Here is a 115,343-nt window from a genome sequence, read left to right on the forward strand (position 1 = left end):
ATCGTACGGTAATGGTCGATCTCATGGCGGAATCGCATCCTTGGCTGAACGAGGTCACCAGACGTTTTTATTTAAAGAGCTATACGCATATGCCCTCGCTCTATGGCTGGATGTATGATTTCACAAAGCCGATGAAGCATAACTCTTGGTTTGGCGGCTTGCTGCACTCCTTTGGGAGAGAAAAAATAAGACGCATTCTCCAGACGGAGCAGCCGGATATCGTCGTTCATACCTTTCCGGGTTTCGCGCTGCCGGAGCTTAAACGTCGGAAGGACTCCCATCCCCCCTGCTTTACCGTGATCACGGACTTCGATCTGCATGGCCGATGGGTACATCCAAGCATTGATCGCTATTATGTCGCGACGGACGATTTAAAACGCGAGCTTACCCAGCTCGGCATTCCGAATCACGCCGTTCAAGTTACCGGCATCCCGCTTAAGAGCGGCTTCCGTGCGACCGCCGCTTCAAGCGAACTCTACGAACGTTACAATCTTAACCCCAATCAACCGATCATCCTGATCATGACAGGTGCGCAAGGTGTCATGCCTGATGTGGCCCAAATGTGCAGCAGATTGCTGAATGACCCTAACGTCCAAGTCGCGCTCGTATGCGGACGCAATCTACTTATGAAGGAAAGCATCGAAAAACAATTCCAAGACCATTCCTGTTTCTCCCGCTTGCATCTATATGGTTTTATTGAACCGATTCATGAGCTCATGGCCATTTCGGATTGCCTCATTACGAAGCCTGGCGGCGTTACCCTCTCAGAAGGCATTACCGCGGGTCTGCCCTTATTCATCTACCGTCCGGTTCCTGGACAAGAAAAGCAAAACGCGCGATATCTCGCTTCCAAGGGGGCGGCTGTTATCGCTGATGATGTAAATGAGTTGACGGACCAAATTTTGAAACTCGTCCATGATCCGTTACGTCTAACTATTAGCAAGCTCTCTACCAAACAGCTTCAAACCTCGCAAACAGCGGCTGACAGCATTGTTTTGGATATTTTATCCACTATAAGTATAATGGAGAAAGCATCGACTCTATAAGAGATAAGGAGCCTGACTTTGCGTACAAATCTAAGCTACTCATTTGGAGCGGAGATGCGCCTTATCTCCGTTATTTTGTTCGTTGTGGAATTTGTTAGAGGTGCTGTGCTCGTCAGTTTGTTACCCATATACGGCGCAAAAACATTAGGGCTCACACCCGATGTCATCGGGGCTGCCATTTCTGCACACTATTTGGTCGACACGCTGCTCAAAATGGTAACCGGCTATCTGTTAGACCGTTTTTCCACCCGGATCGTGGTGCAAGCAGGGCTTGTGATTTCCCTGATCGGCGTTTATTGCCTGCAATTTGCCGAGCTCCCTTGGATGTTTATTGGCGCTGCGGCTTTATACGGCATTGGGATGTCACCGATTTGGATTGTGTGCCTGACAAAGGTGAGCAAACAACGCCGCGCTGCCCAAATGGGTCTTCTTTACACGATCTGGATGGCTGGACTCGGAAGCGGTCCGATCGTATGTAATATTTTACTTGATGTCAGCGTATCGTTTACGTACAACCTGCTTGTCAGCTTGTCCGTGGCAGCATGCCTGCTGACGCTCTTTATGAGCAAAGAAAGGGCTGATACGCCTATCCGATTGCCGCTGCGCAAACAGCTGGCCATTCTTAAGGGAAGACTGCGCGCGATGCGGCTTCTGCTGCCGGGAATGATTTTGCAGACGACCGGAGCAAGCATGCTGGTTCCCATATTGCCAAGCTTCGCGGAGCAAGAGCTCGGACTGACTGGCACACAATACTCGGTTCTTCTTACCGTGGGAGGTATTCTTGCTGCTGCCGGTCTCATTCCGATGGGAAAGCTCTCTGACAAAATGAACGGCAAAAAGTGGTTTCTTGTCTCCGGCTTCGGTGCGTTCGCACTAGGCTTATGTATGCTGGCTTCGGGTCTCGGGTTCTGGTATTGTTTACTTATATCGGCAGTCCTTGGATTGTCCTATTCCGCTATTTTGCCTGCATGGAATGCGCTGCTTGCCTCTTACGTGCCACCTAAGCAAGAAGGGCTAGGCTGGGGGGTTTTTTCCACCTTCGAAGGAATCGGTGTCATGATAGGTCCGGCTGCCGGCGGCCTGATTGCCGCATGGAACGGAGAAGTCGCTGTATTTTGGACTAGCGCCGTCCTCTTTGGGCTCATTGGATTGTTTTATTTATGTTTCCCATTCCATGCGTTTGCTGCAAGTAAAAAAGCTATAAACAAGTAGAACGGAGTTAAATTTATGGATGATTGGCGCAATTGGCTCGAATACATAAAGCATTTGGATCTGGATTCGATCCAGTGGACGCTGGAGAGCTACTCGCAGTGGGGCCCGTTTCCGGGCATTCTGCTTCCAATGATTGAATCGTTTCTCCCTTTCCTTCCGTTAATTCTCATCATTGCCGCTAACGCCAACATATATGGCCTTGGCTTCGGGTTTCTATTCTCATGGATCGGCGTAACTGTCGGTGCGATCACTGTATTCTGGATCAGCCGAAAGCTTGGCCGCAATGTAAAAGGCCGTTTGGAGCGTCGCTTTCCAAAATCGGAACGGTTCTTCAACTGGGTTGAGCGGAAGGGCTTCACGCCGCTGTTTCTGCTCGCTTGCTTTCCTTTTACGCCGTCTGTCATCATTACGGTCGTCTCCGGTTTAAGCAAGGTGCCCTTCCATACGTTTTTGCTTGCGACGCTGCTCGGAAAAGCAGTTATGATTTTTTGTATCTCGCTAATCAGCTTCGATATTGGCAATCTCGTCGATGAACCTTGGCGTATTTTCGTCTCGATCACCGCTGTGCTTGTTATGTGGTTCGGCGGCAAACGGCTTGAATCCCGTTATCAGGTAAATGGGTGAGGTGACGGCGTATGACAAAAATGATTAGCTTGGCGGCTTCTATGCCGCCTCTGCTCCTGTCTTGGTTTGACATTGGCGCGACCGCGATCGTGCTTATTATTGCCGGCGTATTGCTCGCCGGCATGTTTATGTTTGTGCGGATTGCTTCAGACGATTCGGACAAATATAAGGATCTAAAGGAGATGGTGGAGACGATTTTCGGCACGCCCGCCCACCTTCGGCCCCAATCACAATCAGATGATTCCTCCATTAGCCAAAAAGGGAAGGACTCTGCCAAAGAGATTGCCCCGGGTAACCTTGCACCCTTTTCCGAGCCTTGCCCTGCCTGCAGCGAAACCGTCACGGAACGTGATTCAAGCTGCCCCTCCTGCGGGCTGCAGCTGCAATAAAACCCGCTTTAACTGAGCCGAATGCCTGAACTCATACATTTCTTTCGTTTGTGGCACACTGTAGAGGATCTTCTTGTGAAGACAAGCGAAACGGCGGAAACCGCTTCGGCGGCAGCGCCCGTTTCGCGGCAACGAATACCAATGAAATTCTCAGGAGGGTGATCTCATGTCAGGCGAACAGCCATCCGATCAACAGAAAGCGGCAAGCAAAGCGCAATCGAAAGCAGACCGCAACCTAGCGAGCAAACAATCAGCGAGCGAGCTGCAGTCAGATGCCGATCGCGCAGCGGTGCCCAAGCACGGATTATAAGTATAGGAAGGTTGGTTGACACTATATGAGCAATTCTAATGATCATCATGAGATGAACCCCATGTCAGGCGAACCTGTAGAAGTAAAAGGCACGTATCGCAATGAGTGGGGACGTGAGGAGCAGCTGGAACGCGGAGATGTATTCCCTGCTGATCCCATGCTTGGATCGACAGAGTGGCAGCTGGTTGAGCTCTTCTTTAATAATCATCATGAAGGACATACCGATCCGCGATTGGTGCCGCATGATAATGCCAATAATCCAGAAGCTCATATGCAGCATCCTCGCCGCCATGAGGGAAGCAACAAAACGGATGACGATCAGTAGCCGATAGGCATCATACTGCTGAAAGCTCCGTGTGGAGATAGGCGTAGAAATTTATCCCTGCGCATTCAACCTCCATATAAAAAACAGCAGGTTGGAGCGCCCGATAGCGTTTTCCAGCCTGCTGTTTTTATTTGTTAAGACTTCTGTTGTACATTCTACAATAGAAACCATAAATTTAAGCCCCGCGAGCAACCTACAATGCAGAAAATACAATAGAATGAGCTCATTGAGGCAGGCCATAAGCGAGCTTAGGCTGCCCTATTGCAGAAACTGCAACGCTGGGTAGACGTTAAGTGGTATATCGATGGTTCTATTGTGTAAACTACAGCGTAAGGCGGTTATATCTTGAATGGGTTTTGTATGCTGCCTACTCACCCGCAGCCGGCTTAGAGCCGGCGTGTGCTGTTCACACACAATTGCGGAAGATGAACATGTGATGGTGCGAGGAGCAGCTTAGTCCTCCTCCGGTTCATCCTCACTGCGTTTTGCATTCTCTTCCCGCTGCTGCACTTGATCGAGCAGCTTCTCCAGGCGCCGCAGGTGGTAAGCATACTCGAATAATCCCGAGGCGACGAAGATGAGCCGCTTATGCTCATCCGGATCCTCCATGACATAGGCCGTGAGCTCTTTCACGAATCTGGCTTCACGTTCTTCCTCGGGCTCGATCAGCGCATTCGGCTTCATCTTATCCTCGGCCTTTAGCAGAATATGCTCGTGATACTTCGATAAATCCTCGATTTGCCGATCGAAACGAAGCGCCCATTCGCCTGCGCTCGGAGAAGCAAAATAATGCTCCTCTACCACATCGAGAAGATCTGCCCCTTTCTGCAGCGCCTTTATCATTTGCTTAGACACAAGAAGCTGCCGAGCATGGCTCGTCTTCGCCCTTGCAAGCACCTTGCGCTCCTCCTCGAAAACCGTATGGCGCTCCTCCAGCTTGCGCAGCGTTCCGTGAAGCTTGTCCTTCTCTTGCCGGAATACCTGCTCCTTCATTTCATTAGAGACCGCCGTGCGAAGCAGCAGGGAGAGCTGTGTGTAGGCTTGATGCACCTGCTCCGTAAATTGCCGCCTTGGACGTGGCGGAAAAACGAGCACGTTAACCAAAAATGACGAGCCAATGCCGGTCAAAACCATTAGAAATCTCACGATCGCCACATCCCAGCCTTGCCCATTTGCTTCCATGATCGCAACGACAGTAACCAGCGTTAGACTGATTGTGCTCTCCATTTTCAGACGGATGCTGATGAGAATAACAAGGATACAAACGAGTCCTGCCGCAATCGGCGTATGCCCGAATAATCGAACCGCGACAATTGCTATGACAGCGCCGAGCAAATTGGTTTGCACTTGGTCCGCTACGCGCTGCCATGACCGGTAAATGGATGGTTGTATTGTGAAAATCGCTGCTACCGCAGCAATCAACGGAGACGCGAAGCCAAACAAGCTGCTCAAATAAATCGCTAATGCGACGGCCATCCCCGTTTTCAATACCCTTGCCCCTATTGTCATAACGGTTCAGCCTCCGTTACCAACAGGTCCGAAGCGGCTACCTCTCTTCCGTTCACCCACAGTGTCACGCGATGATGACCGCTATAATGCTTACGCGTTGTTAAATCCGCGAATCGGTGAACGCGAATACTGGAAGCGGATGCTCCCCCGGCATATTCGCGATCCGAAAGCAGAAAACGCTTCAGCGACGTTTTGCCGCCGGACTTCACGAATGCAATGCCATATTCGATCCGAAGCTTGGCCGGTTCGCCCTCACGCAGCTGCACACGGTAATGCAAACTCACCTCGCCGCCAATCGCTACCGTACTCGGAGCTACCTCAAGCGCTGCAGCAGCTACGAGCGGACGCACAGCCTCCTCCGCAGGCTCATGCTTCGCATACCCGAACAAAGCCATGATCTGCGGAACGGATTGTTTAATCAACGTGCGGCAGCCGTGCCTCACGATCCAATCCGTTCGGGCATCCTCACCGATCCACGCCGTAGCAAGCGCAATGACTAGGTCTGGATGATCCTTCGCGATATCATTCAAATTGTTCGCAACGCTCTTGCGTACATAGAGAGATTCATCACACTTCAGCTTCTCCAAAATCGGCACGATCGGCGATGGATCCCGTTTGAACAGGGGCAGCGCCTGCGCCCAAGGGAGACGCGGCCTTATCCCTTCACTAGCAAGCCGCCTTACATGCTCGTTCGGATGGTCTGTCCATGCGAGCATTTGCCGAACCATTCGCTCCGGATCGTTCAAAATAAACGCCCTTATGGCAAACTCAGCGGTTGAGCGCTCGGTAAACCGTTCAAGCGCAGCCAATGAACGCTCCCAGTGCAGCGGCTTCATCCCGAATACTTCTACAAAGTCCGAAAAAAATATGTAGGGAAGCCCCGTGCATTTTTCATCTATATGATAGAGCACAGCAAGCGCATCGCCGTAATCCTGAGGTAAAGCAGCACCCAGCGCTTCCGTAATTTTGCGGGCTCGCGCCTTTAGTTCGAGCTGCTCCCAGCTCCCGTCCCTTACCTGCATAACGAATCGATCTTCGTCAAACGGTCTCCACGCCGTCTTCACCAAAGCAGCAAATTGTTCTAGAAATAAGCCGTCATACATGGCTTTTAGCGGTTCTGCCAACGTAAATCCCCTCCTACAGCTATTATACCGAAAAACCCAAGCCGTTTACTCTTTCTCTACCTTTAACCGCAAACATAACGGCTGACACCGTCCTTGACGGCTTACGCTCGTTTCGAAGTGAAGTATAGGCATCGTATAAGATTAAATTTTATACTTTCTTTTATTAAAAAAAAAGCTCGGGAACACTCCCGCAGGCGTGCTTCCGAGCTTTTTCTATTTATTCAGCCGATTAAGCATAACGCGCGATGATGTCGGAAAGCTGATGAGCGATTGCATTCGGTCCTGCTGCCAGCTGCTCGTTCGTAAAGCGGGTGCGGACAAATGACTCATCCATATCCATTGCCTCTGCAAAAAAGCTCGACAACCCGCGTGCGCGCCGGTCAATCTGAAGCACCAGCTCCAGCTCGCGGTCAGATGGGTAAAACATCACTTCCAGCTCGTCAAGCTGCCCGCGGAACTGCGTTGTTGGCACAAACTCCAGTTCCTGGATAAAAGGCATTCTGCCGCCCAGGCGCGAAGAGTATTCGCACTCAGCCTTGCGTAAGCGGAAGCCCAGCAAATTGAGAGCCTCAAGCACCACATTCATTGGAGCCGTCGGAATGACATCAATGCGATCATTATCACCAGGATCCACGCCGCCGCGAACGTCCAGCTCCGTTTTCACCCATACAGGCGCGCGTCCGATAGTGAGCGGAGTCTGATGAGGCAGCTGGAACGAGAACGGTACCTCGCGTTTTTCGTTTGGCTGCAGCGTGAACGGAGCACTTACATGAAAACGGCCAACCTCGCCATGCTGCGTTATTTTGCTGTCATTGCTCTCGCGAATATATTCTGTCATAACCGATAGCTGGATGGCTTCAATCTTCTGCTCTACATTGCCGCCCTGAATTTTCACGATTCCCCGAACCTCTTCACCCGGTGAATAACGAGGCTTCTCCAGCAGCGTATCAATCTTTGCGGAACCAATACCGATACTTGCCAAAAAACGATTGAACATCAAAACGCCTCCACTCAAATAATGATGTTTCCAAACTCTAAAGCATATTACGATGCCTTCAAAAATAGGTTTCACTTCTCATTTGATGTTTTATCCAATGACGCATCGGCTTGTTCCTTGTACGGCAATTGGATGATAAAGGTCGTTCCGATTCCCGTTTTGCTTTCGGCCGTGATTTTCCCATGATGATTGTCGATAATCTTGTAGGTGACCATTAAACCGAGGCCCGTTCCTTTATCCTTTGTCGTATAGAAAGGCTGACCAATTTTTGAAAGCTGCTCCTCGGGTATGCCTGAGCCTTGATCCTTAATCCGTATCAGTACGCCCAGTTCTTCATCGAGAGACATATTAATGGTGACAACACCGCCGTTTTGCATCGCTTCAATGGCATTTTTGAGTACATTTATAAACACTTGCTTTAATTGATTCTCGACGCCCACCACCCATAACGGGCGGTAATCCGAATGAAACTCGATAATGACGCCATGCAGTATGGCCTGCGTTTCCAGCAGATTCACTGTATCCGCCATAATCTGACGCGAGTCCTTATGGACAAATTCATAAATTTGCGGCTTAGAGAGCATCAGCAGTTCACTGACGATGGATTCGATGCGCACGAGCTCGGATTTCATAATTTCGTAAAAGTTATTGATGTTTCCTCGCCCCGAAGTAATGAGCTGCAAGAAGCCTTTCAACGAAGTAAGCGGGTTTCGAATTTCATGCGCGATGCCCGCAGCTAATTGGCCTGCTACATATAATTTCTCTGAATTGATAAGCAGCTCCTCATTCTTCTTTCGCTCGGAGATATCCCGAATAATGACTTGCTCGATCTGTTTTCCCGAGAAGGTCGAGCTTGCCCTTACCATTTCCGTGTGCACCAGCGTACCCTGCATGGACAACCATTGCAGTTCAATCGGCTTCGTGGGCGCATCCCCACCATCTTTCCCCGCTGCAAGCCAAGCGGCCATCTCGCTGTGGTACCTCTCATCGAGCAAGTTGTAGACGCTATTGCCAATGATTTCGTTCTCGGACTTCACCTCGAACATGCAGAGGCCAGCACGGTTCATAAATTCCCAGTTCCCATCGCTGATTAAGGCGATCGTATCCATGGAGTTCTCAACAAGAAGCTTATACCGCTCGTCGATTTGACTGTATTTATTGGCTCCCAGCCAGGTTGTAAGACTGAAGCTAAGAATAATCAAAGTAGACAGTCCAAGCAAAAAAGCAAGAAGCAGCAAATACTCGTTTAATAGATCGGTCGATAAGATATCCTTATATTCAATTTTCAATGCGTGCATGCCAATCTGATGGATCGCCATGTTAGACAAGCCCAGTGACAGGCAGCTTTTAAATTTATACCTAGGCGACTTGGAGTCCAGCCAGTAAAAGGCCAGATAAGCGCCCGCAAAGCCGACTCCAAAGGATAACCAATAGAGCAGCCAATTCATTTTTAATATGATCACAGATTCGGATAGCATCGATATGTATTGAAGCATCGTAGCCCCAAGCGCCATTAACAGGGAACTGAATAGGTACCGCCCACGCGAGAGTTCCTGGTTTTTTAATACAACCAAGGAAGAATAGACGATAACCGCGCATACGACCAAAACAAGCAGCATAGTCCAGTCCATGACCATTCGATAATCGGAGGCCAGCAAGGATACGACATGCATTGTCCATAGGCCGAGACCGAATACCGAGGCTCCGCCAATGATCCAATTGAACCCGTATGAACGTTCTTTTGGCTGCAACTGCTCAATCATATTCAGCATCGTATAGGAGGCAAAGCACATAATGATGATCGATAAAATGATATAATAGGGGTTGCCAGTTATGATCGGATCAGCCATAGGACTCCTCGAATACTGATGAATTTAATTCCAACTATTAAAATTCGACAATTATCCTAAAAATCCTCTGTTTTCTTCGTGAAATTATGCAGTTTTTTGTCAGAAAACCAGAGATAGTTTCTCTTCTCCCCATCTTCGGCTATTATGATAGGATGGCTGTCTTAGAAACGGGCAATACTAGAGACATAGCCGTATGCTAGCTTACTAGTTTTGCTTATACTATTCTTAGCTAGGAATGCCTTATTTACACTTGTAGGAGGAAACGCAATGAAGATCGTCAAGGAATTTAAAGAGTTTGCAATGAAAGGCAATGTCATCGACCTAGCGGTCGGGGTTATCATCGGGGGCGCGTTCGGCAAAATCGTCACTTCGCTCGTCAACGATATAATTATGCCGCCGATTGGACGAATTTTGGGTGAAGTGGATTTTAAGGATTTAAAGGTCACTCTCGTGGACACAAGCAATATGACTCCCGTAGACGCAGCCGCGGCACCCGCCATTGCATACGGCCAATTTATTAATGTCATGCTGGACTTTTTAATTGTAGCTTTTTGTATTTTTCTACTTGTCAAAGTGATCAATGTTCTTCGCCGCAATGAGAAGAAAGAAGCGCCGCCGGTCGAAGTAACCGAAAAGGATTGTCCATACTGCTTGTCCAAGATTCCCCTAAAAGCTACCCGCTGCAAACACTGCACATCCCAGCTTGAGGCAGCTGCCCATGGCTGAGGAGCTGTTCGACATTTATGACGAGCAGCTTCGGCCTCTGGGTACCGCAACACGCGCGGAGACGCATTCTCGCGGCTATTGGCACCGCACCTTCCATTGCTGGCTCACACGGCGCGAGGGAAACCGCAGGTTCGTGCGGTTTCAGCTTCGCCAAGCCAGCAAGGATACGAATCCCGGCTGCTATGATATAACGGCTGCCGGCCATTTGTCCGCAGGAGAAACCATCCGCGAAGCTATACGCGAGCTGGAAGAAGAGCTTGGCGTAGCCGCCTCGTTCGAGCAGCTCATTCCGCTGGGGCAAATTCGCGAGGATGCGAGCGGCGAGGTAAACGGAATGCCGTTTATCGACCGGGAGGTCAGCGACGTTTTTGGCCTCGTGTGCGATGTGCCTTTGTCAGAATTGAAGCTGCAGCCTGAAGAAGTGGCCGGCGTTTACGAGGCAGATCTGGATGAGCTGATTGCCTTGTTTGAAGGCTCTTTATCCAAGGTGGCTGCCATTGGCGTTGAGCTTGGCGATGCGGACGAGCCGCTGACGGCTGTGCAGCGCTCCGTTCAGGCGAAACAATTCGTCCCACGTGAATTTTCTTATTATGCGAGCGTGCTTCGGGCGTTGCGCGGTTGTACCTAACCCGTGCTTCGTCTTCGGCGGCTTGCCCGCGCATTCCCCATGTTCGCTCCCAATTGGTGTACCACTGGTCAATTAGTCCATGGATATTATAAAACTCCGTATGCCGCGGCGCGAGATCAAAGTCATTCAGCTCCGGCTGATTGTAAAGGCGTGCCCCCATCTCATGAAAGCAGCCATGCAAATTGGTCTCGATAAAACTTCCCAGCTGGTCTGCCGATGTAAACGACTGCGGATTGAACTGCACCCTTTGTTCAGCCCCGAAATCGTAGCAAGCGGAACGACGAATGCCTTCAGGCACCTGGGTCCATCCTGCAATCCATCTTCGGTCATACCCCATTGAATCATACCAGCGGTACACCCGGTTGATATAATCGCGGTGAAATCGCAAGAAACGTTCTCCGTAGCCAGGCGGCGGCACTGTCCCGGGTACGAGATGATAGGTATGATGCCAATCACGATGTTCATTTAATAAAGCCTGCGGAAAATTAGGTATTTGCGGCAATTCGTTTCCCTCCTTGCTTGTTCGTTCCTCTCGGTTCTCCCTTCATTATCGTATGCGTCCATCGCTACCCCTGTGATTTCCCATCCTTTCAGAGCGGCAAAAAGGACTGCCCTGTAGCTCAGGCAGCCCTCTTCAGAAAAAAATTAGAAAAAGAAATTGCGGCGGCATTCATCTTGTGCACGTTTGACACAAATATCGAACGTAACCGTTACATCATGATTTCTGCCAAATGCGCAGCAAATTCTTACACAATCTTTGTCACGCGAACAGAAGAAGCAAACAACACGACATTTGCAGTCAAGCAAGCTTTGAACGGCTCTTGCATCACGACAACGAATCGCTCTTACAAGCTTCTCTGCTTTATGCTCATCTTTCAACTGCTTGAAAAAATCGCTTAGCTCTTTTCCTGCATCCTGCATGGCTTCGACTGCCGGATCATTCCTACGGCCGCAGCTGCAGCTTTTGTGATCCTTTTTACATTTACAATCAGATGATATGCGAGCGCGACTAGTTGTTCTTCCAGTAGATTTAACATTGCTAGCTTTCAATTTTAATTTTGCGGACATTTATATTCTCCCTCCCTTTCGAACATACTCTATTCTATGCAAGATTAAGTGAGAGGTATGGACGAGTGGCACCCGCCAAACGTTGAAATTCGACATATCAATTGTTGTATGACCCGCTTCCCTCCTGCATACCTATATGACATACCATTCGAATGGAGGTCTTTGGTTTGGCTGAAAATATGATGAACATGGGCAATATCGGCAATATGGGCAATGTGCCAAACGTTGGCGGCATGGGCAGCATGCCGAATATGGGCAATGTGCCAAACGTTGGCGGCATGGGCAGTATGCCGAATATGGGCAATGCGCCAAACGTGGGCGGCATGGGCAGCATGCCGAATATGGGGCATATGCAGAACGTTGGCGGCATGGGCAGCATGCCGAATATGGGGCATATGCAAAACGTGGGCGGCATGGGCAGCATGCCGAATATGGAGCATATGCAAAACGTGGGCGGCATGGGCAGTATGCCGAATATGGGACATATGGGCGGTATGCCAAGTAAGGTGGCAGGGATGGAGAAAACTAATCCCGTCGTTTATCAAGCAGAGCCGCAGCATACGGAGATGGTAAGGGAAGTGCGGGACCGCGTCATGGGCATGTGCGGCGGCCACATGCATAAGCATGTTTGCGTCCAAACGGTTGATGGCCATATCTACGAGGGAACGATCGTGCATATCGATCATTGTATCTTGTATTTGCAATGTACGATGCGTGACCCGCGCGCCTTTATGAATCCCTATGCTGCTGTTCTTCCGCTCGTCCTTTATGAGCTGCTCGTCATCACCCTGCTCAATACCTAAGCCAAGCAGCAGGTAGGTTTATTCGACAATAGGTTGTCCCTTTTGACATTGACGGTCTATGACTGCGAAAGCTGTCATAGATATGCATAAAATGAATCGTCAATGAAATGAGGTGAGCAAGCTTATGATTGAACGAATAAACAGGCTTCAGGTAGAGCTCCCGCCATCCCCTTATGCGGATGCGAATGCCGCGGCAGCGGTGCAGGAGCTGCTCGGAGGTAAGTTTGGCGAGATGTCTACATTAAACAACTATATGTACCAATCCTTTAATTTTCGGGAGAAAAAGAAGCTCAAGCCTTTTTATGACTTGGTATCAAGCATAACTGCTGAGGAGTTTGGCCATGTCGAGCTCGTTTCCACTGCGATAAACATGGTGCTGACTGGCACCACCAGTCCCGGTGATCCCAATTCGGCACCGCTGAAGGAGGGTGTAAATAAGCGCAATAGCTACTTTTTTATCCAAACCGCTCAAACCTCGCTTCCTGGCGATTCCATGGGCCGTGCATGGACGGGGGATAATGTATTCAGCAGCGGCAATCTGGTGCTCGACCTTCTGCATAATTTTTTCTTGGAATGCGGCGCGAGAACACATAAGATGCGTGTTTACGAGATGACTGATCATCCCACTGCCCGTGCCATGATTGGTTATTTGCTTGTCCGGGGCGGGGTCCATGTGCTTGCTTATGCCAAAGCGCTGGAAATCGCGACTGGCGTTGACGTAAAGAAGCTTATCCCCATACCCGATCTCAGTAACAATAGCTTTGAGACAGCACGCAAATATGAAGCGATGGGGCTCGGCAACAAGCTTTATACGTTCAGCGAGAATGATTATAAGGATATCGTGCTCATTTGGAATGGCCAAAATCCGCTCACAGGAGCTCCGCTCGAGGTTATTCAGGGTGCGCCGCAGGGTGCGCCGATGCCTGATTTGAGCGAGCTGCCAGAGGAATTTGCGCCGGGCATCTCGCAGGAGGATTTCATGCAAATTGCGCGTCGGCTGCAGAAAAATGCCGGCCTCTAGATCAAATCGAACAACGAAGGCCTCCTAACTCGCGTAAAGCGGCTTGGAGGTCTTCCTGCTCCTACCCTCTCGTATTCCTATGCTATACTGGATGAAAAACGAGAGAATGAAGGTGACCAAGCTGCAATTTCTGGCTATGCTAACGATGCTTATTGATCATATCGGTCTCATATGGTTTCCTGAAAACCCTGCATGGAGGGTCATTGGACGGCTCGCACTGCCGTTTTACGCTTTCACAATGGTGCTCGGCTATTTCCGTACGAGTGATATTCATCGTTATTTGAAGAGGACCGCCGGGATCGCCATTCTGTCCCAGCTCCCCTACCAATTTGCTTTTCAACGACTGGAAGTCAATACGGTAGGCTCATTATTCGTCTGCTTGCTGCTTCTGCATCTGCTCGATAAATGGAACGGCAAGCCTATCCTTCAAGTGCTATTAGCTTCCGGCTTTGCCGGGGCGCTCGAGGTTCTCCCTTTCAGCTACGGCGCGTATGTCGTAGTGCTCGTTCTCATTTATCGCTACGCTCAAACACAGTGGTTTACCTTGTTTCACTTTTCGTTGAACGTGGTAAGCTTTTTTATAAAGGGCTGGTTCATTCAAGTCTTTAGCTTGTTCGCTACCCTATTACTCGTATATTGGCCTGATTTTATGCGCGGTGCCGACAAAATTAAGGTTCCTCGCCTCGTATGGCGCAGCTTTTACCCGCTTCATCTTGCCATTATCGCTATCGTCTATTATGTCACGAGCAATCAGAGCTTTAAAGAAATCATTCGCGCTTTATAAGGGACCAGAGGTTTCCTCTAGTGAAACCAAAAGCTGCTGCAGCTCCTGCGAGCAGCTCTTCGCGGATGCCCAGCCCGGTTCGCTGCGCTGAAGCAGCCTGCTCACGAATTGCTTCACGGCATGCGGAAGCTCCAACTCCTCTTGCCAGCTGCGTTCCGCCTGTCCTTCATCATATTCAAAGCCTGCATACATCATGAATAGAAAAAGATGCCCCAGGCCATATAAGTCGCTGGCCGGATCAGGCCTGCGCATACGCTGCTTGGCGCCTGCCCAGCTCATGTCTGACGCATAGTCCTTTGAATCATGGAATGACTCAGGTTCTTTTAACCCCATGCGCAGCGCTTCTGGAAGCTGCTCGCCAATACGGCAGGAAAGCCCAAAATCAATCAGATACAAGCGTTGTCCATCGTCTACCACGTTAGGGATACGAACGTCCCGATGTACGTACCCAGCTTGATGGAGATGCTCCAGAGGCTGCAATAGCTCCATTAGGATGCTTAACGACTCATGTACAGAGTAAAGGCGGCCTTGCTCTATTTTCTGCTCCAAATTTCCACCTGCAACGAGCTCCATGAGAAGCACTTCGTCTTTGCCTTGCTTTTCATACCGGATCCACCTCGGAATCTGCGGATGGTTTAGCTCCTTCAGAATAATGCTTTCCCGCTCCAGCAGCTGTCTCCCGATATCTTTTTTACTTGGCAGATTGCGTTTGAGCAGCACCATGTTACCCATTAAAACATCCGTGCATGCATAGGTTTGACCATAGCTGCCCATCCCGATAAAGCGTTCAATACGGTACCGTTTCATCCATATCACGCCGACACGAAGCGGAAAGTCCTGCCAATGCTTAATAGTTTCCTTATATTTCGAAGAAATGAAAGACCACATGATGCTTCTCCTCCAGCTCCCGCGTGCCCTCCATTGGCGGATATATCCTGTGGAAGGTTCAGCGAATTAGAAACTTTAACGACAAAAATTCGTACAATTACTTATATGAAAGCGTACGCTCTCGCAGCCCGTTTGTTCCATAAAAGCGTACATGCGCATTTTAGCCAAATTTCGACAAAACTATTAAAGGGGGCATCATTATGATAAGACATTTGCTCAAGCGTTTATTATATTCACTTATGGGACGCAAGCATCAAAGCCGTCGTCATTATAGCAGCAGTGACTATAACAACGGGCATTATCGCCCGCATAACCGTCCGCACCGCGGACATGGCTACTACAAGAAAAAGTACAGCAGCTACTCCAGCTAACGAGTGCAGTAAATGTCGAATATGTTAGAAATGTGTAAGTAAAATAAACAAAATCCTGACGGCAGATTCATAAGAGGCTAAAAGGTTTACGTTAGAATAGGGGTAATCGATCGGAGGTGTTATAGGAAATGATGAAAATCGTTACCTTCAAAAGTCGTTCCGTCCCTGTGTACTATCCTAACGAACAATCCGCATCCATAGAACTGCTTAATCATAAATTGTACGAATTGGAATTGGACTTTGATTTCCGCAAAAAATGGAGAAGAATCAAATCCGTTGAAATGGTGCGCGATGTGGCTATTTTCCAATATAACGACGGCACAAAGCTTTATCTTGAAGTATGTTAGAACCTGTTAGAGAAAAGACCTGAAGGCACATCACCCGTGCCCTGTCAGGTCTTTTATATTTTACGCTCCCGTTATCCAATAAAGAAATACCCTGTCAGCTCACATACTGCCAGGGCATCTTATCCGTTCACTGCTTCCTATACTTTAAATTTACTAGAACGCAGAGTATTCCGCGTGGCGAAACATCGACAAATCAAGCACATCCGGCTCCTTCGGCTTACCGAGCAGAAAGCCCTGTACATAGTTGCAGCCCCACTCTTGTAAGAGCTCATACTGCTCCTTGTATTCAACACCTTCGGCAATAATCTCCAGCCCCAGCTTATGCGCAAGATTAATTATGCCTTCCACGATAATTCGCTCCGCGCTTTGAACGTCAATCTTCTTGATGAACGATTTATCGATTTTCAAGCATTGAATCGGTAACTGCTTTAAATTCATAAGAGATGAGAACCCTGTGCCAAAATCGTCCAGAACTATTCGGACACCTGCCCCTCGCAGCCAGCTAAGCGTAGACAATGCCACTGTCGAATCGTAGATGGCATAGCTTTCCGTAATCTCCAGCTCAAATGAAGAGGTCTCCAGCTCATAATCCTTAAGCGCATTCAGTACCATCTGAGAAAAGGCCGCATCCTGCAATTGCAGCGATGAAACATTAATCGACATAATTAAGCTGTTTAGTCCGTATTTGTTCATATTCGTAAGCATCTTGCATGCTTCACGAAGTACCCATTCCCCAATCGGAACGATTAGGCCGTTATGCTCGGCAATGGGTATAAATTCCGCTGGCGAGATTTCACCAAGCTGAGGATGCTCCCATCGAATCAGCGCTTCGAATCCTCTTAGCTTGCCGTCTGCCACAAAGTAGACAGGTTGATAGCTAAGTCGGAATTGACGCAAATATAAAGCAGGTCTAAGCCCTGCCTCGATATCGATTCGCCTATTCAATTGAACGGTATCCTCCGTATTGTAGAACCGCGCGCGATTGCCGCCTAGCTCCTTGGATTGATAAAGAGCCGATTCCGCTCGGTATATTAGCTGTTCACTTGTCCGTCCATCCTGCGGAAACAACGTTGCCCCGATGCTTGAGGTTAAATACAGCTCCGTTCCATCGACATCAATTGGCCGTTCGACTGCGTTTTTGATTGCCTCCACAGCCTGAGTACTTTGGTTATCATCATGATCAAGAGGAATAGCCACCAAGAAGCGATTTCCTCCAACCCGGCTTACGCTCATAGCAACCATTCTAGCTTCTGCCAGTCGCTTCCCGATCATATAGAGCAATTGATTGCCGAACTCCGTACCCTTTGTTTCGTTGACGCGATAAAACCGATCCAAATCTACCAACGCTACGACCATCCGTTTACCTGCCGCACGTACTGCGTTTACCGCCACTTCAAGCTGTGCAAAAGCTTCCTTACGGCAAGGCAAACCGGTTAACGCATCCATTTCGTCCGACCACCGTCCCAATCCATAATTTAACTTTATTGTGTCATACGTTTATTAGATAAATTAGAGAGATATATTTAGGTAAATGTTAGATATTTTAATAACCTTTATCATAAACCTTACATTCAATCCTGCTTACCCCCGATAATCATAAAAAAAGAACCACTCCGCGGCAGCAGAGTGGTTCTCAGCAATATTTAGCATGTGCAATTAAGTTTGGCTCCTGCTCGTGTGCTGAGCCGTATACTTGTAGCCAAATCCCCAAACCGTTCGAATGAGCCTAGGCTCCTTCGGATTCTGTTCAATCTTCTTCCGAAGATTAACAATATGTACATCGATGGCACGGTCTGTCACGAAGGAATCAAAGCCGCGAATCGTATTTATAAGTTCTTCCCTGCTGAACACTTTCCCCGGATAAGCAAGAAACAGCTTCATTAGCTCATACTCCGAGAAGGTGGTTTCGACCAACTGGCCGCGAACAAGCAATAGGCGTCTCTCAAAATCAAGTTGGATCGGATCGCCGTCTTCGACCGCTGCAGCAACCTGCTGCATCGTCTCTGTCTGCATCGAGTTCGAACGGCGGATCAACGCTTCTACCCGAGCTGTCATCTCATGCATACTAAACGGCTTACACATGTAATCATCAGCCCCAGCTTTCAATGCCTGAACCCGTTCCGATACTTCACTCTTCATCGACAAAATCATAATCGGTACGTTAGAGCGTTTTCGAATGAGTGCGCAAACTTCCATGCCGTCTAAGTCGGGTAAAATCAAATCGAGCAGCACCAAATCAGGATTAAAATCTGTCGTAAGCCTCAATCCTTCATCTGCTCTGTAGGCCTGCATGACGGAATAGCCTTCTTCTGATAAATACATAGACAGCATATCACTCATCATGACGTCATCTTCAATAACTAGAACTTTATACATTGTCGTCACCCTTTTTGAGGATAGAAGATTTCTGTCGAATATTTATTGTATCTCTACTATACAATACCGACATTAAAGGGACAACAATTTGTTAGAGAATTGTTAGGAGTTATTGTCGAATACTTCCTTAGCTTGTCGAAGTCCATCGACCAGCTGCTTTAACAAGGCTTCCAACTGAAGAATAGCGGCTTGCAGGCTCTCCGTTTCGAGCTCCGGCAGCTTCACGATACGCTCTACCTCGCAAGCAGCCTCTAACAATTCATGAGCCGACAAGTACCCGGCAGCTCCCTTCAGCGTATGAGCCATTCTTTTGACCACGGTTAGCTCCGATTGTTTGACCATCATTCGAAGCTGATCTGCAAAAGTATCATAATCGAGCACAAACTGCTCCATCATATGAAGCAGGATTGGCAGCTTCCCATTCACCCTTGCAAGTGCGCACTCTATATCCATGCCCGGAATGTTCGGAAGCGAGCTTTCGTTAACTGCTTCCGGTGTCCGAGTACGTTTAGTTTCTACTTGAAGCTCTTGTCCAGCGGCAGGCTTAGAGATAAGCTTGCAGCCCTCCTTGAGCCAATACGAAATGACCGTGTGCAAGCGTTCAGAGGAGATCGGCTTCGTTACCACATCATTCATACCCAGCTTTAAGTAGCGCTCGTGATCATTGCGAAGCACATTTGCGGTAACGGCAATGATCGGAATATCATCATATTTGGCATGGCTTCGGATAAGTCGAACCGCTTCAGAGCCGTCCATTACAGGCATATGAATATCCATTAGAATAAGATCCCAGTGCTCTGCAACGAGCTTTTGCAGCACCTCTTCGCCGTTCTCCGCAAGACCCACCTCGTAGCCCTGCTCCTTCAAGATCTCAATGGCGACAAGCTGGTTGATTTTATTGTCTTCCGCTAGCAATATCCTTGTTTTGACTGCGTTTTTCTTCACCGGCAGAAGCGGAGCCGTTCGCTCTTGCTCATCCGCGTCTGCCCCTTTATGCTCCAGCACGCCTTCTATCGCGCGCAGCATAGCCGTTCTCATGATTGGCTTAATCAACAGTGTTACCGGTCTTTGTTCGGCAGACAGCTGCATCATCTCATCGCGCCCATAAGAGGTTGTCATCGCAATGGTTTTCACGCCGGCCGACTCCGCGTTGCGATGGAACTCGAGCCAGGTTTCCGCGCCGTACATATCCGGCATTTCCATGTCTAAAACAATCAGCTTCGGCAATGCCCCTGCCCCAATGCGGCGAAGTCGGTCTCTTGCTATTTTCCAAGAATGAAAGGGAATGGGAGTCAGGCCGTAGGATTCAATAATATCGCTCCAATGCCCGCGCATTTCGTCATCATCTTCGACAATCCACACAGGCTGCTCCTGGAATTCCTGTCTAACCTGCCAGCGCGTCTCCTCGTACTTATGAGTAACGGTGAACGGCAGCGTAAAGTGAAATTGGCTTCCCACATACGCTTCGCTCGCTACCTCAAGCTGGCCGCCCATCAGCTCCACCAGCGATTGGGAGATCACTAGACCAAGCCCCGTACCGCCGAACTTTCTCGTAGTTGACCCATCCGCTTGTGTGAAGGGCTTAAATAACTTATCTACCTGCTCCGGCTTCATGCCGATGCCCGTATCCGAGACTATGAAACGAAGGCTAATTCCGTTATCTGATTCCTCCGCCACCTCAAGCTGCAGCCTTACTCTTCCGCGGTTCGTAAATTTGATCGCATTCATGCAGATATTCAAGAGCACCTGCTCCAGACGCATCGCATCGCCAATAATGGTCTGCGGCAAAGTCTCCGGCGTATCAACAATGAATTCGAATTGCTCCTTGCCGCCCATAAATACACTTAATTGATCAGTTATACGATGAAGCAGCTCCTCCGGCTGAAATGGCAGCCGTTCGATATCAACCTTACCCGCCTCGATTTTGGAAAAATCCAATATATCATTAATTAGCCGCAGCAGCGTCTCCGAAGACGTGTGCATCTTGTCCATGTAATCCTTCTGCGATGCGGAAAGACCGGTTTTGCGCATCAATTGCGTTAAGCCGATTATGCCATTGAGCGGGGTACGAATCTCATGGCTCATCAGCGCCAGGAATCGGCTCTTCGCTTGATTCGCCTCCTCCGCTTCCAGCGTGGCGCGGACGAGCTCCTCTTGCACCATTTTTTGCTCAGATATATCACGGGCAATGCAGGAGAAAAACAACTCGCCCGTATCTTCATCATTATGCGCAACGACAACCATAGACACATGCAACGGCTCGCCGTTTGTCTTCAGCAGCTGGGCCCCGCTTTCCCAATAGCCAAACTCTCTTGCCAGAGCCGCACCCTTCACGAGCTCTGCGTACATTTCCGGCTCGGAATGCTGCTCCACTGAATGCTCTCCACCTGAAGTGTTAAGCAGGCCCAGCATCTCTCTTCCAGCGCGGTTCATATAAACAAGCTTGCCGGCCGAGCTCACCGAAGCGATTAAATCCTTGGCTGATTCCACAATGTCGAGCAAGCGATTGCGTGCCTTCTCCACATGCTTGCGGTCCGAAATATCCAGCACCATGCCGACGACGCCCGAGAAGCGGCCGTTGCGGTCACGCAAGCCGTTTGAGCTGTGCAGCGTCGGAATGCGCGTACCGTCTTTATGGATAAAGGTGCATTCCCGCTCATACGAGAAGCTCTCGCTGCGAAGCTCCTTGAATACCTCAAGGCCAGGCTGAACCTCCCTTCCCAGCTTGAGCGACAGCTTCTCAGCTTCCAACCGGATCTCATCCAAATCCATGAACAAGAGCGGAGTAGCGACTCCCACCAGTTCCTCGGTCTTATAGCCCAGCATCTCTTCTGCTGTTTTATTGAGATAAGACACTTTGTACTGGTCGTCCAACACGATAAAAGCATATTGATTTTGATTAATTATCGCCTCAAGCCGGTCGAACATCTCCTGCAAATGCTCCATCATGCCGTTTACGGAATGGCCGAGCTGCCCTATCTCATCATGCGGTTCAACCTCGAGATGCTCCGCCTCGAAGCGCCCTGCCGCCGCCTGCTCCGTAACCAACAGAATGCGCTCAAGACGTTTAACGATACGCTCGAAATAGAGAAAGAAAAAGATAACGATAATCGCCTCGGAAACAGCAATTGTACTAAATATGCGCCAAAAGATCGGCCTTATCTTTTCTTGAAACTTTGACGCCGGCTCCTGCAGCGCAAAGCGCCAAGGCGTATCGCTAACCTTCGTATAGAAAATAGAGAAAGGCTTATTCTCTATGGTGATGTTGGATACTCCCTGATAGACATTCAGCATATCTTTCGCGATAGGCTGCATGGGAGACCGCTTGTCGAATAAGCTCACAACTTTCATATCTTCACATGCAGAGCAATAAATGATCCCGCCCTCATCATTAAACAAGCGGATAATCGAATTCTCCCCCTCAAACTCTATAAACGGCCGCAGCGTTGAAAATACGATAGAGGCATAAACGATCCCTTTGAGCTCATTCGTTGCGCCGTACACAGGCACTAAAATAAGAGATTGCCTCGTAGTAGAGAATGAAGGCATGAAGGGATCCGTAATAACAACCTTTCCCGAGGCTGCCTCATTGAAAAAAGATTCCCCGCTCATGTCTCTTTGCGGGCCGTCCGTTCGCAAGCCAAGGCCCGTCTCGCTATCAATATAGCCAATGGCATGGTAAGTGAAGCCTCCCCGCACGAGCTCCCGTCCAAAATAATGAAGACGCTCCTCATCCGTTCCGAACCGGACAACTTCCGTACGACTCATGACCACAACCTCCGCCTTGCGGATCGCCATCCACGAGGCCAGATTATTGGCACGGTTGTCTTGTTTGCTGCTTGTCTTCTCGATCTCCGACTGCAGCATGGCTTTCTTGACTACGGAATAGTTTCCTACACCGGCAAGTAGCAGCGGGATCAAAGAAATGAGCACAATTAGAACTAAGCCTTTTGTCCGCAACGACATTTTTTTCAAGCTGCTTACCCCTTCCGCTGTGCGTTTCCGCAGCTGTCGAACTTTGACACTATTATACCTCGTTTTTCTATTATTTGGAGCAAAAAAAACGCTAGAGCCTGCCTTCCGCATAACTGCGTAAAGCTGCTCTAGCGTTTCATTATTTGGGGTTTCGAATGGGCTTGCTTCTATTCTGCCGAAAGGATCGATTCGATGCGGCTAAGCTCTTCACCGCTGAAATCAAGACGGCTCAAAGCAGCTACATTGTCATCAATTTGCTCCACGCGGCTTGCGCCGATCAGCGCCGATGTTACGCGTCCGCCCCGCAGTACCCATGCAAGAGACATTTGAGCAAGCGATTGCCCGCGTTCCTCGGCAAGGTTATTCAGCTGTTTGATTTTTTCCAGCTTGCTATCCGTAATTTGATCCGCCTTCAGAAATACGCTTGGCCCTCCCGCGCGAGAATCAGCAGGGACGCCGTTCAAATATCGGTTAGTAAGAAGACCTCCGGCAAGCGGAGAAAATACGATTGAGCCGATACCCTCTTTATCAAGCACATCCTGTAGGCCATTCTCGATCCATCGGTTAAACATGGAGTAGGATGGCTGGTGAATGAGGAACGGCGTGCCAAGCTTCTTCAAGATGGCTGCCGCTTGGGCTGTCTGCTCTGCGCTGTAATTCGAAACGCCGACATACAGCGCCTTCCCGCTCCTTACGATATGGTCGAGTGCGCCCATGGTTTCTTCAAGCGGCGTTTCTGCATCCGGACGGTGGTGATAAAAAATATCGACGTAGTCCAGGTTCATCCGCTTCAGGCTCTGATCAAGGCTGGAGATCAGGTATTTACGCGAGCCATAGTCTCCATATGGACCTTCCCACATGTGGTAGCCTGCTTTTGTTGAAATAATAAGTTCATCGCGGTGTGCCGCAAAATCCTGTTTTAAAATCTGGCCGAAGGTTTCCTCCGCCGAGCCTGGAGGCGGTCCGTAGTTATTGGCCAAATCGAAATGGGTAATACCTAAGTCAAAGGCACGGCGCACCATGTCCCGTCCATTCTCAAGGCGGTCAACGCCGCCGAAATTATGCCACAGCCCTAGGGAAATAGCTGGCAGCTTCAAGCCGCTTCGTCCGACGCGATTATACTTCATGCTCTCATACCGATTATTAGCCGCTAAATAAGTCATGATCGAGTTCCCCCAAGCCTTTATTAGAAACGCTTATTCCATGCTTGCAATAAAATGAGCGTATTCCCTGTCTATTGTACTGCTGCAGCTCATAAAATGGAAATCCTGTTACCTTCCGAGCTTCCTATCCAGCTTCAAATGCGGACTGTTTCTGATCGTTTCCTCAAAGAACACGGGCTGCTCCCGGACAAGCCGCTCCCACGCGCTCACGCAATAAGGGTCAAAATGCCGTCCGCTTTCCTTGACGATAATTTCCATTGCCGCTTCATGCGTCATGGCCTTGCGGTAAGAACGCGATGAGGTCAGCGCATCATAGACATCCGCTACAGCCGTCACCCTAGCGAGCAACGGGATCTGCTCCCCTGCCAACTGATCGGGATAGCCGCTACCGTCCCATTTCTCGTGATGGGAACGGATAACAGAAAGCTCCTCCGGCATAAAACCCAGCCTTTTGCACAGATCGTATCCTGATACGGGATGAACCTCAATAATCTTTCGTTCCTCCGGCGTCAGCTTGCCCGGCTTGTTCAGAATCGTATCCGGTATTCGCAGCTTGCCGACATCATGGACAAGCCCGCCCTGCGCAATGGCCCTGAGGTCCGCGGAGGTCAAGCAAAGCTCCTCTCCGAGCTTGAGTGCGTATAGGGCAACCCGGTAATTATGACCTGCCGTATACGAATCACGCGCTTCCGTTGTCATGACCAATTCGCGTACGCTGGTGGACATATACGTATTAATCCAGTCGCGCGGATTGGCGCGAAACATAAGCTTAACGGACGAGGTGATGGATTTGGAGCTGACATATTGATATACGATTCCGGCAACCATAACAATGACGGATGCGAGCAGCAGGAAATGATACAGCCACCAGCTTACATTCCAAGTCTCGCCGCTGACAACAATGATCTGAGCGACAATCATCCAGCCCGCGCTATAAACGATTGCCAGCTGTAAAGGAAAACGTGAAGATAAATAAGTCATTAAATAACGGTATATTGTCCACCCATTCAGGCTCATGATGAATAATGAAGCCGTCCACTTCATCGGTAATTCCTTTAGTTGAAAATAAAGAATCACATCCGGATTGAACCATAGAAAGGCGCAAAACCCAAACAGTAAAAGCGTCCATATCGGAAGGAGCAGCCTCTGCCACTCAGAAAACCATTTAATCAATGGCAGGTCTACAGAAAGGGAAGACAGCCACAGCCATATGACAGCAAGCAAAATGCTAAGCTGTGCCGCGCTGCCGGCAATATTGGGATGATGCATCAAAAAACCAGGAGTCGATAAGCCGTGAAAAACAAACATGGCCGTGAGCGATACATAAGATAACGATAGAAAACTAATCTTAATATTACGAAGTTGTATCGCAACAAAACCGACTGCTATGGCAAGAGCAAGCGAGAGCAATGAAACGAGACTGACGATGTAAAAATGCTCATGCGGCGCATTAATGCTTTTATCGAACTCTGTGCCCCGCACTAGAAGATAACCAGCGAGCGGAATAAGCATCGATACCGCAAAACGTGTGAATACCCCCGTATTTTTACGCAAAATGCTTCCTCCTACATCTTAGTTAAGAATAGTAAATATACCGCCAATGGGGGTGTAAAAGGATTTGAGTCATCTAAAAGCAATCTCGAATTATGTAGGATAATGTTGGATTATTTTATACCCCTATCATATCATCCCTCCCGCTTCGTATAAATAGTGAGTTTATAAGGGAATGAATAATTATGCGTTCGACAAATTATATTTTTATTTTAGATTAAGGTTTTTTCATGTTAGTTTTGTTATAGTAATTGAAGATAGGCAAAACGAAGGGAGTTTATGGAATGAATAACAAGGAATCGCAGCCAAACAAAGACGCAGATAACGAATTGACTGCGAAAGAAGAGCGTTACACGTTCGATGAAAGCAAAGAGCAGGACAAGCTTTCAGAGCAAGATGCGGCCATCGAAGAGGAGCTTCAAAAAGAGTCGAACGATGAGCAGCCAGAAGCAGCAAACGATGAAATACGCGCAGCGGCTTTAAGCGCGGAAAGCGTTAACCAATCACCAAAAGGCGGAAGCGGCAAAGTATGGGCGATCGTATCGGCTGTATTAGCTATTTTGCTAATTATCGTATTGATTAAGCCACCGTTCGGGGGCGCCGGCAACGAAACGGTTGCAACCGTAAATGGTGTCAACATAACGCAAGACAGACTTTATGATGAGCTCGTAACTGCCGGCGGACCGGCTACGCTTGAGAACATCATCACGCAAGAGCTTATTGCACAGGAAGCAAAAGCAGCGAGCATTGAAGTTACCGATGCAGACATCGATTCCGAAATCGCTCTGATCAAGAAGAGCTTCGGTACGGAAGAGGAGTTCACTGCAACGCTTGCTCAATACAATATGACGCTTGAAAGCTTGAAAAAGGATACAAAGACCAATCTGACGATTCGCAAAATTTTGGAGCCAAAAACGGACGTAACGGACGAAGAGGTTCAACAATACTATGATGCAAACAAAGATACGCTCGGAACGCCTGAGCAAATTCAAGCATCGCATATTTTGGTAGCTACCAAAGAAGAAGCGGACGCTATTCTTGCTGAGCTGAAGCAAGGCGGCGATTTCGCAGCGATCGCGAAAGAGAAATCCACTGATACCGGTTCAAAAGAACAAGGCGGCGATCTTGGCTTCTTCGGCAAAGGCGCTATGGTTGCTGAGTTCGAAACGGCTGCATTCGCGCTGAAAGTGAATGAAATCAGCGGCGTTGTGCAATCCGAGCACGGCTTCCACATTATTAAGAAAACAGCGGAGAAAGCTGCTGTCGTTCCAACCTTCGAAGAAAAGAAAGAAGAAATTAAAAAGCAGCTTATTGCTACGGAAGCTAATGAGCTGTCCGAAGCTTGGATGACTGAAATTCGCGCTAAAGCGAAAATCACGAATTCATTGACTCCGGAGGCATCTGCTGACCCAACGGCAACAGAAGCGCCAGCAGCAGAATAACTATTATAAGTTCTGCTATTTGAAAAAGGACAGCGCGACGCAGGCGATTCATTGCCCGCGGGACGCTGTCCCTTTCTTTTACCGAGGCAGAAAAAAGCCCCCCGTCACCAGGAGGGAGGGGCTAGGGGAACTTTAGCTCTACAGGAATGCAGACCGTCATCAACTATTGTTCGTTTGGTCAGCTTCGATTGCTGCATAAGAGTAGATCGGTTTGGCATGTTGGCTTTTGCGTTCATTAGGTCGGCTGTTGAAGAAGCACTACTGGCAATGCCTGCGATTCTCTGAAGCTAATATATACTATTCAACTCTACCAATTTGGTGTAGGTAATTGTTTAGTAGATTCGATCCATTTTATAACCTGCATAAAACGTAAGTTTAATGGACGGACTATTGGCTTGGAGGGCGGTAGCGGTATGACTCTGTAGGCGGGAATCGGTTGATAATAAGTGCAGTTAGGCGCTTTGAGAATATGATATGATGGGGCAATATGACATTCACCTATTATTGGAGGGAATTAAGTGAGCAACCATGAAGTTCGCAGCTATGAGGATACCTTTACTTTGTATGAATTGATCGAGGAAAGTACGCAGTCCCGCGTAATCGTATGTCCGGAGCGAGGCGGCATTGTGATCGGATGTCAGCTGCATGGACTTGAGCTCTTCTATTTGGACAAGGCAACCTTTGAGCACAAAACCGCAAATATTCGGGGAGGAAATCCGATTTTGTTCCCAATATGCGGACAGCTTGAGGAGCAATCCTACGAGTGGAACGGCAAAACCTACAGCATGGCTAACCACGGCGTCGCACGTACTGCCGTATGGGATGTTGTCAGCACTAATGCTGACGGAGAAGCATCGATTACGATTCGCCTGCAAAGCAATGAAGATACGCTGCGCTCATACCCTTTTGCATTCGAGCTGCTGTTTACCTACGTGCTGCAGAATGGAGAACTTCATACACGCCAAACCTACCGCAATCGAAGCGAGGCTGCGGCGATGCCTTTTTATGCTGGCTTCCATCCTTACTTTGCGATCGATTCGGACAAGAAGATCGCCTACGAGATCGATGCGACCCGCTATGTCGATTATAACGATAATATCGAGAAACCATTTGATGGCGTCATCGATTTGGAAGGGCTTGTCGAATCCGTCTGCTTGCTTGATGCGAAGAAAGGCGAAATTTCCTTCCCAGTTGTACAAGGCGCTCGCGTGCGCTTGACTTATGATGACATTTTCAAATATATGGTGCTATGGTCGGTTAAGGACCGTCCCTTCGTGTGCGTTGAGCCCTGGATGGCGATGACGGGAGAGCTTGGCCGCAAAGAGGAGCTTGTCATGCTAAATGCCGGTGAAGAGCTGCATGCCAATCTTACGATCAGCTGCGAGCGCTAATTCAGCCTAGATACAAGCGTAAACGGCTGTCGCCGTCCTCTGTGGCAAAAGCTGTCGTGGCGCGGAGCTATAATTGAAAAAGAGGGACTCCCCCGCTTGCCAGTGATCTAATGATCTAACCATGGCGAACGATGGAGTCCCTTTTTTAAAATTAAAATCTTAGTACCCTTCCCCTTGACCGCCTGTCACGATGGCAATACCCGAGCTTGCGCCGATTCGCGTTGCACCCGCCGCGAACATTTGCAGCGCCGTTTCACGGTCGCGCACGCCGCCGGATGCCTTAACGCCGATATCAGGGCCTACCGTACGGCGCATCAGCGCAATATCCTCGACCGTTGCTCCGCCTTTGCCAAAGCCCGTTGAAGTCTTCACGAAGTCGGCGCCTGCCTTCTTGCAAATCTCGCTTGCCGTAACCTTCTCCTCATCCGTGAGAAGCCCTGTTTCAAGAATGACTTTAAGGACGGCTTGTCCTTTCACTGCCGCGGCAACGCCCTCTACATCACGCCGCACGCCATCCAAGTCGCCCGATTTCAGCAAACCGATGTTCAATACCATATCGACTTCCGTCGCTCCGTCTTCGATGGCAAATTTAGCTTCAGCGGCTTTGGATGCTGTCGTAGTCGCTCCAAGCGGGAAACCGACTACGGTTGTAATACCAACCCCGGAACCCTTCAATTCTGCAGCTGCTGCCGCTACCCAGCCTGCGTTCACGCAAACCGTTGCGAAATGATATTGTTTAGCTTCACGGCAAATTTGCAAAACCTCATCCTTCGTTGCGTCTGCCTTAAGTATCGTATGATCGATCATCGCCGCAATTTCCGCTGGCGAGTAAGTTGTACCGTCGCTCATTATTTATTCCTCCGCTTCATCTTAGTGCTTTCCTATACTCCGGTAATGGCGCAGCCGAAGCGCGTCGTCTCCGTCCTATTCAATAGGTTAAACGAGTACGCAGGTTACGTTTCATTATACGAAGCTTTGTACAAAACAACAACAATGCCAGGTGATAACTGCCATTAGTTTACTTTTGCAAGTTCGATACGCTATGATTGTTATGCTCATCGTACAGCTGCGGCCTAAGTGCCCTGTCTTTCGCTGTGCTTGAATAAACCTTAGGAGGTCATCCATTCATGGAAAACATGCTTAGCAAAATAAATGAAGCTGCGGCTTACATACGCGACCAGCTGCAAAGCCAGCCTCAAATCGGTCTTATTCTTGGCTCTGGTCTTGGCGTTATGGCCGATGAGGTTATCGAATCGATCGTGATCCCTTACGAGCAAATTCCCCACTTTCCGGTTTCCACGGTAGAAGGCCATTCCGGCGAGCTCGTTATCGGGCAGTTGGAAGGTAAAACGGTGCTCGTCATGAAAGGGCGTTTTCATTACTATGAAGGCTACTCCATGAAGGAGGTTGTGTTCCCTGTCTACGTCATGAAGCAGCTCGGCATTCAGACACTGCTTGTAACGAACGCCGCCGGCGGCATGAACCGCTCGTTCGCCGCCGGCGATCTGATGCTGATAACCGACCATATTAACAACACGGGCAGCAACCCGTTAATGGGAGCCAACATCCCTGAGCTCGGCCCCCGCTTCCCGGACATGTCGCAAGCCTACAACCGCGAGCTTCGTGCCATCGTGGCAAGCAAAGCAGAAGAGCTGGACATCAAGCTGCAGCAAGGTGTCTATGTCAGTATTTCGGGTCCTACCTACTGTACACCGGCCGAGCTTTCGATGATGGCAGGCTGGGGGGCAGATGCTGTGGGCATGTCAACGTCTCCTGAAGTCATCGCGGCTAATTACATAGGCATTCGCGTAGTCGGCATTACTTGTATTACCGACATGGCGATCGGCGACGAGTTAGAGCCACTTACGCATGAACAAGTCGTGCGCGTAGCTGAGCAAGCAAGACCCAAGTTCATTGCCCTTGTGAAAGCATCGGTAGGCGCATTCCGCGTGTAACAATTAGAAATCACATTAAGCTGTCCCTAAGTCGATGACTTTCGGGCAGCTTCTTTTTTTTCATACGAAGGGCTGTACTCTATTCTTTACTATATGCTCACAATCTTATCCAGTACATACAGCAGGAGAGATGCGAATTTAGCCACTATAGTCATGACTTATCTTAGCAGCTCATCTCCCTCCGCTCCGTTCACCCGATGCCGGGCTGTGTCTTCAGTTTTCTCTCATACATGAAATATACGACCAGGTAGAAGATAAAAAATACGCTGGATACCAAATACATGGTTGCGTAATTGCTCCATGTCGCAACTAGTCCAAGCAGCATTGCGCCGCTGCCAATTCCTATATCGAAGGCATTGTAGAAGGTCGCTGTCGCCACCCCTCTGCGCTGCGGCTCTACACGGTCAATTACCCATGCCTGCAAGCCTGGAAAAATGGCTCCAAAGCCCGCCCCGTAAAATACGGCCGCAAGCAGCAGCATCCCCGTAGATTTGGTCATGTAGAGAATCACGCAGCCCACGATGCAAAAAACCGCCGCAGGAAAGAGTACCCAAAACCGTCCTTTTGTATCAAAGATCCGTCCGCTCACAAATCGGATAAGAAACTCGCTGAGGGCCAGCACCAAGAAGAAAAATCCGATGTTTTGCACGCCAGTCTCTTTGCCGAACAGTGTTATGAAGCTGATTACCCCTCCAAGAGATAAACCCACAAGCAGCCCGAGCAGTGACGGCATCAGCGCTTTCGGCTCCACAAACCTCAGCATGAGAGGCGTATTGGCCTCTGCAGCCGCCTTTATCTCTGCCCGCTCCGCTCGCGTATCTCCCTTTACGAACGCGGTGAAGACAAGGGCCAGCAGCAGGATACAAGCGCCGACAACAAACAACGCAGTGAAACCGAATTCCTCCATCAGCCAAATGCCGAGGAAGGGCCCCAAAGAGATAGCTACGGCGTTGCCTGTTCCGAAGAACCCCATGCCCTCGCCCCTTCTGGAGGCAGGTATAATGTCTGAGGCAACCGTGCCGTACAGCGTTGTCGAAATACCGAAGCCTACGCCGTGTACGATGCGAAGCATCAGCATCATCGTAATCGTAACCGCAGCGTAATAGCTGGCCGTTCCGATTAAACAGATCGCAACCCCAACGAGGAGCAGCAGCTTTTTGCCGAATTTATCGGAGGCCATGCCGACAAACGGACGCAGCAATACGGCCGAAAAAGTAAATAAGCCAATGATAAGTCCGATCTGGGCGTCGGTTCCGCCTTTGTTTGCCGCAAACATAGGCAGCGTAGGCAGCAGCATTTCCAGTGATAAGAATAAAAATAAATTAGATAAGATCAACAAAACAAACGGTTTAGTCCATAACGTTTCCTTCACAGTGGGTTTCCTCTCGTGCTGCCATCGGCTGCGCGTATTTTTTTATTCACTATCGTTAATATACATTCTAAAAATGCCGATTTATACTATAGGTACTTTGAACTGGCTTATTAGAAATTTTGGAATCGAGGTCTCATCTTATGCATTTACCTAAGAAGCACGAACAAGCAGGAAGCCGTGTCTATACCTCTTTCCTAACTCAGCTCCTTCGCAATTATCTCTTCGGATCTGCGGTTGCCGTAGTCGGAGTCGGCGGCGGCGTTGTTTTTTCCACCTTATCCATCCCCTCCAACGAACGTTTTGTATTAGGTGCAATCATGACCATTTCCCTTGTCATCATGATCGTCTGCGAGCTGTTTGTCTTCTACCAGCATCTAAGGCCGATTCAGGGCATCTTTAAAGCGCAGCAGCCGACGTCCGAGCAGCTGAAAAACGCTTATTTACATACTCACAGATTTCCTGTGTTATCCGTTAGGCGCACCTTCGGCCCCCACTTTCTGGGTTTGCTGCTTCCGGCTGTCAGCATGGCCATCGTCTTTATTAAGCTAAGCTATATGAAACTGCCTTATTTTTATATCGGAATCGCTGCCGCTGTCGCCTTTATGATTGCCAGCATGCATGCGATGATTGAGTTTTTCTTAACAACAAAGGCTATTAGGCCCGTTGTCATGCATATTCGCAATTGGCATAAGGAACTATATAATCAGGATATCACGCTTAGCGGCAAAGTTCTCGTATCAATTCGCACAAAATTCCGCTTAAGCGCCTTCCTTATCGGTACGCTGCCCTTATTGCTGTTTGGCCTGGCCTCGCAAATAAGGCTCGATAATATCCAAGGTGAAGGCAGTTTAGCTTATTGGCAATGGGCAGGCATTATTCTCATTATCGGCATCATTTACTCCCTACTCGGAGCGTCGCTGCTCTCTCGCAACATTGAAGACCCTATTCATACGATACAAAACGGTATGAGCAGCGTCCAAGCGGGCAATTTCGAGACGAGTGCGGCGGATATTTATTCAGATGAATTTTCCAAGCTGGTAGCTGGATTCAATCATATGGTGAACGGCCTGAAGGAGCGCGAGCAGCGCAACAATCAGCTTCTGCATAGCTATTTCATGACTCTTGCGGCAGCGCTTGATGCCCGAGATGCGTATACAGCCGGCCATTCTACCCGGGTAGCCCGCTACTCTGTTCAGATCGGACGATTGGACGGATGGTCCGCAAGCGAAATCGAGCTGCTGCATAAAACTGCGCTGCTGCATGATATTGGGAAAATCGGCGTGCGTGATGCTGTGCTGCTCAAGGAAGGCAGGCTAACCGACGAGGAATTTGATCAAATCAAGCTGCATCCCGTGCTCGGCGAAAATATTTTGAAGCAAATTGAGCCTGCAGATGCGATGGCCGAACTGCTGCCAGGCGTTCGCTCACATCACGAGCGTTATGATGGGAAGGGTTATCCGGACGGTCTTGTCGGTACCGATATTCCGCTGTTTGGGCGTGCAATCGCGATCGCCGATGCTTTTGACGCCATGACCTCCGACCGGCCTTACCGAAAAGGCATGACCTATGAGCGAGCGCTATCCATCCTGGAAGAGGGCAAGGGCACGCAGTGGGATCCGAAGCTCACGCAGCTGTTCATCGATTCGCTAAGATTGAAGGACAACCCTGACGAAAATGTCTCATAAATACATATAAGAGCCATACGGGTAAGGGTTAACCTTCCACGTATGGCTCTTTCTTCGGCTTCGATTGAAGCAATAAGTGCGATTCGATTTAACGTTTAATAAGCTTAAAATCATCATAGTGGAAGCCTGGCGCTACCACGCAGGACACAAGAACAGGCTCATCGCCAAGTGGACGCGCCATTTGCCATTCGTTTGCCGGTACGAGCGCTTGCGGCTGATGGCCTGCCAGCACATCCGGACCGACGATGATTTCTTTCCTCGTCTCCGGTGCTTCTTTCGTTCCCCCGAGCGTCAGCAGCAAAGGACTTCCGGAATGCCACATCCACAGCTCGTCCGAATAGACCGTATGCCAATCCGAGAACTCATCGGGATGCAGCAGAAAATAGATGGATGATGCCGCAAAGCGATTTCCTGAATACGGAGCGCCAAGCACCTCCTGCGGTATAACAAAGCCAGCTTTCCAAATTTCCTTGTACCATCCGCCCTCCACGTGCTGCTTCAAACCAAGCGACTCCACTAGCGGCGACAGCTGTTTTACGGATACTCCCATCCATTTCAACCTTCTTTCTCTCTTTTGCTTGCGTATGATCACTCATTTCGTTTCCTCATTCTATAACGCGTAGATCAGATCGTCAATTCATTAAACAGGTGGGGATAGAAGGAAAAAACGAGTTTTTACTCCGTTAATATATGGAACCAGCTTTGTATTTTTCGATTTATAAGTTATACTTATATTAACGAACATTTGGGAGGTGAACAGATGAACAAAGGTGTACAGGAATTTGGACGCATCAGCCGCAAGCATTTGATGAACTTGCTTATTATTGTTCCGCTGCTGCTCGCAGCGCTGTTCGCCTACCAAGCAGGCAACACGTTCGAGCAAACTGCAGGCGCAAGCCGCATACATGCTTCAGTGAAATATACCGCCTCAGTAAGCGTTGGCAAAATGAACAGCACGACTAAACTCTTTTTGCCAGTAAACGTACTGCTCGTCGCCTATTTGCATTCGCTCTTGCTTCTTTTCAGGCGATCTACAACCCTATTTGCGCTTCGCACGTCAGTTCCTCAGCGAATGCGTGACTTGCTTATGACTCCTATTAAATTCACCTCACATTTTGTGGGCTGCTCTTCTCATTCGGTTTATCAATAACCAACAAATGAGGAGGCATACACAATGAACATTAGAGAATCCGACTTGCCCGGTATTGGCCGTAAATACCAAATTATGACGAGAAGCGGCGACAAGTTTGTCATCATCATTCACGATGACGGACGCCGCGAAATGTACCACTTCGAATACGATGATCCGGACGACAGCATTTCCATGGTTACGCTTGAAGACGAGGAAGCCCGGCAGGTTGCCGCTATCGTGGGCGGCATGACTTATAAGCCGAAGGCGCTTGAAACCATTGAAGTCGCGCTTGATGACTTAACCATCGAATGGTACAAGATTGAACCAAACGCCGCATGCATTGGCAGGTCGATCGGTGAAGCCGATATCCGCCAAACGACGGGGGCGACGATTATCGCTGCTGTCGAGAAGGAAGCAAAGCATATCAATCCTGGCCCCGACTATATTTTCAAAGCGGATACTACACTCATCGTCGCAGGTGAGCGGCAGCATCTAAAGCTTCTTAAGCTGATGCTGCAAAACGGGAGCCGTTAATTATGGATCACATGGTGCTGGAGATCGGTCTTGCCGTTATACTCATTGCCTTAGTCGGGCTGTTAGCTGCAAAAATTCGGTTTTCCGTCATCCCGTTTTACATTTTAATCGGCATGGCCGTAGGTCCTCATGCGCCGCATGTTGGCATATTGGACTTCAGGTTTATTCATAGTGCAGATCTAATCGAATTCATGGGGCGGCTCGGCGTGCTGTTCCTCCTGTTCTATTTAGGTCTGGAGTTTTCTGTGGGTCGGTTAATGAAATCGGGTCGCTCTATTGCGATAGGCGGAACTATTTATATTCTCATCAACTTTTCGCTTGGCTTGTTATTTGGCTGGATCAATGGTTTCCCCATCGAAGAAACGATGGTCATTGCCGGTATTACTACGATTTCCTCAAGCGCCATCGTGGCGAAGGTGCTTGTCGATTTGAAACGGACGGCTAATCCGGAGACGGAGATGATTCTCGGAATCATTATGTTCGAGGATATTTTCCTAGCGGTCTATATCTCCGTGCTTTCCGGACTCGTACTCAGCGATTCTTCATCGCTCGGCGGCGTGCTTTTGTCCGCATCCTATGCGCTCGGCTTCATGCTGCTCTTCTTAATCATAGGCAGGAAGGCTGCCCCGCTTCTGAATAAATTGTTTAATATTCGCTCGAATGAGCTGTTTCTGCTGCTCGTGTTCGGCATGCTGTTTCTCGTCGCCGGCTTCTCCGAAACCATTCATGTAGCCGAAGCAATCGGCGCACTGTTAGTCGGCTTAGTACTGGCTGAAACGGTTCACATGAAGCGGATTGAGCATCTGATCCTGCCCTTCCGTGATTTCTTCGGAGCGCTATTTTTCTTCAGCTTCGGCTTGACGATTGACCCTTTCGCGCTTGGCGGAGCGGTATGGCTGTCGCTTGCAGCGGTTGGCGTAACGCTGTTTGGCAATTTCGTTGCCGGCATGCTCGCAGGAAAAAGCGCGGGCCTGTCGCCGAAGGCGTCGGCAAATATCGGCCTAACGATCGTATCGCGCGGCGAATTCTCCATCATTATGGCGAACCTCGGCAAAGCCGGCGGCCTGCTTGAGCTGCTGCAGCCGTTCGCCGCGTTATATGTCCTCATCCTAGCGATAATGGGGCCGCTTCTGACAAAGGAATCGAAGCTGGTGTTCAAAGGTTTAAACGGGATTTTCAGATGGGAAAAATCAAAGAAAGAGAAAGCAAGGGAGCCGGCAGCGGCCAAGGAACATTCGGGCAGCGGCTGAGCAGCCTATTAAGCAGAAGGCCTAATGAGAGCGAATCTCTTAGGCCTTCTTTTTGCTTATATTCATTGAGATAGGATTATTTCTTTTGTTGCTCCTCTGTTTAACAATAGCTGAGAAATCCTGACCATCCCGAACATGCTGATCCTGAAATCGGAACGATTCGCTCCCTTTTCCCCCCGGGCACAGCCCATGCTGGCTATGCTTCCTCTTTCTCTTCTTAAAAGGTCACAAATCCCATGGAGCGCTTTGCCTGATGCAGCGTAGCTTTCGCGGCCTCGGATGCTTTCAGAGCACCGTCTTTCAAAATGGTGATAAGCTCCTCGGAATCAATGATTTCTTTGTACCTCTCCTGGATCGGGATTAGCTTCTCAACCACAACCTCAGCTAAATCCTTCTTGAAGCTGCCGTAGCCCTGACCCTCATACCGTCTTTCAATGGCAGCAATAGAATCTCCGGAAAACACGGCATAAATCTCAATGAGATTGCTGACAGCAGGCTTAGCCTCCCAATCCAAACGCACGCTTCCCTCCGAATCGGTTACGGCTTTAGAGAATTTTTTCCTGATCTCATCCGGTGAATCTAGCATCAGCACGCAGCTATTGCGGTTCGGGTTGCTTTTGCTCATTTTTTTGCTTGGGTCATCCAGCCCCATAATACGGGAACCGAGGCTTTGAATAATCGGCTCCGGCACGACAAAGGTACTTCCAAAACGGTTATTGAAACGCAGCGCTAAATCTCTGGTCATCTCTAGATGCTGCTTCTGATCGTCACCAACAGGCACATGCGTCGCTTGGTAGAGGAGAATATCCGCTGCCATCAAGGCAGGATAGGTAAACAATGCGGCACTCACCGAATCTTTACCGTCCGACTTTTCTTTAAACTGCGTCATTCTGCTCATCTCGCCGAAATGGGATTGCGTCTCCATCATCCATCCTAGCTCAGCATGCGCAGGCACATGCGATTGAATAAATATGGTGGATTTCTTAGGATCAATTCCCGCGGCAATATAAAAGGCTGCAATATCCTTCGAACGTTGATATAACTCTTTCGGATCTTGAGTGACCGTTATTGCATGAAGATCCGGCACAAAGAAAAAGCATTCATACTCATGTTGAATCGTAATAAATGGCTGCAGCGCTCCCCCATAGCCTCCAATATTCAGCTCGCCGCTAGGTTTAATCCCGGAAATGACTCGTTTCATTTTCGTTCCTCCTTGTTTTTGGGTATACAAGCGTAAACGGCTGTAGCCGTTCTTTGCGGCAAAAGCTCGTTTCGCGGAGATTTATAAGGACATTGATAAGTGAAAACTTATAATGTCCTTATAAATAAAAAAACACCTGTCCGCTAAAAAAGGGACGAAGTGTTTGCTCCGCAATACCACCCGAATTCGGCCGATGGCCGCACTCTTTCATGTCAATTTCTAACACGATTCCCCTAGATAACGGAGGGACTCACCGTCAACGCCTACTGGCTGGTTACCCAGCGTTCGGATTGAAGCGAAAGAAACCATTCACCCGGACAATTGTGCCAGACCTCTCACCAGTCGCTAGCTCGCTTTGACAATTGCGTCAGACTACTATTTTCTTTCATGGCCTTCGGATATAAATGGATAAAAATCACAATACAACAACCGAATCCAATTAGTCAATCTTTTCCTTTTCCATCCAGGCACTGGCTGCTCAGTAGCTTGCATAGGGAGGATCATCCCCCTCGCTTTGGTGAAACGTCATCGAACCGCGCCCCACTCGGTATGAAAAAGACCGAAAATTCGACTCCGTTCCCTTTTTCCAGCTCTCGCTAAAAGTAACGACGTAGACATTTTCCGTCAATGTTTCCGCTTTTGTTTCTCTTTTCACCATATAACCCTCAATAAATCCCTGCCATTGCCCAACTTCATTAGGAAAAGCGTCTATCGTCGTACCTCCCCCCGCTGTGGCAAAGGCTACTGCTTCTTCTATGGTATATGGCGGCATCGGTGGAGAGTTCTGATTAAGCGCTCCCCAAGAAACCACGTAAATCAGGATCGGAATAAGCACACAAAGTGCTGCTTTCTTTTGCTTTAACGCCCTCGCTTTCAGCCACCGATCCAAAATTCCGTATCCTAATGCAATAACTATCCCGCTTAACATATAAAATCCGCTCGGAATCAAAATCCCAATGCCAAGACCAAAAAAACCGTGCAATCCGACAGCAAGCCAAGCTTGCCGCTCAAACCATTTATTGCGCACCCACATTATCCCGATTGAAACCGCGTTTCCATAAATTAAAACAATAGCCCCGATATACATCGCGTATATAAAAGACCATTCCATCAGCTGAGTTCCAAGATGATATTGGACTCCGGAACCGCGGTCTCCAAGCACATGATAACCAGCCATCATAATAGAGGCAACGGCCGTTACGACAAAAGTAGCGGTTAATTTTCGAATGATAAGATCGGTTGCATTCTCCAAGCAAATTCACTCCATCCCTCGTTCGTTCCTTTGCAGCGATGTCCCCATCATAGCTGCGCGGCGAAATGAACAACAGTTCTAACTTTTGTAGAACCCTCGATGCCTTATGCATATTTAATAGAGTCTGATCATATGTTTTCTAGTAAAAGCCGATAGACAAGCGATGTCTCTAGTAGGGGTGATTTCATGAACCAAAGGCTGACTGAGCTTGTTCGATTGTTTCGGACATTTATGATCATCATGGTCATTACGTTCTCGACTACTGTCGTAATAGGGCTGGTCCTAGCTTCATTTAATCCTGATTTTAAGCAAACATCGGGTAAAGCCGTAAAGATGCCAGCTGGTTTTTTTAGCAATCTCTTAAGCTTTGAAATGCCGCATTATCAAGCAGAAGCGCATATCGGGAATACCAATAAAACGGTGAATTTTTTGCTGTCGTATTTGTTGGATGTCGATTTCAATGATCCGAAAGCGCTTATGGGCGGCATCTTGCCAGGAATGAGTACTAATCGATCAACCCTTCTCTACCCTGGAAATGATACCGAGGGAGCCATTGATTATCCTAGCGATGATGAGCATCATGTGCCAGAAACAGGTGAATCAGAAAATAACCATTCCGCCAATCCGGCTCCGGCTCCGACTCCGTCTCCTGACAACGAGCCTTCCGAAGAAGAGGAGAATACCATAGAGCCGCCTGTCAAAACCGTCTCGGCACCCGAAATATTTGTTTATCACTCCCATAATCGCGAATCGTGGCTGCCTGAATTACCGTCCGTCAAAAAGGAATCGCTTGCGTTCGATAAAAAAACAAACGTCACCCTATTGGGCGAACGATTAACGAAGAAATTAAACGAGGCCGGATTTAAAAGCCTGCACGACGCGTCCGATTATCCCTCCATTTATGGTGATCTTTATAATGGACTTGATTCGTACCTATATTCCAGAAAAAAAGTTAAAGAACTCCTTGCTACCAACAAGGAGCTTCACTATTTTTTTGATATCCATCGCGATTCCGGTCCCCGCAAAGCAACCACGGCGGAAATAAATGGTGTGCAGTATGCTCAGCTCTATATCATTATTGGGGCCGAGAATCCGAATTGGGAAAGCAACTATGCTTTTGCCAAAAAATTTATCAAAATCCTAAACGATAAGTACCCCGGCTTATCAAAAGGCATTTTTGCAAAAGACCACTCGCAGGGTAATGGCGTCTACAACCAGGATCTAGCGCTGAACAGCATGATTATTGAGGTCGGAGGCGTTAATAATACGCTCGAAGAATCTTATCGCACGATTGACGCTTTATCGAGTGTCATTGCGAGGCTTTATAAGAATGATAAAGCTTAATTGTTTAGTAGAATTCGCCTAGTTTCAAGCTGATAATGCTTTTTGTCCCTCAATATCATAGCTAACCATTTGCTTGTTTCACCAATCTCTCTTTCGTTTCGCTGAGCCGGTCCTTCGCATTTGTGGAATCCACCGGTTCCACCCAAGCAAAGCCGTCTTCAGCGTAACGAGGAAAGATATGCATATGATAGTGCGTCAAATCATTGAATTTGCCGCCATTCTGAATGACCGTTATTCCATCTGGCTGGAATTCAGCCTTTAGCAGCCTTGCCAGCATGGCAGATGCTTTCATAATTTCGTTCGCTGTTCGTTCGTCCAAATCATCGACGTCAAGAAAATGCTGCTTTGGCAGGATCAGCAGATGTCCTTCATTTAATGGAGCGATATCAAGGAAACAAGTAACCCATTCGTTTTCGTAGACGGTGTATGCCTCTATTCGATGATTGGCAAGCTGGCACCCCAAACACGGCATTTCTGACATTACATTTCCTCCCTCAGCATATTTATTGTATGTTTTTCCAATTATATATCATGATTAAGGCTTTATTGCTGAATTTCTGTTAAATATTTCACCTATGACAACGAAAAAAGGAGCAGTCTTAGCTGCTCCTTTCTCCTATTTCGTGTGTTCCACTCACTTTGATACCGGGATCTTAGCATGCTCTTATTTATGGCCGGCCAGCCATGAAGCAAGCTGTGTGATCTCCTCATCCGTCAGCTGTCCTTTGTAAGCAGGCATTCCGTTCCCGCCATTGTTTATCTGCGTTTTGATTTGTTCAACGGACATTTCCTTGCCGACATGCTGTAAGTTAGGTCCATTCGCGCCAGAGAGGTCAACGGCATGACAGCTTACGCAATTTTTGCCGTAGAAGGACTCCGCTTCTGCCGTATTGACAGTCGTATTGCCAGCGTTGTCAGTGTTGCCAGTGTTCTCTGCCGGTGTTTCGGTATTGGCCCCATTATTGGTTTTATTACCGTTGCCGCAGGCAGATAGTGCAAGGATCAGCGCGAAGGCAGACAGTAATAAAACCCATTTGTTTTTATAAAACATTTTGTTTCCTCCTAATATAGGGAGATTTGTTGTTACTTTTCCCAGAAGCGAATGATGTATGCAGCGTTTCCTAAAGATTTTCAGAAAAGGTAAGACTGCGCATAACAGAAAGTGAACTGGTTATCCTAACAAAATGCATGACGGATTAACAGAAATACGCTTTGATGCGGGGTGATTTTGTGGATATACAAGGAGATCTGGTTAACCACTTAACCGAGCTGAGGAAAAGATTGATTATCGTAATCGCCTGTTTCTTCGTCGCTATGAGCGGAGGGCTTTATGCAGCCCCAAGCATTTTGCGGTACATCAAATCGGGTCTGACCGCCAAATCGGTGGAATGGAACGTCTTCTCGTTCACGGACGGTTTGTTCATCTATTTGCGCTGCGCGTTCCTGTTCGCCATTCTGTTCACACTGCCCGTTCTGCTTTACCATACCTGGGCGTTTGTGCGGCCTGGACTAACGGAAACGGAAGCAAAAGGAACGCTTGCCTATGTACCCTTGTCATTCCTATTGTTTCTTGTTGGTGTATCGTTTAGTTATTTTCTTGTGTTTCCGATGATGCTCGAATTCATGATGGAAATGAACCATAATGTCGGCGCCGTTGAAACGTACGGGATCGATCGGTACTTTTCCTTTCTGTTCAGTGTCGTGTTCCCGCTTGGCATCGCCTTCGAAATGCCGCTCATCATCCTGTTTTTGACGAAAATCGGGCTGCTCACTCCTGAACGGCTGAACGGCTCGCGTAAATATGCCTATGTTGCTCTTGCCGTTGTCGGGGCATGCATCTCCCCGCCGGACTTTGTCTCTCACCTCTCCGTGACCGTGCCACTGCTGCTGCTCTTTGAGATTAGCGTGCTCGTAACCAGAAGGTATGCTAAACGAGTGGCCGCCGTTCCATCACCTACTTGAACCAAAAAGGAGAATAACATATGTTAAATAACATCGGTGTCTCAGGGTTAGTCATTATTCTGCTTATCGCGCTCATCGTTTTTGGGCCGGCTAAGCTTCCGCAGCTCGGCCGGGCATTCGGCGATACGCTGCGCGAATTCCGCAGCTCAACGCGCGGCATAGTGGACGATGATCAAAGCCTTCCATCCACAGACAAAAAGGATGACGTGCAGAAACTGCTGTAGAAAAAAAGAGGGCTGTTCCCGTATTTCTTCGGGAACGGCCCTTTTTTAAAAACTTTCTGCCTTTTTCAAACAAGCAATCCGCCCTTTTCCCTGTACTTCAAGATGCCTTCCGCCGCGCGGTAAGCTAATGCTCCGACCGTATTCGTCGGATTGTAGCCGGCGTTTTGCGGAAATGCGCTGGCACCGACGACAAACACGTTATCCGCATCCCACATTTGGCTGTACGTATTGACCGCTGAATTGTCCGGTTTATTCCCCATGATGACGCCGCCCGTGTTATGGGTCGACTGATAGGTCATAATCTCATAAGGACCGAGTTCCTTTAAATAGTCGACCTTATCCGCACCCATCTCATTCATTATCTTTGAGCAGCGCTCGGCTAGAAACTTCGCCAGCTCGCGGTCCTGTTCTTCGAAATCAAAGGTTATCCGCAAAAGCGGATCGCCGTAGACGTCCTTGTAAGTCGAGTCCAAATCGAGAAAATGATGCTTGTAAGACATCGAAGACCCCTGCGCGCCGACAGCAAGCGTCCGATTTGAGTAATGCACTGACTTCGCCTTGAATTCAGAGCCCCATGCAGCCGTTCCTGACGGAGTCGGATTGTTCTGAATCGGGCGCGCACCAGACTGACCGATCGCAATGACGCCTCCGTGGATAAAATTCAGATCGGAGTGGTCAAAATTGTCGCCGTTGTAGTCATCAATAGATACGCCGAGCGCTCCTGCGCCTGCGAAGCTGTTGAACTGCTGATTTTCGAAGAAGCCAACCGCGCTGCCCTTCGCAACTTGATAAGCATAGTTCTTGCCGATGACGCCCGTTCCTGATGCTGGATCATAAGGCTGCCCCAGCCCTGACATCAGCAGCAGCCGGACATTGTTGAATACATAGCTCGTCACAACGACGATATCTGCGGGCTGTATGATTTCCTCTCCCGTCGTTACGTCCGTGTACATAACGCCTGTCGCCTTACCGCCCTTATGTAATACACGGCGAACGTTTGAATGGGTGCGAATCTCAAACTTCCCCGTTTTGTTAGCTACCGGAATGACCGTCACCACTGGATCGGCCTTGGCCCCGTATTCGCAGCCAAAGCGCTCGCAATATCCGCAATATTGGCAGGCGGCGCGGGCAATGCCATCAGGATTCGTATAGTTTTCTGATAGATTTGCCGAAGGCATCATATACGGATTCAGCTTTAGTCGGGTAGTCGCTTCGACAAACATCTGCATTGCCGGTGTCTTCTTCATTGGCGGGGTCGGGAAAGGGCTGCTGCGTTTGCCACCCAGAGGGTTCGCCTCGCCTGAAATACCCGCCATTTTCTCGAATTTATCGTAATACGGCTCGATCTCGTCGTACGTAATTCCCCAATCCTGGATCGTCATGCCAGCCGGGATTTTATTTTTTCCGTACTTTTCAATCGTCTTGCTTCGAATCTCAAAGTCGTACGGCAAAAAACGATAGGTCTGACCGTTCCAGTGAACGCCCGCTCCGCCGAGTCCGTCCCCTATCAAGAACGAACCGTACTGCCTCATAGGCAGCGCACGGATTTTCTCATTACTGCGAAACGTGATCGTTTCTTTCGACAAATCCTGCATCATTTCGTAACGCAGCGCATAACGCAGCTCGTCATGCACCATGAAATAATCCTCGGTCTTCCGCTCTTTCCCTCGTTCAAGTCCTACCACGTTTAAACCGCTTTTCGTAAGTTCCGCGGCGATGATGCCCCCAGACCAGCCGACCCCTACGATGACAACATCGGTTTTCGGTAATGTTTTGGCCATAATATCCTCCCGATTCGCTAATGAGAAACCAAATGGTCTTGCAGGCTGCTCGGATCAAGTTTTGTAAATTCTTTATCAATGATAGTGACATAGCTCATCTGATTGCCCGGATAGTTGCGCATTTTCCAGCCGTTCATATCCAGATTGCCCCCATAAAGCGGGTCACTGTACGCGCCTTCCAGCGTGCTGCTCCGCAGCATTTTGAAGAAACTGCTCGCAGAAATCGTCGTCAGCTTCACCTCATCCGACTCGAAGCCCTTAAGCAATTCATCTTGCTGCTCACCCGTCAATTCGATGAAGCTCTTCTGAAATTTGGTCATGCTGTAATTCTCCAGCTCTCGCAGGCCGATCTCGAAGATTTCCCTTCTTTTCAGCCGGCCCTGATAGCCCTGTTCCTTCTCCCCCGTGTAGAATGGCGGGTTCATGTAATCTCGGCCATTGAAGCCCCAATCCCCTGCAAGCTGATGGTCAATAAAGAAGGCGACACCTAGCGATTTGGCACCTGGACCAGTCTCATCCTCCGGAAAAATCCGTTCCGTCGCGCTCTCGACTATCCGAAACTGCTCTTGGGTAAAAAACATGAGCGCGCGGTTGTAGTTTTTTGGTTCAGCCGTCTTTCCTTCATCCGTTTTACCCGGTGCCTTCGTTGTGGTCGGTTTCTTTTTGAGTAAGGAGCCAAGCGCCCCGCCCACGGCGATGCCTCCCAAAGCGTAACCCGTATTAATAAGAAACCTGCGGCGGGAGCTTCCGTCGACCGTGCCTTTGTTTGGTTCTTTCTGTTTATCGCTCCGATCCAAAACTTGCACCTCCTGGAAAGTTCAATCTATCCCTTTTATTATTTTCCAACAAGCCATGAATATTCATTTCATGGAAATGGTCATGCTAACATCAAAATGCAACCCTATGGAGGATGATTTTTAGATGACTGCTCTCAGCAAATTGCTCACGCTTTCCGTAGCTGCTTTTGCTCTTCTGTCCGGCTGTGCCAATGGAACGCCGCCCGCCTCGCGTTCCAATTCCTTAACGGAACAGGAAGCCAAGATGCTTCATGATCCGTCCGTCATTCCAAGCGAAGCCGGACCGAAGCTGCATACAACCAATGAGAACGGCAATACCACATATGGGATGGGCATGTCCGTGTACAGCATGATCGGCAGCTCCGGGCTGCACTCGAACGGCTTCTCTGCCCATCTGGAATCTCGGCTGAGCGGAATCGGGATCCCTGACGTGCGTGTATTCGTGTTCGATGATACAGTCGTGCTCGCCACGGAAAAGCTAACCTCCTCCGGTTCGCAATATGATGACGTTCAAAGGAAGGTGCTCAATCAATCCGAAGGACTCTCAGGCAAAGGCTATTCGCCGGATGATGGACTTGGCGGCATGAGCGGAACAGATAAGGGAAGCCATGATAATCTGGCAGTGGCCGCGAGCCAGATCAAGAATTTCATGGGCGGAGATGTGAAGGTGCTCACGGTAACGGGCAAGAATGCTGTGAAAGCCATTGAAAAGATTCGTACGGACGCTTTGGCCGAGAACATCTCCCCAGATAAGTTGGCCGGCGATATCCGCGAGCTGCTCAGACTGGTAAAGGCGGGTCAGAAGTAACAACGTAGAAAAACGGCTGCCGGATTGATTCCGGCAGCCGTTTTTTTCTATTTGTATAGCGAACGACTTACTCCCAATGGATGCACGATGCGCCGGTGCCTCCTCCAAACTAGTTCATGTTGTGTGAAGTGCTCGTATAAAGTGCAGTGTAGCAAAAGCCCGTCAGCAAATCCGTATCTGCTAAACCAAAGGGATGTACAGTACATCAGTTTGTTTAGTCATCCATGTTGTGTGAAGCGCTCTTCTGGAGGGGGAGTGTTGTGAGTGAGTGCTTTGAGTGAGTGTTTTGGTGTAAGTGTTTTTTGGGGGTTTTTTTTGAGTGATGTTTTGGGTGATGTTTTGGGTGATGTTTTGGGTGATGTTTTGGGTGATGTTTTGGGTGATGTTTTGGGTGATGTTTTGGGTGATGTTTTGGGTGATGTTTTGGGTGATGTTTTGGGATTTCAGATTTCTGTTGCATAAAGTGCAGTGTAGCTTAAGCCCGTCAGCAAAATCCGTATCTGCTAAACCAAAGGGATGTACAGTACATCAGTTTGTTTAGTCATCCATGTTCTGTGAAGTGCTCTTCTGGAGGGGGAGTGTTGTGAGTAATTGCTTTGAGTCAGTGCTTTGAGTCAGTACTTTGGTGTGAGTGTTTTTGGGGTGTCTTTGGAATGTCTTTGGAATGTCTTTGGAATGTCTTTGGAATGTCTTTGGAATGTCTTTGGAATGTCTTTGGAATGTCTTTGGAATGTCTTTGGAATGTCTTTGGGATGTTTTTGGGGAGTGTACGTTGTACTTTGTACAACGTACTCCCACTCAAACGCCCGCTTTCGCCGCTACATTGTAGTTTCTACAATAGAATCCTCTACATCCGCAACATTTTGCATCCAAACCTCATTTTCCATTGCATTTTCTGCAGTGTAGCCCCCCGTTTGACGGTTATTTCAGGTTTCTGTTGTATAAAGTGCAATGTAGCATAAGCCCGTCAGCAAAATCCGTATCTGCTAAACCCAAAGGGATGTACGGTACATCAAAGTGTGACAGACTGTTGTCATATTTCTTTTTTTATAATAACAACAGATGCAAAAACATTTCATGACAAGTCAAAAGGAGACAATACGAATTACGAATCATCCAGTAGAAATGTTTAAATACCACACCTGGGCCAACCAAACTATCCTGAGGAGAATCTAGGGTCATTGCCTCTATAATGAAATTAATTACTCTCCATACCTAGAAAGGAGAATGTATTTTATCTATGGAAATTGAAAATCTATTTACAGGAATATCGAGAGAAGATTTGAGGGCGTGGCTGCAGGAGAATTGTACGACTGAAAAATCTTGTTGGGTCGTAGTTAGTATGACGCCAAACCCAGATACGTTGCTATATTTGGACGCGGTCGAAGAATCTTTATGTTTTGGATGGATCGATGGAGTCAAAAAGAAAATATCTGAAACTGGGTTGGCGCAGAGACTGTCTCCTAGAAGCAAAAAAAGTTCTTGGACTGAATTGAATAAAGAACGTGTCCGCCGCCTCGAAAAGTTGGGGTTAATGAGTGATGAAGGAAGAAAGGTACTTCCTGATATGGACCCTGATTCTTTTAAAATAGATAGGGTTATAGAACAAAGGCTAAAAGAGGAAAGGCAAGTATATGAGAATTTCTTGGCATTTCCAGCTCTTTATAAAAGAGTTCGGATCGACACGATACAAAGCAATAAAAATCAGCCAGAATTATTTAAGAGTAGATTAGACAAATTTATAACCAACACTAAAGAAAATAAAATGTACGGTCAATGGCATGATAATGGACGCCTTCTAGATTATTAAGATACGCTAGATCGAATTCTGCGCTGCGCGACTCCCATTTCATTCGAATCTAATCTCTGGCCATAAAAAATCCTCCTCGGATTGGCTTCCGAGGAGGATGATCCCATTGCGAATTTACGATTCGAAGGCAGAAAGAGTTTGACGCTTACCTAATTATCTGCTCCCAAACTGAGCATGGTGCAAGCGGCTGTAAATGCCGCCAGCCGTGACGAGCTCCTCGTGTCGGCCTTGTTCGGTAATCCCTTGCTCTGTTACGACGACAATGCGATCGGCGTTCTTGATTGTTGCCAGTCGATGCGCGATAACAAGCGTGGTCCGGCCAACGGACAGCTCTGCCAGCGACTGCTGGATGGCTGCTTCCGTCTCCGTATCGAGCGCCGACGTCGCTTCGTCGAGAATAAGGATCGGCGGGTTTTTGAGGAACATCCGCGCAATGGCAAGCCGCTGCTTTTGTCCGCCTGACAGCTTCACACCGCGCTCCCCGACCACCGTATCCAGCCCCTGCGGCTGAGCATGGATGAATTCCTCCAGCTTCGCTCTCCGAGCCGCCTGCCAAATATCCTCGTCCGAAGCACCCAGCTTCCCGTAGACAATGTTCTCACGGATAGTACCCGCAAACAGGAAGACGTCCTGCTGGACGATTCCGATCTGCTTCCGCAGCGAATCCAGCTTCAAATCGCGAATATCGTAGCCATCGACGGAAATGCTGCCGCCTTCGATTTCATAGAAACGCGGCAGCAAGCTGCACAGCGTCGTTTTGCCAGCGCCGGAAGGTCCGACAAAAGCAATCGTCTCGCCAGCGCGAATCGATAGATCGATATTTTGCAGCACCTTCGCTTCGCCTTCATAACCAAACGTGACGTCACGGTATTCAATATTGCCGCTTAAACGGTCCACCTCGACCGCATCCGGCTTATCCGCTACGTCTGGTGCCGTCTCCAGCAGCTGCACGTAACGCTTAAATCCGGCAATCCCTTTCGGATAGCTCTCAATGACGGCATTGATTTTTTCGATAGGCTTAAAGAAAATGTTCGTCAGCAAAACAAAGCTAATGAACTCTCCGTATTTCAGATCTCCCTTAATAACAAACCATGTGCCTGCAATCAGCACGAACACAGAAACCAGTCTCATGAGCATGTACGTGATGGACGAGTTCAAGCCGATTATTTTGTATGAAATAAGCTTGGCTTCACGGAAACGCAAGTTATTTACTTTAAACAGCTTTTTCTCGTGGCTTTCATTCGAAAAGGCTTGAACGACGCGAATACCGCCGACCGTATCCTCGACGCGCGCATTGAAATCAGCCATATCTGAGAATAGGCGGTTTGCGGCCCTTGTCATTTTACCGTTGAACATCAATACAAGCCATATAATGATAGGAACAATAACGAAGGTTAGAATAGCCAGCTCCAAATTAATATACGCCATGATGCCGAATGCCCCAACCAGCGTCATTGCAGCAATAAACATATCCTCGGGACCGTGATGGGCAACCTCGCCAATCTCGAACAAATCATTCGTAAGACGCGAAATGAGATGGCCGGTCTTGGTATTATCGAAGAAACGGAACGATAGCTTCTGCACATGATCGAACAGCTTCTTCCGCATGTCCGTCTCGATATTGATACCGAGCATATGCCCCCAGTAGGTAACTACGTAACTCAAAATCGTATTAATAATATAGACGACCAACAAAATCGCGCATGCCGTTACAATCAGCCCCCAATTCTCGTCGGGCAGCAGGGTATCTATGACATAACTAACCGCTAGAGGGAAGCAAAGCTCAAGCACAGCCAGCAATACCGCACAGCAGAAATCCAGCAGAAATAACTTTTTGTAAGGCTTATAGTAGGCAAAAAATCGTAAAAGCATCGTTAGCTCCTTCTTCTCTCGTAGTGATAATCATTTTCAATAAAATGATATACAATCACTACCATACTGTCAATCCGTTGCCAAAATCAATTCGTTCCGGATGCGTATATACGTTCATCTCCCCGCCTCGAATAAAGCCTACACAGGTAATGCCCAAATCCTCAGCGAGACGTAGGGCGAGATCGGTCGGCGCCGATTTGCTGAGCATGATCCCGCAGCCGATTTTTGCGGCTTTCAGCACCGCTTCCGAGGAAAGCCTCCCGCTGAAGGCGATCACCTTATCCGATGTGCGGATCCGATGCAGCAAGCAATAGCCGAACAGCTTATCGAGCGCATTATGGCGTCCGATATCCGTTCTTACGGCGAGCAGTTCGGCAGGCGTTCCAATGGCTGCGTTGTGAACGCCGCCCGTACTGCGGAATTCCGAAGAGCTTTCCTGCAGCTCCTGCATAAAGCGAATACACTGCTCTGCCGATATTCTGGTGCGGGTCATGATGGTCTTCGCCGTTAGCATATCGTTGTGAAAATAAAACTGCCGGCTCTTGCCGCAGCATGACCCGATAAACCGCTTTGCATAATGATCATGGTTCACCGTTTGCTTATTCTCCAGCTCGATATAGGCAAAGCCTGTATCCTCATGAATGTTTAATGATTTCACCTGTCCTGCCTCGCGTATTACGCCTTCGGATGCAAGAAAGCCGATAACGAGCTCCTTCAGGCTGGAAGGTGAGCATACCAGCGTTGCAAACTCTTCGCCGTCCAGCTTCAAGGTAAGCGGGAATTCGGCGGCGATATCATCATCCTTCTCCAAGGGCGCGCGGCCGTCATATTTGAGTATGCGCCACTTTGTCGTGTTTGAAAGCTCCATCAGCTTGCACCTCCTCCACGTCCTCTTATGCACCCAGCACCCTGCATGCTGACCCCGCAGCCTAAGCTGGCGGCTCCGTCTCCAGCTCCACGATCCGTTTCTCCATATATCTCGTGTCTTTAAAAGCATGATAGGTATCGGCACGCTCCACGATAACCGAAGCATTGTACTCGGGGATGCCTGCAAACGGCTCATATACGCCCTTGGCAAATAAACTATTGCCCTCCGGCCAGTACAGCTCGACATTCCCAGGCGCCATATCCTCCCCCTTTGCCCTTCCATGGAAGCTCCCGCTTCGGTTATAGACGACGATCGCATCTCCTTCAGCGATGGCAAGCTTCCTCATATCCGCTCTATTCATCAATACGTCATAACGCCCAGCAGCATTAAAAGCATCCTTCTCCCCATAGATCATCGAATTGAACTGCTTGCCTCGCCTTGTCGTAGCATAAAAATGCCCTTCCGGAATGCGCAGCTCCGGCAGCTCAATCGGCAGCAGCCTGGCTCTGCCATCCTCAGTCGGACAAAAGCCCTCCTCGCACAGCCAAGCGCCGCCCCACTGAAATACATCGCCTTGCTTCCGCAGATGCTGAATACCGTCATATTGCGGGGACGCCAAGGCAATTTCCCGCCTGACGGCATCGGCATCCTTAAATGCGATAGCAGCTTTAAGCTCCGGACGAATTCGCGCAGCCAAATCGGCATAAATCTGCCATTCGGCGCGGGCTTCCCCAATCCGCGGACCAGCTATGGCCGGCGAGTAGTAGACCATCCGCTCTGTGGAGGTTGAAGTGCCGCCGCCCGGCTGTTCGTATCGCGTCATGGCAGGCAGGATGATAACCGCCTCCTCCGCGTCCAGCAGCGTGGAGCTGTTCAGCACAATGTCCTGATGAACCCTTAATTCGACAGCCTCCAAGCAGCGCTTCACAAAATCAGGGTCCGGCATCGTCTCGACAAAATTGCCGCCTGACGTATAGAACAGCTTCAGCTTTCGTTCATGACGCTTTGGCAACAGGGCATTCTCCAGCGATACGCCTACGATATCTCCCTGCCAATCCGGAAGCTTGAAGCCCCACAGCCTCTCCATCCGGCGGATATCCTCGCCCTTGAACTCGCCGCCGGGCAAGCTGAACGGGTCGGCACCCATTTCGCCGGAGCCCTGGACACCGCTGTGGCCGCGTATCGGCATTAGTCCGCAAAACTCGCGTCCTAAGAAGCCCCTCAGCAGCGCTAGATTCGCCACCTGTGAAATATTGTCTGTCCCGAAGCGATGCTGCGTCAGCCCCATGCTCCAGACGAACACGCCGGACTTCGCTTCTGCCAGCAGCGAAGCGAAAGCCCGCATCCGCTCTCTCCCAAGCCCCGAGGATTTCTCCAGCAGCTCCCAGTCCTGCAGCAGCACCTGGGCCTTCAGCTCCTCAAAGCCATTCGTATGCTCGCTCACAAACGCATGATCGATCGCCGAGCCGGGCCGCTCCTCCTCCATCTCAAGCCAACTCTTCATCACGCCGTGCATGAAGGCGATATCGCCGCCGATGTTCACCTGATAGAAATCGTCGGCCAGCTTCGTGCCAAAGAGCGCCGATTCCGGTATCGACGGAATCCAATAGCCCTCCATCGCCGGTTCGCGATAAGGGTTGATGACAATGATTTTGGTCCCCTTGCGCTTCGCCGCGTACATGTACTTGGTCGATACCGGCTGATTATTCGCGGCTACGCTGCCCCAGAATACGAGTACATCCGTACCGATCCAATCCTTATAGTTGCAGGTGGACGCCCCAACGCCAAGCGAGCGCTTCATAGCCGTCTTGGAGGGAGAATGGCAAATGCGTGAAGCGTTATCAATATTATTCGTCCCGATCAGCCTTGCCGCCTTAGCAGCCACATAATAGGATTCATTCGTGATGCCCCGTGCGGTTAAGTAAAAGGCCAGCTGCTTCGGGTCGATTGCCCGTGCTTTTCCGGCAATCCGATCCAATGCTTCATCCCAAGAAATTCTGCGAAAGCTCCGCTCCCCTTTGTTCCGAATAAGCGGATACGGCAGCCGTCCCAGCTTGCGTAATTGCGTGCTGTCCAGCTTGCGCAGCTCATCGATATCTGAATGAAGATCCGCAGCTTTCATCGCAGGCATCGTATTCAGGCGCAGCACATTCAGCCGTGTCGTGCAAAGATGCGGGCCGTCCAGCGTCTGATCATATAAACCGGATACGCCCAGCGCGCAGCCATCGCACACCCCCTGCGTCAAAATCCGATAAGCATAAGGCAGATTGTCCCGGTTGTCCCACGCCACCTTAAGCGTGTCCCTAATATGATGCGGCTTTATGCGTCCCAGACCAAACGGCGCCTTGCTCACCCACAGCTTCGGATCCGGCCGCTTTGGCAGCTTTATCGGTCCTGTATGTAACGTCTTCTTCAACAGACATTCACCCCCGCTAAGGATCATCATGTAAGGATACGAATCTTTCAACTGCGCCATTCTCAAAAGAAAGCGCATTCACGAACTTGTTAGAATATCGCATGAACAGAGCTTAACGGTTTAACTTGATGCTAGCTGCGCGAGCAGATCAATCTACTGCTCGCGGTTCCAGCCGGATCCCTGCATATTAATCCATTCATTCCACTTCACAAAATCGCGAACTGAACTGGCGTTCCTTCTCGATATGCGGCTATAAAGGCAATACCTGCACCGCTGCTTGCTTACCGCTTACTTGAATGCCCGACTGCTTCTTGCCGCTCTCGGCCAAATCCTTCAGCATGCGCTCCAGCAGCTCCTTCGCCTTCGGGCCTTCCTTGCCCTGAATACGAACGACGAACTGAACGCCGCTGCCGGAGCCGAGCAGCTTCGCCGCCTGCCTAAGCTTCGTATCATAATCATGCTCCTCGATATGAGGAGTCAAGCGGAGCTCCTTGATTTTGCTTGGCTGCTCCTTTACCTTATCGCCGCGCTTCTCTTGGCTCGCCTGCTGCTTAGCCTGTCCTTTAGCCACCAGCTTGCATGGCGGAGGGCTGCTCATAAGCGAGGTGCACACCAAGTCCACCTTCAGCTCACGCGCTTTCTCGAGCGCTTCATCACGCGTTACAATGCCTAGATCCTCGCCTCGCAGGCCTGTAAGCCGAACCTCGGAGGCGTGTATTTTTTCATTCATGATTACCATTGATGCCATATCAGCGCATCGCTCCCTTGCCGTGAATATGGAAAACAGCAGCCTTTAGTTGCAAAGCCGCTGTTTTTTTCCTTCTTCTATTATACGCTTTTCTTATACGTCTAGCGCGGTTTGTTTGCGAATGGTTCCGCCGGACCCGCTCTCTGCCGTTATTTTTGCGGTTGCCTCATTCAACTCCGCTTTGCGCAGAAACTTCCTGCCTCTCCAGCGTACAAGCGAAAGGGTGCCGCGAATATATTCATCTAAAATCATACAGGCATAAATCCCGATCAAGCCCCAGCCCAGCTCGATGCCGACAAAATAAGCCAAACCCGTGGCTACCAGCCACATCGAGAATACGGATGTCCACATCGTAAAACGCGTGTCGCCGACGGCATTAAGCGCATTGCCGAGCGCCATATTGACCATTTTGCCTGGCTGCAGCAGCAAATTCATGCCGAGCAACGACACGCCAAGCGCCACGATTTCCTTATTTTCCGTAAACAATCCGAGCAGCTGCCTGCCGAACAGGAAGATGATGAAAGCATTGACCGTCACGACTGCAAGGCCGATCCACATCGCCCGGAAAGCAAGGCCGTACGCCTCCTTCACCCGCCCTGCGCCATATAGATGCGCGATCTGAATTTGGACCGCCAGCGCGATCGAATAGCCGAGCATGAAACAAAACGATTCGAGCGTGTTCATATAGGTTCGCGCAGCCAGCTCATTCGAGCCCAGCATAGCCAAAAAGGTGAAAATCAGCAGCTGCGTAAACACCCAGCATGACAAATTAACGCCAAGCGGCCAGCCGATGCGGATAATTTCTCCGAACAGCTTGCGGTTAAACGCGTTAAGATCACGCAGCCCTATGGTCCGCTCAAAGGAGCTGAGGAACATAATGAACAGCACGATAGTTGCGAGCAAGCGGCAGAGCACGGTTGAGACGGCAACGCCCATCAAGCCCCATTTTGGGAAGCCGAACGCCCCGAAGATGAACGCATAGTTGAAAAAAACATGCACAACGTTCATCCCGATTGCCGTGTACATCGGGCCCTTCGTATTGCCTGTATTCCGAATCGACGTGCTTAGCGCCGACATCAACGCAATCAATACCATACCGCCGCCAACAATCGAGATATAGGTTTTGGCCAGCGGGAGCAAATGCTCCGGAAGCTGAAGCATCGTCGCGATCTCCCCGGGTATCAGAAACAGCAAGGCACTCAGTGCTAGACCGATAACGGCGCTCACTTTGGCTGCCATAATGGCGATTGTACGCGCATCCTCACCATTACGTGAGCCGATCTTTTGGGCAATGAGAATACCCGCTCCGCTGGCTACCGTTATAAATAGAGTCGTAAGCGCTTGAAACAGCTGATTGGAGAAGCCTACCACCGCAACTGCATCATCCGAAATCCGGCTTACCATCAATGTATCCGCCGCACCTAGCAAAAACTGCAGAAACAGCTCAATGAATATCGGCCATGCCAGCATCCATAGTGTTAATTTTTTGTTTGTTAAAGCCATAGTGTGGTCCCCCTGCATCGGCTGTCCAAAGGAAGCCGCATCCGTTGTAAAATCATCAATCGTCATTTCAAATTATAGATGCTATACTGAGCGTGATGTATCACTTTTACAACCGAAACTATAACGATTCCAACTTCATTCTAAAGAGGAGCCCTTAATCCCATGACCACCCTATATATGACCATTCCTCCTCTTCCGCATTATATAATCGGGGGCTACACCATCGCACCGGCAGGACGCAAGCATCCGAGCAGACGCAATATCGAAGTGTTCGACCTGCTGGTCGTGACTCGCGGATGCTTATACATCGGAGAAGAAGAGCAGCACTACGAAGTGAGCGCTGGCCACGCCCTTATATTGCGGCCGGATGCCTATCATTACGCGACGCGTGCTTGTGAGGAGCAAACCGCCTATTACTGGATTCATTTTCAGACGACCGGGAAATGGAGCCTATCCGATCAATCGGAAACGGAGGAGCCCGCCGAGCGAACAAAAGAGAGAACGCTTTCGTCGAGCATTTACACGACACAAACCTTCACAAAGCAGTTGCCCCAGTTCGCGAAGCTGCTTCAGCCGTCCAAAATGGACAGTCTCCTGCGCCAGCTTGTGCAGCTCAATATGAACGATCATATCCCTAGCGTCAGATGGAAGCAGCAGCTGGCGTTCCAAGAGGTCGTTGAGCATCTATCCGCTTCAATGGAAGCGCAGGGCCCTACTCCTTCCGCATTATGCGCAGAGCAGGCCGCTTCATATTTGCGTGAGCATTACCGCGAGAGCATCACTGCTCAGGAGCTTGGCGAGAGCATTAACTTTCATCCTGTCTATATCGCAAGATGCATGCAGAAGGAATTTGGCTGCGCGCCGTTTGATTACCTCATGCGCTTCCGCATCGAACGGGCCAAGCTGCTTCTGCTCCAAACCGACCTGCCGATCGCCCGTATCGGGGAAGAGGTGGGCTTCAACCATGCCGCCTATTTCACCTCCTGCTTCGCCAAATACGAGAGCATTTCGCCGCGGAAGTATCGGCAGAGGTTCTCCCATGGTTGACCTTCCGCAACCGGGCGCATAAGCGTAAACGGCTGACGCCGTTCTTGGCGGCAAAAGCTCGTTTCGCGGAGAAATATAAGCATCGTATAAGGTTGAAACTTATACTTTCTTATATATCAAAAAAGGCCATCGGGATATCCCGACAGCCTGCTTACGCCTCTCATGAGGAGAGGCGGCGTTGCCCTATATCGACGACGAAACTCTCTCGCTGAGGCCGCTGGAGACAGCGACCGGTTTCTTGCCCCAGCCCGTAAGCCGCTTCCCAAGCTTTATGGAAGGTAGCTCTACGAAATAATAGCTCAGCGCTCCCGCTCCGAATGAAGCAATGAATGCAATCATAACAATATAAGGCGTATCGATTTCTCCGCTCAGCAGATGAACGAGCGACAACAAAACGATCATATGGTACAAATAGAGGCTGTACGATATTTTACCGAGAAACAAAAGCGGCTTGCGCTGCAGCTGCCGCGATAACCGAACGGAAGAGACGGCTGCCACGATGAAGATGGAAGCGCCGATCGCCGTCATCCAATCGCCCCAATGCGGCATGAACATATCATGAAAGTCCTCGCCGTAGCCGATCCATTTGAAAGAATAGAAGCAAAGCGCAAGGACAAGCATGATCATTGTCCACCAGCCGTTTAACCGCGAAAATACCTTCTTCAGCTCATTCTGATACTTGGCCAGCAAAGCGCCTACAATAAAGAATGCTGCGTAATGCAGCGAGACGACAAAGTTGGTCATGTAGCGTGTCTCGAAATGATCGAGCATAATTTCAGCGCCATAAGACAAAGCCAGCGCAAGCGGCAGCCCGATTTTCCAGCCGCCTTTTACTATAACAAACATAATAAATGGAAATAATAACGAAATACGCATCTCGTGGACAAGCGTCCACAAAATAGGATCGTACCGCGTCGTATTGTAATTCCCTACAAAGAGCAGATGATGGATGATGGAAGCAAAGTCCGGCGGAATGACCCACAGGTTGTTATAGTAGCTCGTTAAGTCCGTCAGTTTCGATACGTAAACCGCTTCCCTCATGACGATGGCAATAATCAAAGCCACGAGAAACGGGATATAGATGCGGCAAATCCGCTTGATTATATATTTCGTGTAGTTCTGCTGACGGTTGCTGAAGAACGGCAAAGAAAGCACAAAGCCGCTCAGCAGAAAAAACATAATAACAGCCTCATGCCCGCCCCAAATGGCATGCAGCGGCGTATATTTCAACAGGTTCAGCGGATAATCCAGTAATCCGAGACCCGAAGTATTTTGCACAATTGGCGTGAATACCATTAAGAAGTGTCCAACCATCACAGCAAGTGCTGCCAGTCCTCTTAGCGAATCTAGTTGTTCATAGCGCTGCACACTGCAACCCCCCACTTTTACCGAATCTTTATGATAACATTGTCGATTATAAGGGATTGCGGACGCTTTGTCCGCTATTCAGTGAAAATAATAATATTTGGTAGAAAAAAATTCTCTCAAGTCGTAGTATTGTCCAGTTGTTTAACAGGCTTCTCGTAAAACGATATGATACGCTTAAATATTTATAACCATCGACAGTTTATGACAGCTTATGCTTAATAACCCTCCTATAATATGTCTTATACATCCACAGGAGGTAAATTATATGCCAAATTATTATTTTAAAGAGGTATGGTCTCCGTTGAAATTGATAAGTATCCGTTTTTACCGCGATGATGAAGGACAAATGTGGATCAAAATTGGATCTAAATCAAGACGACCTCTTAAAAGAACTTAATTGAATCTACTCAGTGTTCGTACCTTAGGCCATAGTGCGAACCTCCACCTCCCCATATAAAAAGTGCAACACAGAACGGAGCAGACAGTATCTACGACATCGCTCCGTTTTGTCATTTTTGCACAGTATCCTCCAAGCTGCTTAACGAATATCGTAGACTTAATTAATTTTTTATAATACTTTCGACATGTTGTGACAGATTCCCCTCGGAGAAACTAGTATAATAGTCGCGAACTAGTTTAACTGAAAAGGATGACTTACGTGAAAACAATAAGATTACAACATATACATATTCGAAGAATAATACGATATTTTTTAAAAGTTGCTAGTATCGAACAACTCGAACTAATATCAATTATTCTCGATAGATGTATTAAGAAAAGAAAATCACAACTATCACCTGGAAATAATAAAGACCACATTGCTTAATATGTGGTCTTTATTATGAATTTAACTGTCAACGCCCACGGTAACAAAACCAGGCGAGTTATCTATCATAAACGTGTTTTCTTTTATATTCCCATTATTCAAATCGACATTGGCTATACTAAGAAGAACATCACCACGCCACTTTGACTGTCGATAATTGCTCAATTGAGAAAATCTAGTAAACTAAATTTTGACTGCCTATAAACAATAAGCATGCAGGCAGAATACAACGCTAAGCTCCTGAGGAGGAATACAAATGCCTAACTCGACTTTCGTTTATGTAATTTATATCGACGCGACGCCTGAGAAACTGTGGGAAGCTCTAACTGACGGCAGCTATACGAAAAGATACTGGTTCGGGCGCGAAGTCCAGTCGGATTGGGCGGAAGGCTCGGACGTATCATTTTTAGACGAGAATGGGACGGCGGTGGATCAAGGAAAAGTGCTAACGATTGAGCCTTACCGTTTCCTTTCCTACACCTTCAGCTGGCTTGAGGATAAAACCATACGCCAAACCGCTCCGGTTGTAACCTTTGAGCTGCAGCCGATGGATTCCATTGTGAAGCTAACGCTTAAGCATCACCATCTGCTGCCTTCTGATTTCCGTGATGAAAGAGAAGGATTTTATGGCATTAATAACGGCTGGCCAGCCATTCTTAGCAATTTAAAGAGCTTGCTTGAAACCGGACGCACCCTGCCGCCAATCACGGTGTAAACCTGAAGAACAACCGCCTCTACACCTATACCTAAAATAAAACCGCAGCACCACGCAAAAAAAGAGCTGTCGCTCTGCTGTTTTCACAGCTTGAACGACAGCCCTATGGCCCCCTGCTTAGTTGATAAATTTCACATGCTTCAGCATTCTTTGCAGCATCGTTACCGCTTCCGCCCGCGTCGCGGATGCTGAAGGCGCGAATTTACCGCCCTCTAATCCTTCTACGATTTTCGCCTCTACCGCACTAGTTACGGCTTGCTTCGCCCAGTCCGCAATTTGCGCTGAATCGGCGAAGGCCGCAAGTGAATCATTATTGCTCGCTGCAGCGTTCACACCTGCGAAGCCAACAGCTTTCATCACGATAACCGCGATTTCTTGACGAGAAATCTTTTGGCTTGGACGGAAGCTGCCATCCTCATAGCCGCTTATTAATCCGGCTTGAACCGCTGTACCGACCGCCCCAGCATACCATTTATCGCTGCTCACATCGGAGAATGCCGCATCCCCAGCCGCTTCATTAACGCCTAGCGCACGCACGATCAGCGCTGTGAATTCCGCGCGCGTAATCGATTGGTTAGGGTAAAAGTGCTCAGCATCCACGCCGCTTACGATAAGCTTAGAAGCCAGCGACTCGATCGCGCTCTTCGCCCAGTGCGTTTGCACGTCCCCGAATGTTTTGCTTCCGCTTACGACTGCATACGAGCTATTTCCCGTACGTTTAATAACCGCTTGCGTGGTTCCATCTGCACCTTGCGTGAAGAGCGACGGCACGAATACAAGCTGATCCGTTGCATCGTCATAACGGACAGCCGTTGCTTGCTCCGCGTCTACCGCACCCGTTACCGTCATGCTCCGCTGCACATATGTGCCGCCGAAGGACGTGATGCTTACCGTCTTGCCCGTAGAACTCTCCGCAATAAGAGAGAATTCCAGTGCAGATCCGAGCTGCTTAACACCTTGCTCATTTGCTGCTTGTTCGATCGAGCCGCTAACCGCTTTCGTTACAGGCTTCATCTCCAGCCGCAGCGTAAAAGCTTCCGTGCCCAGCGATTGGCTAAGCTCATCCCATTTGATAGCTGCAAGAGGAAGCTCATAAGTCGCTGTGCTACCTTGAATCACTAGGACCAGCTTCGGATGCGACTTCGCTGCTTCCTTCACGGTTGCAGGCAGCTCAACCGCAACTCCCGCGGCGTCCAGCTTGCCTGCATCCAGCTTCAGCTCATTTGACCCTGACGCTAAACCGCTTAGCTGCTTAGCGAATTGATCAGCCGTTACTGCAACCTCTCTTGGCTCAGTCGTCGCCGCTGGAGAAGGCGTCACGACCGGTCCGTTCGGAGGCGAGGTCGGCACAGGCGTTGGTGACGGCGTTACGACCGGCTCTGCCGGATTCGTAATTTCATAGACCGCAATCGTACCTGATACCTCATGCGCAGCTAGCAGAAGCGGCTTGCCTGTCGGACTCTTGCCAGCAGGCACGAACTTCAAACCCTCCGGCGCTACATCCCCTGCTGGCTCCGCCGCTGCTCCAGCCGTGAAATCACGGCTAGTTATGAAGGAAACATACTTAACTTCCGCAGGCTTCGTAATATCGTAAACCATGATGCCGCTTGTGCGTTCAAGTCCGATAAACGCGAAGGTCTGGTCGCCAATTTTGCCAACCTCTACGTATTCGGGCTCCGGCCCCTTATCGTCACTGCGGTTGTCCAACGTATTGTTGCTGTTCGACACGTTGAAATAATCAGGGTTCAGGCCTGCTGTCACCTGCTCGAAGTCGTCTCCGCTGTCAAATACCTGCGCGCCTGTCGCCGCATCCCATATGGAGAAGGAGCGCGCTCCGAAAGCGAACAGGCGGTCATATTTCGACGTTTCCGCATTCCAACCGCTCGCGGTCGTTACATTTAGGCGGCCAAGCTTGCCATCATCAGAGAACGTACCGTCTGTCAGCGTTGTGTCCAGCTGCGCTTGATCGGCATAGCCCTTATAAAACTGCGCATTAAGCGCAATCTTGCTGCTGCGTTTGCTTACACGCTCCACTTCGGTATACGCATCATACTCGCGAACATCACCCTCGTTCGCGGTCAAAATATAGGATTTGCCGCCGCTCTCCATCATCGCCATGCCGTCAGGCATGTACATGCCAAGAACCGGAACAGGCTTAATATCAATGACGCCCGATTTCCTATCAGCGCTGTCTTTATCGGATGCATCGATGCCGTTGCCCGGTAAGGAATGATCCTTATAGCCAAACGAGCGGATCTCCGTAACCTGCTTCGTCGTTAAATCCAGCACGCCCAGCGCATTGTTCTCCTGCAGGGAAACATAAGCCAGCTTGCTGTCCGCTGATACCGTTATAAACTCCGGCTCAAAATGCTGAGCCGGCGTCGACGGCGTTACATTAGGAAATTTGGTTGAAGATGCCGGCAGGCCTTCGAATACCCGCACATCAGCAGGGATCGTCACTCCGCCGAAGCCAGCCGTCGTTACGCTCGCATCCGTCAATGCGCTAATCGCGCCTGAAACGTCTACAATGGACACCGAGCCCTCTGGATCAACCGAATAGTCCGTTGCTGGCTCTCCTTCGTTGGCTACCAGCAGCTGCTTCCCGTCAGGCGTGAAGGTTATCATATCCGGCAATGCTCCAACCGTCACCGAGCTAAGCGGGTTTCCATTCAAATCCATAAATACGATTTTGCCGTTGTCCGTACGCGGCACCGATGGAACCGAAGCAGCTATGTATTGCCCTGAAGGATGTACCGCAACGCTCGTAATGCCGTCAGGCGTAAAGCCTGCAATATTAAATTCGGATACCGTAACACGGTCCAAACGTTGAATATTTTCTTCTGTGCCTATTTTGGATAAATCAATGATATCGATAGCCTTCTCAGCTGAATTGGTCGAATACGCGCGTTTGCCAACCCAGTCGTACGCAACGATTTCGGTTCCTCCCGAATCAAAAGCTGCACCGCTAGTGTAGCCTGCAATTTTCTTCATTTCAAAAGCCGCAGCCCCCGTATCTTCCGCGGATACCGCATTGTATGGAGCGATACAAGATATCATAAGTAAACCGGCTATTAGGACTTGAAACGATTTGCGAGAATTGTTACGTCTGAAGCTCACTTTATTTCCCCCTGAAATCGAGCATGTACCCCACATCACGGCTGTGATGCCTGGCCAAGCTAAATCATACAAAAAGAGTATTAAGGGCATGTAACCAATTCATTTAGATATTGTAAAAAATTACAGTTAACAGTTTATCTTTTTCTTCTCAAAAGCTTAATTACTCCTAATATACACAAACACACTAACAAGCCCGCACAGCCTCCTGCAAAATCAAGCACAACATCCGTCGCGTTTCCTGTTCTTTCATCAGAGCCCAGCTGATTCCACTCGTCCATTGCCGGAACAGCAATGGCGATCAAGAGCGTAATGACTATAGAAAGAAACCAGCGTCCCCGGGTCAGCGAACGCAGGAACATAAACAGCATCGCTGCGAACGTCGCATATACAAACAAATGCGCGCCCTTGCGAAACAGAAACTCGATAAAGCGAAATGGATCTACTTGCGAATGTATGACAGTCGTACGGTATGTAATCGTCATATCCGGCAGCCAGCTCTTAAGCTGATGGTAATTAAAATGGGTCATCAAAAAAGGCAGAATGCTTTGCTCATCATACGACTGCGATGAGAACATGAACAACAAGCTTAACCATCCGGCTAATAGCATTCCCCATAGCAGAGTTGGCAGCCAGCTCTTAGATTTATTCAAATTTCTTGCACCTCCTGCATAGCGTTTTTCTATCTCTCTATCATACTTGAAAAAAAACGCTCAAACAAAGTTTACGAAATGAGGGCGTATAAACAGAAAAGCCAAAGAGTGGTCACACGCAAAAGCGTAGCAACCACTCCAATTAAAAACAGTATAATAGTCCCAATTCACAATAGTCAATAAGCCTAAAGTTTGGTATTATTACTAAAAGAAGCGAAATGAGGCGATCTCGATGTCCAGCTATTTAATGTTTACCGAGCTATCAACACCATTAAAGATACTCGGTATACGAATATTCAAGGATGAGAATGGTCATTATTGGTATAAAATCAAAAATAATAAACGAAAGCGTGTTTTTAAATAGACGGATTTTAGCGTTGATAAAGTTCGGAGCTTTCAACATAGGCCGTATATGCACATTTCGCTTCGTTCCTGCATTCTCTTTCATACCGCACGCAGTCATAGCAATTGAGAATTCGATCCAGCGCTTGACTGGCCCCTAACACCTCATCAGATTGGTAGGATTGGCTCATTAATAGCTTATCAACCATTTCCCGCCGCAACAACTCTATCGTTTGCTCTAGCTTGATTTTTTGCTGAAAAATATCTCTACTAATGATGATCTACTCCTCTCTGAGGAAGCCCATTATTCTCGTTATTTGTGAGTAATACCTCACCAAACATATGTTCAAACCTACGTGCCAGTTGGTTAGCTGCCAAATATTCACCATTACGCCTATAGCTATCAGTCAGTAATTGCGCGAGCTCCAACAGCAGGTATTCCAGCCGGCTACGTTCCTGCAGCGCCCAATCATCGTACAAACCCGGCAGCAGCCCTTCAACTGTATAACTAAGCACTTCTTTAATGAGTCTGATTTTCGTTTCTTCATCATTTTCATTACGGGCCTCTTCAAGCAGCAGCATCCAAGCAATAATGTCGCAGTCTATTTCGCCTTGCAGCTGGACATGGCTGCGGTCCGAAAGAATAGGGCTCACGCCATCCGCTTCGAAGAGCGCCTTTAAATGAGAAAGGCTGACCCTAAGCTGGTTGCTTGCTTTGCTTGCTTCAGCCTGCGGCCATAATGCCTCACAAATTTGCGTGCGTGCAGCGTAAGGGTGAAACAATAAATACACCAATAATCTCTTTGCGCTGCGCTGCTGCCAGCCATTCGAAATTTCCCGGCCATTTATACAAACCCGGAAAATTCCGATAAGCCTAACCTCTATCCGTGGAGCTGCTATGCTTGGAATCTCCGTGCTCACTTGGCTGAGCAGCTCAACAATGTCGCTGTTCATAATTCCAAGCTGCGGATTGCCTGCATGAACAGTCTCCCTGCCGCTTAACGGATTAGCATAGAAATCCATTATCTTTCGAGCCGTGTAGATGGGGTTATCTACATGAACCATACTGGCCGCGTTTAAAACAGTAACTGAGCGAGCAGTCGGAATAAATGTAGCCGTTATATCTGACATATAGGAAGGATAGAGAGTATCTTTCTCTCCACCTATAACCATGCAAGGTTTTGTTATTGCAGATAAATCATCCAATGGGCTTGTGGCTGTGAAGAGTAACGCTAAATGAAAGTAAACCTTCATATCGCATTGCCGATAAGCCTCATTAATCCATCCTGCTTCCTCACTGTCCAGAGACAGGCAAGTGACTAGACGAGTCATCTGCTCGCCAAGCTCCGCTGCCCCGCCATTCCCCGCGTAGCCCTGTCGCAGGCTTAAGGAGCGCTTAACAAGCCCCGGGGGATAAAACCCTACCGTTGAAATTAGAACGACTGTCTCCACCCGATCTGGGCGTGTTAATTCATATTTCACAGTTAAGCTGCCGCCAAAGCCATGACCAATCATATGCGCTTTTTCAATACCGCATTCGTGATACAGGTCGTCGAGATCATTGCACAGCAGCTCCCACGTTAATTCAGAGCCATCGTTCAAGCTTTTGCCGTGTCCGCGCAAATCATATCGCAAAACATGATACCGTTCGACAAGCATTAAGACGAGCGGCCTCCAGGTGTGAGCATTCAGACCTAATCCATGTATGAGTACTACGACTTCCGCATTTGGGTTAGACGTACATCTATCGAATTGGTAGAACAAATTAAATATGCCCATAGTCCCCCTACATTGTCACTACTGTATGATTCAGGATAGTTTGTAATGATAGTGTAATGTATATTTTAGTTCTATGGTAGGGGTCTACTAGCTAAATGATATAATTTTTTACAATCTATTAACAATTTTATGAAAAGTGTGTCTGGATAGATAAAAGAAGACCAGCAATGCAGTCTATACGACTGCACCGCTGGCCGTTATTCAAACCTTTTTCTTTTGTTGTACTCTACAAAGGATCGGCAGTTAGCTTAAGACATGCTCTCCGCAATCTCTCTTCCTGCTTCAAGTTCTTTGTTAAACGCGGCCCGGTACTCAGCAATAATATCCGTTTTGTAGCCGTTAGTCGTAAGCGAAGTCGTTGTTTCTGACATAATAATCTCAAACTTTGCAGAGCAGTTGTTAACCTCTTGCAGACCTTTTTCCTTAATCTTAGGTTGATCTGCGGCACTTGCTGCAAGGTATTGCAGACCGATATCCATTAAAGTCGCCTGGCAGCTAGCCTTTAGCGCTGCGAGCTTGGCCTCTGCATTTGCCGTAATTTGCTCATATGTAGGCTTCACGATACCTCCGCCATTACCTGTTCCGCCACCCGTTCCCGGAGGGATAACGCCGCCGCCTTGCTCCGCCCGATAAGCAGCAGACTCACCGCTAACCGTTTTTGTAACCGGATCATATCCGATTTGTGTTCCTACCGACTCCGACAAGAAACGAATCGGCACATAAATGGAACCTTTATACCCAAAAATGGATTGGTCTGCTGGCAAAGCTGCTGCCTTCCCGTCAAATACCAGTGAAGCTTTTATAGACTGAATTGTAATTTCAACACTTAGTTGCGGCTTCTGGCTGCCCGCAGCAGCTAATTGCAGCTGCTTCTTCAGCGCAGCAAGCTCTTTCTCCGTCGGCTCGGAGATTGCAGCCTTTGCACCATCCCAATTCACTGACTTTAGCAGCGCATACGAGATATAACGGATAGGCACATAAGTACGTCCTTCATAAATAAACGAATATTGACCATCAGGCAGCTTAAGCGCTTGTCCGTCAAAGGTTAGCTTTATCGGCTGCGTTTTGATTTTGATACTCGTTGCTGCAGCCGATGCAGCGGTTGCAAGAACAGATGACAGCATCATAATGGCTAGAAAAATAGATAATGCGCGTGACTTTTTCATAGGGCCTCCTCTTTCTAATAGGGCGTGCTAGTTGATAGAATTTGCAATAACAGCGAGTGCGTCAGCTCTTGCCCCAGTCTTTGCACTCTCATATTGCGAGCTCCAATCGGGCAAGGCTTGATTGCTTAAATCCGCTGCCTGATATTCGCTCTGAGCATTGCTAATTAATTGATTAAACTTCGCGTCACAAGCTGCCTCCGCAGAAAAAACCTTGTCCAGGTACTTACTTTGAATCGTCGCAAGCGTCGCTTCTTTATCATTGCTTAGCTCATTCGCAATTTGCTTCACTAAGCTGTTGCTGCTTGCCTGGCAAGAGGACTTAAGCTGCTGCAGCTTAGCATTAACAGAAGCATCAATCTTCTTCTTTTTCTGGGCCTTATCTTCCGAAGTAGTAGATTCTTCCCCTGGCTTCTGGCCCTTGTCTACGTTATCAGACGCAGAAACTGGTGTCAAAGTTGCAGTTGGGCTAGGCTGGATGGCGTCCCCAGGCTGAGCTGATGGAACTAGCTCTGACTCGGGTGTTAGTGTCTGTTCAGCATTAGACGTTTGTTCCGGTTGTTCGCTCGGCCGATCGGTATTCGCTGATGCACCCTCTGCGTTATCAAACTCAGCCGCTTCTTCTAATCGACCATTTAACTCGTCCACCTGGTTTAACTTTGAATAAAGGCTCATGCTTCCATAGATGATTATTCCAATAACTACAATGGCACCAGCAATAATAAACCAAATTTTGTTTGTTTTTTTCATTGTTTTGGTTTCATAGGGGGTTGTAATTAATACATTAATCCGCCATGATTCTCCTTAGCCTTATTTTCAAAAAAATAAGCTGACGCTTGATCGTGACCGTCGTCAGCTTGAGCATATTGCATTAAAATTTATAAGCTGTGCTCCACTTTATAGCTTAAGAGAGCCCGATATTTGCTAGTTTATTTTGGTGATAAACCATTTTCAAATAAATCTCCATACGCTTCTCATCACATAAGCAGCCTTCCCAAAGCCTTTCGTGAAACCCAATACAAAGCAGATGCCATTCACGTACAAGTTGAGTGCGTAAGAACATAGAAAGAACCTCCATTTTCCCACATAAACCTCGACGGGAGGCACGATATTCGGTAGCTGGCTGGCAATCTTCATCAGATAAGCCCCTGTAGCTTTGCGTCACCACTTTTCAATGGTTTTGCCTTTATCGTACGGTTTATGTAGTTGATTTGTTAAGGGTATATAAGGATTTTTGTAATTAGATCCTATTTCAATTATTGTTTGAAGATTGATACCATTCTACGAACTTATGAATCCCATCTTCAAAATGCCATTTAGGATTATATCCTAATACCTGTTTGGCCTTACTAACATCGGCAAATGTCCGATTTACATCACCAGGCTGCATAGGCAATTTATTAATTCCAGCCTTTTTTCCAACTGAATTTTCTATTGCTTCGACCATTCTTTTCAGACTGATGGTGTTCGATTCACCTATATTAAACACTTCGTATTTCTTTTCACCTTCATTTACCCATTCTACAGCCTTAGTAATACCATCAATAATATCCTCTATGTAAGTATAATCTCTCTCCGACGATCCATCTCCATAATAAGGGATAGGCTGTCCCTCAGATATTAACTTAGTAAACTTATGAATAGCAAGGTCGGGTCTTTGTCTTGGGCCATATACCGTAAAAAACCTTAAACATGCCATATTAATATTATATAGACTGTGATAAGTGTGGCATAAAAGCTCTCCGGCCTTTTTCGTTGCTGCATAAGGAGAGATCGGATAATCAACAACATCTTCCTCGGAAAATGGAACTTTCGTGTTATTCCCATATACAGAAGATGAAGACGCAAATACAAAGCTTTTCACATTATGCTTTCTGCTCATTTCTAGTAGGTTTACAGTTCCATTAATATTAACATCGGTATAGAGAACCGGATTCTGAATAGAAGGTCTTACTCCTGCACAAGCTGCAAGGTGTACAATTATATCCACTTGATTCTCATCAAATACTCGATTTAAAAATTCGAGATTTCGAAAATCACCTTCTTCTACTTTATAGCTATCATCAACCAGCTTGAGCTTCTCAACTAATTTTAGTGCTTCCTTAACATTGTTTCTTTTGATTGCTGGATCATAATAGTCATTGAAGCAATCAATATTAATAACCTTATGCCCTTTTTGCAATAACGCTTCGCATAGGTGGGAACCGATAAAGCCTGCTCCTCCTGTAACAACAATTGTAGTCAATATCTGCCCACTCCTTCTTGTTAAGGTACTAACAAATTACAAACAATACATTCAACGGTGTTTAGAAATATCTGTGACCATCATTCAGCAGTTGATAGATTATTCCACACAAGAACGAGTTCTATCTTTTCGATGGATAGCACTTTCTTCAAATCTCTCTATTACAATTCTTTAATCTATGATAAATGGTTAAAATAATCGAATGGGTTGTAATCTCCTAAAACGCCGGTGATATATCCAGTAACAAAAGAAACAATAATAACAACGTATTTCAATATAGTTAGAGGCCTATTACTTTTAAATATCGGATACCATACAAGTATAGGTATCAAAAACCATGAGTTAATAGCAATTCTATCGGAATAAGCAACAAAACCAAGGAGCAAAAATAATGAATTGAACATAACATATATTTTAATTAGCTTTATGTAAGTATCATTTCGATATACGAATTGGTAAAATAATGTACTAACTACTATCCAAAAACCACTAAAAACTAAAAAATCAATTCGATTTACTTTGTTTCCATATTCTGACATAGCCCAACTTCCTGTATATGCATCAATATTGGGTATCAAGTTCCAGATAGGAAGTATCAGTAATTTATTAGTGTTTGTGACAAAAGCCGCAGCTAAAATTGTCCAGATACCAATAAACATTCTAAGCTTTAAATTAATCTTTGATGCGAATAACAAAAGCATGGAAAACGGAGTGCACATCCAGTGGAGAAATGGCGTAATTACTAGAATCGTGTAGTATGTTTTCCCCTTTTCACCTTTCAGCCAGAGCGTAATTGCATACAATAAAAGTGCTATAGCTACTCCCTGTCTGATCGTATTTTGTGTATAGTATATAAAAAAAGGGAAATTTACATACGTAAAAAATACTACAGCAACCTGCCAAGGCAAAAATAACTTGTATAAGCTTTTTATAAATGGAATAGCAAAGAGAACCCAAATAATAAGTAAGAAAATGTAAACATTTTCAGTAAATTGAGCAGTTGTCCATACAATAATATTAAAGAGTTTTTCTCCTCCAAAGTATTGAAATGCATCCATAAAACCAATGTACCGCATTTCCGAGAACACTTTTGTGTACACCATGGTATCACTGTAATCAGTATCTCGAAAAGCGATGTTGACTGAAACTGAAATTAGAAGAAGAAAAAATACAAGTTTGGTGTTAATGTTATTATTAAGCAGCGTTTTTTTGTTTGAATGCGCGAGAAAAAGTACTAGTACCATGGTACAAAGGTTGAAAATCACTGAAACCATTCCCATTCGTTTTTCATTAGTATATCTATACGGTTGCATGTTTAATAGATTACAAATTTAACATCGTTGTCCCAAGAACAATCTTATAACAATCATTTGTCATTATATTAATGGGCACCCTATGCTTTATTAATTAAAGCATGACGTTATACGTTAACGATCAAGATGTCTTAAACGGTGCTTAAAATAAGCTTATCAATTGCGCATTGATTTTAGTACGCGTATTACTGCTAAATGATCCGTTTGACCACCTAACTCACACCATCGAATCAAACCATTCGGTATCTATCGATTAGGGTTGGGTATTCTAGTAAATTTTTTTAATATTTTTGACATTGGTTTAACTACCAACTCTTTCTCGTATGTATTCATCCCTAGATACCACATCGATAAACAAAATATCCCAAAATAAGCTGTTCCACACACTATAAACCATCCGATATTATACAAATCCACATACATAAATAATAATACTCCAAATAATATTGGCGGTAACAATGAAGGTATGAACTTTAATATCTGTTTCCAGAAGTACAACATATCCAGTCCTATTTTTTTATGATAGTACCAATTCATCATTAAACCATTCCCTAACAACAAAGAAAACGCCGTCCCCATCGCGCATCCAACTCCTCCATAAAGTTGACCTAATGGAATACTAACGCAAACATTAACTATTGCAATACATAAATAAACCACTGATCGAAACTTGTGCATATTTTTGGCTTTTTGAATTTCAAGTCCTAGGTTTTGTATTAGTGGTATTGTAACAGGAACTATCAAAAATAATGCTATGTAGTATGAATCACTATAATTGTGTCCAGCCCACATCTGAATAAAAAATTTTCCAAAAAAGATAAGACCAATACAAATAAGTGAAAGCAACATAAACTGTAATCGTCCTACTTTGGCAAGCAAATACGTTAATTGTTTATTATCATTAGTTGAAGCAACCATTCTATTTACCCTAGGTATTAGCACACTAGAGATTGAAGACGCTAATGATAAATAGTAACCATTTAATTGGCCTGCTAGACCATATACCGCAACCGCTACCGTTCCTTGAATCTTGCCTAGGATTAACTTATCTACATTCCAATTAATTTGGTCAATAACCATATTCATAAATATATATGATGAGAATATTGTCATTTCCTTCATTAAACTAAAATCGAATTTCCGAAAAGAAAATTGAATTTTTAATATTTTAAAACAAAAAATGGCATTGCTTATCTCTACAATAAGAATAAGAATTGTTGTCACTACAACCATTCCAATGGACTTATATCCTAACAACAATACTGGAACCATGATAAATGGTGTGACAACTACCTTTATCATATTTAGCGTTTTTTGAAATATATACTTTTCATTCGCAGTAATATGAGAGTTGAAGATACTAAATGGAAATGTAATTGCAACATTAAATACCATTATTGAAATAAGTATTTTTGCTGTAACAAGCTCATTTGCAGTTAGTTTCCCTCCCAATACTAAGTCAATATTTAAAATCATTATAGTACCCGCAATCAATGCTATAAACCCGATAACGGAAAATATAATTAAAAACATACCATTTAACTTAGCAATGTTCAGTTGATCATTACTAACCTTATAACGTGAATAATATCTCATATACGCACTACCGAAACCAAAACTCAATAGCCCTAAATAGCTTACAACTGAGAGTACTAAACTATATAATCCATACTCACTTTGGCCTAATAAGCGTAACATGATAGGTGTATATATTAAAGAAATTGCATATCCTAAAAACATAGAGCTGTACGATATTATTACGCCTGCTTTTAATTGGTTTACTTTTTTTTTTTCTTTCTCTACCAACTTATTCACCCTACTTTTGGTTAACTATTAGTCTTTTAATCTCTTCTCCTGCTTTCCAAGCCTTCTCAATATAATTAGGCATGAATCCCTGTAGATATGCCCTTATCTCGTCCTCACGATTATATATTTTTTTAAATGCAACTACTAAATCATCATTACTTTTAAGGTTTTGGGTTTCAACAACATACCCCTCTTCTGAACCAAAAATATCGCGAGCAATTCCACGTGCTTTAACAGAATAGCCCATAACAAGTGTTGGAACAGAACTTGAATATGCTGCAATAGTAGAATGCGTTCTAGCTCCTACAAAAAATCTGCACTTAGAAATTAAATATTTCATTTCTTTACAATTTGGGCCCCATTTTAACATCCCAACCCGCTCAGTATCTTTAAAACTCTCAAACAATGTTTTCATGGCATTAATATCGCTGTTTTTCCCTTTCTCAACATGCGGTATTAACAATACATTCATATCAGAATTGTCTAGGATCCACTGAATCAAATTCATGTAGTTTTCTTTTGCCATATTACCTGAGACGGAATATTTCATTGCATGAGGACTTAAATTTATTCCAATTGTATTATTTTCAAGAAACACAGTAGGTAATTCGCACTCTTGTTTATCTAATACAAATGCAGGATCAGGGTACAATCTTACATTTTCTACATTAGCTTGTTTTAGGGCATTATAAGTGATACTTTCACGTGCTGTAATTAAATCGTATCTTTTTAAGTCTTTAATTACCACTCGATCTAAGTAGGATGGCTCTATTGAACAGCCCCATAAAACTGATAGACCATTATCCTTTTTAACTTTTTTATTGAACAAACCTAATAACTCTGGTGAACCTTTATAGCAATAGTTGTCACCGCCTATTGAGAATGCTAATGTCTTCAAATAATTTTTTTCATTAAATGATTCATGGTACAGAAAATAATTCAAATGTTGTGAACGAAAAGCTCTATATAGTGCACGTGAAACGGTAGTAATTAAAACATTGTAATTTTTATTATTTTTCCCTTGTTCTAAACTACATATTTCATTAAGACCGACTTCTTTGTCTTCCTCTACTTCATGGGATAGTAAGATTTTTTCCGCATCAAATTTATCCAATATCTTAAAAGTAGATCTTACAATGGCCTCACAACCCCTATTACCGCTACCACCATGCATGTAAAAATAAAATTTCTTCATATAAAACACCATCCGTATTTTCAGAATATCTAACTAATATATTAAATTTACTTACTTCCTATAAAATTCATGGGTTAAATTCATTTAAATGAGCTACCTATTTATCCGTAAATATGTTCAACCACTTTGATTACTTCGTGTATATCATATCCATTTGAACTTAATGATTCTAAAGTATTGGTTCGTTTGTATCCGTTATAATATTTCATTACCTGCTCCGCCCACAGCTGAGAACTCTGTATTAACGATACTTTGTCCACTAAATTAGTTATCACAACTTCCGATGGCACTGAATCAGAAATAATACATTGCAATCCAGCAGCTTGCGCTTCAATTACAGCGATCCCCAGTCCTTCATATTTCGAAGGGAATAAAAAAACATCCATAACTTGTAGTAGCCTCTCTACATCATTACGCGAACCCATAAACTTAACATCGTCAATTAAACCTAGTCTTTCTACTTTTAATCTCAGTTGTTTTTCTGTTTCTCCTTCACCAACTAACATTAATAGAGCATTTTCATGTTTATTCTTTATTATTTTAAATATATCTAGTATAAACTCCTGGTTTTTCACATCTGACAATCTACCCACATGTCCAATGACGAACTTTCCATTCAAAACAAGTTCTTCTCTCACTTCATCTCTAATTTCACCATTATACAGATATTTTTCTGTATCAATCCCATTTTTTATAACACAACCATCCTTATAAAAATACTTTTCGTCAAACAAATAATTTCCTGCAGCATTACTACATGCCACTAGTCTAGTTGAGTATCTACGAATTCTATATTTCATAAATAAAGCATAAAATTTCTTTGCAAGTGGTACATTTACGTTACTTCTAGCGCTATGTGCGTGAGATATCCTTTTAGGAACTTTTTCATGATATGCAGCCTTAACAATAATACCTGAGTTAAATAGTGGGTGTGAATGTACAATATCATACGGCCCATATTCCCTAAGTACTTTACGAACATTCTTCACAAACTCTGAGTATGAACGTCTTGGTGATGGAATATGAATGACCTTTCCACCTAAACGATATACTTCTTCTTCTAAACCACCAATATCATCGCCATAAACAAGATAATGGAACTCAAACAGGCTTTTATTTATATATTTATAATAATTCACTGCAACAGTTTCCGCACCGCCAACTCTCAAGGAACCGATAACCTGTAGTACTTTTTTCTTCTCCATATTTCTCCTTCAAATTCATTTTAAAATTTCAAGTGGAATTAATATCAATACAACTCTCCATTAAATTTTAAATTTCCACTTAATTGCGATTTGCAAAAATAAAGAACATCTATACTTCATCATTATGTACAATGCCTTGTGTTGAATAGGTAGCATTGATAGGTTAACATCACTAAAGGCTTGTTTAGCTTCATTTCTTTTCAACAAGTTATTAAGGGATTTCATCTTTTCAAAAAAACTTTGATTATTCCCTTTTGATACAATGACTCTCGCTACCCAAAATACATTATGCCTTTTTGATTGATTAATTCTTTTTTCAATAGAATTGCTATATATGCCGTTCTCTTTAATCACTTTAATAATATCGTTTTTTAATGCAATTAAACGATCATATCTATCCTCTGTATAACCTTTTGAGAGAGTAATACCAATATCATTTCTATAATGATATAAAAACTCATCTATAATAACCATACTGTTCGCTTTACATGTTGCTTCAATAGAAAACAAAGCATCTTGACCATTTTTATGATTTCTAAACTTAATTTGATTATTTATTAATAATTCCTTTTTGAATATACGGCACCACATAGGTAAGAGAAGTTTTTTCCCTATTTCATTCTCCTTTTCTGGCGCTATCATTAATGGTAGAACCTCATTTTTAATAATATCTTTGTCTAATAACTCACCTGAATCAAAAGAGTTGTAACTGTACGATACTCTTCCGCCATTATCATGTGAAATTGCTTGACACATAGCTATTTCAGCATTAACTTTTGTGATAGCAGTGTATAATTTCTCAAACATAGTTTCTACTATGTAATCGTCTGCATCGACAAACCCAATATAATTGCCATTAGCGATTTTCAAACCCGTATTTCTTGCACTCCAAGCCCCCATATTTTCTTGCGTTAATAACTTTATTCTCCTATCTTTATTTAAATATTCTTCACATATATTATAAGAAGAATCAGTAGATCCATCGTCAACTAATATTAACTCAAAGTCCCTTAGCGTTTGTCTAAGAATCGAGTCCAGACATAACCTTAAGTACTGTTCACAATTATATATTGGTACTATTATACTTATAGTAATCATAAATACTCCTTATTAAATGTGGTATTTTTTATGATATCTCTTATAATTACACACTAGTTCTTTGTCTATATTGTCAAATACTAATACCAATCACCAACCCTAATTACTTTGAGCTAATGCTAATACATGCGTATTTATTCATATTAAGAATTATGAATCATAGTAATTAGAATAATTCTTTTATTAGCTTAAATAACTTACTTACCTAGAAGCGAATGACACTCCTTAAGGAACTTCTACGCACATCATAAAACAAGCATATTTTTTATGCTGCTGTGCCAAGAACTTATCTAACCACTTACTATATCAACTTTGGTTGCTACATTGTCTTTGTAAATGTTAAAATAAAATAATCATGCAAGAACCATCTCATATTGTTTTTACTTTTAGTTGCATCACAGCCCTAGTTTTTACATTAAACCGTGGGCTTTACTCCTCATTATTTCATTTACATTTCTCGTAATTTTAAATAAAATCATGAATTTTAAACACATTGTTGATATATTGATTCTTATTTATTTGATTACTAGCTTTTTGTCAGGTAATACAAACTGCTCTCCTAATATATAGTCAAAGACATCTGGCTCGAATGAGGTGTAACCACTCGCATTATAAAATGTTAATTCCCCAAAAATAATCTTTCCGTTGACGTTATAAAAATCAACCCTTACATGTGGAAATTCTTCAGAAAGTTTTGTCGCTATTTCAATCATTTCCTCAAAATTTTCAGGTTTTACTAAATGACTTGTAATATCTCCAAAGTCGGTTCTTCTATATGGCATTTTATTGAATTTTTCATCATAAAATCCTAATTTCCCATTGTCATGGTTATCAACATAATCAATCATAGTATACAAACAAAACACTTTTCCGTTAAAACAAAAAAATTTATAATCTGGTAGATCATTGTTATTATCTCTTTCAATCAATTTTTCAATAATAATTCTAGGAGGGATATTATAGTAACACCACTCTCTTCCAGGTGAGTACCTTTTGGGTTCTAGCCATATTTGCAATTGTTTTTTTACTGCATTAATATCCATTAATCTCTTATCCTGTATAAAAATATTAGTTCCTGAAGCATTATTAACCTTTATAGCAAAAGAATTTGGTAATGATTCAAAATCAATTTCATTAGTATTTTTATATACACCATAAATTTCATTTAATATGTTTCCATAACCTTTACTCTCAACATAACTTCTAACCCCATACTTGTCTGAACACTGCGTCATCAATTCGCTACGAAAATTCAGCTTGTACCACTGCAATTTTTCCGTATATCGTTTGGGACTAGTAAGATCTAAACTTCTACCATTTTTTATTCTGTATTGTAGCTTAAGCATTATTTCATCAGGAAAAAAATCAAAAAAACCCAGTAGTTTTAAACGTAAATCCTTATTTTTTATTATTTTTTTATAGTCAATCTTCATTTGTCTCACCTTTTATTATTGATATTTATACCCTATTTATTTTTTCTATCTCACCTATATAAGCATTTACAACTATTTTTCTATCAAATTCATTTTTCACCTTAGCTCTGCCCGCTAATCCCATATCTTTTTTTTGTTCATAAGTTAAGCTAAGGAACTTTTCAATCTTTTCAATTAAATCATTACTGTTTCTTTGTTCTACAAGAAACCCATTTTCACCCAAATCCACAACTTCTCTACATCCACTTCTATTTGTTGTAATAATAGGTCTTCCACTTGCTGCACTTTCAAGCAAAACGTTTGACATTCCTTCAGGATAATATGTTGGATGTATAGTGCAATGGGTTTTCTCTAAAAATATTCTGATGTCCTTTTGCATTCCATGGTATTCTACTATACTTTTCATTGCATTTAATTTTTCCTCATAGGCATCTTCGCAAAACCCAAGAATATGAAATTTTGTATGTGGGTACTTATTCTTAATATGTTCGGCAGCATCTAAGTATTGATCTATTCCCTTTTCTTTCATTATTCGTGATATAAATACAAACTCTATTGTGTCTTCTGGTGGATACTCCAGCAGCTTAAAATGTTCAAGATTAACACCTGAGCCAGGAATTAACCTATGTCTATCTTCTGCTATTTTTTTGTTTTCAAAAAATAACTTGTTCTCGTTATTTTGAAAAAATATGCAATTGACTCTTTTGAATGCGATCTTGTAAAGAATAGTTGCTAGTTTTTGCAATGGGCCCTCATTTTCAACTGCAGTCCCGAGTCCAGTTATATTCGCTATATATGGAATCCCTAAATACCTGCATACCATCCCACCATATATATTGGGCTTAATCGTGTAGGAAAGCATTACATCAGGCTTTATTTTCTTAAGTATTTTTCTATATTTCCACAATAGTTTTATATCTGTGATTGGGTTAGTTCCTCTTCTATCCAGCGGAAGATCAATAAACTCGCAACCCATTTTTTTCAATAGCTCGACTTTTTCACCATAAGGAAGAACAAGATACACTTTAAATCCTTTATCAATTAAGGCCTGAATAATTTCTTTTCGGAAATTGTAGGTGTACGCATCATGGTTTGTTATTATAACTGCCTTTTTCATTCTATGCCTCCGATAATATTATCGACTCCTTTGTAGCCGTTAAACAGTATTCCGACGTATCTTGTTCATAAACCAAATCCCCAAATATTTTACCAAATACATTTATTCTCTTAACAAGTGGGTAAATGAGAAAATTACCTAATTTAGTTAATCTCATTTTCTTTCCATGTGCCTCAGCTATAAGCTTTACCATTTCACTCGTATTTACATATTCAGCGTTTTGAGGCATAAATGCTCCTGATTGATTATCATCAATCACAAGTTTTATAAATTGCGATAAATTATCAATATATATCATACTTCTTTTGTTTTTGATTTCAGGAAAAACAGGTAGAAATAACGCCATCTTCACTAATTTTACATAATTACCTTTACATTTTTCCCCATACACCATTGGTGGTCTAATTCTTATTACATTAAAATTTTTGTCCTGAAATTGTTTAATCATCTCCTCAGCCTGCAATTTTGAAATTCCATAATTGCTCTTTGGACAGGGAATTGTATCTTTACTTATTACGCCACTTTCAATACCATACACACTCATTGAACTGATAAAAATAAACTGCATAACTCCATCATTTTTGGCTTTCACGGCCAATTGAATGGTTAGGTCACGATTTACTTGATAATATAATTCCTTATTTTCGTTAGTCTCATTAACATGAGCAACACCTGCAACATGTAAAATAACATCATAGTTAGAAAATGATAATTGTTTCCAATCATCCGTACGGCAGGAGATGAAGTCGATTGAGTAATTATTATTAGCTTTAACCCAATCAGCAAATGAATTACCAATGTAACTATTTTTAGCTGTAATAAGTATTTTCTTTTTATCTGAAATTGCTTTGTTCATTTCTCATCAAACTCCTGACACTTGCTGTAACAGACTATTTTATACATCACTTAATTTCCTATTCCATTCTTTCCAATCACATTGCCTGTTCCGCCTTCAACAACACCATCACTCTTTAACACGCTTACTATCGTTCCGAAGAAACACTTGGTATCCATAACTAAGCCCATCTTTTCTACATATTCACCATCAAGCCTTGATTTAACATCAATAGGCAATTCATCTCTTCCATTAATTTGAGCCCATCCAGTAAGACCAGGAATAATATTATTGGCACCATATTTGTCTCTCTCTGCTATAAGATCATATTGATTCCATAGAGCAGGACGAGGACCAATGATCGACATTTGACCTGCTAAAATATTCAATATTTGTGGTATCTCATCGAGCGACGTTTTTCTAAGAAATTTTCCAACTCGAGTAATGTATTTTTCAGAGTTGGAGAGCAAATGTGTTGGGGTATCCATTGGTGTATCTACTTGCATGGTTCGAAATTTCAATATATAAAAGTGGCTTTTATTTATGCCTATTCTTTTTTGTTTAAATAGAACAGGTCCCTTTGAATCAATCTTAATAGCTACAATTAGAGCTAAGAAGATAGGAGACAAGACAATTAAACCTATAAGTGATAATGAGCAATCTATTAGTCGCTTTAATTTCAAATAAGCCATCTCTTAAACACCTGCCTCGAAGCTATAGCCTAATTCTTCTAATCTACCACTGGTTTCATGCTCATTGAAATTCTCACCACGTACACTTGGTCTTCCAATAGATGAATATGTAAATCCACGTGCTCTCATCATTTCCGGGTCAAAGCAGTTTCTGCCATCAACAATAATAGGCTTTTTCAACAATTTTTTAACCTGGTCGAGATTCATTGTTTTAATCTGATTCCACTCGGTCAAGATTAAGCAAACATCACAATTAATCACTGTTTCATAGGGGTCATTCTCATATTTAATTTTTTCTCCGAAGTGAATTTTAGCTTCCTTAGTCGCAATCGGATCATAAGCTTTAATTTTGGCACCTTGCTGCAGCAGCTTCGGAATAATAGATAGGGAGGGAGCATCACGCATATCATCGGTGTTTGGTTTAAATGCTAATCCTAAAATTCCAATGGTCTTACCTCTAATGTCTCCGATGAGCTCTTTTATTTTATGTATCACTACAACTCTTTGTTGTTCATTTGTCTCGATGACAGATTTCATTAGCCGGAAGTCATATCCTGCATTTTCGGCAATATGGACAAGCGCATGAGTATCTTTAGGAAAACAAGATCCACCATAACCAATGCCCGCTTGTAGAAATTTAGAGCCAATTCTAGAATCTAGCCCCATACCTGCTGCTACTTCATTTACGTCTGCTCCGACCCGCTCGCAAATATTAGCGATAGAGTTTATAAATGAAATCTTAGTAGCTAGAAAAGTATTTGATGCATATTTGATCATCTCTGCGCTCTCTAAGTCTGTAATGAAGACCGTTGTCTGAAATGGCTCATGAAGTTTTTCAATCAGCTTAGCGGCCCGTTCACTAGTAGCCCCAATAACGGCACGCTCCATATTCATACAGTCCTCAATCGCTGAGCCCTCTTTCAGAAACTCTGGGTTGGACACAACATCAAATGCAATGTTTTCATCCGTTAGATGTTCTTTAATGATTCTCTCAACTAATCTTCCAGTTCCCACCGGTACGGTACTTTTGTTTACAATTACTTTATATCCATTGAGATTAGCACCAATCGTCTGAGCCACTGAAGTCACATAGCGCAAATCTGCTTCTCCCGTAATTGACATCGGAGTCCCTACCGCAATATAAATAATATCAGCTGTTTGGATCGCAGAAGGTATGTCCGTTGTAAACATTAAACGTCCTGCATCTACATTTTCTTTCACTAATTCTTCAAGCCCCGGTTCATATATGGGGATACTTCCATTTTTCAAATTATTTATTTTTTGCTGATCAATATCACAGCAGATTACCGTATTTCCTATATGTGAGAAACAGGTTCCTGAGACTAAGCCTACGTATCCTGTTCCAATAACTGCAATTCTATTCATTGAAGGAACCCCCATTTATGCTGCTTGCTACTTTACATTTGTATGAGTAAGACTTTATTAAAGCTGAATTATCATGTCTTTTTGAGTTAACTGCTTAAGATACTCCAACAGTTCCTCTCGCAATTCTTCACGCTGCAAAGCAAACTCCAGCTGCGTCTTAATAAATCCAATTTTCTCGCCCACATCATATCTCGTTCCTTCGAAATCATACGCATATACTGCTTCTGAACGATTTAATTCCGCTATCGCATCGGTCAATTGAATTTCACCGCCTGCTCCTGGCCTTTGGTTTTCTAGTATTTCAAATATTTTAGGACTTAAAATGTAACGACCCATTATTGCAATGTTAGAAGGAGCCTCTTCTTTCTTTGGTTTTTCCACTAGATTGTGTACGCTAAACAGACGATCATGGATTTCCTTTCCGTCTACAATACCGTAACGAGAAACCTCATTCTCGGAGACACTCTGTACGCCGATAATCGATGAGGTATAACGATCATATTGTTCCATCATCTGTTTCAAGCAGGGTTTATCCGCCTGTACGATATCGTCACCAAGTAAAACAGCAAAAGGTTCATTGCCGATAAACTTTCGGGCACACCATATTGCATGCCCCAAACCCTTGGCTTCCTTTTGACGAATATAGTGTATATCCACCATCTTAGAGGACTTTTGAACCTCATTAAGCAGCTCAATCTTTCCTTTTTCCAGTAAGCTTTGCTCCAGCTCAAAGGAATTATCAAAATGGTCTTCTATCGCTCTTTTCCCTTTGCCCGTTACAATAATTATGTCCTCTATACCCGATGCTACTGCTTCTTCTACTATGTATTGAATAGTAGGTTTATCAACAATAGGAAGCATTTCTTTAGGCATCGCCTTGGTTGCAGGCAAGAATCTCGTTCCAAGCCCTGCAGCCGGAATGATTGCTTTACGAACTTTCAATGTTAACCCTCCCACGAAGTTCCGCTGTGTAGCATATAAGCTTTATTTATCTTTACTAACCTCATCATAAGACTTCCCCTGACTCATCCCATACTTCTTAGCAACCTGAATTAATTCGTCATATTGCTCGGCTGACAACTTATCCAAAATGATACTGCGGGCCTTTTTCTTTTCCTCTAGACTCATACCGCCACTAGTAAGACCCTGAAGTTCTTTAATATCAGACATACTAAGCTCTTTAAGAAAAACAGAGGTAAGCTGCGCTTTTTCTGATACTGTTATTTTCTCTTGAAGATCCTTCGCCTTATCAACGGATACTTCAGCAGTATAGTCTTCTGTTAATTTAGACGGATCATTCGCTGTATCCGACACACCATTTCCAGTAGTATTTTCGCTTTGCTCGGAGTCTACTGCCTCTTTATCCGTGTTTGTTACTGCATCTATGTCGTTTGAAGTGGTTGGTTGATCAGCTTGTTCATCCGGCTTTACGTCGGTATCATTGCTAATCACATCTTCACTCAACAAATCTTTCTCAAGATCTACGGCCAATGTGGAAATAAGCTTATCCATCGCATAGTTCGCTGCAAATAAGCCTCCTATTCCCAATATTACGACGATTGAGACCACCCAAATTAATATCTTATTCCACTTTTTCTTACGCATATGTAATCTCCTCCGGTCTAATTAACTGTTTGTTAAGATACATGTGAATAAAAAGGAACAAGATGCTCAATAACATCTTTAATCGTCGTTTGATCTTCCCCAATAGCCTTCTCAATTCGCTTAAATTGAAGCTCAAGCTCTACTCTATTGATTTGAGTTGGCTTACCGATATAAATGCGTTCATGCTGTGTTGAAGTTACCGCTTCTTCATCAGTTAAAAGCTCCTCGAACAGCTTCTCCCCTTCGCGCATACCGCTAAAGTTAATATCGATATCTACATTAGGCTCATAGCCAGATAATCGTATTAAATCCTGCGCTAAATCAAGTATTCTAACCGGTTTGCCCATATCCAGGACGAAAATTTCTCCACCCTTGGCGAAGGAGCCTGCTTGGATAACCAACTGCACCGCTTCCGGAATCGTCATAAAATATCTAACCATATCCGGATGAGTTACGGTGACGGGTCCGCCTGCTGCAATTTGCTCCTTGAATCTAGGAATAACACTGCCGCGGCTGCCGAGTACATTACCGAAACGGACGGCAACAAACTGTGTAGCACTTGTCGTATTAATACTCTGTATGTACATTTCTGCAATTCTCTTCGTTGCTCCCATAATGCTGGAAGGATTTACGGCTTTATCGGAGGAAATCATAACAAATCGTTCTGCTCTATACTTGTCCGCACAATCCGCTACGTTTCTTGTCCCAAATACATTGTTTTTTACGGCTTCTGATGGATTACGCTCCATTAATGGGACATGCTTATGGGCTGCTGCATGGAACACGACCTGCGGTCTAAACTTTCGGAATACATCATCCATTCGGTTGCGATCCTGAATATCCGCAATGACGGTTTCCAGCTGAACATTCGGGTATTTGCTTCTCAGCTCCATTTCAATGGTGTAAATGCTGTTCTCTCCATGCCCTAGTAGCAGCAAACGCGCAGGACTAAACGAGGAAATTTGTCTGCAAAGCTCTGATCCGATGGAGCCACCTGCGCCCGTTACAAGCACAACTTTATCGGATACATAATTTGCAATTCCCTCTAGGTCTGTCATTACGGGTTCTCGTCCCAGCAAATCTTCGACTTCTACATTCCTTAGTGATTTGACAGCCAAACGTCCTTTAATAAAATCATTAATAGCTGGAATAATCTTCACCTTTGCGCCAGTCAACTTACAAATATTGATAATATCGGATATGTGCGCCCGCTTGGCAGACGGCATTGCGATAATAATGTCATCGATTTGATACTTCTCGACTAGCTCCTCGATATGCATCCGATTCCCAAGAACCGGCAGGCCGCATACCTGCATATTACGTTTATGTAGATCGTCATCAATAAAACCTATGATACGATTGCCAGTGAAGCTGTTGCTCGTCATGATTTCTTTAGCGATTAACGCTCCGCAATCTCCTGCGCCTACGACCAGCAGGTTGTTTGCTAAATCTTTCTTCTTCGTTCTGTTTACTCGGATTAATCGCCAGAGGAACCGCGATCCCCCCATTAATAGCAGCATTAACTCAAGCGTTCTGGAAGTGATGGAGAGCGGCACTCGTTCACCATAAAGCAAATAGGTTGCTACGTAGGATACGATCATTCCGATTATAATCGCCTTAGCAAGCTCAACGATTTCTCCAATACTGGCATATTGCCACATGCGTCTGTACATTCGGAAAAATGCCAAGCTACCGCCGCATATTATAGTAGTTAATAGAGCAAATAAAAGCATCTGTGACTCGTAGAAGGGAGGAATTTTTCCATTAAAACGAAACATGTATGATATTGAGATAGCAACCCATATAATACAAATATCTATTACCAGTATGATTAGCATTCTATTTCTATTGCTAAGCTTGCTCACCTTGCTCATCCCTCCACGACAGCTTTCTTCTACGAAATGACTTTTTTTATTTATCTTGAACACCGTAATAATAGTAATATGCTTCTTCATTGGCTTTGCGTTTTACATTGTTAAGTACTACACCAAGAATACGAGCATTGACGCTCTCTAAATTTTTCACAGCCTTAGCCGCGATTTCACGTTTTACTTTCCCCTGGTCTACTACCATGATCACACCATCGCTCTTTGTAGCGACAATCTGTGCATCGGTAACCGCAAGCAGCGGAGGCGTGTCAATTAAGATAATGTCATATATTTCTCTTAGCTGCGCCATAATTGCAGTCATACGCTTCGAGCCCATCATTTCTGCCGGGTTTGGCGGAATCGCTCCAGAAGTAATAACATCCAAGTTCGGAATATCAGTTACCTGAATCACTTCCTCCAGTGTGCATTGCTGGGATACGACAGACGACAGCCCCCAACGGTTGGAGATAGCGAAAGTATGATGGGCGGTTGGCTTACGAAGATCGGCGTCAATTAGAACAACTTTTTTCTCCGATTGCGCGAATGTGACAGCAAGGTTCGTAATCGTAGTCGATTTCCCTTCGCCCGGACCTGCCGAAGATACCATTAATACCTGAAGCTTCTCATCGATAGAAGAAAACTCAATATTGGTCCGTAGTGCACGATAGGATTCTGATATGGGGGAACGGGGATTCGTTAGGGTAATAATATGACGCTTATTTTTCAATCGAGACACGCTCTAATTCACCTGCCTTGTAGGTTTGTTTGGCATTGCTTGTTTGGCTAGAATTAGCATCCTCCGTATTCATCCTTGAAATCATTGCTAGTGTGGGTTGGCCCAAAAATTGCAGCACATCCGCTTCCGTCTTAATCGTATCGTCCATATATTCCAGCAAGAATGTGATACCTACCGCAATCATGAGGGAAACAACAAAAGCAATCGCAACATTCAATGGAACATTTGGCGCTACGGGGCTTGGCTGTGCATTTACAACCGCTTCATTCAGAATCGATACATTCTCGACTTGGAATATATGCTGGATCTCTTCTCGAAAAACATTAGACACGGCATTCACGACTTGAGCGGCTTGCTTATAGTCCACATCTTGAACAATTAACGTCATAACCTGCGTATTATTTACAGAGCTGACTTGAATTTTGCGCGCAAGCTCGGTTGCCGTTAGTCCAAGCTCCGGATATTGAAGCGCTACCTTATCCAAAATAGCCGGTGTTTTTATGATCTCTTTGTACGTATCGATCATTTTGATGTTGGAGTTAATTTGATTAAGATCGAGCTGACCGGTAGTCATTTGTGCCGATGTTTGGTTCACGATAATTTTCGTCGAAGCTTCATATACAGGGTCTTTAAAAAACATGCTGACAACAGCTGCAGCTGCAGTGCATATAAACACAAATACAATAATAAGTGCTAATCTCTTTTTTATGATCGCCATGTACTGCCTTAAATCTAGTTCGTTAGACACTGATTACTCCTCCGCCGCATATAGTCTTATAGAATCACTTCGATCCTTAAGCACTACCTATCTTTCCATAATAACCTATAATTCTACAGTACCCTACGATTTTTCCCAAAAAAATCTTCCTCTCATCTGCATGAGAGGAAGATTTCAACACTATCAGGAACTAGTTGTCGAAATTTAGTGCTCTGTAAATAATTACAGCAGCTTCTGCGCGCGTTGCGTTGTTCTTAGGCAGGAATTTACCTGCATCGCCGATTACGATTTTGTGAGTAGCGGCAAAAGCAACGCCATCTTTCAATGTGTCACTAATTTTGCTTGCATCCGCGAAGCCCTTAAGCGCTGCGTCAACATTCGTAATATCCGCCGCACCTTTGGAAACCTTCAATGCACGTGCAATCATCGTTGCCATTTCAGCACGAGTAATGGTTGCGCTAGGATCAAACTTCGATGCCGAGCGGCCGTTAATGATTTTAAGTTGAGCCGCAGCAGCAACATACGGTGCAAACCAGTCAGCTGCATCCACATCTGCAAACGCTTCTGTTGCCGAACCATTTTCCAAATCCAGAGCACGGATAAGCATTTTTGCAAACTCAGCGCGAGTTACTTTATCCTGTGGAGCAAACTTACCCGCAGATTTGCCTTCGATTGCGCCTTTAGCGGCTACTACTTGAATTTCGCGGCCAGCCCAAGCCTCAACCTTAGCAATATCAGTGAACGATACTTTATTTTCTACAACAACATAGGATGAGAACGAATCACGAGATTCGATAATCGAATTGCCGGATACACGGCCGCCATGGAATACTAGCTTGCCATCTACGATTTTCGCTACGGAAAGTAGCTCTTTATCAAGGCCTGTCGTGTCTCCAAGCGGAATGCTGATTACGATCGGCTGGTCGAAGGAAGTTTTTGCAGTTCCGCCAACCGTCAGGTTGAAGTCGTAAACTTCCGACACGGATTTCAACGTGCCAACAACTGCTGCACTCGCGTCTGTTTTGTTAATAGTAAGAGAGATAGCAGATGAGAATGTTCCGCCAACGGGAATAGTCACATCAAATCCACCAACAACAAATTTAGCGCCTGATATGCTGCCAGCTGCTGCTGCTTTCACAGCTGCATCAGAAAGATTCAGAACAACATCTTTTTGTGTTACTGTGCCAAGATCAAATTTCAAAGCCGTTTTTGGAAGTGCGGAAGCTGGTGCCAATTCCTTCACTTTCGCTGCAACAGCGTTAATTCCGGCAATCACGGACAATAGGCTGCTTTCGTTTAGCTGAAGAACAGCTTTTCCGTTTATGATACTTACATTCGAAGCAGCGTTAATTGTCGCCAGCTTCTCAATTTCTGCTTTAGCATCGGTAACGAATTTTGTAATAATAGCCACTTTCTCAGCTTCAGTTGCTTTATCTAGCGCTGCTTTCAAATCATTTAGCAATTTGTCCGTTGATTCAGGAAGCGAAGCTGATGGCACTACAGGACCAGGTGTTCCCGGCGTGGTCGTGTTCAGTGATTTATAAGCTGTGAACAACGCGCCAGCCGCTGCAGTAAATTTCGTATCATCAGCAATCGCTGTTCTCGTGCGCGTCAACACTTCTAGCACGTCATCTGTGTTCACTTCATAATGAAGAAATAATTTTTCAACGTTATATTCTTTTGCTGACAATTCATCCAACACATCGTTCATCAATTCTTTTACACTATTTTTATCCGTCAATAGTGCAAGGAGCTCTGTTAAATCCTTAGTCCCAACTTGTTCAACAAGCTCTTTTTGAATATCGAAGAAATAGAGAGCGATATCATCTACTGTAAGAGAAACATCGGCACGCTCAGCAAATGTTTCGAGCAACGGACTGTACTTTGTCCGAAGGGCTTCAAGCTCTGTTACCGAAGGAGAGTAGGACAAATCAACTACATCTAAGAAAAGCTCCTCCAACTCATCTCTTTCTTCACTCGTAGGATTGAGCTTGTCTACGATCGGATCAACGATATCCGCTTGCGTATGTACTTCCAAACCTCTTAATGCAAGTGCAAGCGCTTCAACTTTCTCCAAACCGCCTGTCGCAACAAGTGCGTCATACAACTTTTTCACATCCGTCGCAAGCTGGGAACCTTCAAGGGATGAAGCATAAGCTACACCGTTTACTCCAAGCTTCTCCGCTAGGCCTTTGTTACTAAGCGGAATGCCAGCAAAAGCCGTTAGGGCTACGCTTGCTGCAATCGTAGATACTGCAAGTTTCTTTCTTAATGTCACTTTCTTTCACTCCTAATATATTAAAATAGCGGCACTCATCTAGTAGATGAATGACTAATAACGCCGAATGGGGATTACCCGATATGTACTTGCTGTATTTTCCAATCATTCAAGGGCAGGCTATCTTTTGTAAAATAAGGAAGCGAAACGACGTACGAGGCCCTTGGAGGATGCCGATGCTGCGGGTTGATCTTGGAAAGATATGTCTTCTAATACAGATTTAGCATTTGATTGCAAATAATTAACCCACTGTTCTCCCATCCGCCTCTCAATGGCATCATAAGCTTCGCGAAGTCGAAAACCGCGGCGGACAATATGATGAGCATCAGAAGAAACGATGTGGATACAGCCGGTTTGTAACAGCGACCAAGCGGATTGTTCAATACGTTTGCCAAATCCCCCTAGCAACGAATGGGTCGTTACCTGGGCGAAAGCTCCTGCTTCAATAAGCTCAGCTAATCGTTCCGGGTGCTTTACAACCTCTGCATTCCTTTCGGGGTGAGCAATAATAGGCTTTAGTCCTAGGATATTAAGCTCATGAATGAGCTCGATCATCGCCTTCGGTATACGAGAGGACGGCATTTCTATTAATACATAACTAGAACCGGCTAATGGGAGCAGCTCATTTCTATACCAGGCATCCAGCAAATCATCATGAACACGAATTTCTTGCCCAGTCCGAATAGTAACAGGCACACCCGCAGCCATTAACTTGTCGTTAATACTGTGGGTGTGCTCGGCTACGTCTTGTGCTGTGTTGGTATAGGTCCCATTGGCGTGATGCGGAGTTGCAATAATGGTTGTGATTCCCTCTGAAGCGGCTGCCTTGGCCATGTCCAAAGTATCATTCCAATTCGCTGCACCATCATCCAATCCGGGTAATATATGTGTGTGGATGTCTATCATGCAGATCTCACTTCCTATGTAGAATTTGATCAAAGCTACCTGATAGGCAGGTTTGTAACTATTCTACCACAAGAAGATAGATCTTTCAGCACTTCTCGATACAATTCGACAGTTCTTACGACAAAGATTAGTATAGCCTACGATTACCATAAATGTAAGACAAAATTTGTAAAAATTAATATTTGTTCAGAAATTTTTCAAATGTCTTTTTTACAAAAGCTCTTTACGAAGCTCTGCTGCAGATTTCGGTGATAGGTAGGCATAGGGAATATCAAACACGGTTTTTGCGCCGGTTTGTCCTTGCTTGGCCATCTTGTATGCCGCTCTCGCGTAAGCAACGAGAACACTCGCTGTGAATTCCGGATTGCTGTCAAGCTTCAAACCGAATTCAATAATTTGTGTGCTGTTTTCACCTGTCCTGCCGCTGCGCAGCACCGTGCCGCCGTGAGGCATCGAGGAGTGTTCAGCCTTCATTGTTGCTTCGTCGATAAAATGAACCGTTGTATTGTAATCAGAGAAATAGTTCGGCATGCTGCGAATTTCCTCGGCAATGGCCTCTTGATCAGCACCCTGCTCCGCAACGATGTAGCAATCGCGGATGTGCTTCTCACGAGTGGTCAGCTCCGGGTTCTCACCGCTGCGAACACGATTAACCGCGTCTTCGCTTGGAATGGTGTATTGCACGCCGTGCTTTACGCCTTTTACTCGACGAATCGCATCCGAATGCCCTTGGCTCACGCCTTTGCCCCAGAACGTGTATTCCTTGCCTTCAGGCAGAATGGCTTCTGCAAGCAGACGATTCAAAGAAAACAAGCCTGGATCCCAGCCTGTTGATATCACGCTTACTTTTCCACCTGTGCTTGCTACTGCATCCACTTGCTCAAAATAATCCGGAATACGCGCGTGCGTATCAAAGCTATCTACCGTATGGAACATACGTGCAAAAGCTGGCCCTTGCTCCGGAAGATCCGTAGCCGAGCCGCCGCAAAGAATCATAACGTCGATCTCATTGACGAAACGCTCAGCATCCTCAATGGAATACGCTTGAACAGCCGAAGGAATCGAAGCAGGGTCCCTCCGCGTAAAAATAGCATCCAACTTCATGTCCGGGCTTTGCTTGATTGCCAGCTCTACCCCGCGCCCCAAATTGCCGTAACCCACGATACCAATGCGAATCTGTTCTGTCATGCTGCCGCCACCTCAATTTTATTTTATATCGTGCTTAGATCCAGCCTCTAGCTTCCATTGCCGCTGCAATCCGTTTAATCGAAATCATATAAGCTGCCGTACGAAGATCGGTATGATGCTCTTTAGCAAGGTCGCGAACGGCCACATACGACAGAATCATATTCGTCTCCAGCTTCTCCAGCACCTCTGCTTCGCTCCAGTAGTAGTTCATCAAATTCTGTACCCATTCAAAATAAGAAACCGTCACGCCGCCCGCATTAGCAAGCACGTCAGGAATAACCGTAATGCCGTGGCTTGCAAGCACACGGTCTGCTTCAGGAGTCGTAGGGCCATTAGCTGCTTCTGCGACGATTTTTGCTTTAATACGGTCCGCATTCGCGGCTGTAATTACGTTCTCCAGAGCAGCCGGTACCAAAATATCAACATCCAGCTCAAGCAGCGCTTCGTTAGAGATGATGTAAGCTTCGCCATACTCGCGGATAGACGCTGTGTCTTTGAGCATAGAAATTTTCTCGATATTAATGCCGTTCGGGTCGTAAATACCGCCTTTGGAATCGCTGACCGCTACGATTTTGCAGCCTGCCTCGCTAAGCAAACGCGCAGCAATACGGCCCGCATTACCAAAGCCTTGAATGGCTGCAGTCGCGTTCTGTACAGGAATATTCATATCATTTAGCGCTGCCAAAATCGTATAAACACAGCCTTGCGCCGTCGCTTCGTTGCGCCCCTTCGAGCCGCCAAGAATAAGCGGTTTGCCGGTAATAACGCCTGGTGAGTTCACGCCTTTCAGCCTGCTGTATGTATCCATCATCCAGCCCATAATTTGCGGCGTAGTGTACACATCTGGCGCTGGAATATCTTTATCCGGACCTACAAAATCAGCGATCGCTTCCATAAACGCGCGGCTTACGCGCTCCAGCTCATTTTTGCTAAGAAGACGCGGATCACAAATTACGCCGCCCTTGCCGCCGCCGTATGGCAACCCGACAACCCCGCATTTGAAGCTCATCCACATGGAGAGCGCTTTAACCTCGTCAAGCGTTACATCCGGATGAAAGCGAATACCGCCCTTTGTCGGTCCAATCGCATCATTATGCTGGGCGCGATACCCTTCGAATACGCGGATCGACCCGTCGTCCATACGTACGGGAAAGCTAACCGACAGCACGCGCTTCGGCTGCTTCAAGATTTGCGTAACATGCTCAGGCAATTGCAGATGTGCTGCTGCCGTGTCAATTTGCTGCTGTGCGATTTGGTACGGATTCAATGTTTCTTCCACTAAACTCACTGTCATATCAGGTTCAGTCCTTTTGCGTAGAGTCCGACTCCCAATCCAGGAAAAGCCGCTTTTCTGATTCTACCTTTTTCAATAGTATTTTAAAAGAAAAATTTCGTTAAATAGTGCAAAAAATCTACACATTTATCCATTGTCATGTTAGGTTTCATTGAGTGATAGCAACAGTAACATATAACATGGAATAGAAATATATGTAATTTTTCCATTCATAAAACACACAAAAAGAAAGGAGCAACAGAAGCCAGGCTCCCATCACTCCTTTCTATTAGTATGCACAGCTGCATACAGAAGTATAAATTTTATCAATGCCTCAGCACTCCTCTTTTATTTCATTGCCGGATAGGCTTCTTTAAGCGCGCCATAGCTGTCCACGATTTCCTGATGGAATGCATGTTTGCGTGAAATCCCCATATGCGAGGCGATAACCTCATGAATTCCTGATTGTGCGATTGCCGCTTGAAGAGTAACCGCCTCCTCATCCTTCTCGTAATCGAACAGGAGCGCCGCAGCGATAGCGGATGTCAGATGAGGAACAGGAATTCCGAGCTCGCGCGCCTGCAAGGCCGGCCTGACGAGCCGGTCATTCAAGGACAACTTACGGATCGGCGAGCGGCCGACGCGGATTACACTGTCCGATAAGCGGGGGTTTGTGAATCTTTTCATCATTTTTTGAACATAACGATCATGCTTTTTCTTATCCCAATGGTACTTGGATGTAAGGATACTCCCAGTCTCATTCAGCACCTCTGACAATTCGGATCGAATCCTCGAATCACCCATCGCCTCTTGAATCGTTTCATAACCCTCAAGGTAGCCGTGATAAGCCGCCGTGCAATGACCCGTATTAACGGTAAATAGTTTACGTTCAATGTAAGGTTCAAGCGCGTCTACATACTTTACCCCCTCAATTTCCCGAAAGCCATCCATCATTGCCGAGCGGTCTACAATCCATTCAAAGTAAGGCTCTACCGTGACTTTAAGCGGATCATCATGCTCTTGAACCGGAACGATGCGGTCAACGGCCGTATTCGGAAAAGCTATACAGCTATCCGCTTCTTCATGCCACTCCGCTGGCAAATGCTCATACACACGCCGTTTGAGAAGCGAGCTGCCCGATATCGCATTCTCGCAAGCAATGATATGAAGCGGTTTATGATTCCGGCCTTGAAGACGAAGCTCGATGCCTGCTGCGATGGATTCGGCAATATGCTTCAGCGCCGTAACGCCAACCGCCGTTGTCACGATATCTGCCGTCGCAACGGCTGCTGCCACCGCCGCTCTGTTTTTGCCGTTGATCGCCGTTACGTTGTTCACAACCTCCGTATCCCGCGCCTCGTTCGCAAGCGTGACCGAATATTGTTTGTTCTGCTGCAGCAAATGAATCTTTCTTTCATTCCGAGCTACAAACGTAACCTCGTAGCCCGCATGGGACAGAAGAAGACCGATAAAACCTCTTCCGATATTTCCAGCGCCAAAATGAACAGCCTTCATTGTCCGAACCCCCTTTTACTTGGATGGTATCGTCTCGCCCATAAAATTTCTGAATATTCTGATTTATTTAATTGCGCCAGGACACATTCGTGTTTCATCCTGATTGTTCACTTGATTACCGACTTTAAAGCGCACCTGCTGCCATCGCGTGAAAATCAATATGCGATAAACATTCCGCATGGTAATAACGGTCAGATTTATCAAAGTCCAATGACTTCGTAATCGTATTCGGAACGATAATGCAGGACATGCCCGCAGCCAGAGCCGCTCGCGCCCCGTTAGGTGAATCCTCAATTGCTACCGCCTCGCTCGCCTCAACGCCTAGAGCAGCCAAGGTCTGCATATACAGCTCTGGATCCGGCTTAACCTTTGCCACATCATCCGCTGTCCGAATGGTTTCGAAATAGTGCGCAATTTCAAGCTGCTCCAAATATTTATCAATCCAAGCACGCGGCGAGCTGGAAGCAAGACCGATCCTCATGCCCGAGTCCTGCGCATCATTCAAATAATCCAAGATGCCGGATCGAACCTGTTCGCTTTGCATGAGGGATGTATGCTGGAGATGCACCGATTCGCGGAAGGTATCCTTGTCTATCGGAAGCTTCAAATCCGTCATTAAATATTCATAGGGATTAAAGTTGTGCAAGCTCGTGCCGATACAGCCCGAGTATTGCTCTAACGTGAGCTCAACCCCATGCTCCAAGTAAGCATCGCGAAATGCATGGTACCATGCCGTTTCCGTGTCAATAATCGTCCCGTCAAAATCAAAAATAATAGCTTTAATCATCAATACATCTCCTCCTAAATATCAAAATGTTAGATTACCTAACAAAACCGTAACATTATTTAAAAGCAGGAGTCAAGGAGGCTAACCGCCCAAACGACCGTTTTCAAGGTTGTTCGACTCTCTTCAAAAAGAAGCGGAAACCGTTGATACCACTGGTTTTTTCACGGATCTTGCAAACGCTTCTATAATTTACGAAAAAAATTTTCAGACAATTTCATTCAAACGCTTACATCCTCATTTCTCAGATTTCCTCCTAACCATTCGATACAAAAAGAGCATGCCATGGGAGATTACTTCACCTCCCTGGCATGCCCTATAAACAAGCGTAAACGGCTGTCGCCGTCCTCTGTGGCAAAAGCAGTCGTTTCGCGGAGATATATAAGCACATTTATATGTGAAAACATATAAATTCTTATATATTAACAAAGTGCGCAGCACTTCACATTAAATCATTTGTCCGCCTGTCTTCGAGGAAGGAACCACTTGCTCCGTCCGTTTTTTACGTTCGATGCTGATCCAAATCAATCCTGCCGCCATACAGCCTGCGCCGCACATTTGCAGCAGCGCGATTTTCTCATCGAACATCAAATAGCCTGCAATAACCGCAGCGGCCGGAACCGCATAACGGAAGAAATTAGACCGCGTGGCTCCCACCTTGAACATGCAGGCATTCCAGACAACAAAAGCCAGCACTGTACAAATCAGAACATTGTAACCAATAGATAAGTATTGGCCTGCATTCAATGCGGACCAGTTCGTTTGCCCCCAAGAACCGAACGTAAGCGGCAGCATGAACAGTGATCCGAACGCAATCGTCCAAGTGCTTACCCGAAGGGCTGAATATTTTTTCATAAGCGACATTGAGCTGAGATTGAATAATGGACCGATAATGCTGACGCCAAACGCCATGACATTGCCGAGCATATTTTCGGAGGAAAGACTGAAGCCCTCATCCCCGCCTAAAATGACGAAGCAAACGCCGACTATCGATATCCCGCCGCCAACGATGAGCCGCATCGTAATTGTTTCCTTCATAAACAGCGGTGCGAACAACGCGGCAAAAATCGGCCACGGCGCCACGTTTAAGAGTGAAGCATTCGCTAAAGTCGTGTACTTGATCGAGTACATAACCGTAATTTCGAGCAGCGTAATGCCGATAAGCCCGATTAACGCCAGCCTCGGCACGATGCGCCATGGAATGGCCACGCTGCCCTCGGTTAGCTTAAGGATCAGAAAGAAAAAAGGAACAGCCAAGCCAAATCTCAAAAACGAGAACACGATCGGATTAAACGACTCCATTGCCAATCGAGAAATACCGAAGTTTGCTCCCCATACGACAGCAATTAGAATCAGTCCGCCGTAATTCAACCACTTGTTATTCATTCTTTTCGCCCCATCTATTCGCAATTGTTCTTATACGTAAAAGCCTCATTCATCATAGCATGGGGAATCGCAGAATAATGCACCGTTTTTGGCTCATTTCTTATGCATTTTAAACTCAAGGAACAGCTCGTTGTAATGGGCCAGCATTTTTTTGCCGAGATTGTCATATACCTCCAGCTTCCCTGTCAGCTCCTCATTTGGATAAAAACGTTCGTCGCCGGATATTTCCTCGGGCAGCAAGGCCAGCGCAGCTTTGTTAGGCGTCGAATAGCCCACATATTCCGCGTTCTGAGCAGCTACCTCGGGATCGAGCATAAAATTAATAAACTGATGGGCACCTTCGATGTTTCGAGCCGTCTTCGGTATGACCATATTATCGAACCACAGGTTCGAGCCTTCCTCCGGCACGACGTAATCGAGCTTATCGTTCTCATCCATAATCTCCGAGGCATCCCCTGACCAGACAAGTCCTGCGGCCGCCTCCTCGTTCGCAAGCAGCATCTTAATCTCATCGCCCACTATCGCTTTGACGTTAGGCGTCATTTCCAGCAGCTTCGCTTTCGCCTCCTGCAAATGCGATTCATTCGTATCATTGAGCGAATAGCCTAAACGGTTTAGCCCCATGCCCATAACCTCGCGCGCGCCGTCGAGCAGCAAAATTTGATTGCGCAGACGCTCATCCCACAAGTCATCCCAGCTGGAGAAAGTCAGGCCTCCTACTAGCTCCGGGTTATAAACAATGCCGACCGTTCCCCAGAAATAAGGAATCGAATACGCGTTATCGGGATCAAACGATAGATTCATGAATCTTGGATCAATATATTTCAAATTCGGAAGCTTGGTATGATCGAGCTCTAGCAGCAGGCCTTCCGCATTCATTTTGCTAATCGCATACTCGGAAGGAACGCTTACGTCAAACGTCGTACCGCCCTGCTCAATCTTGGTCATCATCGCTTCATTGGAATCGAAGGTTTGATAAATGACCTTAATGCCGGTTTCCTCTTCAAAACGCTCCAGCAGCTCGGGGTCGACGTAATCGCCCCAATTGTAAATCGTGAGGGTACGGTCGCCGCTGTAGCCCTCGCTTGCATTCAAATAAGCCGTCAAGTACATGAGTCCGAGCGAAACGGCAATAACAACTACGAACATGCGCACAAGCTGCTTCATCCGCGCCCCTCCTTCACCGGCGGCTTCGCGTTCCGCTGATTAATAAAGTAATAACCGACAACCAGAATAATCGTAAACAGGAAAATCAGCGTCGACAGGGCGTTGATCGACAATGATACGCCCTGGCGAGCCCTAGAATAAATCTCAACCGACAGCGTCGAGAACCCATTGCCCGTCACGAAGAACGTCACCGCAAAATCATCAAGCGAATAGGTCAGCGCCATAAAGAATCCAGCGAAGATGCCTGGCTTGATAAATGGCAGCACGACCCGCGAGAGCACCTGCCATGAGCTGGCGCCTAGATCCCGCGCCGCGTCGATGAGGGTGGAGCTCATTTCCTGCAGCTTCGGCAGAACCATGATAACGACGATAGGCACACTGAACGCGATATGCGACAGCAGCACAGACACGAAGCCGAGCTTAATGCCGATCATCGTAAACAGAATCAGGAACGAAGCGCCGATGATGACATCGGGACTGACGATCAGCACGTTGTTGAACGTAAGCAGCGTCTGCTTCGGACGGTTTCCCCTTACGTGATGAATAGCTATCGCCCCCATAACGCCTAAGATCGTCGAGATCGCCGCGGACAACAGCGCGATGACGAATGTATTCAGCACGATGATAAGCAAGCGTGTATCAGCAAATACTTCTTTGTAGTAATCGAGCGTGAAGCTCTCGAAGCTGCGCATCGACCCTCCGCTATTGAACGAATAGAACATTAAATAGAATATCGGCGCATAAAGTACAGCAAATACAAGCACTAAATAGATGTTCGACCATTTATTTTTTCCGCGCATCCGCTGCACCTCGCTTTCGGTTGCCGGTCAGCAGCATCATGGCTGCCATTGCTAAGATGAGAAACACGGCGATCGTCGCCCCCATGCCCCAGTCCTGCGTCACGAGAAAATGCTGCTCGATGGCCGTGCCAAGCGTGATGACGCGATTGCCGGCAATGAGACGAGTAATCATGAACAGGGAAAGTGCCGGAATAAATACAGCCATGCAGCCGGATTTCACGCCGCTGATCGTGAGCGGGAAGATGACGCGGCGGAAGGTCGTCCACGCCGATGCGCCGAGATCCCGCGCCGCGTAAACGAGCGCCTCGTTCATTTCCTCCAGCGCATTGAAGATCGGCAAGATCATGAACGGGATAAAGATATAAACCGATACGAAAATAAAGCTAAAGTCCGTGAACAGGATCTGCTGCTTGCCTACACCGATGGCTTCAAGAACGGAATTGGCAAAACCGTAAGTACCGAATAAGCCGATGAATGCGTAAGCCTTGAGCAGCAGATTGATCCAGCTTGGCAAAATAATAAGCAGCAGCCACAGCTGCTTATGCTTCGTTCTCGTTAATAAATAAGCCGCGGGATAAGCCGTCAGCAAAGAAATAGCCGTAATGAGAAACGCATACCAGAACGAGCTGAGCGTCATGCGCATATAAACCGGCGTAAAAAACTTCGCGTAGTTGCCGAACGTAAAGTTGCCCTCGACATCAAAAAACGAATAATAAGCAACCAGTACAATCGGCGCAACAACAAACAACACGATCCACGCCATATAGGGAATGAGATAAAAGCTGCGTGATTTATTTGACATCCGCGGCCTCACTGTACGCTTCGAGGCGTTTATCGTATTCTTCTTCCGACTCGCCTAGACGCATGACGTGAATGGCTGCCGAATCGAAAGTTAGTCCAATCTGTTCTCCTACCGCTACTTTGCGCGTGGAATGGACGAGCCATTCATTCCCCGCTTCATCATAGCAGCAAATTTCGTAATGAACGCCGCGGAACAGCTGCGAATCCACGCGCACCTGCAATTTGCCATTCTCGGGAGCAGTTATCTCCAAATCCTCTGGCCTAATTACGATATCAACCGCTTCATTGGGACTCAGTCCTTGGTCCACGCAGGCGAAGGCACGCCCGGTAAACTCCACCTCGAAGTCACGCGTCATTCGGCCAGGGACAATGTTGGACTCCCCGATAAAATCGGCAACAAACCGGTTGATCGGCTCATCATAAATATCCGTCGGCGTTCCGCTCTGCTGTATCTTTCCTTCATTAATAACAAAAATTTCGTCAGACATCGCGAGCGCTTCCTCTTGGTCATGCGTGACGAAAATAAAGGTGATGCCCAGGCGGCGCTGCAGCTCGCGCAGCTCGTACTGCATTTCCGTGCGAAGCTTCAGATCAAGCGCGGATAGCGGCTCATCCAGCAAAATAATTTCCGGCTCGTTTACAATCGCGCGGGCAATCGCTACGCGCTGCCGCTGGCCGCCGGACATCTCGGAAATTTCGCGGGATTCGTAGCCGTCCAAGTTAACGAAGCGGAGCGCCTCCTTCACCTTGGCGGTCACATCGGCATTTTTCATTTTTTTGATACGCAGCCCGAAAGCTACATTCTCGAACACGTTCAGATGAGGAAACAGCGCATAGTCCTGAAATACGGTATTCACTTGACGCTCATTCGCAGGCACGCGGTTAATTACCTTCCCGTTAAAATAAATGAGGCCCTCGGACGGCTCGGTAAAGCCGGCGATCAGCCGAAGGATGGTTGTTTTGCCGCAGCCGGATGGGCCAAGCAGCGTATAAAATTTGCCTCTTTCTATCGTAAAGCTGACAGCCTTCAATACAGCGGCAGCATTAGAATCATATTGCTTCGTTACATGCTCAAAGCGAATGATCGTTTGATCTTGCATATCGCATTCCCCTTTTGCCAATTTAGAAGAAACAATAGTGATTATACAGCATCCCCGCAAATCAGCAATAGTAAAAGAAAAATGATGGCAACAGCGTTCATGACGCAACCTGCTTTTCAATTGATTGAACATGAAAGCGCTATACATTACGATTAATTCAGGTTCACAAAGCAAACATTATTACTATTGGAGGTTGAAGCATGAGTAAACTGGCATCCGAAAAACCGGTCTCCGGCGGTGTTAAAGTTTCCATACAACGATTTGGTCGTTTTTTAAGCGGCATGGTCATGCCGAATATTGGTGCATTTATTGCTTGGGGACTCATCACAGCTCTATTCATACCGACAGGCTGGATTCCGAATGAGAGTCTGGCAACGCTGGTCGGACCGATGATCACCTATTTGCTCCCTATACTCATCGGTTATACCGGCGGACAAATGATTCACGGCGTTCGCGGCGGTGTCGTTGGCGCAATCGTCACACTCGGCGTCATAGCCGGAGCCGATATTCCGATGTTCCTCGGTGCGATGATCGTCGGCCCCGCAGCCGCATGGGTGCTCATGAAATTCGATCGGTCGATTGACGGCAAAATTCCAGCAGGCTTCGAGATGCTGATCAACAACTTCTCCTCCGGCATCATCGGCGGCGGACTTGCAATCATCGCATTCAAAGGCATCGGACCCGTCGTTGAAGCATTGAGCAAGATTCTATCCTCTGGCGTGGAATGGCTAATCGACACAGGCTTGCTGCCGCTGGTAAACGTCTTGATCGAGCCAGCCAAGGTATTGTTCCTAAACAACGCCATTAACCATGGCATACTTGGACCGCTCGCACTGGATCAAGCCACGCAAACCGGTAAATCTATTATTTATATGCTGGAATCCAATCCAGGTCCCGGGCTCGGCATACTGCTCGCTTACTGGCTGTTCGGCAAAGGCATGGTTAAGCATTCGGCTCCCGGCGCAGTAGTCATTCATTTCTTCGGCGGTATTCATGAAATTTATTTCCCATATATCTTAATGAATCCGCGTCTCATTCTGGCAGCTATCGCAGGCGGTGTGGCCGGTACCTTCACTTTCTCCTTATTCGGAGCAGGTCTGGTCGCCGCTCCGTCACCGGGAAGCATCATTGCCTACTTCTCCATGACGCCGAAAGGCGGAGTGCTGGCTATGCTCAGCGGCGTATTAGTCGCTACGATTGTTTCCTTCCTTGTGTCCGCCGTATTGCTGAAAACTAGCAAGCAGAGCGAGGACGATAGCAACGAGCTTGAACTCGCATCGCAAAAGGTTCAGCAAATGAAAGCTGAATCCAAAGGAAATGCCGCAGCGCCTGCCGCGCAGCGAGATCAGCTTTCGAAGGAGCAAGTAAACAAGATCGTATTTTCTTGCGATGCCGGCATGGGCTCAAGCGCAATGGGCGCGTCCATCCTGCGCAAAAAAATAAACGCAGCCGAGCTGCCGATTACCGTCATTAATACGGCAATTAACGATATTCCTAGTGATGCGGACATTGTCATCACGCACAAAACACTCACCGACCGCGCGCGTCAGAAGGCGCCTAACGCTGAGCATATCTCTATCGATAACTTTCTCAAAAGTCCGGAGTATGACTTGCTCGTACAAAGACTAAGTTAACAAGAGTAAAAGGTTAAACCTAATTTTCTATTTAAACCATACTTAACGCTGACAGATAACTGTCGGCGTTAAGTCCATTCTTCTGCTAAGGAGGATAACCTATCAAAGCCTCAACTAGGCAACGCCGGATTATTGAGCTGCTGCTTGAGCAGAAGCATGAAATAACCGCAGCGGATATCGCATCTATCGTCGGTACAAGTACGAGGACGATCCATCGCGAGCTGAGCGATATGGAACCTCTTCTTGCGGCCAACGGTATTCTTCTTCACAAAATTGCAGGGCTTGGCATTCGAGTCGAAGCAAGCAACGACGCACTTGAGCGTTTCAAGCAATCGTTTGACCGATCAGACTCACTCGAATATTCGGCCGAAGAACGTAAAATTCTTATCTTTTGCAGCCTGCTGGAGCATGAAGAGCCCGTAAAGCTGTTCTCGCTCGCGCACGAGCTGCGCGTAACAATGCCGACAATCAGCCATGACCTTGATGAGCTGGAAGAGTCCATCGTCAAGCAAGGCTTAACGCTCGTAAGACGCAGAGGCTACGGCGTTGAAATTATCGGACCAGAAGAAGCGAAGCGCCATGCGGTCAGCTTGCTTGCGATAAACCATCTTGACGATTCCGATTTATTCGGACAGTTCACGGACTTGGCAGTTTCGAATCCGATCGCCGCCCAGCTGCTCGATATGATCGGCAAAGAAAATTTCAAGAAGCTCGAGCAGGCCCTATGGGAGCTGAGCGATGATTGGTCGAACACGCTTTCTGAATCTGATTACGCGAGATTGCTAATTAAACTGTCCGTTGCGCTAACGCGAATAGAGCATGGCAACGTGATTCCAGCAAGCCGTTCCATTCGGAGTGAGGTTATTCCTTTGCTTCAAAGCCTGCTGGATCTTTTAAATATACAGCTTCCGATACAGGAACAAGCTTATCTTTCCCATTTGCTCGACCAAGAAGCTTTTCCGGAAAGCAGCCTGCTGATCCATCATGACGATATGCCGACTATCGAGGGAGTTAAGCTGCTCATTCGCCGCGTAGAAGCACAACTGCACATGTCGCTGACCCATGACCGCTCTCTTGAAGAAGGTCTCATCCAACATATAAAGCCGGCTTTCCAGCGAATCAAAGACGGCATCGCCATCCGCAATCCCATGCTTGCTCAAATCAAGAAGGACTACGGCGTGTTGTTTTCCATCGTGCGGAACGGTGTAAAAGAAATCTATCAGACGATCAATGTGCCAGACGAGGAAATCGGCTATATCGTCATGCATTTCGGTGCTTCCTTGGAGAGGTTAAAGCCTTATCCCAGAAAAGTAAGAGCCGTCCTCGTCTGCACGAGCGGCATCGGCTCCTCCAAGCTCCTGGCTGTAAAAATCGCCAAGGAGCTGCCGCAAATCGAATTAATTGGCCATTATTCATGGTTTGAGGCGAGAAGGCTTCCGTCCAATCGCTATGATCTTATTATTTCAACGGTTGATTTACCGCTGGAGCCGGACCAATACATCAAGCTCAGCCCGATGCTATCGACCGAAGAATCCAACAAGCTTCGCGCTTATATTGAGGACACCACATTAAAGAAGATCAGCTCTGCCGCCAAGGAGACCGATGCGTCCGCGTCCGGTCAATCGCCTTTAGATCGTTTGCATCTGCTGCAGCTGTACTCCGGCATCGTCCTGCGGCTGCTTGACGGCTTCCGCGTGCATGACCTGTCCTTGCCGCAAGGCCAAGCGCATTTGGAACAGCAGCTGCCGGCCATGCTTTCCTTAATCGGTGAGCCGTATATCGATACTCATCTAGCGAAAATCAATGAGCAGCTGCTCGAAAGAGAACGACAAGGGAGTATAGTCATTCCCGATACCGAGCTCGCTTTGCTTCATACGCGAAGCGAATGGATCGAAGCGCCTTTGCTCGCCTTATATAGATACGATAGACCTCTGCAGCTTAGCGAGGACGGCGAGTTCCAGGCATTGCAGGTTCTAATGATGCTCGGGCCTCTGAAGCTGGATACGTACAGCTTGGAGCTGCTGAGCGAAATTAGCGCTATGCTGCTGCTGCCTGAGCTGCTTACCGTGCTGGAGCATGGTAATACGGCAAGCATCAAGCTGTTTATCTCCAAAAAGCTGGAGCATTATATAAAAACAAAATTGGATTGGAGAGAATCATAATGACCATTCTATCAACAGACAAAGTTAAGCTAAACGTTAGCGTGAAAGATAAATACGAGGCCATCCGCCTAGTCGGGCATATGCTCGTTGACGCAGGACATGCGCCTGCGGATTATATCGATAAAATGATCGAACGCGAGGAATCGCTGTCCACCTACATCGGCGGAGGACTTGCAATGCCTCATGGCACCAATGCATCGAAGGCGCTCATCCAGTCAACGGGCATGGCCGTTATTATCGTGCCGGCCGGCGTAGATTTTGGCGGCGAGGAGCCTGCTCAATTAGTAATCGGTCTGGCTGCGGTCGGTGATGATCATCTGGATATTTTGACAAGCGTAGCCATGCTCGTATCCGAGGAAGATGACATGCAGCGCATTTTGAACGCTGCTTCGGAAGAAGAGCTGATCGCAATTTTTGAATCGGGGATGGAATCATGAAGGCCGTTCACTTTGGAGCAGGCAATATCGGCAGAGGCTTTATCGGTTCGCTTCTGCATGATGCCGGCTACGAGATTTGCTTTGTGGATGTGAACGACAAGCTCGTCTCGATGCTGCAGGAGAAGGGGCAATATGCGGTGAAGCTTGCCAATGAGCAAGGGGATACGTATCTTGTTGATCATATAACAGCCATTGACGGCAAGGATACCGCATTGGTCGCGCAGACGATCGCAGATGCCGATATCGTTACGACGGCGGTCGGCGTATCGATTCTCAAGCATATTGCAGCTGCAATTGCTAAGGGCATTTCGCTGCGCGCGGCGAGGGGCAAAACCGTTCTTCCCATTATTGCATGCGAGAACGCGCTGGGCGGCAGCACGATTTTGAAACAATTTGTGTATGAGCATCTCTCGGCGGAACAGCAGGCGTATGCTGATCAGCATGCTGCTTTTCCGGACGCAGCCGTAGACCGTATCGTACCGCTGCAGCAGCATGAGGACTCGCTTCAAGTGACGGTTGAGCCCTTTTACGAGTGGACGATTGAGCGCTCTCCCCTGCTGGCTTCACTGACCGAAATTGAGGGCGTACATTACGTCGATCGGCTCGAGCCGTACATTGAACGCAAGCTGTTCACGGTGAATACGGGGCACTGCGTCGCGGCATATCACGGTTATTTGAAGGGCTATGCGACGATACAGGAAGCGATGAAGGACCCGGCAGTTGTTGCCGAGGTAAGAGGCGCACTGCTCGAGTCGGGGGCCGCGCTTGTTCGAGCTTATCAATTCGACGAGAAAGCGCATGCCCAATACGTGGAGCAAATTTTGGAACGCTTTATTAACCCTTATTTGGTAGACGAGATTGCAAGAATCGGCCGCTCGCCGATCCGCAAGCTTTCTCCGAACGACCGCTTGGTGAAACCGGCCGTATCCGCTTACGGATACGGCATACCCGTCACTCATTTGACCGCTGCAATGGCGGCTGCCTTATATTTTGATTTTAAAGATGATCCCGAATCCGCGGAGCTCCAAGCCTCCTTACGCGAGAATGGCCTGCATGCCACGCTTGCAAAATATACCGGTTTAAACGAACAGCATCCGCTTCATATTCAAGCCGCAAAGCAATACGGCGAGCTGGGGCAGCCGCTCAGACACGCAGAGAAAGGAATGAGTAAATGATGTCACTAAAAGGCATAGCAGCATCGCCGGGTATTGCCATCGCTCGCGCTTTTTTCATAGCGGCTGAACGCTTCATCCCAGCTCGGCAAACGATCCAAGACAGCTCGGCCGAGATCGAGCGGTTTCGCCAAGCCGTCGCAGTCGGACGGGATGAAATCGAGGCGATTCGCGCCTCTGCGGAGGAACGCTTCGGAGCCGAAAAAGCTGAAATCTTCGAGGGTCATCTCATGATCCTGGAGGATCCGGATTTTATTGAAGCGATCGAGCAAAAAGTTGCTGATGACGCCATAAACGCCGAGTTCGCGCTGCATGAGGTAGCAGCATCCTTTATCGAGCTGCTACAATCGATGTCCGATGAATTGCTGCGCGGACGCGCGATCGACATCGAGGATGTCTCCGGCAGGATCATGAGTCATTTGCGCGGCGTACCCCATATGGACCTTGCAGGCATGTCGGAGGAATGTATTATTATTGCACGAGATCTGACTCCGTCGGATACTGCGCAGCTCAATTTGGAATATGTGCGCGGCTTCATTACCGAGGTTGGCAGCCGCACCTCCCATTCTGCCATTATGGCGCGGTCACTCGAAGTTCCCGCAATCGTCGGGATCGGCCAAGCGATTGATGACATACCCGAGCAGGCTATCGTTATCCTTGATGCGAATCAAGGCATCGTTGTTGTCGATCCATCTGCGGAAGAGCTGGCTTCCTATCGGGTCAAGAAGCAGACGGATGACCTTCGTAGAAAGGAATTAAGTTTGCTAAAGGATCAGCCTACAGTATCGAAGGATGGCAAACAGGTCGAGCTGGCAGCCAATATCGGCAAGCTTGAGGATATTCAGCGGGCAATCGATAACGGCGCGGAAGGAATCGGACTTTTTCGTACCGAGTTTCTGTACATGGGACGCAGCTCCCTCCCTACCGAGGAGGAGCAGTTCACCAGCTATAAATATGCGCTTGAGAAAATGAACCCGAAGCCCGTCGTGATTAGAACGCTCGATATCGGCGGCGATAAGGAGCTTCCTTACATGGAGCTGCCGAAGGAAAGCAATCCGTTCCTTGGACAGCGCGCGCTGCGTCTATGTCTGGATAGACAGGAGCTGTTCCGCACGCAGCTGCGGGCATTGCTTCGCGCAAGCCGTTATGGGAATTTAAAAATCATGTTTCCCATGATTGCCGTACTGGAAGAGCTGCTCGAGGCTAAACGCCTGCTCGAAGAAGAGAAACAGAAGCTTATTGCCGAGGGCGTTCCGCTTGCCGATAATATCGAAATCGGAATGATGGTCGAAATCCCCGCCGCTGCAGTGGCTGCGGATATGTTCGCGCCTGAGGTCGATTTTTTCAGCATCGGCACGAACGACTTGATTCAATATACGATGGCGGCAGACCGGATGAATGAAAACGTAGCTTACCTGTACCAGCCATGGCATCCCTCCTTACTTCGCCTGATTCGCTTCGTTATTCAAGCGGCGGAGAAGGAAGGCAAATGGGTCGGCATGTGCGGCGAGATGGCAGGCGATGAGACAGCGATACCTCTGCTTCTGGGGCTAGGCCTGCATGAATTCAGCATGAGCGCAAGCTCGATTCTGCAAGCGAGAGAGCTGATCGGCGAGCTGGACCAAGCAGAATGGGCGGAGTTGGCAAATCAAGCCCTGACCATGCGGAGCACGTCGGAAATCACACAATTTGTAGAACGCACAAGAAACGGAGTGATCCATAATGGTAAGTAAAACCTTCACGATTTTAAACCCCACTGGCTTCCACGTACGTCCGTCTAAAACCTTCGTACAAACGGCCAGCACATTCCCTTGCAAGGTATATGTCCTTAATAAAGGCAAGAAAGTAAACGGAAAAAGCTCGCTAAGCATGCTCACGCTGGGCATCGCAGCAAACGAGGAAGTCACCTTGGAGATCGACGGCGAGCAGGAGGAACAGGCACTCGAAGCACTCGGCCAGCTGCTCACGGAAATCCACGAATAAGGAGTAACCCGAAAACCCAAAAGGCTGTCCCGCAGGCAATTTGCCTCACGGTGACAGCCTTTTGGCTTCCTCTCGTACTTTACTCGCTACAGCTGCTCTCACACTTTCGTGCACACTCATAACTACAAAACCAGCCTGAACCACACTCACATCAGCTTTAACAACAACACAAACATCTACATGAATATCCACATCTACATCTACATCAATATCAATCAACATCAATATCTACACCATACTCACATCAACATCAACATCTACATCAACACCTACACCTACACCTACAGCTACATCTACATCTACATCTACATCAACACATACACCAATACTTACATCTACATCTATTCAACACAAACACAAACAGAAACGCCCACACCTAAACCAACACCAACTAACTCTACTGCACTTTCTACAACAGAAACCTGACATGGCACCCGACTAAATTAGCTACGTTGCAGAAAGTACAACAGAATCTCCCCAACACACTACAAAACAGCTCCGAGACATGGTTTCTATTGCAGAAACTGCATTGTAGCGAACTAGTTGGCGATTGAGCACGAGTTACATTGTACAAACTGCAGTGTAGAAAGCGGGAAGATTGGAGCATGATTTGGAATGTAGTTACTTTTACACCGTAAAACTAATTCAGCGTCCACACCCAAACACCGACACCGACACCTGAATATGAATCTACATCAAAACCAACTTCCGCACCCAAACACCATCATCAACATTTATTTCTATATCTACTTCGGCACCATCACCGATACTATAAGCGTTACTATCACCGACACCATACAACGCCACACCAACTAACTCTACTGCACTTTCTACAACAGAAACCTGACATGGCACTCAACTAAATGAGCTACGTTGCAGAAAATACAACAGAATCACTCCAACACGCCAGTAAACTGCTCCGAGACATGGTTTCTATTGCAGAAAATGCATTATAGCAAGATAGATGGTGATTGAGCACGAGTTACATTGTACAAACTGCAGCGTAGGAGATGAGGTGGTGGATTTGCTCTTGGTTTGATATGAAGTTACTTTACATCTCAAGACCCACATAAATATTCCAAACCCACACCTATACCCATATCTACATTAACTTCCACACCTAAATCTACATATATATCTACATCCATATCCACTAATTAAGCTGCACTGCACTCTCTGCAACAGAAACCTGACATGGCAACCGACTTAATGAGCTACATTGCAGAAAGTACAACAGAATCTCCCCAACGCACTACAAAACAGCTCCGAGACATGGATTCTATCGCAGAAACTGCATTGTAGCGAGTTGGTTGGCGACTGAGCACGAGTTACGTTGTACAAACTGCAGTGTAGGAGATGCGGTGGTGGACTTGCTCTAGAGTTGAGATGAAGTTACTTTCACACCTCAAGACCCACATAAATATTCCAAACCTAATATCTAAACCTATTCCTATATCCACACTAACTTCCACATCTACATCTACATTTACATTTACATCTACATCTACACCTACACCCACACCTACACCCACACCCACACCCACACCCACACCCACACCCACATCCACTAATTAAGCTGCACTGCACTTTCTGCAACAGAAACCTGACATGGCAACCGACTTAATTAGCTACGTTGCAGAAAGTACAACAGGATCACCCCATCAAGCCACCAAACTGCTCCGAGACATGCTTTCTATTGCAGAAACTGCATTGTAGCGAACTAATTGGTGATTGAGCACGAGTTACATTGTACAAACTGCAGTGTAGGAGCATAAGGCAGAGCACAGGAGCAGCATGAGGAGAAATGTGTTAGCTCTTGATTTAAATTTGTTTAGTTTTAGCAAGCGTAACGCAGAAGCTGAAATTTTACTCATAAGGCACGAGGTGATCAGCGGGAGCCTAATAAAAAGCCGCATGCATTTTAAAATCACGCAAAAAAAAGAACAGCGAATGCCTTCGCTGTTCTTCTTTATTAAATCCAGCTCTTAAACAGCCGCAGTTGCCGACTGCTCCGCCACGCTGTCACTCTTCATTTTGCGATGAGATAAGGTAAAGTATAGGTAAGATAGCACCGCGAACAGAAACGCGATACCTCCAAGTATCGCAATATATCTGCCCATCGAGCTGTAATCGCCACTGGATATGATATCCCTAAACCCTGCAACGGCATAAGTCATTGGCAGGAAAGGCGATATCTTTTGCAGCCAGCCGGGTACGAGCTCTATCGGGAACGTGCCTGCTGAGCTCGTAAGTTGGAATATCAACAGAATTACTGCGATAAAACGCCCTGGATTGCCCATCGATGCAACCAAAAATTGAATAATCATCATGAACGTAATGCTTGTTAGTATCGAGTAGAACAAGAATAACCCTACACTCTGCACTTCAAGTTTGAGCACGAATAGCAGTGCGGCATCAGCAATGAGCGCCTGTATGACGCCGATAAGCGACAAGGTGAGCGCCTTGCTCCAAAACCAGCTCCAGCCATTTACCGGTTGAACAGCCGGCTCGCGTACAGAATATACGATAGTAAGCAGCATTGCTCCAACAAATAGCCCCAGCGACAAGAAGTAAGGAGCAAGCCCCGTACCATAGTTGTCGACCTTCGTTATTTTCTCCACATCAAGCTTCACGGGATCCGAAAACATATCCACCATGGAATCGGTCAGCTTCAAATCAGCTGTTTTGTCAGATGCCTCACCCAACTTGCCAGACAGCTCTTGCGTGCCGTCCTCCAGCTTCAGTAGCCCCGAAGCAACTTGCTGTGCGCCGTCCTCCAGCTTAACGGAGCCATCTACAAATGGCGTTACGTTAGCAGACAACTGTGAAAGCCCTGCTGCCAGCGTGGATACTCCGCCGTTAAGCTGCTTAGCCCCCGCTGCGAGTTTGGACGCTCCGCCGCTTGCTTCCGTCAGCTTAGCTCCAAACTGCGTCATTCCGCTGGAGAACTTCTCCGCTCCAGCAACTAACTGCTCTCCGCCTGCTCCCAGCTGCTTGCCAGCTTCCGCCGCTTCCTGCGCTTTTTTGTCAAAAGCTCCTAGACCGTCCGAGACTTTCACGAGGCCATCGTTCAGCTTGCCCGCTCCGTCACTCAGCTGTGTCTGGCCAGCCGAGGACTTCTCCAAGCCCGCCGCCAGCTCACGGCTTGCTTTCAATAACGACGCGTAGCTTTCGCTCTCCGCCAGCTCCGGATTCGCCTGACCCAGCTGCGCCAGCCCGTTCGCAAGCTGCGCGGCACCTACTTTCAGCTGCTCCTCACCGGTAGCTGACTCCTTAAGACCGCCCGCCAGCTGCCCTGCAGCCTGCTGCGCGTCCAATGCACCCTCCGCCAGCTGTCCGCTTGCTCCGGCCAGCTGCTGCATGCCGTCGCTCAGCTTCACCGCTCCGGCCCCAAGCGAACCCGCGCCGTCGCCAAGCGATGCTGCTCCTGCACCCAGCTGCTGCTGCGCAGCCTGAAGCTGCGCCAGGCCGCTTGCCAAGCTCGACGTGCCGGCGCTTAGCTCGGCACTTCCCTTGCCTAACGCTGTGCCGCCGTCATTCAGCTTCGCGACACCCTCCTGCAGCGTCAAGGATCCGCTGACGAGCTTCGCAAGATTTTGCTCGATGAGCACCGCTCCATCTTTCGCTTTCGTGGTGCCGTCGGCAATTTCACCTGCACCTTCGCTAGCTTGACCGATTCCGTCCACGAGCTCTTCCATCTGGTCGAAGACTGTTCGCGTATAAGCAGCCGTCACTTCTTGACCAAGCTCGACCTTCATTGTGTCAACGGCTTTGCTGCCGATTTGCGAGGCTAAAAAGTTATAGCTCTCGTTAGCCAAGTATGTCAGCTGCGCAGGCGTTGGATTATCCGAAGTAAGCGATGTTGTTTTCTCCGAGAAATCGGAAGGTATTTCAATCGCCATGTAATAGCTGTGATCCTCAATGCCTGCCTCCGCTTCTTCCTTGCTCACGAAATGCCATTCGAACTTTTCGTTTTCCTTTAACTGTTCCTCAAAATCGTCGCCAATATGCAGCATTTCATCGTTATACTCATAACCCTTATCCGCATTTACGATGGCTACGGGCATTTTATCCAAATGTCCGTAAGGATCCCAGAAGGCTCCCAGAAACATTGAAGAATACATAAGCGGAATCATCAACACGCCGATAACCGAAATTAGCAGCATCTTATTGCGTGCAATCCCGGAAAGCTCCTCACCAAACTGTTTTAATCCTCTGAACTTCAACGCGTCCACTCTCCTCATTACTAATTGACCAATTATGTCATTTGGTCATTTTATGTTGTAAAAAAAGGCATCCAGCCTATTCCGGAGCCAATCCTACTTGCATATAAAATCGCAGCTGTTCCGCCACTTGCTGCTTATCCAGCGGTTCATGCGTCTTTTTCCATTCCACCGTAAGCGCCATATACAGTCTCAGCATAACGAATGCCGTCATTTCCGGATTGCAGGGCTTAATCTCGCCCTTGTCCATAGCCAATTGCACCTGATGCTGAATATAGCCGACAACTGCTTTCTCGATTTGCTGCATGCCCTCTATCGCCATCGGCGTGCCAATCTCCCGCACCTCATGCGATAGCTTAAGCGCCAGCTCATGCTCCTCGCGGAATTCAAGCAGCTGCTCCAGCGCAGCATTCAAATTGTCGAAAAACCGGCGATTCGGATCCACAACCTTCTCCGCAACCTGTTTCATTTCAAGAATGAGTCTCTTCATAATTTCATGAAACAACTCTTCTTTATTCGTAAAGAACGTATAAATTGTCCCTTTACCAACATTCGCTATCTTTGCAACCTGGTCCATCGTAGTTGCCTTGTATCCAAATAAGGCGAACGACTTCGCCGCCGCATCCACAACCTGCTGTCGCCGATCCACTGCCATTTCGACACCTCCGAACCCGTAACTTTCTTGAAAATGACCAAAAAACTAAAATGGTCATTTCGACTGAAGCAATCATAGCACGCCATATATTCGATTGCAATACCTAATTGATAATGGGTCTTGGACTTACTTACTATTGGGTCTTGATACTTTTACATTAATACTATGCATCCTGATACTATTGCACCCATTCCTGTAATTCCGCAGGTAATTCGTATGTAGCTAAGTGAGTATGACTTACCAGCTGGGCGGAAGGCCCAACAGATATCCGGTAGGTTATGCGGTCTCTCCCTACAAGGACACCATGCCCTAAACTAGGCTCAACCTCTATTGTAATTAAAAAAATAAATCCGCGAAAACCATTTACTCTCTGACTGTCAATAACCGTTATATGCCAAGGCTTAATTTCGGGTTTCAACTTTAGGATCCGGGGATAATAATAGTCGCCGACAACTTCATAAATATTAGCTGCCAGAAAGAGCATCAGCATATCCTCTATCCTAAGCTGCATTGAATCCTGAGTTGGTTTTGGCGCAGAGTGGACGATGACCTGCGGCGTAATAAGCATCAGGCTTAACATAAAGGCTATCATCCATTTCTTCATCGTTCGTACTCCCTGCTAATGCGTCTTCCCATATAGACAATACACCATCCTTTTTTATTATTGGATAATGTACCCCTAGACGTATTCATGTAATCGTACTGTTTCATATTTTACGTATCGACGGTCGCGAAAAGTGCCCGCTGCAATTCGACTAAAGATGACTTTACAACGGAAAAAGAGCTATAATACAGATACAGCTGTAACAATCATCTGCACAGCAGAATAAAAGGAGTGTTCCCCTATGTCATACAAAGAAATCACATCCATTGAAGAATGGAACAACGTTTATGATGCTTCTGCTACTCGTCCGCTTGTCGTGTTCAAGCACAGCACAACATGCCCGGTTAGCGCGAACGCTTATACAGAATTCAATCAATACCTTGAAGGCAAACCAAGAGAAGACGTTGATTATGTGCTTGTAAAGGTCATTGAGTCGCGTCCTGTATCGAACCAAATCGCAGAAGACACATCCGTGAAGCATGAGTCGCCGCAAATTATGTTTATCGAGAAAAAAGAAAAGGTATGGTCCGCTTCTCACTGGTCCATTACAAAAGCTCATATCACAGCGGTCCTCGACTAAACATTTAGCCGCATATCCCGTACCAATCGGAGGCTGTTCTAAAGGTTTATAGCCTTTCAGAACAGCCTCTTCATTTTAAATAGGGGGAATCCACTTGGCTGAAATAAAGCTAATGACAACGGATGCAGACATTTCCTTGACCTTTTCGTTAATGAAGCAATTACGTCCCCATCTAGCAGAACAAGATTATTTGACCCTCATAAGAAGACTTCAGCATAATCACGGCTATCAATTAGCAGCTATAATCGAGAATGGACAAGCCAAATCCGCTGCGGGATTTCGCATTACCGAATCCTTGGCATGGGGCAAATATTTATATGTGGATGATCTTATAACTGATGCGCACAGCCGTGCTAAAGGTTTCGCCAAACTGTTATTTGACTGGCTGGAAGCAGAAGCAGCAAAAAATGATTGCCTGCAATTCCACTTGGATTCCGGCGTTCAACGACATGATGCGCATCGCTTCTATCTTAACAAGAAAATGAATATCGCCGGTTACCATTTTCACAAAAATATTTAAGAATTAACTTGACGCTTATTCCATCCAGTTTGGTCACTTAGTAACGAACAAAAGGCTGCCTCCCGGCAGCCTTTTTGCGTTTCAACCGCAGTTAATCACCGCCACCGCTAATGCTAATTCCGCGTCAAAAACCCCATCCACACAAAGACTCCCGGCATTTAGAACTATTTTCCAGAAAACGGCATGCCATTTAGCCCATTCTCAATAACGCATAAATATGGTTATCTAGAGAATGTCGGAATATATCGTTTTTTATAATTTAGGGGGATATTTTATGAAGCGTTTCGCGCTTATCGCAATGGTCATCACCGTTTTTTGGGCAGCACTTTCGGGCTTTCCCGCAAATGATCACGTAACGGCTGCAGCCTCAGCGCCGATATTCAAAGATATTAAAGGTCATTGGGCGGAGAAAACGATCGGTGATATGGTAAAACAAGGGATTTTAGACGGATATCCAGATGGGACCTTCCGCCCACAGGAGCCGGTGAAAGTAGACCAATTTATCAAAATGCTCGTGCTTTCGTACACTGACCTGCATCAAAACGGTTCACGGAGCTGGAACTCGCAGTTCCTTCAATCGCTTTCTGAGGAAAATCAAGCGATTCTGAAGCAGGATTACCGATATTTCGACTTTAAACCAAGTTCGGCCGGGTACTGGGCCAAGCTTTATATTGACGTAGCAAGCGATCTTCATTTCCTTAATAAGAGCAGATACAACGATTTTCAAGCCGATATGACGCGCGAGAACGTGGCTGAGATTATTTATTATACGCTTCAAGAAACGGAATTTCTTGAAGACGGCTTGTTCGGCCAGAAGATGGCCCAAGCCTACGGCGACCTTATGGGCGCCTCCGAGCGTGAACAGAAATTTATTGCCGAGACGCTTGTGAAGGGCATCATGCAGGGGTATCCGAACGGCTTCTTCGGCGTCGGGGATAAGGTAACCCGTGCAGAATCGCTGGTGATCCTGAACCGCCTCACCGACAAATCGAAACGCTTAGCCATAAAAGTATCACCCGAGAAGCTGGAGCGAGTCGTCCCAACTGTTGGCGGAGGCAAAAAAATCATTGTATTCCCGGACAAACGGATGTGGGATGCCTATGAATCCCTCCTGCTCGCGGGACAGCTGCGCGGCTCGAATCATGATCTATACGAAACAACGCTGCGTCTGTTCAAAGATCAAGCAGAGAAGGACAGCGTCCTTAACCGTCCGTCCGGTTCTTCTTCCATTAATGAAGAGGCGTCCGTCTGGCTCGATCCGCAGTACAACACCTACGGCATCACCGTTAGGCTTCGCGAAGGCACGCTCGCCCGCAACAAAGAGGTGGTCGAGCAATTCGCCAACCAACTGTTCGGCTATAACGCATCTGCGTTCAAAGAGCTCTTCAACGATATTTGCAAGCGTGTTGAAGCAGGCGCCAAGGTAGCGTCTCAGCAAATGCTGATTGGCACCGATAATGTCAATATTCAAGTTGACACAGCAGCAAAGACGGTGATTTTCTCGATCGCAACGAAAAAATAAAGCAATCCCATGTTTAAACAAGCTGCTCCTCGGTTAATGACTAGGAGCAGCTTGTTTATTTAGCAATCCTTCTGCAACATTCGATTCGCGGGTGCGTCTATGCAGCTATCGACAATATGAAGAGGAGGAATACGGTATGACACCAATCCAAATCAAACAAAATAAGAGCTTGAAACGAAAAAGAAAGCTTGCAGCAGCACTTGCTGCTTCCATGCTTCTGTCAACGGCGCCAGCGGCAGGCTTGCTCCCCGGAGCAGGATCCGCTGCAGCCGCTGCAGCCATGTTAAATGTCGTCTCCCAGCCATTCTTTATTGACGGTAAGCGCACAGACGTGCCCACAGCTATCGTCGATGGCGAAACCTACATCAGCCTCCGTGCGCTTAATGAAAAGCTGGGCCTTTCAACAAGCTGGGATTCCAAGACAAGATCGGCCGTCGTCACCGGACGCAACCGCGTTCTCATAGCGTCTCCGGTCAATGGCAGCTATGAGCTTAACGGCCAGCGCGTATACGGCAGCCAAGCGATTTTGAATAACGGCTCGACCTTTCTGCCGCTTCGCTTTCTGCTGGAGCGAATGGGCTATGTCATTTCCTATGACGCCAAAACGCGCACGATAACCATTCAGACCATCAACGAGAACAAACTTAACTTTGCTACAAAAACGATCAGCAAAGTAACGGAGAAACAATCTCTGCTCATTCATTACCCCGTCATCTCCGGGTATGAGAACGACGAAGGCCAGAGCAAGGTCAATGCCTTCTTGAAAAAAGAAGCTGAAGCCTTCGCCGTCTCCGGACAGCAGTCCCTTACCCAAGCTACGCAGGAGAGTGAACAATTGCAATCGGATAATCCCGATATCGATTACCCGCCGGTAGCCTATGAAGGGAATTACACCATCACCTATAACGAACAGGATAGGCTCAGCCTCTTTGTCGATTATTATATCGACCTCGGCGGCGCACACGGCACAACCGTACGCATTCCCTATACATTCGATTTAAAAACAGGCGAGACGGTGTATCTGAAGGAAGCCGCTGGCGGCAATGCCGATTACGTAACCATAATAAATCAATCGATTAATGCGCAAATCAAGGCGAGAAAGCTTGATCTCATCAGTCCATTCGAGGGCATCAAGCCGGATCGTCCCTTCTACCTCAGACATGGCGCGATCGTCATCACCTTCGAGCAATATGAGTATACCGCTTACGCACAGGGTATGCCGGAATTCACGATACCTTTCAGGGCGTTTGAATAGCGAGCGCATCAGTTAATAGCAAAATAAACCTAGCAGGCAATCGCCTGCTAGGTTTTGTTTGTTTGTAAGGCGCCCTATTCCTCCGGTTCCAGCTCGCATTCTGACAGCGTGAGCATTCGGGTGCGATGCTTCCATTTGTGTCCGATGAATATAGCAAGAAACAGCGGAATGCCTACATAAGACGCAATAATATAGGCCCAATCGATTCGTCCGTCATGCAGCGCCCCAATGAATTGTCCACCGATCACCACAATGCAAAGAAGCATAGCAAGGATCGGTCCAAAAGGAAACCATTTGGCGAGATAAGCCAAATCCTCCAACTTCCGTCCTTGGTAGACGTACGCTTTACGAAAGCGATAGTGACTAATCGCAATACCGAGCCAGACGATAAAGCCGGACATCCCTGAAGCATTAAGCAGCCACACATATACAACCCCGTCGCCGAAAAAAGAAGCCAAAAACGCAAGCATGCCCAGCGCTCCTGTGGCGATCAGCGAAGCAACCGGTACTCCGCGTTCATTCAGCCGCGCGAGAAAACGCGGCGCCTTGCCTTCCTTCGCAAGCACCCATAGCATGCGCGTGGAAGCATACATACCTGAATTGCCTGCGGACAAAACAGACGTCAGAATCACCGCGTTCATAATGGAGGCAGCAACCGCAAGTCCCGCTTTCTCAAAAATAATCGTAAACGGGCTCGTCGAAATA

General features: G+C 46.6%; 103 protein-coding genes and 1 riboswitch (2 of these 104 only partly in view). Of the genes, 38 read left to right on the plus strand and 65 right to left on the minus strand.

The window, feature by feature from the left end; genetic code table 11:
- The 6 genes from AC1DLI_RS09685 to AC1DLI_RS09710 all read left to right on the plus strand — a co-directional run.
- Positions 1-1,046, plus strand: partial view of an MGDG synthase family glycosyltransferase gene (locus tag AC1DLI_RS09685; RefSeq protein ID WP_477601892.1) — the 3' portion only. 118 nt of this gene lie to the left of the window's left edge; only the last 1,046 of its 1,164 coding nucleotides appear in the window; its start codon lies off the left edge, out of view; its stop codon occupies positions 1,044-1,046.
- 18 nt (positions 1,047-1,064) lie between these two features.
- Positions 1,065-2,258, plus strand: a complete 1,194-nt coding sequence (locus tag AC1DLI_RS09690) for an MFS transporter (protein ID WP_477601894.1) — start codon at positions 1,065-1,067, stop codon at positions 2,256-2,258.
- Between the two features lie 15 nt (positions 2,259-2,273).
- A complete protein-coding gene (locus tag AC1DLI_RS09695; RefSeq protein ID WP_308997306.1) occupies positions 2,274-2,882 on the plus strand; it encodes a TVP38/TMEM64 family protein in 609 nt (202 codons plus the stop codon).
- A gap of 11 nt (positions 2,883-2,893) precedes the next feature.
- Positions 2,894-3,271: a zinc ribbon domain-containing protein gene (locus tag AC1DLI_RS09700; protein WP_477601897.1), complete on the plus strand. Its 378-nt coding sequence runs from the start codon at positions 2,894-2,896 to the stop codon at positions 3,269-3,271.
- A 166-nt stretch (positions 3,272-3,437) separates the two neighbouring features.
- Positions 3,438-3,581: a hypothetical protein gene (locus AC1DLI_RS09705; RefSeq protein WP_308997304.1), complete on the plus strand. Its 144-nt coding sequence runs from the start codon at positions 3,438-3,440 to the stop codon at positions 3,579-3,581.
- Positions 3,582-3,606: 25 nt separating this feature from the next.
- The gene (locus AC1DLI_RS09710) at positions 3,607-3,906 is read left to right on the plus strand and encodes a transposase (protein ID WP_308997303.1); all 300 of its coding nucleotides are present in this window, start codon (positions 3,607-3,609) and stop codon (positions 3,904-3,906) included.
- 453 nt (positions 3,907-4,359) lie between these two features.
- Here AC1DLI_RS09710 and AC1DLI_RS09715 read toward each other — a convergent pair whose 3' ends face one another.
- The 4 genes from AC1DLI_RS09715 to AC1DLI_RS09730 form a co-directional block, all read right to left on the minus strand.
- Complete coding sequence (locus tag AC1DLI_RS09715; RefSeq protein ID WP_477601900.1) at positions 4,360-5,415, minus strand: FUSC family protein; 1,056 nt, start codon at positions 5,413-5,415, stop codon at positions 4,360-4,362.
- Positions 5,412-6,539 (minus strand): DNA alkylation repair protein, encoded by a 1,128-nt coding sequence (locus AC1DLI_RS09720; protein WP_477601902.1) that lies wholly within the window; start codon positions 6,537-6,539, stop codon positions 5,412-5,414. Before AC1DLI_RS09720 ends, AC1DLI_RS09715 begins: the two co-directional genes overlap by 4 nt.
- 229 nt (positions 6,540-6,768) lie before the next feature.
- The gene (locus tag AC1DLI_RS09725) at positions 6,769-7,536 is read right to left on the minus strand and encodes a sporulation protein (protein WP_477601904.1); all 768 of its coding nucleotides are present in this window, start codon (positions 7,534-7,536) and stop codon (positions 6,769-6,771) included.
- A gap of 71 nt (positions 7,537-7,607) precedes the next feature.
- Positions 7,608-9,386, minus strand: coding sequence for an ATP-binding protein (locus AC1DLI_RS09730; protein WP_477601906.1), 1,779 nt, complete (start codon positions 9,384-9,386; stop codon positions 7,608-7,610).
- 267 nt (positions 9,387-9,653) lie between these two features.
- Here AC1DLI_RS09730 and mscL point away from each other — a divergent pair, with 267 nt between their 5' ends.
- The gene (mscL, locus tag AC1DLI_RS09735; RefSeq protein ID WP_477601908.1) at positions 9,654-10,112 is read left to right on the plus strand and encodes a large-conductance mechanosensitive channel protein MscL; all 459 of its coding nucleotides are present in this window, start codon (positions 9,654-9,656) and stop codon (positions 10,110-10,112) included.
- A complete protein-coding gene (locus AC1DLI_RS09740; protein ID WP_477601910.1) occupies positions 10,105-10,740 on the plus strand; it encodes an NUDIX hydrolase in 636 nt (211 codons plus the stop codon). The genes mscL and AC1DLI_RS09740 overlap by 8 nt, the downstream gene beginning before the upstream one ends.
- 126 nt (positions 10,741-10,866) lie before the next feature.
- Here AC1DLI_RS09740 and AC1DLI_RS09745 read toward each other — a convergent pair whose 3' ends face one another.
- A complete protein-coding gene (locus tag AC1DLI_RS09745) occupies positions 10,867-11,205 on the minus strand; it encodes a hypothetical protein (protein ID WP_477601912.1) in 339 nt (112 codons plus the stop codon).
- Positions 11,206-11,385: 180 nt separating this feature from the next.
- Entirely contained in the window at positions 11,386-11,808 is a 423-nt protein-coding gene (locus AC1DLI_RS09750; protein WP_477601914.1) for a hypothetical protein, read from the minus strand.
- Between the two features lie 167 nt (positions 11,809-11,975).
- Here AC1DLI_RS09750 and AC1DLI_RS09755 point away from each other — a divergent pair, with 167 nt between their 5' ends.
- The 3 genes from AC1DLI_RS09755 to AC1DLI_RS09765 all read left to right on the plus strand — a co-directional run bounded on the left by AC1DLI_RS09755 (position 11,976) and on the right by AC1DLI_RS09765 (position 14,416).
- On the plus strand, positions 11,976-12,611 hold the full coding sequence (locus tag AC1DLI_RS09755; RefSeq protein WP_477601916.1) for a hypothetical protein: 636 nt from the start codon (positions 11,976-11,978) through the stop codon (positions 12,609-12,611).
- 124 nt (positions 12,612-12,735) lie between these two features.
- Positions 12,736-13,632 (plus strand): manganese catalase family protein, encoded by an 897-nt coding sequence (locus tag AC1DLI_RS09760; protein WP_477601918.1) that lies wholly within the window; start codon positions 12,736-12,738, stop codon positions 13,630-13,632.
- A gap of 106 nt (positions 13,633-13,738) precedes the next feature.
- Positions 13,739-14,416 (plus strand): TraX family protein, encoded by a 678-nt coding sequence (locus AC1DLI_RS09765; protein ID WP_477601920.1) that lies wholly within the window; start codon positions 13,739-13,741, stop codon positions 14,414-14,416.
- Here the strand turns inward: AC1DLI_RS09765 and AC1DLI_RS09770 are convergent.
- Positions 14,411-15,304, minus strand: coding sequence for a serine/threonine protein kinase (locus AC1DLI_RS09770; RefSeq protein WP_477601922.1), 894 nt, complete (start codon positions 15,302-15,304; stop codon positions 14,411-14,413). The two genes, AC1DLI_RS09765 and AC1DLI_RS09770, sit on opposite strands and share 6 nt — an antisense overlap.
- A 200-nt stretch (positions 15,305-15,504) precedes the next feature.
- Here AC1DLI_RS09770 and AC1DLI_RS09775 point away from each other — a divergent pair, with 200 nt between their 5' ends.
- Positions 15,505-15,675, plus strand: coding sequence for a hypothetical protein (locus AC1DLI_RS09775; protein WP_477601924.1), 171 nt, complete (start codon positions 15,505-15,507; stop codon positions 15,673-15,675).
- 128 nt (positions 15,676-15,803) lie between these two features.
- The gene (locus tag AC1DLI_RS09780) at positions 15,804-16,022 is read left to right on the plus strand and encodes a hypothetical protein (protein ID WP_308997289.1); all 219 of its coding nucleotides are present in this window, start codon (positions 15,804-15,806) and stop codon (positions 16,020-16,022) included.
- Positions 16,023-16,175: 153 nt separating this feature from the next.
- Here the strand turns inward: AC1DLI_RS09780 and AC1DLI_RS09785 are convergent, their stop codons facing one another.
- From AC1DLI_RS09785 to AC1DLI_RS09805, 5 genes are all read right to left on the minus strand, one after another.
- Positions 16,176-17,468: a putative bifunctional diguanylate cyclase/phosphodiesterase gene (locus AC1DLI_RS09785; RefSeq protein WP_477601927.1), complete on the minus strand. Its 1,293-nt coding sequence runs from the start codon at positions 17,466-17,468 to the stop codon at positions 16,176-16,178.
- 210 nt (positions 17,469-17,678) lie between these two features.
- Positions 17,679-18,398 carry a response regulator transcription factor gene (locus AC1DLI_RS09790; RefSeq protein ID WP_477601929.1) on the minus strand — a complete coding sequence of 240 codons (720 nt, stop codon included), beginning with the start codon at positions 18,396-18,398 and terminating at the stop codon, positions 17,679-17,681.
- A 102-nt stretch (positions 18,399-18,500) separates the two neighbouring features.
- On the minus strand, positions 18,501-22,364 hold the full coding sequence (locus AC1DLI_RS09795; RefSeq protein WP_477602365.1) for a response regulator: 3,864 nt from the start codon (positions 22,362-22,364) through the stop codon (positions 18,501-18,503).
- 176 nt (positions 22,365-22,540) lie between these two features.
- Complete coding sequence (gene mgrA, locus AC1DLI_RS09800; protein ID WP_477601931.1) at positions 22,541-23,536, minus strand: L-glyceraldehyde 3-phosphate reductase; 996 nt, start codon at positions 23,534-23,536, stop codon at positions 22,541-22,543.
- 108 nt (positions 23,537-23,644) lie between these two features.
- The gene (locus tag AC1DLI_RS09805; RefSeq protein WP_477601933.1) at positions 23,645-25,090 is read right to left on the minus strand and encodes an HD-GYP domain-containing protein; all 1,446 of its coding nucleotides are present in this window, start codon (positions 25,088-25,090) and stop codon (positions 23,645-23,647) included.
- Between the two features lie 281 nt (positions 25,091-25,371).
- On the opposite strand from AC1DLI_RS09805, the gene AC1DLI_RS09810 reads away from it, so the two are divergent.
- Together AC1DLI_RS09810 and AC1DLI_RS09815 are read left to right on the plus strand one after the other, a co-directional pair.
- On the plus strand, positions 25,372-26,529 hold the full coding sequence (locus tag AC1DLI_RS09810; RefSeq protein ID WP_477601935.1) for a peptidylprolyl isomerase: 1,158 nt from the start codon (positions 25,372-25,374) through the stop codon (positions 26,527-26,529).
- A 518-nt stretch (positions 26,530-27,047) separates the two neighbouring features.
- On the plus strand, positions 27,048-27,920 hold the full coding sequence (locus tag AC1DLI_RS09815; RefSeq protein WP_477601937.1) for an aldose epimerase family protein: 873 nt from the start codon (positions 27,048-27,050) through the stop codon (positions 27,918-27,920).
- Positions 27,921-28,079: 159 nt separating this feature from the next.
- Here the strand turns inward: AC1DLI_RS09815 and deoC are convergent, their stop codons facing one another.
- Positions 28,080-28,769, minus strand: a complete 690-nt coding sequence (gene deoC / locus AC1DLI_RS09820; RefSeq protein WP_477601939.1) for a deoxyribose-phosphate aldolase — start codon at positions 28,767-28,769, stop codon at positions 28,080-28,082.
- Positions 28,770-29,047: 278 nt separating this feature from the next.
- On the opposite strand from deoC, the gene AC1DLI_RS09825 reads away from it, so the two are divergent.
- Positions 29,048-29,875: a purine-nucleoside phosphorylase gene (locus tag AC1DLI_RS09825; RefSeq protein WP_477601941.1), complete on the plus strand. Its 828-nt coding sequence runs from the start codon at positions 29,048-29,050 to the stop codon at positions 29,873-29,875.
- A 190-nt stretch (positions 29,876-30,065) separates the two neighbouring features.
- On the opposite strand, the gene AC1DLI_RS09830 is transcribed toward AC1DLI_RS09825, so the two are convergent.
- Entirely contained in the window at positions 30,066-31,247 is a 1,182-nt protein-coding gene (locus AC1DLI_RS09830; RefSeq protein WP_308997281.1) for an MFS transporter, read from the minus strand.
- Positions 31,248-31,387: 140 nt separating this feature from the next.
- Between AC1DLI_RS09830 and AC1DLI_RS09835 the strand changes: the two genes are divergently transcribed.
- Positions 31,388-32,932 (plus strand): HD-GYP domain-containing protein, encoded by a 1,545-nt coding sequence (locus AC1DLI_RS09835; protein WP_477601943.1) that lies wholly within the window; start codon positions 31,388-31,390, stop codon positions 32,930-32,932.
- A gap of 88 nt (positions 32,933-33,020) precedes the next feature.
- On the opposite strand, the gene AC1DLI_RS09840 is transcribed toward AC1DLI_RS09835, so the two are convergent.
- A complete protein-coding gene (locus tag AC1DLI_RS09840; protein WP_308997279.1) occupies positions 33,021-33,482 on the minus strand; it encodes a cupin domain-containing protein in 462 nt (153 codons plus the stop codon).
- Positions 33,483-33,692: 210 nt separating this feature from the next.
- On the opposite strand from AC1DLI_RS09840, the gene AC1DLI_RS09845 reads away from it, so the two are divergent.
- The 3 genes from AC1DLI_RS09845 to AC1DLI_RS09855 are packed head-to-tail and all read left to right on the plus strand — an operon-like array spanning position 33,693 to position 35,848.
- Positions 33,693-34,082 carry a hypothetical protein gene (locus AC1DLI_RS09845; RefSeq protein ID WP_477601946.1) on the plus strand — a complete coding sequence of 130 codons (390 nt, stop codon included), beginning with the start codon at positions 33,693-33,695 and terminating at the stop codon, positions 34,080-34,082.
- Positions 34,083-34,106: 24 nt separating this feature from the next.
- On the plus strand, positions 34,107-34,598 hold the full coding sequence (locus tag AC1DLI_RS09850; RefSeq protein WP_477601948.1) for a cation:proton antiporter regulatory subunit: 492 nt from the start codon (positions 34,107-34,109) through the stop codon (positions 34,596-34,598).
- Between the two features lie 2 nt (positions 34,599-34,600).
- Complete coding sequence (locus tag AC1DLI_RS09855; RefSeq protein WP_477601950.1) at positions 34,601-35,848, plus strand: cation:proton antiporter; 1,248 nt, start codon at positions 34,601-34,603, stop codon at positions 35,846-35,848.
- Between the two features lie 217 nt (positions 35,849-36,065).
- On the opposite strand, the gene trpS is transcribed toward AC1DLI_RS09855, so the two are convergent.
- Together trpS and AC1DLI_RS09865 are read right to left on the minus strand one after the other, a co-directional pair.
- Complete coding sequence (gene trpS / locus AC1DLI_RS09860; protein WP_477601952.1) at positions 36,066-37,049, minus strand: tryptophan--tRNA ligase; 984 nt, start codon at positions 37,047-37,049, stop codon at positions 36,066-36,068.
- A gap of 478 nt (positions 37,050-37,527) precedes the next feature.
- On the minus strand, positions 37,528-38,301 hold the full coding sequence (locus AC1DLI_RS09865; RefSeq protein ID WP_477601954.1) for a hypothetical protein: 774 nt from the start codon (positions 38,299-38,301) through the stop codon (positions 37,528-37,530).
- A gap of 186 nt (positions 38,302-38,487) precedes the next feature.
- Between AC1DLI_RS09865 and spoIIP the strand changes: the two genes are divergently transcribed.
- On the plus strand, positions 38,488-39,645 hold the full coding sequence (gene spoIIP / locus AC1DLI_RS09870; RefSeq protein ID WP_477601956.1) for a stage II sporulation protein P: 1,158 nt from the start codon (positions 38,488-38,490) through the stop codon (positions 39,643-39,645).
- 61 nt (positions 39,646-39,706) lie between these two features.
- Here spoIIP and AC1DLI_RS09875 read toward each other — a convergent pair whose 3' ends face one another.
- Positions 39,707-40,117: an HIT family protein gene (locus tag AC1DLI_RS09875; protein ID WP_477602367.1), complete on the minus strand. Its 411-nt coding sequence runs from the start codon at positions 40,115-40,117 to the stop codon at positions 39,707-39,709.
- A gap of 192 nt (positions 40,118-40,309) precedes the next feature.
- Complete coding sequence (locus tag AC1DLI_RS09880; protein ID WP_477601958.1) at positions 40,310-40,696, minus strand: c-type cytochrome; 387 nt, start codon at positions 40,694-40,696, stop codon at positions 40,310-40,312.
- Positions 40,697-40,875: 179 nt separating this feature from the next.
- Between AC1DLI_RS09880 and tatC the strand changes: the two genes are divergently transcribed.
- Complete coding sequence (gene tatC, locus AC1DLI_RS09885) at positions 40,876-41,607, plus strand: twin-arginine translocase subunit TatC (protein WP_477601960.1); 732 nt, start codon at positions 40,876-40,878, stop codon at positions 41,605-41,607.
- Between the two features lie 20 nt (positions 41,608-41,627).
- The gene (gene tatA / locus AC1DLI_RS09890) at positions 41,628-41,831 is read left to right on the plus strand and encodes a twin-arginine translocase TatA/TatE family subunit (RefSeq protein WP_477601962.1); all 204 of its coding nucleotides are present in this window, start codon (positions 41,628-41,630) and stop codon (positions 41,829-41,831) included.
- A 65-nt stretch (positions 41,832-41,896) separates the two neighbouring features.
- Here the strand turns inward: tatA and AC1DLI_RS09895 are convergent, their stop codons facing one another.
- Together AC1DLI_RS09895 and AC1DLI_RS09900 are read right to left on the minus strand one after the other, a co-directional pair.
- On the minus strand, positions 41,897-43,612 hold the full coding sequence (locus AC1DLI_RS09895; protein ID WP_477601964.1) for a GMC family oxidoreductase: 1,716 nt from the start codon (positions 43,610-43,612) through the stop codon (positions 41,897-41,899).
- A 17-nt stretch (positions 43,613-43,629) separates the two neighbouring features.
- On the minus strand, positions 43,630-44,409 hold the full coding sequence (locus AC1DLI_RS09900) for a gluconate 2-dehydrogenase subunit 3 family protein (RefSeq protein ID WP_477601966.1): 780 nt from the start codon (positions 44,407-44,409) through the stop codon (positions 43,630-43,632).
- A gap of 124 nt (positions 44,410-44,533) precedes the next feature.
- Here AC1DLI_RS09900 and AC1DLI_RS09905 point away from each other — a divergent pair, with 124 nt between their 5' ends.
- From AC1DLI_RS09905 to AC1DLI_RS09915, 3 genes are all read left to right on the plus strand, one after another.
- Positions 44,534-45,217 carry a hypothetical protein gene (locus AC1DLI_RS09905; protein WP_477601968.1) on the plus strand — a complete coding sequence of 228 codons (684 nt, stop codon included), beginning with the start codon at positions 44,534-44,536 and terminating at the stop codon, positions 45,215-45,217.
- A gap of 264 nt (positions 45,218-45,481) precedes the next feature.
- A complete protein-coding gene (locus AC1DLI_RS09910; RefSeq protein ID WP_477601970.1) occupies positions 45,482-45,679 on the plus strand; it encodes a hypothetical protein in 198 nt (65 codons plus the stop codon).
- Between the two features lie 778 nt (positions 45,680-46,457).
- Positions 46,458-47,027 carry a YdeI/OmpD-associated family protein gene (locus AC1DLI_RS09915; protein ID WP_477601972.1) on the plus strand — a complete coding sequence of 190 codons (570 nt, stop codon included), beginning with the start codon at positions 46,458-46,460 and terminating at the stop codon, positions 47,025-47,027.
- Between the two features lie 153 nt (positions 47,028-47,180).
- Here the strand turns inward: AC1DLI_RS09915 and AC1DLI_RS09920 are convergent, their stop codons facing one another.
- From AC1DLI_RS09920 to AC1DLI_RS09940, 5 genes are all read right to left on the minus strand, one after another.
- A complete protein-coding gene (locus AC1DLI_RS09920) occupies positions 47,181-48,899 on the minus strand; it encodes an ABC transporter ATP-binding protein (RefSeq protein WP_477601974.1) in 1,719 nt (572 codons plus the stop codon).
- Positions 48,900-48,957: 58 nt separating this feature from the next.
- Positions 48,958-49,767 carry a formate dehydrogenase accessory sulfurtransferase FdhD gene (gene fdhD / locus AC1DLI_RS09925; protein WP_477601976.1) on the minus strand — a complete coding sequence of 270 codons (810 nt, stop codon included), beginning with the start codon at positions 49,765-49,767 and terminating at the stop codon, positions 48,958-48,960.
- A 61-nt stretch (positions 49,768-49,828) separates the two neighbouring features.
- Positions 49,829-52,210 carry an FdhF/YdeP family oxidoreductase gene (locus tag AC1DLI_RS09930; RefSeq protein ID WP_477602369.1) on the minus strand — a complete coding sequence of 794 codons (2,382 nt, stop codon included), beginning with the start codon at positions 52,208-52,210 and terminating at the stop codon, positions 49,829-49,831.
- A 223-nt stretch (positions 52,211-52,433) separates the two neighbouring features.
- Positions 52,434-52,922, minus strand: coding sequence for a translation initiation factor IF-3 (gene infC / locus AC1DLI_RS09935; RefSeq protein WP_477602371.1), 489 nt, complete (start codon positions 52,920-52,922; stop codon positions 52,434-52,436).
- 102 nt (positions 52,923-53,024) lie between these two features.
- A complete protein-coding gene (locus AC1DLI_RS09940) occupies positions 53,025-54,434 on the minus strand; it encodes an MATE family efflux transporter (protein ID WP_477601978.1) in 1,410 nt (469 codons plus the stop codon).
- 162 nt (positions 54,435-54,596) lie between these two features.
- On the opposite strand from AC1DLI_RS09940, the gene AC1DLI_RS09945 reads away from it, so the two are divergent.
- Complete coding sequence (locus AC1DLI_RS09945; RefSeq protein ID WP_477601980.1) at positions 54,597-55,481, plus strand: AraC family transcriptional regulator; 885 nt, start codon at positions 54,597-54,599, stop codon at positions 55,479-55,481.
- A 183-nt stretch (positions 55,482-55,664) separates the two neighbouring features.
- On the opposite strand, the gene AC1DLI_RS09950 is transcribed toward AC1DLI_RS09945, so the two are convergent.
- On the minus strand, positions 55,665-56,849 hold the full coding sequence (locus AC1DLI_RS09950; protein ID WP_477601982.1) for an acyltransferase family protein: 1,185 nt from the start codon (positions 56,847-56,849) through the stop codon (positions 55,665-55,667).
- 1,082 nt (positions 56,850-57,931) lie between these two features.
- Between AC1DLI_RS09950 and AC1DLI_RS09955 the strand changes: the two genes are divergently transcribed.
- Positions 57,932-58,390, plus strand: a complete 459-nt coding sequence (locus AC1DLI_RS09955) for an SRPBCC family protein (RefSeq protein WP_477601984.1) — start codon at positions 57,932-57,934, stop codon at positions 58,388-58,390.
- 117 nt (positions 58,391-58,507) lie between these two features.
- On the opposite strand, the gene AC1DLI_RS09960 is transcribed toward AC1DLI_RS09955, so the two are convergent.
- From AC1DLI_RS09960 to AC1DLI_RS10120, 33 genes are all read right to left on the minus strand, one after another.
- Positions 58,508-61,507 (minus strand): choice-of-anchor I family protein, encoded by a 3,000-nt coding sequence (locus AC1DLI_RS09960; protein ID WP_477601986.1) that lies wholly within the window; start codon positions 61,505-61,507, stop codon positions 58,508-58,510.
- A 134-nt stretch (positions 61,508-61,641) separates the two neighbouring features.
- Positions 61,642-62,157 carry a VanZ family protein gene (locus AC1DLI_RS09965; protein ID WP_477601988.1) on the minus strand — a complete coding sequence of 172 codons (516 nt, stop codon included), beginning with the start codon at positions 62,155-62,157 and terminating at the stop codon, positions 61,642-61,644.
- A 371-nt stretch (positions 62,158-62,528) separates the two neighbouring features.
- The gene (locus AC1DLI_RS09970; RefSeq protein ID WP_477602373.1) at positions 62,529-62,780 is read right to left on the minus strand and encodes an aspartyl-phosphate phosphatase Spo0E family protein; all 252 of its coding nucleotides are present in this window, start codon (positions 62,778-62,780) and stop codon (positions 62,529-62,531) included.
- A complete protein-coding gene (locus tag AC1DLI_RS09975; protein WP_477601990.1) occupies positions 62,770-64,278 on the minus strand; it encodes an alpha/beta fold hydrolase in 1,509 nt (502 codons plus the stop codon). Before AC1DLI_RS09975 ends, AC1DLI_RS09970 begins: the two co-directional genes overlap by 11 nt.
- Positions 64,279-64,526: 248 nt before the next feature.
- Positions 64,527-65,444: a stalk domain-containing protein gene (locus AC1DLI_RS09980; protein ID WP_477601992.1), complete on the minus strand. Its 918-nt coding sequence runs from the start codon at positions 65,442-65,444 to the stop codon at positions 64,527-64,529.
- A gap of 27 nt (positions 65,445-65,471) precedes the next feature.
- Positions 65,472-66,191, minus strand: a complete 720-nt coding sequence (locus tag AC1DLI_RS09985; RefSeq protein WP_477601994.1) for a hypothetical protein — start codon at positions 66,189-66,191, stop codon at positions 65,472-65,474.
- Positions 66,192-66,552: 361 nt separating this feature from the next.
- Positions 66,553-66,636: riboswitch (cyclic di-GMP riboswitch) on the minus strand.
- A 57-nt stretch (positions 66,637-66,693) separates the two neighbouring features.
- Positions 66,694-67,686: a GDP-mannose 4,6-dehydratase gene (locus AC1DLI_RS09990; protein WP_477601996.1), complete on the minus strand. Its 993-nt coding sequence runs from the start codon at positions 67,684-67,686 to the stop codon at positions 66,694-66,696.
- A gap of 176 nt (positions 67,687-67,862) precedes the next feature.
- Positions 67,863-68,999, minus strand: a complete 1,137-nt coding sequence (locus AC1DLI_RS09995; RefSeq protein WP_477601998.1) for an EpsG family protein — start codon at positions 68,997-68,999, stop codon at positions 67,863-67,865.
- A gap of 246 nt (positions 69,000-69,245) precedes the next feature.
- Complete coding sequence (locus tag AC1DLI_RS10000) at positions 69,246-70,805, minus strand: oligosaccharide flippase family protein (RefSeq protein ID WP_477602000.1); 1,560 nt, start codon at positions 70,803-70,805, stop codon at positions 69,246-69,248.
- A 10-nt stretch (positions 70,806-70,815) separates the two neighbouring features.
- The gene (locus AC1DLI_RS10005; RefSeq protein WP_477602002.1) at positions 70,816-72,000 is read right to left on the minus strand and encodes a polysaccharide pyruvyl transferase family protein; all 1,185 of its coding nucleotides are present in this window, start codon (positions 71,998-72,000) and stop codon (positions 70,816-70,818) included.
- A gap of 101 nt (positions 72,001-72,101) precedes the next feature.
- Positions 72,102-73,205, minus strand: coding sequence for a glycosyltransferase family 1 protein (locus AC1DLI_RS10010; RefSeq protein ID WP_477602004.1), 1,104 nt, complete (start codon positions 73,203-73,205; stop codon positions 72,102-72,104).
- Between the two features lie 60 nt (positions 73,206-73,265).
- Positions 73,266-74,303, minus strand: coding sequence for a glycosyltransferase (locus tag AC1DLI_RS10015; RefSeq protein ID WP_477602006.1), 1,038 nt, complete (start codon positions 74,301-74,303; stop codon positions 73,266-73,268).
- A gap of 515 nt (positions 74,304-74,818) precedes the next feature.
- A complete protein-coding gene (locus AC1DLI_RS10020) occupies positions 74,819-75,736 on the minus strand; it encodes an ATP-grasp fold amidoligase family protein (protein ID WP_477602008.1) in 918 nt (305 codons plus the stop codon).
- Between the two features lie 25 nt (positions 75,737-75,761).
- Positions 75,762-76,853 (minus strand): glycosyltransferase family 4 protein, encoded by a 1,092-nt coding sequence (locus AC1DLI_RS10025; protein WP_477602010.1) that lies wholly within the window; start codon positions 76,851-76,853, stop codon positions 75,762-75,764.
- Between the two features lies 1 nt (position 76,854).
- Positions 76,855-77,709, minus strand: a complete 855-nt coding sequence (locus tag AC1DLI_RS10030; protein WP_477602012.1) for an NAD-dependent epimerase/dehydratase family protein — start codon at positions 77,707-77,709, stop codon at positions 76,855-76,857.
- Positions 77,710-77,759: 50 nt separating this feature from the next.
- Complete coding sequence (locus AC1DLI_RS10035) at positions 77,760-78,380, minus strand: sugar transferase (RefSeq protein WP_477602014.1); 621 nt, start codon at positions 78,378-78,380, stop codon at positions 77,760-77,762.
- A 3-nt stretch (positions 78,381-78,383) separates the two neighbouring features.
- Complete coding sequence (gene tuaD, locus AC1DLI_RS10040; protein ID WP_477602016.1) at positions 78,384-79,766, minus strand: UDP-glucose 6-dehydrogenase TuaD; 1,383 nt, start codon at positions 79,764-79,766, stop codon at positions 78,384-78,386.
- 57 nt (positions 79,767-79,823) lie between these two features.
- A complete protein-coding gene (gene galU / locus AC1DLI_RS10045; RefSeq protein ID WP_477602018.1) occupies positions 79,824-80,708 on the minus strand; it encodes a UTP--glucose-1-phosphate uridylyltransferase GalU in 885 nt (294 codons plus the stop codon).
- 42 nt (positions 80,709-80,750) lie between these two features.
- Entirely contained in the window at positions 80,751-81,371 is a 621-nt protein-coding gene (locus AC1DLI_RS10050; protein WP_477602020.1) for a hypothetical protein, read from the minus strand.
- Positions 81,372-81,403: 32 nt separating this feature from the next.
- Positions 81,404-83,245, minus strand: a complete 1,842-nt coding sequence (locus tag AC1DLI_RS10055; RefSeq protein WP_477602022.1) for a polysaccharide biosynthesis protein — start codon at positions 83,243-83,245, stop codon at positions 81,404-81,406.
- A 37-nt stretch (positions 83,246-83,282) separates the two neighbouring features.
- Positions 83,283-83,975, minus strand: a complete 693-nt coding sequence (locus AC1DLI_RS10060; RefSeq protein ID WP_477602024.1) for a CpsD/CapB family tyrosine-protein kinase — start codon at positions 83,973-83,975, stop codon at positions 83,283-83,285.
- The gene (locus AC1DLI_RS10065) at positions 83,956-84,723 is read right to left on the minus strand and encodes a YveK family protein (protein ID WP_477602026.1); all 768 of its coding nucleotides are present in this window, start codon (positions 84,721-84,723) and stop codon (positions 83,956-83,958) included. The genes AC1DLI_RS10060 and AC1DLI_RS10065 overlap by 20 nt, the downstream gene beginning before the upstream one ends.
- A gap of 160 nt (positions 84,724-84,883) precedes the next feature.
- On the minus strand, positions 84,884-86,971 hold the full coding sequence (locus AC1DLI_RS10070) for an S-layer homology domain-containing protein (RefSeq protein ID WP_477602028.1): 2,088 nt from the start codon (positions 86,969-86,971) through the stop codon (positions 84,884-84,886).
- Between the two features lie 120 nt (positions 86,972-87,091).
- Complete coding sequence (locus AC1DLI_RS10075; protein ID WP_477602030.1) at positions 87,092-87,877, minus strand: tyrosine-protein phosphatase; 786 nt, start codon at positions 87,875-87,877, stop codon at positions 87,092-87,094.
- Positions 87,878-88,087: 210 nt separating this feature from the next.
- Positions 88,088-89,065 (minus strand): diaminopimelate dehydrogenase, encoded by a 978-nt coding sequence (locus AC1DLI_RS10080; RefSeq protein WP_477602032.1) that lies wholly within the window; start codon positions 89,063-89,065, stop codon positions 88,088-88,090.
- A gap of 34 nt (positions 89,066-89,099) precedes the next feature.
- The gene (locus AC1DLI_RS10085; RefSeq protein ID WP_477602034.1) at positions 89,100-90,359 is read right to left on the minus strand and encodes a Glu/Leu/Phe/Val family dehydrogenase; all 1,260 of its coding nucleotides are present in this window, start codon (positions 90,357-90,359) and stop codon (positions 89,100-89,102) included.
- Between the two features lie 327 nt (positions 90,360-90,686).
- Complete coding sequence (locus AC1DLI_RS10090; protein WP_477602036.1) at positions 90,687-91,853, minus strand: mannitol-1-phosphate 5-dehydrogenase; 1,167 nt, start codon at positions 91,851-91,853, stop codon at positions 90,687-90,689.
- 124 nt (positions 91,854-91,977) lie between these two features.
- A complete protein-coding gene (locus AC1DLI_RS10095) occupies positions 91,978-92,640 on the minus strand; it encodes an HAD family hydrolase (RefSeq protein WP_477602038.1) in 663 nt (220 codons plus the stop codon).
- Between the two features lie 444 nt (positions 92,641-93,084).
- Positions 93,085-94,023 (minus strand): DMT family transporter, encoded by a 939-nt coding sequence (locus tag AC1DLI_RS10100; RefSeq protein WP_477602040.1) that lies wholly within the window; start codon positions 94,021-94,023, stop codon positions 93,085-93,087.
- Positions 94,024-94,116: 93 nt separating this feature from the next.
- Positions 94,117-95,190 (minus strand): ABC transporter substrate-binding protein, encoded by a 1,074-nt coding sequence (locus AC1DLI_RS10105; protein ID WP_477602042.1) that lies wholly within the window; start codon positions 95,188-95,190, stop codon positions 94,117-94,119.
- Positions 95,187-95,990, minus strand: a complete 804-nt coding sequence (locus tag AC1DLI_RS10110) for an ABC transporter permease (protein ID WP_477602044.1) — start codon at positions 95,988-95,990, stop codon at positions 95,187-95,189. The genes AC1DLI_RS10105 and AC1DLI_RS10110 overlap by 4 nt, the downstream gene beginning before the upstream one ends.
- Complete coding sequence (locus AC1DLI_RS10115) at positions 95,974-96,792, minus strand: ABC transporter permease (protein WP_477602046.1); 819 nt, start codon at positions 96,790-96,792, stop codon at positions 95,974-95,976. The genes AC1DLI_RS10110 and AC1DLI_RS10115 overlap by 17 nt, the downstream gene beginning before the upstream one ends.
- Positions 96,782-97,891 (minus strand): ABC transporter ATP-binding protein, encoded by a 1,110-nt coding sequence (locus AC1DLI_RS10120; protein ID WP_477602048.1) that lies wholly within the window; start codon positions 97,889-97,891, stop codon positions 96,782-96,784. Before AC1DLI_RS10120 ends, AC1DLI_RS10115 begins: the two co-directional genes overlap by 11 nt.
- A gap of 200 nt (positions 97,892-98,091) precedes the next feature.
- Here AC1DLI_RS10120 and AC1DLI_RS10125 point away from each other — a divergent pair, with 200 nt between their 5' ends.
- The 6 genes from AC1DLI_RS10125 (at position 98,092) to AC1DLI_RS10150 (ending at position 105,279) form a co-directional block, all read left to right on the plus strand.
- A complete protein-coding gene (locus AC1DLI_RS10125; RefSeq protein ID WP_477602050.1) occupies positions 98,092-99,525 on the plus strand; it encodes a PTS mannitol transporter subunit IIBC in 1,434 nt (477 codons plus the stop codon).
- A gap of 128 nt (positions 99,526-99,653) precedes the next feature.
- Positions 99,654-101,687: a PRD domain-containing protein gene (locus tag AC1DLI_RS10130; protein ID WP_477602375.1), complete on the plus strand. Its 2,034-nt coding sequence runs from the start codon at positions 99,654-99,656 to the stop codon at positions 101,685-101,687.
- A complete protein-coding gene (locus AC1DLI_RS10135; protein ID WP_477602052.1) occupies positions 101,687-102,124 on the plus strand; it encodes a PTS mannitol transporter subunit IIA in 438 nt (145 codons plus the stop codon). The genes AC1DLI_RS10130 and AC1DLI_RS10135 overlap by 1 nt, the downstream gene beginning before the upstream one ends.
- Entirely contained in the window at positions 102,121-103,299 is a 1,179-nt protein-coding gene (locus AC1DLI_RS10140) for a mannitol-1-phosphate 5-dehydrogenase (protein WP_477602054.1), read from the plus strand. Before AC1DLI_RS10135 ends, AC1DLI_RS10140 begins: the two co-directional genes overlap by 4 nt.
- Positions 103,296-105,029, plus strand: coding sequence for a phosphoenolpyruvate--protein phosphotransferase (gene ptsP / locus AC1DLI_RS10145; protein ID WP_477602056.1), 1,734 nt, complete (start codon positions 103,296-103,298; stop codon positions 105,027-105,029). Before AC1DLI_RS10140 ends, ptsP begins: the two co-directional genes overlap by 4 nt.
- A complete protein-coding gene (locus tag AC1DLI_RS10150) occupies positions 105,019-105,279 on the plus strand; it encodes an HPr family phosphocarrier protein (RefSeq protein ID WP_477602058.1) in 261 nt (86 codons plus the stop codon). The genes ptsP and AC1DLI_RS10150 overlap by 11 nt, the downstream gene beginning before the upstream one ends.
- 45 nt (positions 105,280-105,324) lie before the next feature.
- On the opposite strand, the gene AC1DLI_RS10155 is transcribed toward AC1DLI_RS10150, so the two are convergent.
- From AC1DLI_RS10155 to AC1DLI_RS10170, 4 genes are all read right to left on the minus strand, one after another.
- Positions 105,325-105,501, minus strand: a complete 177-nt coding sequence (locus tag AC1DLI_RS10155) for a hypothetical protein (RefSeq protein ID WP_477602060.1) — start codon at positions 105,499-105,501, stop codon at positions 105,325-105,327.
- Positions 105,502-107,264: 1,763 nt separating this feature from the next.
- Positions 107,265-109,505 carry a YhgE/Pip family protein gene (locus tag AC1DLI_RS10160; protein ID WP_477602062.1) on the minus strand — a complete coding sequence of 747 codons (2,241 nt, stop codon included), beginning with the start codon at positions 109,503-109,505 and terminating at the stop codon, positions 107,265-107,267.
- A gap of 76 nt (positions 109,506-109,581) precedes the next feature.
- Complete coding sequence (locus AC1DLI_RS10165; RefSeq protein WP_477602064.1) at positions 109,582-110,157, minus strand: TetR/AcrR family transcriptional regulator; 576 nt, start codon at positions 110,155-110,157, stop codon at positions 109,582-109,584.
- 178 nt (positions 110,158-110,335) lie between these two features.
- Entirely contained in the window at positions 110,336-110,761 is a 426-nt protein-coding gene (locus AC1DLI_RS10170; RefSeq protein WP_477602066.1) for a DUF3888 domain-containing protein, read from the minus strand.
- A gap of 241 nt (positions 110,762-111,002) precedes the next feature.
- Between AC1DLI_RS10170 and ytxJ the strand changes: the two genes are divergently transcribed.
- The 4 genes from ytxJ (at position 111,003) to AC1DLI_RS10190 (ending at position 114,638) form a co-directional block, all read left to right on the plus strand.
- Positions 111,003-111,341, plus strand: coding sequence for a bacillithiol system redox-active protein YtxJ (gene ytxJ / locus AC1DLI_RS10175; protein ID WP_308996079.1), 339 nt, complete (start codon positions 111,003-111,005; stop codon positions 111,339-111,341).
- A 94-nt stretch (positions 111,342-111,435) separates the two neighbouring features.
- Positions 111,436-111,861, plus strand: coding sequence for a GNAT family N-acetyltransferase (locus AC1DLI_RS10180; RefSeq protein WP_477602069.1), 426 nt, complete (start codon positions 111,436-111,438; stop codon positions 111,859-111,861).
- Between the two features lie 274 nt (positions 111,862-112,135).
- Entirely contained in the window at positions 112,136-113,383 is a 1,248-nt protein-coding gene (locus AC1DLI_RS10185; protein ID WP_477602071.1) for an S-layer homology domain-containing protein, read from the plus strand.
- Positions 113,384-113,519: 136 nt separating this feature from the next.
- On the plus strand, positions 113,520-114,638 hold the full coding sequence (locus AC1DLI_RS10190; RefSeq protein ID WP_477602073.1) for a stalk domain-containing protein: 1,119 nt from the start codon (positions 113,520-113,522) through the stop codon (positions 114,636-114,638).
- Between the two features lie 74 nt (positions 114,639-114,712).
- On the opposite strand, the gene AC1DLI_RS10195 is transcribed toward AC1DLI_RS10190, so the two are convergent.
- Positions 114,713-115,343, minus strand: partial view of an amino acid permease gene (locus AC1DLI_RS10195; protein ID WP_477602377.1) — the 3' end only. The gene runs 824 nt beyond the window's last position; only the last 631 of its 1,455 coding nucleotides appear in the window; its start codon lies beyond the right edge, outside the window; it ends in the stop codon at positions 114,713-114,715.

The organism is Paenibacillus sp. 01T443, from assembly GCF_056398325.1.

Excerpts from the sequence above, each read along its gene's own strand:
- AC1DLI_RS09730 (WP_477601906.1), bottom strand. The coding sequence starts at position 9,386 with ATGGCTGATCCGATCATAACTGGCAACCCCTATTATATCATTTTATCG.
- AC1DLI_RS10190 (WP_477602073.1), top strand. The coding sequence starts at position 113,520 with ATGACACCAATCCAAATCAAACAAAATAAGAGCTTGAAACGAAAAAGA.
- AC1DLI_RS09975 (WP_477601990.1), bottom strand. The coding sequence starts at position 64,278 with ATGGGCATATTTAATTTGTTCTACCAATTCGATAGATGTACGTCTAAC.
- AC1DLI_RS09740 (WP_477601910.1), top strand. The coding sequence starts at position 10,105 with ATGGCTGAGGAGCTGTTCGACATTTATGACGAGCAGCTTCGGCCTCTG.
- AC1DLI_RS10115 (WP_477602046.1), bottom strand. The coding sequence starts at position 96,792 with ATGTCAAATAAATCACGCAGCTTTTATCTCATTCCCTATATGGCGTGG.
- AC1DLI_RS10075 (WP_477602030.1), bottom strand. The coding sequence starts at position 87,877 with ATGATAGACATCCACACACATATATTACCCGGATTGGATGATGGTGCA.
- AC1DLI_RS09920 (WP_477601974.1), bottom strand. The coding sequence starts at position 48,899 with ATGCTTTTACGATTTTTTGCCTACTATAAGCCTTACAAAAAGTTATTT.
- AC1DLI_RS09985 (WP_477601994.1), bottom strand. The coding sequence starts at position 66,191 with ATGAAAAAAACAAACAAAATTTGGTTTATTATTGCTGGTGCCATTGTA.
- AC1DLI_RS10150 (WP_477602058.1), top strand. The coding sequence starts at position 105,019 with ATGGTAAGTAAAACCTTCACGATTTTAAACCCCACTGGCTTCCACGTA.
- AC1DLI_RS10135 (WP_477602052.1), top strand. The coding sequence starts at position 101,687 with ATGACCATTCTATCAACAGACAAAGTTAAGCTAAACGTTAGCGTGAAA.
- AC1DLI_RS10110 (WP_477602044.1), bottom strand. The coding sequence starts at position 95,990 with ATGCGCGGAAAAAATAAATGGTCGAACATCTATTTAGTGCTTGTATTT.
- AC1DLI_RS09930 (WP_477602369.1), bottom strand. The coding sequence starts at position 52,210 with ATGATCCTTAGCGGGGGTGAATGTCTGTTGAAGAAGACGTTACATACA.
- AC1DLI_RS10055 (WP_477602022.1), bottom strand. The coding sequence starts at position 83,245 with ATGAGCAAGGTGAGCAAGCTTAGCAATAGAAATAGAATGCTAATCATA.
- AC1DLI_RS09980 (WP_477601992.1), bottom strand. The coding sequence starts at position 65,444 with ATGAAAAAGTCACGCGCATTATCTATTTTTCTAGCCATTATGATGCTG.
- AC1DLI_RS09810 (WP_477601935.1), top strand. The coding sequence starts at position 25,372 with ATGAATAACAAGGAATCGCAGCCAAACAAAGACGCAGATAACGAATTG.
- AC1DLI_RS09955 (WP_477601984.1), top strand. The coding sequence starts at position 57,932 with ATGCCTAACTCGACTTTCGTTTATGTAATTTATATCGACGCGACGCCT.
- AC1DLI_RS09695 (WP_308997306.1), top strand. The coding sequence starts at position 2,274 with ATGGATGATTGGCGCAATTGGCTCGAATACATAAAGCATTTGGATCTG.
- AC1DLI_RS09700 (WP_477601897.1), top strand. The coding sequence starts at position 2,894 with ATGACAAAAATGATTAGCTTGGCGGCTTCTATGCCGCCTCTGCTCCTG.
- AC1DLI_RS10140 (WP_477602054.1), top strand. The coding sequence starts at position 102,121 with ATGAAGGCCGTTCACTTTGGAGCAGGCAATATCGGCAGAGGCTTTATC.
- AC1DLI_RS10010 (WP_477602004.1), bottom strand. The coding sequence starts at position 73,205 with ATGGAGAAGAAAAAAGTACTACAGGTTATCGGTTCCTTGAGAGTTGGC.
- AC1DLI_RS10155 (WP_477602060.1), bottom strand. The coding sequence starts at position 105,501 with ATGTTGATTGATATTGATGTAGATGTAGATGTGGATATTCATGTAGAT.
- ytxJ (WP_308996079.1), top strand. The coding sequence starts at position 111,003 with ATGTCATACAAAGAAATCACATCCATTGAAGAATGGAACAACGTTTAT.
- AC1DLI_RS10085 (WP_477602034.1), bottom strand. The coding sequence starts at position 90,359 with ATGACAGTGAGTTTAGTGGAAGAAACATTGAATCCGTACCAAATCGCA.
- AC1DLI_RS09875 (WP_477602367.1), bottom strand. The coding sequence starts at position 40,117 with ATGCCGTGTTTGGGGTGCCAGCTTGCCAATCATCGAATAGAGGCATAC.
- deoC (WP_477601939.1), bottom strand. The coding sequence starts at position 28,769 with ATGAGCGACGGTACAACTTACTCGCCAGCGGAAATTGCGGCGATGATC.
- AC1DLI_RS10120 (WP_477602048.1), bottom strand. The coding sequence starts at position 97,891 with ATGCAAGATCAAACGATCATTCGCTTTGAGCATGTAACGAAGCAATAT.
- AC1DLI_RS10015 (WP_477602006.1), bottom strand. The coding sequence starts at position 74,303 with ATGATTACTATAAGTATAATAGTACCAATATATAATTGTGAACAGTAC.
- AC1DLI_RS09725 (WP_477601904.1), bottom strand. The coding sequence starts at position 7,536 with ATGTTCAATCGTTTTTTGGCAAGTATCGGTATTGGTTCCGCAAAGATT.
- AC1DLI_RS10125 (WP_477602050.1), top strand. The coding sequence starts at position 98,092 with ATGAGTAAACTGGCATCCGAAAAACCGGTCTCCGGCGGTGTTAAAGTT.
- AC1DLI_RS09795 (WP_477602365.1), bottom strand. The coding sequence starts at position 22,364 with ATGTCGTTGCGGACAAAAGGCTTAGTTCTAATTGTGCTCATTTCTTTG.
- infC (WP_477602371.1), bottom strand. The coding sequence starts at position 52,922 with ATGGTAATCATGAATGAAAAAATACACGCCTCCGAGGTTCGGCTTACA.
- AC1DLI_RS09760 (WP_477601918.1), top strand. The coding sequence starts at position 12,736 with ATGATTGAACGAATAAACAGGCTTCAGGTAGAGCTCCCGCCATCCCCT.
- AC1DLI_RS09895 (WP_477601964.1), bottom strand. The coding sequence starts at position 43,612 with ATGGCCAAAACATTACCGAAAACCGATGTTGTCATCGTAGGGGTCGGC.
- fdhD (WP_477601976.1), bottom strand. The coding sequence starts at position 49,767 with ATGGAGCTTTCAAACACGACAAAGTGGCGCATACTCAAATATGACGGC.
- AC1DLI_RS09780 (WP_308997289.1), top strand. The coding sequence starts at position 15,804 with ATGATGAAAATCGTTACCTTCAAAAGTCGTTCCGTCCCTGTGTACTAT.
- ptsP (WP_477602056.1), top strand. The coding sequence starts at position 103,296 with ATGATGTCACTAAAAGGCATAGCAGCATCGCCGGGTATTGCCATCGCT.
- mscL (WP_477601908.1), top strand. The coding sequence starts at position 9,654 with ATGAAGATCGTCAAGGAATTTAAAGAGTTTGCAATGAAAGGCAATGTC.
- tuaD (WP_477602016.1), bottom strand. The coding sequence starts at position 79,766 with ATGAATAGAATTGCAGTTATTGGAACAGGATACGTAGGCTTAGTCTCA.
- AC1DLI_RS10090 (WP_477602036.1), bottom strand. The coding sequence starts at position 91,853 with ATGAAGGCTGTTCATTTTGGCGCTGGAAATATCGGAAGAGGTTTTATC.
- AC1DLI_RS09845 (WP_477601946.1), top strand. The coding sequence starts at position 33,693 with ATGAACAAAGGTGTACAGGAATTTGGACGCATCAGCCGCAAGCATTTG.
- AC1DLI_RS10080 (WP_477602032.1), bottom strand. The coding sequence starts at position 89,065 with ATGACAGAACAGATTCGCATTGGTATCGTGGGTTACGGCAATTTGGGG.
- AC1DLI_RS10025 (WP_477602010.1), bottom strand. The coding sequence starts at position 76,853 with ATGAAAAAGGCAGTTATAATAACAAACCATGATGCGTACACCTACAAT.
- tatA (WP_477601962.1), top strand. The coding sequence starts at position 41,628 with ATGTTAAATAACATCGGTGTCTCAGGGTTAGTCATTATTCTGCTTATC.
- spoIIP (WP_477601956.1), top strand. The coding sequence starts at position 38,488 with ATGAACCAAAGGCTGACTGAGCTTGTTCGATTGTTTCGGACATTTATG.
- AC1DLI_RS09850 (WP_477601948.1), top strand. The coding sequence starts at position 34,107 with ATGAACATTAGAGAATCCGACTTGCCCGGTATTGGCCGTAAATACCAA.
- AC1DLI_RS09855 (WP_477601950.1), top strand. The coding sequence starts at position 34,601 with ATGGATCACATGGTGCTGGAGATCGGTCTTGCCGTTATACTCATTGCC.
- AC1DLI_RS09940 (WP_477601978.1), bottom strand. The coding sequence starts at position 54,434 with ATGGCTTTAACAAACAAAAAATTAACACTATGGATGCTGGCATGGCCG.
- AC1DLI_RS09840 (WP_308997279.1), bottom strand. The coding sequence starts at position 33,482 with ATGGGAGTATCCGTAAAACAGCTGTCGCCGCTAGTGGAGTCGCTTGGT.
- AC1DLI_RS09835 (WP_477601943.1), top strand. The coding sequence starts at position 31,388 with ATGCATTTACCTAAGAAGCACGAACAAGCAGGAAGCCGTGTCTATACC.
- AC1DLI_RS10185 (WP_477602071.1), top strand. The coding sequence starts at position 112,136 with ATGAAGCGTTTCGCGCTTATCGCAATGGTCATCACCGTTTTTTGGGCA.
- AC1DLI_RS10020 (WP_477602008.1), bottom strand. The coding sequence starts at position 75,736 with ATGAAGATTGACTATAAAAAAATAATAAAAAATAAGGATTTACGTTTA.
- AC1DLI_RS10165 (WP_477602064.1), bottom strand. The coding sequence starts at position 110,157 with ATGGCAGTGGATCGGCGACAGCAGGTTGTGGATGCGGCGGCGAAGTCG.
- AC1DLI_RS10100 (WP_477602040.1), bottom strand. The coding sequence starts at position 94,023 with ATGAATAACAAGTGGTTGAATTACGGCGGACTGATTCTAATTGCTGTC.
- AC1DLI_RS09765 (WP_477601920.1), top strand. The coding sequence starts at position 13,739 with ATGAAGGTGACCAAGCTGCAATTTCTGGCTATGCTAACGATGCTTATT.
- AC1DLI_RS09915 (WP_477601972.1), top strand. The coding sequence starts at position 46,458 with ATGGAAATTGAAAATCTATTTACAGGAATATCGAGAGAAGATTTGAGG.
- AC1DLI_RS09905 (WP_477601968.1), top strand. The coding sequence starts at position 44,534 with ATGACTGCTCTCAGCAAATTGCTCACGCTTTCCGTAGCTGCTTTTGCT.
- trpS (WP_477601952.1), bottom strand. The coding sequence starts at position 37,049 with ATGAAACGAGTCATTTCCGGGATTAAACCTAGCGGCGAGCTGAATATT.
- AC1DLI_RS09715 (WP_477601900.1), bottom strand. The coding sequence starts at position 5,415 with ATGACAATAGGGGCAAGGGTATTGAAAACGGGGATGGCCGTCGCATTA.
- AC1DLI_RS10050 (WP_477602020.1), bottom strand. The coding sequence starts at position 81,371 with ATGCGTAAGAAAAAGTGGAATAAGATATTAATTTGGGTGGTCTCAATC.
- AC1DLI_RS10170 (WP_477602066.1), bottom strand. The coding sequence starts at position 110,761 with ATGAAGAAATGGATGATAGCCTTTATGTTAAGCCTGATGCTTATTACG.
- AC1DLI_RS10035 (WP_477602014.1), bottom strand. The coding sequence starts at position 78,380 with ATGGCTTATTTGAAATTAAAGCGACTAATAGATTGCTCATTATCACTT.
- AC1DLI_RS09745 (WP_477601912.1), bottom strand. The coding sequence starts at position 11,205 with ATGAACATCGTGATTGGCATCATACCTATCATCTCGTACCCGGGACAG.
- mgrA (WP_477601931.1), bottom strand. The coding sequence starts at position 23,536 with ATGACTTATTTAGCGGCTAATAATCGGTATGAGAGCATGAAGTATAAT.
- AC1DLI_RS10095 (WP_477602038.1), bottom strand. The coding sequence starts at position 92,640 with ATGATTAAAGCTATTATTTTTGATTTTGACGGGACGATTATTGACACG.
- AC1DLI_RS09710 (WP_308997303.1), top strand. The coding sequence starts at position 3,607 with ATGAGCAATTCTAATGATCATCATGAGATGAACCCCATGTCAGGCGAA.
- AC1DLI_RS09705 (WP_308997304.1), top strand. The coding sequence starts at position 3,438 with ATGTCAGGCGAACAGCCATCCGATCAACAGAAAGCGGCAAGCAAAGCG.
- AC1DLI_RS09995 (WP_477601998.1), bottom strand. The coding sequence starts at position 68,999 with ATGCAACCGTATAGATATACTAATGAAAAACGAATGGGAATGGTTTCA.
- AC1DLI_RS09770 (WP_477601922.1), bottom strand. The coding sequence starts at position 15,304 with ATGTGGTCTTTCATTTCTTCGAAATATAAGGAAACTATTAAGCATTGG.
- AC1DLI_RS09945 (WP_477601980.1), top strand. The coding sequence starts at position 54,597 with ATGACCACCCTATATATGACCATTCCTCCTCTTCCGCATTATATAATC.
- AC1DLI_RS10005 (WP_477602002.1), bottom strand. The coding sequence starts at position 72,000 with ATGAAGAAATTTTATTTTTACATGCATGGTGGTAGCGGTAATAGGGGT.
- AC1DLI_RS09790 (WP_477601929.1), bottom strand. The coding sequence starts at position 18,398 with ATGTATAAAGTTCTAGTTATTGAAGATGACGTCATGATGAGTGATATG.
- AC1DLI_RS09775 (WP_477601924.1), top strand. The coding sequence starts at position 15,505 with ATGATAAGACATTTGCTCAAGCGTTTATTATATTCACTTATGGGACGC.
- AC1DLI_RS09880 (WP_477601958.1), bottom strand. The coding sequence starts at position 40,696 with ATGTTTTATAAAAACAAATGGGTTTTATTACTGTCTGCCTTCGCGCTG.
- AC1DLI_RS10030 (WP_477602012.1), bottom strand. The coding sequence starts at position 77,709 with ATGAACAAAGCAATTTCAGATAAAAAGAAAATACTTATTACAGCTAAA.
- AC1DLI_RS09750 (WP_477601914.1), bottom strand. The coding sequence starts at position 11,808 with ATGTCCGCAAAATTAAAATTGAAAGCTAGCAATGTTAAATCTACTGGA.
- AC1DLI_RS10105 (WP_477602042.1), bottom strand. The coding sequence starts at position 95,190 with ATGAAGCAGCTTGTGCGCATGTTCGTAGTTGTTATTGCCGTTTCGCTC.
- AC1DLI_RS09785 (WP_477601927.1), bottom strand. The coding sequence starts at position 17,468 with ATGGATGCGTTAACCGGTTTGCCTTGCCGTAAGGAAGCTTTTGCACAG.
- AC1DLI_RS09825 (WP_477601941.1), top strand. The coding sequence starts at position 29,048 with ATGGAAAACATGCTTAGCAAAATAAATGAAGCTGCGGCTTACATACGC.